Below are 111,007 nucleotides of genomic sequence, written 5' to 3'. Positions count from 1 at the left end.
CATGATGGTCAGCGACGCCGCCTTTGCGCCGACCTCGCCGCCCGACACCGGCGCGTCAAGATAGTCGCAGCCGAGATCGTTGATTTTCTTGGCGAAAACCTTGGTCTCGATCGGCGAGATCGAGCTCATGTCGATGACCAGCTTGCCCTTGCTCAGGCCGGAAGCGACACCATTGTCGCCGAACAGCACCTCGGCTACCTGCGGGGTGTCGGGAACCATGGTGATGATGATATCCGCGGCCTTCGCCACTGCCGCGTGGCCGGTGATGCTTCTCAAGCCCTTGGCGACGAGATCGGCCGGCGGCTTCGAGCGGTGGTCGCTGGCGACGACGGTGTAGCCGGCATCGAGCAGATGCCCCGCCATCGGCGCGCCCATGATGCCGAGGCCGATGAAGCCGATGGTTTCCATTGTTGTCTCCTTTGTTGAGGCTGAGTTCCTTCGCGCCCCCCTCTGGCCTGCCGGCCAATCTCCCCCACTTGTGGGGAGATTGGCAGTTTCGGCGCCTCGCTCACCCTGCAATGTTGGGGATTGGCGAAAGCCGGGATGACGTCCGATCTCCCCACCTGTGGGGGAGATGGCCGGCAGGCCAGAGGGGGGCGCGAAGGAACGCGACTTCAATCGTAACAGCTAAGCCGCAGCACTCCCCTGCCCGTTAAGCTCTCTGAACCACCCCAACCCGGCCTCCGTCCCCGCCTTCGGCTTGTATTCCGCCCCGACCCAGCCGGAATAACCAATCCTGTCGATATGCTCGTAGAGGAAGGGATAATTGATCTCGCCCGTCCCCGGCTCGTGACGGCCGGGATTGTCCGCAAGCTGGATATGCGCGATGCGGCCGAGGTTGGCCTCGATGGTACGGGCGAGATCCCCCTCCATGATCTGCATGTGATAGATGTCGTATTGCAGGAACAGGTTCTTCGAGCCGACGCGCTCGATCAGCGCCAGCGCCTGCTCCGAATAGTTCAGGAAAAAACCCGGTATGTCGCGCGTGTTGATCGGCTCGATCAAAAGCCGGATGCCGGCCTGCTCCAGTTTCTCGGCTGCAAACGCCAGGTTTTCGGCAAAGGTATTTTCCAGCACCGAACGATCCACGCCCTGCGGCGCGATGCCGGCGAGGCAATTGACCTGCTCGCAGCCGAGCGCATGGGCATAGCTGATCGCCTTGGCGATGCCTTGCCGGAATTCCGGCGCGCGGTCGGGCAAAACCGCGATGCCGCGCTCGCCCTTGCCCCAGTCGCCGGCCGGGAGGTTGAACAGCACCTGTGTCAGGCCGTTCTTCTTCAGCCGGGCCGCGACCACGTCAGGCGTATGATCATAGGGGCCGATATATTCGACGCCCTTGAAGCCGGCGCGGGCTGCGGCATCGAAGCGATCGAGGAACTCATGCTCGCCAAAGAGCATCGACAGATTGGCTGAAAAACGCGGCATTCTTTTTCTCCTTCTTCTGCTTGGCCCTAGGCGTGTTGAGATTCAGGTCGGGCAGAGTCGAAAACGGTGACTTTCGAAAACCGGAGCGGAACGTACTTTCTGTACGTGAGCACCGGAAGCGCAGGAAGGCGCCGTTTGCAGGCCTGTCTCACCTGAATATCGGCGCGCCTAATCGAGCAACACAATCGCCGTTGGCGCATCCTCATGGCTTTCGGCAAGGTCCTCGAATTCGGTGATCTTGTCGATTTCCGTGCCCATGGAAATGTTGGTGACGCGCTCGAGGATGAATTCGAGCACCACCGGCACCTGGTATTCCTTCATCAGCCGCTGCGCTTCCTTGAACGCGCCGGCGAACTCTTCCGGTTTGCGCACCCGGACCGCCTTGCAGCCCATCGCTTCTGCGACTGCGACATGATCGACGCCGTAGCCGGCCTCCGGATCGTTGGCGCGGTTGACGTTCTCGAAGGCCAGGCTCACCTCGAAATCCATCGCAAAACCGCGCTGCGCCTGGCGGATCAGGCCGAGATAGGCATTGTTCACGACGACATGGATATACGGCAGTTTGTGCTGTGCGCCGGCCGCCAGTTCCTCGATCATGAACTGGAAGTCGTAGTCGCCCGACAGCGCCACGATGGTGCGATCCGGATCGGCGGCGCGCACGCCAAGCGCTGCCGGCAGCGTCCAGCCGAGCGGGCCGGCCTGGCCGCAATTGATCCAGTTGCGCGGCTTGTAGACATGCAGGAACTGCGCCCCGGCGATCTGCGAGAGGCCGATCGTGGTGACGTAGGTGGTGTCACGGCCGAACGACTTGTTCATCTCCTCATAGACGCGCTGCGGCTTCAGCGGCACCTGCTCGAAATGCGTCTTGCGCTTCATCGTCTTCTTGCGGGTCTGGCATTCCTTCGCCCAGCCCGACCAGTCGCGCAGCTTTCCTGCCGTCTTCCATTCGGTGGCGACGTCGAGCAGCATCTTTAGTGCCGCACCGGCGTCCGAGACGACGCCGAGATCCGGCGCGAACACCCGGCCGATCTGGGTCGGTTCGATGTCGACATGGATGAATTTCTTGCCCTTGGTGTAGACATCGACCGAACCGGTGTGGCGGTTGGCCCAGCGATTGCCGATGCCAAAGACGAAGTCGGCTTCCAGCATGGTCGCATTGCCGTAGCGGTGCGAGGTCTGCAGCCCGCACATGCCGGCCATCAGCCGGTGATCGTCGGGGATCGTACCCCAGCCCATCAATGTCGGTATGACCGGAACGCCGGTGATCTCGGCGAATTCGATCAGGAGATCGGACGCATCGGCATTGATGATGCCACCGCCGGCAACGATCAGCGGCTTTTCCGCGGCATTGAGCATCGCCAAGGCCTTTTCGGCCTGGGCGCGCGACATTGCCGGCTTGAACGGGACAAGCGGCTCGTAGGCATCGATATCGAATTCGATCTCGGCCAGTTGCACATCGACCGGCAGGTCGATGAGCACCGGGCCCGGTCGCGACGAGCGCATGAGATGAAACGCCTTCTGCAGCGCCATCGGCACGAGATAGGGCTCCATGACCGTGACCGCCCATTTGGCGACGGGTGCGGCTATGGCGGCGATATCGACCGCCTGGAAATCCTCCTTGTTGAGCCGTGCCCGCGGCGCCTGACCGGTGATGCACAGGATCGGGATCGAGTCCGCCGCCGCCGAATAAAGCCCGGTGATCATATCGGTGCCGGCCGGGCCCGAGGTGCCGATGCACAGCCCGATATTGCCGGATTTGGCTCTCGTGTAGCCTTCGGCCATATGCGAGGCCGCCTCGACATGGCGCGCCAGGATGTGGCGGATCGAGCCCCTCGCCTTCAGCGCCGAATAGAACGGATTGATCGCCGCGCCCGGCACGCCGAAGCCGCAGGAAACGCCTTCCTTTTCGAGAACGAGAACCGCTGCATCTACAGCGCGCATCCTGGCCACGTCCAGCCTCCGCAAATTGTTGGTCGACCGACAATGCCAGTATGGTTTTCATTTTTCAATTTTTTCAGAATAATTTTTCATTTCTAGAAAACGGCTCCTGTCCACTGATTTCGCTGGCTTTTCCGTTTTTCATGAATCCGGGCACCAGAATCTGTGAAAAAGTTTTTCATTGCGATTTCGGCGAAACCGGCGACAATGCCGCCATGGAAACCAGCGAAAAACGCCAGCGCGGCCGGCCGCGCGCTTTCAACGGTCCGTCCGAGGCCGGTTCTGTACAGTCGCTGGACCGGGCCTTGCGCATCCTGGCCATCGTCGCTGAAGGCAGTGGCCTGTCGCTGAGCGAGATTTCGGCGCGTAGCGAGCTCGCGGCGTCCACCGCCTACCGCATGCTGACGACGCTACAGAACCACGGCATGGTCGAGTTCGATACATCGGACCAGCTGTGGTCGATCGGCGTCGAGACCTACCGCATGGGTGCCGCCTTCCTGCGCCGCCGCAAGCTTGTCGACCGGGCCCGCGTGGTCATGCAGGAATTGATGGAGAAGACCGGTGAAACCGCCAATCTCGGCGTCGCCGAGGACGATTGCGTCGTTTTCGTCAGCCAGGTCGAGACCCATCAGGCGATCCGCGCCTTCTTCCGCCCGGGCACGCGCAGCTCCTTCCATGCCTCGGGCATCGGCAAGGCGGTGCTGGCGCAGCTCGAGCCGGAACGCGTCGCCGCCATCCTGCGCAAGTCGGGCCTGCAGCGCTTCACCGACAAGACGCTGTCCGACATTTCGGCGCTGGCCCATGACCTGGCTGTCATCAAGCACCGCGGCTGGTCGGTCGACGACGAGGAGCGGCATCCCGGCATGCGCTGCGTAGCCGCCGCCATTTTCAACGAGTTCGGCGAGCCGATCGGCGGTGTCTCGGTCTCCGGACCGACGGTGCGGGTGACGATGGAGCGGCTGGACGAGATCGGGCCGCTGGTGCGCGACGCCGCCGCTGAGGTGACGAGGATGATCGGCGGGTTCCGATTATAATGCGGAGAACGCTTCAGCTTTTGCTCGCCGCTTCACTGTGCGGATGCGTGGCGACGGCGCCCGAACCCGCCCCTGTCTCCCAGCAAGTCAGCGAGATTCCGATCTCGCTCGCTTTGGAGGAGACAATCACGATCGGCATTCGCCAGCATTTGCAGGATCCTGTATCCGCCAGATTCGGGCAGATGCGTGCCGGCGAGCGAACGCTCGACGGCCGCCGCGAAATCCTGGTCTGCGGCCATGTCGCTGCAAAGACGTCGTCCGGTGGTCATACAACAGACCAACCGTTCGCCGCCAAGATCTATCCGGATGAAGGAAGCAGCTTCGAACTCATCGCCATGGGCGATCAATCGCAGAATGCGAGTGTTGCCCGCATCTGCCGTGCAGCGGGATTGCCGATCTCCGAACCGTAGCCCGCACCGCGGCGCGCTCAAATCAGGAAGGAGGGGCTGCGTACAGCCCCTCCTTTCCGTGTGGGGGTGCCTCCTCCTAAAGGCGGCAATAGTGGCGGTAGCCGTCATAGCCGACATAGGTGTCGGAGTACGGATCGTAACTGGCGTAGCGGTTGGCGCAGCGGCGGACGTGCCAGGAGCCACCCTCGTCGTCGACATAGACGGTGCGGGGCTGCTGGTTGAGCAGGCTGCCGAGCACGAACCCGCCGACGCCGGCGGCGATGCCGATGCCGATTTCGCGGTTGTGGTGATGGCTGTGGGCGGCCGACGGCTGGACGGTGCCGACCAGCGAGGTGGCGGCGACAGTGCTGGCGATAAGAGCGGAAGCGATTTTGCGCGTGAACATGACGATCTCCTTGTTTCGTTGCGAGAGGCGATCCATCCGCCTCTTGATGATGGGTCGTCGCGACGAGAAAAAAGGTTCGAAGGTTTTTGAGATTTCTTCTCGGGTCCGGCAAAAATCTGCTGCGTGCCGGTTTCATCGCTATCGAGGCCAAGCAAAAAAGGGCGGCCGAAGCCGCCCTTTCCGCGAGGCGGTCGTCTCGCTCAAAGGAAGATGATCACCTTGCCATGATGATGCTTGTGGTGGTGGTGCTTGTGGTGGTGGTTCCACCACCACCAAGGCTTGTCGTGGTGCTTGTGATGATGGTGGTGGCTGTGAGCGGAGGACGACTGCACGGTGCCGGCGAGCGCGCCGGTGGCGACGAGAATGGCGACGAGGCCTGACGTAAGAGTGCGCTTCAACATGATGATCTCCCTGGTCGAGGCGACCATTCGCCTCTGGAGATCAGTCGTCGCGGTGCGGCGAAAGGTTCGAAGGTTTCAGCGAGTAGCGAGTAGCGAGTAGCGAGTAGCGAAATGGCTTTCGGGAGTTAAGACTTCCCTATTCGCTACTCCCTATTCGCTATTCGCTCCCGTCACCCCATGCCCGTAACGTGCCGCAGCCAGAAGGCCAGCACGATGAAGCCGATGATGGTGGCGACGCCGGTCCAGTCGATCTTGGCGCTCTTCACATCCTTGATGAGCTTCACCACGAGAAACCAGGCGATGACGACAAGCGGCAGGATGATGACAAGTCTGATCATGCGACACCCCGTTCGATGCGTTTGCACCTGAGAGATATGTAGGGATCGCATTGGCGGTTTTCAGCATGGCGGCCCGCCCACCTCGGCGGGGTCCATTAGCGATCGAAAACGGAGTTTTGTCTTTACTGGCGCACGAAATATGCTAACCGGAGCGCCGTGCCCTTGTAGCTCAGCTGGTAGAGCAGCGGTTTTGTAAACCGAAGGTCGGCGGTTCGATTCCGTCCGGGGGCACCACCCTTCACTCTTCGAGCTTCGGGTGGCAGGCCACTCGAAGCTCGTTAGACGAAGGAGGACTGCCGACGGTTCTATTCTGCGGAGCTGGCAGCACGACATCAGGCCAACTCGCAGCCGTCGGACCTTCTAGGAAAATGTGGCAGCCTGTATGGCTGCCGTATCGCCGAACGTGTTCCTCACCCTAACCGACCTGTAGACGTAGGCGGCCCAGATCCCTGTGACTATGAAGGATGCCAAAGGTGTAACCAGAGCTCCTCCGGCAAGCAAACGGTTTACCGGGACACCAAGCACAGTCGATATCCAAACTGTGTCCAGTACGAACAAGAGAGGGATCGCGAACCACAGACATATGAACAGCTGCGGAAAGCGGTGGCTTCGCCGCAGCATCGAAACAAGCACGACCAGCTGAAGCACCAGAAATGCCAGATTGAGGGCTGCCTCGCCATAGATGGCCAAGGCCCCGTTGGGCACTGTAACAAGCTGTTGGTAGGTTTTGACCAGACTGGCCATATCGACAAGTGTGCGCAACGGCGAAAGGGACAGGCTGATCGCCAGCAGGATCAGCCAGCCGCCGAACCCCACGAGGTCATCTGGGCTCTGTGAGGATTTGCGCGACGACCGGACGGCGAAGAAAACCGGCACGCCAATCAGCAACAGAAGTATCGCCCAATGCCACATTTACCCACCCTCGAATGCATCCCTGGGTTGTTTAGCTCGCACCTCTGGATTGTGCAAGCGTTTTTACAGAGATCAAGGCATCGTAGAGATTTTCGGGTTTAGGTTTGCAGAGGACGCTTTCGTCGCTCGCAATGGCCGCATCTCACCCCAAGTCAAAATGCCGCGGAAAGGCCTGGTGCAGCAGGAGCAGCATGGTCTTGCGCAGCACGTCGGTGTCGCGGCTGGACGGGTTGAGATGGTCCCAATACCAGGCGCCATGCACCAGATAGTTCAGGCTCTCCGACAGCGTGTCTATGTCGACGCCGGTGTAACCGCCGCTGCGTGAAATCTCGATCAGCAGCTCGCGCGCTTCGGCCGTGTAGGCGAGATCGCTCGGCAGGCCGATTTCATTGTAGATCTGCATGCTCTTGCGGTCGCTGGAAAACACGACGAAGACCGAGACCCATTTCGGATGCTGCCGGGCAAAGCGCTGCGCGCAATCGACCGCGCCCAACACCCGCTCCACCGGCGACAGGCCGGGCGCCCGCACCAGCGTCAGCCACAGCGCGTCATATTGGTCGCTGAGATATTGCAGGACGGCCCGGAACAGGTTCTCCTTGCTGCGAAAATGAAAGACCACCAGTGCGTTGGACGAGCCGACATGCTCGGCAATGCGCTGCATGGTGACGCTGGCCAGCCCCTCCTCCGCGATGAGCTCGATGGTGGCGTCGATGATGCGCTGGACGCTCGCTTCGCCGCGCTCGCGCCGGCGGTCCTTGGGCGCGGCGTCGTTCGCCGCACCCTTGGCCGCCTTGCTTTTTCCCGCATCCGGAGTGGCTATGCGTTGCGCCATTGTCGTCAGGCCTTTCCCCGGCGGCCGAAACATCCCGCCGCTGCCTTGGCATGCCGGCGCCCTGCGGACTCACAGCGCCGGGCGTGTCCCGGCATTCGTGTACCACTGACCACGAGCCGTCTCATAGGCCATACCCGCCCGGAACACGTCAGCGTCGCTATAGGTGCGGCCGACAATCTGGATGCCTGTCGGCACGCCGTTGGCGGCGCGGCCCGACGGGATCGACAGAACCGGGCAGCGGCTCAGCATGTTGAACGGCGTCGTCATCACCCAGCCCAGCGACGGGTTCACCTCTCGTCCATTGATCTCGACCTTGCCTTTGGTCTGATCGAATTCCGCCGGCACTGCGGGAAGCGCATTGGTCGGGCAGATCAGCACGTCGTATTTTTCCAGCAAAGGCCCCAGCGTCAGGTACATCCTGGCCGCCACATCGAGCGTCGCGACAAAATCCGTCGCCTTCGACTTCTGCCCGTCCTGCGCGAACTGCCTGGCATAGCTGGTCATGTCCTTGCCGTTCTTGGCGAGCAGCGGCGACAGCGAGGCGCCGAAGAGATGTTCGAGATAGGCCATGCCGGCCTTGAGCACCTCGTCGCCCCAGCCGAGGTCCACCTCCTCGACGGTGGCGCCGAGCGAGCGGAACACATCGCAGGCAGCGAGCGTGTTCTTGCGCACGTCCGCATCCACCTCGAAGGACCCGAGATCCATGGAGAATGCGATCTTCCAACCCTTGATCGGCTTGTAGTCGAGCGGCAGGCGCAGTTTCGGGCGCAGCGTGGCGATGTCGAGCGGGCTCGGCCCGGCCATGACGTTCTGCAGCAGGATCGCATCCCCGACGTTTCGGGCCAAGGGCCCGGTGTGGCAGAAAAAATCGAGATTGAACGGCGGCTCATCGGGATTGCGGCCGTAAGGCGGCTTGAAGCCGACCAGGCCGCAGGCCGAGGCAGGGATGCGGATTGAGCCCGCTATGTCCGAGCCGGTTGCGATCGACGACGTGCCGGAGGCCAGCGTTGCCGCCGAACCGCCCGACGAACCGCCCGGCGTGAAATCCGGGTTCCAGGGGTTGCGCGTGACGCCCCAGCGCTTCGACCAGGTATAACCGGCGCAGCTGAATTCGGGCGTCGCGGTGCGGGCGTGGACGATGCCGCCGGCCTTCATGACACGCTCGTTCATGGTCGAGGTATGGCCGCCAATGGCGTCCCCGGACAGCAGCGAGCCATGCGAGGTCGGCTTGCCCTTGATGTAGCTCTCATCCTTGATGCCGATCGGCAGGCCCTCGAGCGCGCCGGTCCTGGCGCCTCTGGCGTATTTCGCCTCGGCTTTTCTGGCGAGATCCATCGCCTCGTCGAAATGCGTGAAGGTGAGGCAGTTGATCGTCGCCTTGGTTGCCTCGGCGCGGCGGATGGTGGCCTGCATCAGTTCCAGAGGCGACAGTTTCTTCGCCTTGAACAGCCGCAACGCCTCGCTGGCCGGCATGTAGCAAAGGTCGAGATCGGACATAAAAAATCTCCCGCGGCGGCTTTACGGCATCTGGCATTGGGGATGGCCGAGCCGCGATGCGCGGCCCGATGTTGGTCAGCTTCGGCCGGCGGCGCTGCTATTTCTGCAGATCGGTCCAGATCCTGGTGTAGAGCGCCTGGACGTCGGCGGGACAGGCCGACATGAATTGGCCCTTGTCGGCAAATTCGGCCGGAACATCCACTTCGGGCGCGCCCTTCATATCGGCCGGCAGGAAGGGCTCGGAGCCCTTGATGCCATTGGCGTAGTGCGCGAAGGCCGAGATCATCGCTGCATTCCTGGGGTCCATGATGAAATTCTGGAAGAGCTTGGCGTTCTCGACGTTCTTGGCATCCTTGAGCACCGCGACATTGTCCATCCAGATTGGAAAGCCCTCCTTGGGATAGCCGTAGACGATCTTGTCGTTCTCCAGCCGCTCGCGCAGCGATATGCCGTTCCAGTTGACGCCGGCGGCAATGTCGCCCCTGCCGAGACCGTCGACGGCCGCATAGTCGAGCGACAGCCATTTCGCTTTCGCCTCGATGAGCTTGTCATGCACCTTTTTCAAAAGCACCTTGTCGTCGGTGCAGTACTTACCGCCCTCATAGGCAATGGCGAGGAACATGATGTCTCCCATTTCGGGCACGACATTGATCTTGCCCACGAGTTCCGGCGGCGGATCGAGGAAAATCGCCGAGGTGTTCGGATCGCCCGCATAGACCGATTTGTTGACCGAGATGCCGGTCGTGCCCCATTGCCACGGCACCGAATATTTGCGGCCGGGGTCGAACGGCACGTCGACCCATCTCGGATCGACGTTTCTAAAGTTCTCCATCGTGTTGGGATCGGTTTCCAAGAGCAGGCCTTCGCTGATCCAGATCGGCATCACGCTGGCCGATGGAACGACGATGTCATAGCCGGAAGCGCCCTGGCGGACCTTGGCCAGAGCCGTATCGTTGGAGTCGTAGTCGGTGACGGTAACCTTGACCTTGTAGGTTTCCTCGAACTTCTTGATCAGGTCCGGGCTGGTGTAGTTGCCCCAATTGTAGATTTGGAGTTCGCCCTCGGCGCGGGCAATGCCGGTCATCGCCAGCAGCGACAGGCCGAGCGCCGTGGCGGTCGATTTCAACTGCATGCTTGTGTCTCCCATTGTTGGGACCGGCGGGATTGCGCCTCGAGTCCCTAAGTTCCCTTCGTCCTGGTGATCATTCACCGGCGAATGCCGGCTGACCAACTCGGTATCTCGGGCAACCGTATTAATTACTAAACATACAGTCAATATCTTTTAGCGACACAACTGCATCATCGGCACCGGCAGTGCGCCGGCGAAGCCGACATGATATGGTCAAGGTTGGGCCATTGATGAATTGGGGCAAGCCGTGGCGTGAGCGCCGCAGCCTGCAGGGCTTGGATCACGGTCATGCGCCTTTTTCTGGCGGTCGTGCTGCTGATGACCATGGCGCTCTTCTCCGCTGCGCGCGGCGAAGAGCGGATAGCGCTGGTTGTCGCCAATCCGGCCTCTGAGGGCTCACCGGCAATCGCCAACGCCGACCTCAGTGCCGAACTCGTTGCAGCGACACTACGATCGCTTGGCTTCACCGTCCGGCAGGTGTCGGATGGCGACCGCGCCGATGTCGCGCGCGCCATGCATGATTTCGCCCAATCCCTGGCCAAACCGGACTCCGTCGGCATCTTCTACTATGTCGGCCACACCGCGCAGGCCAACGGCAGGAACTATTTACTGACGCGCGGCACCCGGATCGATTCAAAGGAAACGGTCGACCAGACGGCATTGCCCCTCGATCTGTTCATGCAGGCGCTCGAGGCAACCCCGACATTGAAGGTGGTTCTGCTCGACAATCCCGGCGATGGCCACAACCCTACTTCCGGCGTGATGCAGGGTCTGGCGGCGGTCGATCCCCTCACCCACGCCATCGTCGCTCTGTCGGCCAAACCCGGAACCGTTGCACTGGGCGAAGCCCGCCCCGTCACCGTATTTGCCGATGCGCTCACCGCTGCGCTGGTCAAGCGCGGCGCGGACATAGCCATCATCCTCGCCTCGGTCAGGCAAACCACTATCGACAAAACGTCAGGCGCCCAGTGGCCATGGATGGCATATGGCCGCTCGGCAGACGCTGCCTTTGTGCTGACGCCGGACCAGGTGGCCGGCGCGGCACCGGCGCTGCCGCTTGTGCCGGAACCGGCACCGCCGGCGATGGCGAGCGGCGGCTACATCTCCGGGAGTGGCGGTTGGGAGCCTGATGGCAGCGACTACGCCGATGGCAGCGGTCAGGAGCCCTACCCCATGGACGTTGCACCGGGCTCCGGCAGTCCCGATGCCGCGATGGGCGACAGCGCCAAGGAGGCGGCGCTCTACGAGGAATACAAACGCCAGGAACAGCAGCGCCAATTGCAGGAAGAGCAGGCTCGGCAACGATACGAAGAGGAAAAGCAACGTCTTGAAGACGCAGCTGTGGCCGCTGCCCAGAACAATCTCGGCGGGACCTATCCGCAGGATGGCGGAGCCACCGGCGCCGAACCGCCCCCCGATAAGGCAGGGATCCCCCCTGAGGACGGCATGACATCGGCCCCGCCACCCGCGACCGGCGCCGAAAGTCCGCCGGAGGCGCAGGCGCCACCGAAACCAGCGCCGCCGCCCATCGACCAGGCGCAAAGCCCTCCTTCCGGCGGCGCCCTTCCACAACCCGAGACGGGCGCTGTCGAGGTGGTGCGCCATCCAACCATCGATGCGCCGGATGAGATTTTCGCCGGCGAGACGGTGACCGTTTCGATCGCCCTTACCGAAGAGCAATTCACGCCCGAAGTGAAGGTGAAGGCAGCGCCGGGCTCGTCGGTGACGGAAGATGGCGCCCTGGCCATGGCGATGCCGGCGGGAACCGAGCAATGGCCGATCGATATCGATCTGTTCGCCTCCGGCTTCGATCTCGCTGACGGCGGCAAATGGAGCCGACGGACGACGCTCTACCGCCAGGGCGACAGCGACTTCGTCCGCTTCGACGTCAAGGCGCGGCCGATCGCCAAGGACAGCAAGCCGGCCCAGTTCATCGCGCGCATCTACAGCGCCGGGAGGTTCCTGGGATCGGCATCGCGGTCGGTTATCATTCGCCGCACCGCGCCTGTCGAGGCAGCCGCTCTGAGCGCCACAGCCGAACGCTCCGCAGCACCTGCCATGCTGATGCTGGCCGCAGCGGCGCCGCAGCCGGCGGTAACTGGCAATGTGACGCTCGGCGGCGCAGCCGGCGATGACGTCCCCGATCTCGACGTGACCATCCTCTATGACGATCCGAGCGGGCTGGGTTCGGGGCAGATCATCATCCATTCGCCGCATCTGGCCGGTCCGGTGACCGATACGTTCTCGACGCCACCTGAGATGGCGGCATGGCTGGACTCCGAATACCGCCGCCTGCTGCAGCTCGGATTGAGCCTGCGCGGCGCCGTTTCGCTGCAGCAGCCTGCCGCAAGCAGCGATACGGGGGCGCAAAAGCGCTTTGTCACGCTCGCCGCCGAAGGTTTTGGCGATGCGCTCTACCGCGACTATGTGCCGAAACCGTTCAAGGACGTGTTCTGGTCGCTGCGCGGCAAAGGCGAACTCCATTCGATCCAGATCACCTCGAACAGCCCGACGCTGCCCTGGGAATTGATCCGCCCGCGCAGCGCCGACGGCGCCGTCGCCGACGGTTTTCTCGGCATGGGCTACCGGCTGGCGCGCTGGGCTCCGCGCAGCAGTGCCTCACAGGTCGACAACCCGCTCGACCGCATGACCTTCACCGGCGTCGCGGCCGTCGCGCCCTCCTATCTCGACAAGCGCTCGCTGCGCTTTCAGCAGGACGAGATCGCGGCGCTGAGCAAGCTTTACGGCTACCGCCGCTTCGATGGCGATTTCACCTCTTTCGAGAAACTGGTCGGTGAAGTCTCGACCGGTTTCATTCATTTCTCCGGTCATGGCGAGGTCAACCAGCCGAGCAGTGGCCGGCCGGTCTTTGCCATCGATCTCGTCGACCAGTCGCTCGACCCCGATACATGGGCCGCGCTGGTCGCGGCCGCGCATGGCAAGGGCAATCCGTTCTACTTTTTCAACGCCTGCGACACCGGCCGTTCGCAGATGCTCGGCGGCTTCGTGCAGGGCTGGGGTCCGGCGGTGCTGGCGGGCGGCGCTTCCGGCTTCATCGGCGGCATGTGGCCACTGACCGACCGCGCGGCAGCGGCCTTCTCGACCGATTTCTATGGCGGCATCAGCACGCGGATCAAGGACGGGCCGGTCTATCTGGCCGAGATCCTGCAGGATGTCCGCAGAGAATTCTACCGGACCGGCGATCCGACCTATCTCGCCTACACATTCTACGGCAACGCCAATCTGAGGATTGTCGGGCAGTAGGCGACGGATCGTCGTTGGCGGATTGGCTTCGCCTACAATGCGTTTTGCGGGCATGGCACGCCGGCGCCGCCGCAGCGTGAGGCCATCGGCCTGGAGCTCATGTCTTCGGACTGCCGCACAAGCTCCGCAAAGAGAAGGGCGAAACTTCCCATCACAAGGAAGACGATAATCAGGCGTGTCACCGGCAATAGACAGGTCTCGACTGGCTAGCCCCCCAGCCACCCATCCTCTGTCGGCTAACATGATCGATCAGGCTTTACGAGTGCTTAAGCTCGCACTTAACCATCACATTCGCCGTTCCGGCGACATGAAGCGCGAGCCGCCGATTTCGTTTCGCCGCGGCCGCAACTGGCCCGGACGATGCCTCCCTTTGCAGATGCGCTTGCCCATGCTACCCCACGCAACCGCCGCCGACCGCCATCGGCCGACCGCCATCGGAATGTCATGAGCAAAGCCAATCTCGCCTTCGTCTCCTCCGACACTGCCGATGCCAAGGCGGCGATGGAGAGCCTGTCGGCCCGCTATGGCCAGGCATCCTTCGACGACGCCCAGGTGGTGGTGGCACTGGGTGGCGACGGCTTCCTGCTGCAGACCTTGCGCGACACGATGAGCACGGGAAAGAAGGTCTACGGCATGAACCGTGGCACCATCGGCTTCCTGATGAACGAGTACCGCGTCGGGGGCCTCACCGAGCGCATCGCGGCCGCCGTCGCCGAAACGATCCGCCCGCTGGAAATGCTGGCGTTGACGCATGAGGGCGAGACGGTTTCGGCACTCGCCATCAACGAGGTGGCGCTGTGGCGTCAGTCCTACCAGACGGCAAAGATCCGCATCACCGTCGACGAGCAGGTTCGCATCGAGGAACTGAACTGCGACGGCGTGATGATCGCGACGCCGGCCGGCTCCACCGCGTACAATCTTTCGGCGCACGGGCCGATCCTGCCGCTGGATGCGCCGTTGCTCGCGCTGACCCCGGTCAGCCCGTTCCGGCCGCGCCGTTGGCGGGGTGCCTTGTTGTCAAACAAGGCGACCGTACGCTTCGATATTCTGGAGTCGGAAAAGCGCCCGGTGAACACCGCCGCCGACCACACCGAGGTCAAGGCGGTGGCTTCCGTAACGGTCCGCGAATCGCCGACTGCGACGGCAACGCTGCTGTTTGATCCCAACCATTCGTGGAACGAACGCATTCTCGCCGAGCAGTTTCGCTATTGAGCCGGCGCAAAGAGTGACTACCTAATTAAGCATCGCGATTAAGCTTACGTTTTCACAATCGTGCCAATCCCGCCCGTTTCTGTTGACAAATCGCGGGCTTGCGCCTAATCGCAATACCAATCTTGCAGGCACGCTGTGCTTGCCGCGACGGATGCCGTTGCGCTTCCCCGAACCAGCCAAAGACAGCAACTCTTGTCCTCAGACACCACGACCGCTCTAGAAGCGTTGACCTTTTCAGACCTCGGCCTGTCGCCCAAGGTCCTTTCCGCAGTCACCGATGCGGGCTACACCGTGCCGACGCCGATCCAGGCTGGCGCCATCCCGCATGCCTTGCTCGGCAAGGATATTCTGGGCATAGCACAGACCGGCACCGGCAAGACGGCTTCCTTCGTGCTGCCGATGCTGACCCGCCTCGAAAAAGGCAGGGCCCGTGCCCGCATGCCGCGCACGCTGATCCTCGAGCCGACGCGCGAGCTCGCCGCGCAGGTCGAAGAGAATTTCATCAGATACGGCAAGAACCACAAGCTCAACATCGCGCTGCTGATCGGCGGCGTCTCCTTCGACGAGCAGGACAAGAAGCTGGAGCGCGGCGCCGACGTGCTGATCGCCACGCCCGGCCGTCTGCTCGATCACCGCGAGCGCGGCAAGCTGTTGCTCAACGGCGTCGAGATCCTCGTCATCGACGAGGCCGACCGCATGCTGGACATGGGCTTCATCCCCGACATCGAGCGCATCTGCGAGATGATCCCGTTCACCAGGCAGACGCTGTTCTTCTCAGCGACCATGCCGCCGGAGATCACCAAGCTCACCGAGAAGTTCCTGCATGCGCCGGTGCGCGTCGAGGTTTCCAAGGCGGCATCCGCTGCCACCAACATCATCCAGCGCCTGGTCAAGTCCGGCTCCAAGCCGTGGGACAAGCGCGAGACGCTTCGCAATCTGATAAAGGCCGAAGACGCCGAGCTGAAGAACGCTATCATTTTCTGCAACCGCAAGGTCGAGGTCGCGGAGCTGTTCCGCTCGCTGCTGAAGTATGATTTCGACGCCGGCGCCCTGCATGGCGACATGGACCAGCGCGCCCGCATGCAGATGCTGGCCAATTTCCGCGATGGCAAATTGCGCTATCTCGTGGCGTCCGACGTCGCCGCGCGCGGCCTCGACATTCCCGACGTCAGCCACGTCTTCAACTACGACGTGCCGATCCACGCCGAAGACTATGTCCACCGCATCGGCCGCACCGGCCGCGCCGGACGCTCGGGCAAATCCTTCACCATCGCCACCAAGTCCGACACCAAATACATCGACGCCATCGAGCGGCTGATCGGCAACAAGATCGAGTGGCATGACGGCGACCTGTCGACCGTGGTCGCCAGCGAAGGCGGCGAGGACGAAGCGCCCCGCCGTGGCCGTGGCGCTCCGCGCCGCGCCGGCCGCAAGGACGAGGACCGCAAGGCCCATGATCGCAAGGAGGGTGGCGAGCGCAAGCCGCGCGAACGCCATGCCAAGCGCAGCGACGACGCGCCAGCGGCAGATGCCGCGCGCGAGGAACAGCCGGTGGTAGCCGAGGCCGCGGTCGCCGACATCGGCGAACGGCATCAGCGCAAGGAAGCGATCCGCTCCGAAAACAGCGACCGCAAGGTCTCCGATCGCAACAACGAGAACCGCGCCCCGGAACGCGGCGACACAAGGCCGCAGCGCGCCAGCAACAGCCGCCCTGCCCGCGGCAACAACCGCGGTGAAGACAATGACGGCACCGTCGGCTTCGGCGACGACATGCCGGCCTTCATGAAGATCGTCGCCAAGGTCTGATTCCATGAGCCGCGGCGTCCCGAGGACGCGCGGCTTTCCTGGACGCGATTGGGATGCGAGATCTGGAGCCCGCTCAGGATCAATCAGCGCCATGCGCGGTAATCGCAAGACAGGCTCGATCTGCCCGATCTCTTCCGGCCTGGAGCGCTTCAAATACCCGTCGATGCTACAGGCTTTTGAGTTCCAGGCGGGATGCCAATAAATCCAGAAATGCCCGAACCTTGGCCGAAGATGACCGGCCTTCCTGCCACAAGGCATGGATCGGCACCGGTGCCGGCTCGAATTCCGTCAAAACCAGTTCGACGAGACCGTCGTCGACCAAATGTCTTATCTGCCACAGAGGCGAGAAGCCCAAACCCAGTCCGTGGATTGCGGCGGCATAGACCGAGGTCATCAGATTGGAGCGAAAAGCGCCTGCGACCTTCACGGTCCGGGGTTTCCCGTCGATCTGAAACGTCCATTCACCTGGACGCTCGTTAGCGGTTCTGATGATGCAACTGTGCTCACTCAGCTGGAAGGGATGGGCCGGCCGGTCGCACCGCGCGAAATAGGAAGGCGCGCCGAACACAACGCGCCGCAACGCTCCCAGGCGTTTGGCTTTCAAGTTGGAATCCGGCAAATCGCCGATGCGTATTGCCAGGTCGAGACCTTCGGCGCCAAGATCGGCAAATCCATCGGAAAGTTGAAGATCGACCTCGACCCGGGGAAATGTCCGCATGTATTCCGCGATGACAGGCATCAGGACGTTCGGGCCAAACAGAACCGGCGCCCCGATGCGCAGGACGCCTGCCGGCTCCGATCGTTGATTGATCGCCTGAAGTCTTGCGTCGTTTATTTCGTCGACCGCGGGTTTGATCCGGTTGAAAAAGGCTGCTCCGACTTCACTTGGTGTCGAGCGACGCGTTGTCCTGTGGATCAGCTCGACGCCGACTGATTGCTCCAGTGCCGCCAGGGACCGGCTGACCGACTGCAGCGAGCGGTTCAGCCGATGTGCGGCAGTCGTCAGACTTCCATGCTCGACGATCGCGATGAAAGCCTCGAAATCGTCCATCCGGCTCATGCATTCTCCCGACATTCGACATAATATATCGCAAAAACGGGTAATTGTAACGACAATTGCGACGTCGTACCTCTCTGCAAGTTGTCCCGCGAGGACAGGCTTGATGGAAGGAAATCGTCATGCAAGTAGCCAATCCAACTGTTCTGGTTGTTGGTGCCACAGGCCGAGTTGCGGGACTTGTCGTGCCTGAACTTGTCCGCCGCAATGCCAATGTTCGAGCGCTCGTTCGCGACCCTGCGAATGCCGAAAAGGCCCGGAAGGTGGGGGCATCCGAGGTTGCGACAGGAGATTTGCGAAATCGTCAGAGCCTCGAAAGGGCGGTCGCGGGCGTCGACGGCGTCTTTCACATTGGGCCGGCTTTTGCTCCCGATGAAGCAGCCATGGGCGTTGCCATGGTTGAGGCCGCCACGCGAGCAGGAGTTCGAAAGTTCGTCTTCTCGTCGGTGATCCAGCCTACCAATACGCGACTGAAGAACCATGCCAGCAAGGTGCCTGTCGAGGCTGCTCTCTACTCGACGACGATGGAATATACGATTCTGCACCCTGCCAATTTCATGCAGAACCTCGCAGCGGCCTGGCCGTCCGTCGTTGAACATGGTGTTTTCTCGGAACCGTTTCCAAAGACGGCGAAGCTGGCCCGCGTCGACTACCGCGATGTCGCTGAGGTGGCGGCGATCGCCCTAACCGAAGCGCGATTGTCCTACGCGACCCTCGATCTGTGCGCTGACGGCATGCACAGCCGGGAAGACATCGTTGCGATGATGAGTGAGGAACTTGGCAGACCCATCTCTTCTGGTGAGCCGACATTTGGCGAGTGGGCGGCCGAGGCACGCCTTCCCTACAATGACCGCCAAATGCAGGTGCTGGCCAAAATATACGCCCACTATGCCCACTATGGCCTTGGCGGAAACAGTCTGACATTGCGCGCCGCCCTGGGCCGCGAACCGCGTTCGTTGCGCGGCTTTATTCGAAACCTTGCCCAGCAAATGGCGCAGGCCGCCTGACTGCGCCCAGCCGCGCATACTTCCACTTTTCGAGAAGGAGATAGGTGATGCGACCGTCATCCCACAAGGTTTTGAAATCGAGGAAGCTACCGGCCTCCTACAATGCGCTGGTAATGCCATTCGTACTTTCCATCCTGATGTCGTGCATTGTTTCCGCGGTAGCGACGCTGATCAATGCGGGCTGGACAACCGGTTTCGTGGCGACCTGGCCGTATGCATGGGGAGCATCATGGCTAGTGGGCTTTCCAAGTCTGCTGCTGGTCTTGCCGATCGTGCGCCGTATCGTTGCGGCAATTGTCGATCAGCCGACCTCGTAGGCCTTGATTACGGAGTCCGACATGCCAAACAAGAACGGCCCTTGCGGGCCGCTTTTACCTTCGACTGACGGCTCGCAGCGCCATTGTCGACTTCCGCGACCAGATACCTGTCTTCATGCGGGCAGCCTTCATGCGCGCCGGCCCTCATGCCGATCGTCGTCCGAGCCTGACTCCCGAGCGCTCTCAAATGCAGCCGGCCAGCTTGCACTCTTGGCACGCTCCTATCCTGGCCCGTCCGTCACATCGGGCCGGGCATCATCTTGGTCGGGTTTTCCAGCATCGGAAACTCTGCCTTGCTGCATTTCACGTTCGGGTTGGTCGGACTGAACATGCCGTTCGGATTGTCTCTGAACAGCCAGGCATGAAGGTCGTAGTGGACGAACTCCCTCGGAATGAGCGGATAGTGCCCTTCCATCGGTCCCATGAAGGTCTGGCCAAATAGTTTTGGAGGTTCCTTGGTGTCTGGCGTCAGGGGCACCAGCCATTCCACGCCAACCAATTTCAAGCCTTTCTTGGTCGGCTCGTAGATCAGCACATTGGGGCGCATCGGATCGAGTTTCTGACCGACACTCGGGACGTTGACGAAATGGATGCCCATAGCGCCCTTCGGATAGTCCATTGCGCCCTCGATCCTGTCCCCGCTGTAATAGACGCACCCGACAGTCGACAGATAAAGGTCGCGGACGGCGACCGTGTAGTCTTCATATTTGGCGAGCGATTTCTTCAACGCTTCAATGTCGGCTTTGTTGGCGTCCTCGGCTCGAGCCGTGGCCGCTGCGCACCAAGCGGAGACCAGACCTGTCAAAATGAGGACGCCGCAACGCCCAAGACGAGCTGTTCTTGTCATGCATTCCTCCCAGATTTCCTATCTGGCCGTGCAGGACCGGGGCCGACTAAGTGACTGCGCGGCCGTTTGTATCGCCCCATCCCCTCTGGAACCGCACCAATGCTAATCCCTTCCAAGGCCTCCGGAAAGGAATTATTAGAAATCTCTAATGCGTTAGACCTTTTGACGGACCACAGGAGCCCAAAAAGAAAGCGGCCCCTTGCGGGGGCCGCCTTCGCATTTCGATGCCGAACAATTCAGGTCAGCGGCGAAAGCTGGATCTCGACGCGCCGGTTCTGCGCACGGCCGGCCGCCGTTCCATTGGACGCGATCGGACGGGTCTTGCCGAATCCGGTGACGGCGAAGCGGCGCGAATCGACACCTTGGCCTGAGAGATAGTTGGCGACCGCCAATGCACGGCGCTGCGACAGATCGAAATTGTGTTCGTCGCCACCGGTCGAATCGGTGTGGCCGAACACGTCGACCGTGGTCTGCTTGAACTTCTTCAGCACCAGCGCAACCGAGTTCAGCACCTGGTAGAAGCCGGGCTTCACCGCATCCTGGTCGACGTTGAAAGTAATGTCGGACGGCATGTTGAGGATGATCTGGTCGCCGGTGCGGGTGACGCTGACGCCGGTGCCTTCGAGTTGGCGGCGCAGTTCAGCCTCGTTCTGGTCCATGGTCGCACCGATGGCGCCGCCGGCCAGCGCGCCGATACCGGCGCCGATCAGCGCGTTGCGGCGGTCATTGCCGCCGGCAAGCAGGCCGAGGCCCGCACCCGCCAGGGCGCCAAGGCCGGCGCCGGCTGCGGTGTTCGAAACCTTCTGTTCGCCGGTGTACGGATCGGTCGTGGTGCAGGCGCTCACCAGCACAGCCGTCGCAACGGCGACGAGCACAGTCTTTTTCATAGAATCGTCCCTCTCCAAAGCGCGGCCTTTGCGGCTCGCGCATATAAGCCCTTCTCCGGTCTTGTAACATGAAATGCGGCGAAAAACCGAGCGGCGAAAGCGGCTTTTCCCCGCTCGCGCCACTCTTCCGCTTCGGTGGCTGGTGCTGGCCTACCAGAGGTTCTTGCCGTCAATGACGACCACCTCGACCTTATCGAGGTCGAAATCGTCGAACAGCCGCGAATTGACTGATATCTTGGGATTGTCGAAGTCCGGTTTGCCGGTTGACCAGTCCGGCGTTTCGGTGAAGGTGCCGCAGCCGCAAATGGCGCAAAACCCGTGTTTGACGGTCTTCGATCCCCATTGATAGAAGGAAACGTTTTCCGGCGAGCTGGTGAGCTTGAATTGCGACGGAACGTAGTAAGCCCACAGCGAACCGCGCTTGGAGCAGAACGAGCAGGTGCATTGTGTTACCGTCTCGGGCGCCTGCGAAACCTCGAACGTCGTCGCCTTGCAATGACAGCTGGCCTTGATGGTCATGAAAAGCTTTCCTCTCCGTTGCCGCCACCCATGCGGCAAGGCACCATAAAGGAAGGCTCCTGACAACTGTCTGTCAGCAGGCTCCGATCGATCGAGCCGAGCGGCGCTCTGGCCGAAGCGGACCCGTCGTCACCTCCCAATCGTCGTCACCTGCCGATATAGGCGGCCAGTTCGTCCGGCGTCCCGTTTGGGAAAGCCTGTTTCAGAAAATCCAGGAACGCCGACACGCGCGCGCTGAGCAGCCGCCGCGACGGGTAGAGCGTCCATAGAGAAATTTCGGGGCCGTCAATATCCCCCCAATTCACCAGTGTGCCGTCAGCCAGGTCGTGGGCCACCAACGAAATGGGAAGCCGTCCTGCGCCGACGCCGGCTCGCACCGCATCGCGGACCATGATCAGCGTCGACAAGGCGAGGACCGGCTCGATTCTAAGTGTTGCCCGGCCACCTGGTGTCTTCACCTGCCATGTTTGCCGCTCGCCTGTCCCGCGCGCAACGCCAGGAGCGGCGAGCCCATCGGTCGGGCGAGGAAGGTCCGGGCTCGCCACAACGACCAGGCGGTCGCGGAGAAACGCCCGTCCGACCAGGCTTTCATCGGGATCCGGATGGACCCGGATTACCAGATCGTAGCCTTCCTCGATCATGTCGACATGCCGGTCTTCGGTGGTCACTTCAAGCCTCACCTCAGGATACCTCAGGGCAAATCCCGCAGCGATCCTCCCCATTGCAGTCTGCGAAAAATGCAAAGGCGCGCTGATCCGCAATCTGCCCTTGGGTCTCTGACCGCCCGAGGCAATCGCCGATGCCGTCTCGTCCAGCTCGGCAAGCAACGCCCCCGTCTGCTCGAAGAGCGCCCGTCCTTCTTCGGTCAGCTTCAGGTTACGCGCACCCCGTTCGAACAGACGCAGATCGAGACTGCTTTCCAATTCGCCAACGCGCCGGGACAATGTTGCTTTGGGCCGGCCGGTGGACCTTGCCGCTTTGCCGAAGCCGCCATGGCGAGCCACGAGGTTAAAATCGGCAAGGGCTAAAAGGTCCATGACTGTCCCACCAGTGAGACGACGTGTCTAAAATTGCCGTCTACTGGGCTCTTTGTGAGCCACACATATTGGGACTGTCAAGCAACCCAACAGGAGAAATTCCATGACCATTCTCGTTACCGGCGCCACCGGCAATATCGGCCGCCAAGTCGTCGAACAGCTCGCCAAGCGCGGCGCCGATGTGCGTGCTCTCGTGCGCGATCCGTCGAAAGCCAGTTTTCCGGCAGGCGTATCGGTCGTGCAAGGCGACTTTCTCGATGTCGATTCGCTGCGCAAAGCCATGTCTGGCGTTTCCACGCTGTTTCTCTTGAACGCCGTGGTGCCGGACGAATTCACCCAGGCTTTGATCGCCTTGAACGTCGCCCGATCGGCCGGCATCGAGCGGATCGTCTATCTCTCGGTGATCCACGCTGACGTCTATGTGAACGTGCCGCATTTCGCGGGCAAGTTCGGCGTCGAGCGAATGATCGAACACATGGACTTCAAAGCTACGATCTTGCGCCCGGCCTACTTCATCCAGAACGATCTGACGGTCGAAGACGTCATCACCGGCTACGGCACCTACCCAATGCCGATCGGCCCCAAGGGTCTCGCCATGATCGACGCCCGCGATATCGCCGAGATCGCCGCCCTTGAGCTGCTGCGTCGCGAACAGTCCAAGGAGCCGCTTGCGTTCGAGTGGATCAACCTCGTCGGTCCGCAGACACTGACCGGGACGGATATTGCCGCAATCTGGTCAGACGTACTCGCCCGCCCGATCAGCTACAGCGGCGACAATACGGAGGGTTTTGAGCAAAATCTCAAGCAGTTCCTGCCCGCCTGGATGGCCTACGACATGCGCCTGATGGGCGAGCGTTTCTTCACCGACGGGATGCTGCCCGAGGCCGGCGACGTCGAGCGCCTGACGGCACTTCTGGGTCGCCCACTGCGCCCGTATCGCGACTTCGCCTCGGCACTCGCTGCTTCCGTCTGACGCAAGCGCCTTCAGCACCACCAAGGCCGGCCTTCCGATGAGAACTGCCAACAAAACTCAGTAGGAACGCGGTGGCACGAACAGGCAGATTGTCTTGCCTGCGTCGAGGCCGGCCTGATGCGCGCACCAGTGGAAATCGCCGTCGGGTGAGTCCTTGACCCGCTTGTCGCTCATCGGAACGACCTCCCCCGTTCCGGCGATGACATAGCCCTCCGGCTTTTCCAGCACCTCGCCGGTATGGGTGGTGCGGCAGTCGTAGTTTGCGCAGCAGGCGAAGGGATAACTCCAGCCTTGCGGCTTCGCCGCCGTAGGCTTGGCGTCATGGGCGAAGGCGGGTGCGGTCAGCACCGCCGCAAGCATCGCAATTGCAAAGATCGGGGTCACGAACAAGGAAAACAGGAGTCGGCCAGCCGGTTGAACGGCTCTGGCCGATCGGAGAGTGGCAGCAGACATGGAAGCGTTCCTTTCAAACGAGCATCAAGCGTTTCGCTTGCCCGTTCCCGGAACGTGTCTTCCCAGTGGCCGGATCGTCAGGTCGCAGATATGCCGCGTCCGGCCATAAATGCTTTTTCTCTTCCAGCCCTCGGATGCTGGGCTGATTCCTAGGCTGGCGCAAGAAGTTGCTGCGCGAGGCCGCACATCTACGCCGCTATCTGCAACCGCTGACGAGATCCAAGCCAGGCTCAACTCCCGGCAGACGGGCAACGAAACAACGGGATTGGCCGTATGTGGTTCCAGCCTATACGTCGCCTGGACCGGCGATCACATGCCCTTCATATTGCGGCAAGTCGTCGGCGATGGTGAACCATGGCGCTTTGGAGCCGACGAAGATGTGCGCGGTCGGCCGGATCGTCGGATCGTCGACCAGCGTGCCCATGGCGACATGGACATAGGCGCCGTCGCGGACCAGCGAATACAGCAACGAGCCGCAGCGGCTGCAATGCGCATCGTGGCCGCTGTCATCGCCGAAATGGATGAGCCCGTGATGCCCTTCGGCAAGGGCAAGTTTCTCGCGCTCGATGCCGGCGAAGGGCTTGAAGGCGGAACCTGTGGTGCGCCGGCAGTTCGAACAATGGCAGTTGGCGGCATAGACGAACTCGTCCGCCACTTCATACTGGACCGCGCCGCAAAAGCATTTGCCGGTGAGCCTGCGAGTCATTGTTCCTCCTTCGCTCCCCCGCCCAGGGATGTTCTTATTCAAGTCAGCCGAGCCGAAAGTGGCGGAAGCGCAGGAATCAGCCATTCGCAGGCCGGCCTCACCTGAATATGGACATATCCTAGTCGAGGTCGGCCACGGCTTCACCGGCACCGCCCTCGATGCGCTGCGACAACGAAGCTTCCATGAAGTCGTCGAGGTCGCCGTCGAGCACGCTCGACGGGCTGGTGCTCTCGACGCCGGTGCGCAGGTCCTTCACCAACTGGTAGGGCTGCAGCACATAGGAACGGATCTGGTGACCCCAGCCGATGTCGCTCTTCGACGCTTCTGTGGCATTGGCCACCGCTTCGCGCTTCTTCAGCTCTTCCTCGTAAAGGCGCGAGCGCAGCATTTCCCAGGCCTTCGCCTTGTTCTTGTGCTGCGAGCGTTCGGCCTGGCAGGCAACCGCGATGCCGGTGGCGATATGGGTGATGCGAACCGCCGAGTCCGTGGTGTTGACGTGCTGGCCGCCCGAACCGGATGAGCGGTAGGTGTCGATGCGTACATCCGATTCCGAGACGTCGATCTCGATCCTGTCATCGACGACCGGGTAGACCCAGACGCTGGAGAAGGACGTGTGGCGGCGCGCATTGCTGTCATAGGGTGAAATGCGGACCAGGCGATGAACGCCCGACTCGGTCTTCAGCCAGCCATAGGCATTGTGGCCCTTGATCAGGAGCGTGGCGGACTTGATGCCGGCTTCTTCGCCATCATGGACTTCCAGCACCTCGACCTTGAAACGGCGACGCTCGGCCCAGCGCGTGTACATGCGCAGAAGCATCGAGGCCCAGTCCTGGCTCTCGGTGCCGCCGGCGCCGGCATGGACTTCGAGATAGGTGTCGTTGGCGTCTGCCTCGCCCGACAGCAGCGTCTCGACCTGGCGGGCCTTGGCCTCGCCCTGCATCGAGCGGAGGGCCGCTTCCGCCTCGGCGATCACGCTCTGGTCGCCCTCTTCCTCACCCAGTTCGATCAGGCCGATATTGTCTTCCAGCGCCTGGGTCAGGCTTTTGACGCCGGCGATCCCGTCTTCGAGGCCCTGGCGCTCGCGCATCAGCTTCTGCGCTTCCAGCGGATCATTCCAGAGGCTTGAATCCTCGGCGCGCACGTTCAGGTATTCAAGCCGTTTTATGGCCTGATCCCAGTCAAAGATGCCTCCTCAGCAGGGTGATCGCCTGCCTGATCTCGTCGACAATGTTCTGCGTTTCCGCGCGCATGGCTGGTTGTTCTGTCCTGTTTTTGAAGTGGCGCTTGGGTCGGCGCGATACATAGGCACGGCATTGCTGCCTGTAAAGCGAAATGGGCCGGCTCAACAAGCCAGCCCATTCAGCTTAAGAAATCAGGTCGTCAGTAAAGCCCGCCGCCGGGTGCCTGGATGGCTTCCGTAGCCTGCGGCGATAGCGGTCCGCCGGCGCCGTTGGACCCGTCGGCGCCCATGCCGATCACCCAATAGCTGTCGGCCGGGCCGGTGCCGGGCTTGAAGGCTTCGATGATGGTGCCGGGATCGCCCGACGCGGCACGCATGCCGGTCTTGCGGTTGATCGCGACCAGGTTCATGCCTTCCGGCACCTTGAAGTCGACATTGGGCGTGCCGTCCAGCGCAACGCGCATGAAGTCCTTGAAGATAGGCGCCGCCAGACCACCGCCGGTGGCGCCATGGCCGAGACCGCGCGGCGTGTCGTAACCCATGTAGAGGCCGACGACGAGGTTCGGCGTATAGCCGATGAACCAGGCGTCCTTCTCGTCATTGGTCGTTCCGGTCTTGCCGGCGATGTGGCGGCCAAGCTCGGCGATGGTGGCGCCGGTGCCGCGCTGGACCACGCCTTCCATCATCGAGGTGATCTGGTAGGCCGTCATCGGATCGAGCACCTGCTCGGAATTGTCGACCAGTTCCGGTTCGGGCTGGTTGTTCCATTCGGGCGCGTTGCAGCCTTGGCAGCCGCGCTCGTCCTGCTTGAACACGGTCTTGCCGTAGCGGTCCTGGATGCGGTCGATGAGCGAGGGTTTGATCGACTTGCCGCCATTGGCCATGATCGAATAGGCCGACACCATGCGCATCACCGTCGTCTCGCCGGAGCCCAGCGCCATCGGCAGATACGGCGCCAGATGGTCGTAGACGCCGAACCTCTCGGCATATTCCACCACCAGCTTCATTCCCATGTCGTTGGCCAGCCGCACCGTCATCAAATTGCGCGACTTTTCGATGCCGGAGCGCAAGGTCGCGGGGCCTGCCACCGTGCCGTCATAGTTCTTCGGCGTCCAGGTCGTGGTGCCGCTCTGGATGGTGATCGGTCCGTCCATGATCACCGAGGCCGGCGTATAGCCATTGTCGAGCGCGGCCGAATAGACGATCGGCTTGAAGGACGATCCCGGCTGGCGCATCGCCTGCGTGGCACGGTTGAACTCCGACTGCGCATAGGAGAAGCCGCCGACCATGGCCAGCACGCGGCCGGTATGTGGATCCATGGCGATCAGGCCGCCCTCCACTTCCGGCACCTGGCGCAGCGTGTAGGCGCCTTCCGACCCTTCGTTCTTCTGCACGAAGATGACGTCGCCGGGCTGCAATACATCGGCCGGAGACTTGGCCTTGACCGTCTTGCCATCGACCACATGGCGCATGGCAAAGCTCATGTCTTCCTTGCTGACGGCGCCTTCGATGCGTTCCTTGACGATATCGCCCGAAATCTGCCGCGTCGGCTGCAGGCCGATGGAAAGGCCGGTCGCCGAGCTGTCGAGCACGACGGCAAGCGACCATTCCGGCACGTCTTCCAGCCCCTTGACGTTGCCCAGCGCCACGCCCCAGTCGCCGGAGGCATCGATATGCGTCACCGGTCCGCGATAGCCGCGCAGCGTGTCGTATTTGAGCAAGCCGTTCTGCATCGACTTGCGGGCGATGAGCTGGATCTTCGGATCGAGCGTCGTGCGCACCGAAAGGCCGCCCTCATAGAGCGCGTTCTCGCCATAGCGCGAGATGATCTGGCGGCGCACTTCCTCGGTGAAATATTCACCCGCAAACAGATAGGAGCCATTGCGGCGCGGCGTCACGCCAAGCGGCTCGGCCTTGGCCTTGTCGCCTTCCTCGCGCGTCACGTAGCCGTTCTCGACCATCTGGTCGATGACCCAGTTGCGGCGCTCGATGGCGCGGTCGGCATGCTTGAAGGGATGGTAGTTGTTGGGCCCCTTCGGCAGCGACGCCAGATAGGCGGCTTCCGCGACCGTGAGTTCGTTGACCGACTTGTCGAAATAGGTCAGTGCCGCGCCCGCAACGCCATAGGCGCCGAAGCCGAAGAAGATTTCGTTGAGATAGAGCTCAAGGATGCGGTCCTTCGAATAAGCCTGCTCGATGCGGAAGGCCAGGATCATCTCCTTGATCTTGCGCTCGTAGGTCTGGTCCGAGGACAAGAGGAAGTTCTTCGCCACCTGCTGGGTGATGGTCGAGGCGCCGACCTGGCGCCTGCCCGAACCCAGATTCTGCAGGTTGACGTAGATGGCGCGGCCAAGCCCGGTGATGTCGATGCCGGGATGGTTGTAGAAATTCTTGTCCTCGGCCGACAGGAACGCCGCCTTGACCCGGTCCGGAACCGCCTGGATCGGCAGATAGAGCCGCCGTTCGCGCGCATATTCGGCCATCAGCGAGCCGTCGGAAGCATGGATGCGGGTCGTCACCGGCGGCTCGTACTTGGCCAGAACCTCGTAGTCGGGCAGGTCTTTCGATAGATGGCTGATGTATATCGCCACGCCCGCGGCGACGATAAGCGCCAGCGTCGTGCCGATACCAAAGAAATAGCCGATAAGACGAATCATGCCCGCTCCAGTCCGAGGTCCGGGAATTTCCTAGACGAAGCCGCCTTCCGCGCAAGCCTTCGCAACTGTCCCGATCCGTGATGGAAAACCCATGTCGCCACCATGTGGGCAAAATACGGCAGTGCCCGGTTTAGGCATCCCCCACCTGAAATAAAAGCGCCTGGTGTTGTCGTCGTGCAACGCTGCCTCCGGTCGTGGGCGGCGGCGACCATCTCAGCCTCCGGTTCCCGTTCCCATCTTGGCGGAGGCAAACAGGGCGACGGCGTTGGTGATGCTCTGCGCCGCCTTGCCGCGCCAGTCGGCGTCGAGCAGTTGCGCTTCATCCTTGGCGTTGGAGAGATAGCCAAGTTCCACCAGCACCGACGGCACATCGGGCGCTTTCAGCACTTTGAAGCCGGCCGAACGCTGCGGATTATTGATCAGGCCGACGCTGGTGGACAACTGGCCGACCAGAGTGTGGGCAAAGCTCATCGAGAAATTATGCGTCTCGCGGCGGATCAGGTCGATCAGTATGTCGGTGACTTCCTTGTTGTCGTCCTTGATCACCATGCCGGCGAACTGGTCGGAGAGGTTTTCACGGTCGGCAAGCGCCTGCGCTTGCGGATCGGACGCCTTGTCGGAGACGGTATAGACGGTGGCGCCTCTGATACCCTTGACGCTGATCGTGTCGGCATGGATCGAGATCAAAAGGTCGGCCTCGTGCTGCCGGGCGATGCGCACGCGGTCATCGAGCCGCAGGAACTCGTCGGTATCGCGCGTCATGAACACGTCGTAGTTGGCGACGGCGGCGAGCTTGTCGCGCAATTCGGTGGCGAAGGCCAGCGTCACGTTCTTCTCGATGGTGCCGTTGAGGCCTTCGGCGCCACCGTCGATGCCGCCATGGCCGGGATCGATGACGATGGTGAAGCGATGCCCGGGATTGGAGATCGGCCCTGTGCCGACCCTGGAGCCCTTGTCGGTGGAGACGGTCGAGCCAGTGGTCAGCGCCTGGTTGGCAAGGGCTTCGTCGAACTCGCGGTCGGAGGCTGCCGACATGTCGATGGCGATGCGATAGCCTGCGCCGTCCTCGTTCTTGAGCACCTCGAGCTTGTCGACCGAGAACGGCCCCTTGCCGGTCAGGATCAGCCGCGATCCCTCGCCCTGATCGCCATAACGCACCGCTTTGACCAGGCCGCGGGCCTTGGCGTCCTTCGCGCCAATGGCGAATCGGGTGCGCGGCAGGTCCACGACCAGCCGGTTGGGGCCGCGCAGCAGGAACCATTTGATGTCGGGCTCGCGGTCGAAATCGATGACGATGCGCATCTTGGTTGCGTCGCCGGCCATCTTGTAGGCGGTGGCGCCGAGTGGCGCATCGGCGGCGCGTGAAACCGGCGCAAAAGCAAGGCAAAGCGCCAGCAGCAACAGCACACCGGCAGCGCGCAGGAAACGGCCTGCACCGCCATGGCCCTTGTCTGTGATGCCCGCCAGTCCCATTTCTTTGCAGTCGCTCCCGATTTGGCGCTTGCGCCCGCGTGGTTGGTCGAAATGCCGGTCAGGCCGCAGACTCGATTAACGATTGGTATCCAGAGAAGGTTAACCAAGCCTTTTCATTGAGGATTAAGGCCTGTGCTTCCGTTACGGCACTGCTTTTTGCCGGCATCCGAAATCGGGGTTGCCTTCCACCCCGTCAAATCATAAAAGCGATGGTGGATCACTGCAATCCTGGAACCGCTTCTCCCGCAGCTTCCTGCTACAGGTCAGATGAAAGGCGGCTCCTTTCGCTCCAGCGAAAAGGCTTCAGGTGATCGCGACGAATTTCGCAGGTGTGCGCCCGTGGCGGGGGAATCGCCTGCGTGAGGAAAACGGCCGGGTTTGTTCCCGTGCCGGCTCTGTATGAGCAAACAAGCTGGTCCGGTTCGTCCGGGCTTTGGTTCAAAAGGTTCTGCTGGTGACGATGGCTTCAAGCGCAATCATGGAAAGGTCCGCATCAAACCGCGCCATTGTGGCTGCGGGCGGCACCGCCATGGCGCTCAAGCGGCGTCCGGCGGACATTCAGACATCCGGCACCCACATCCCAGACACGCAGCAGCGGGCTTTGCCTCGCAAGCTGCGGCTGACGGCTGCCGGGAGGAAACGAAATAATGCCCAACAAAATGCTGATAGACGCCTCCCACCCGGAGGAAACACGCGTTGTCGTTATCCGCGGTAACCGTATTGAAGAATTCGACTTTGAATCTCAGGACAAGAAGCAGCTCAAAGGAAACATCTATCTCGCCCGCGTAACGCGTGTCGAACCTTCCCTCCAGGCAGCCTTTGTCGAATATGGCGGCAACCGTCACGGTTTCCTCGCCTTCAGTGAAATTCACCCCGACTATTACCAGATCCCGGTCGCCGATCGTCAGGCTTTGCTGCGCGCTGAAGCGCAGGAAGCGGAGGAAGAGGAGAACGAGGACAATGACGGCGACGACCGCCAGAGTCGCGATCGCGGGCGGCGCGGGCGCCGGCGCGGCGGCAAGGGTCGTGAGCGCGGCGAACACAAGCGCGACGCCGGCGCCGATGATGAGAACGGCGAACATGGCGATGCCGGCAGCGATGCCGTCTCCGAAGCGCCTGCTTCCGAGCATGCCGCGGCCAATACCGCCGGGCATGACGATCATGCCGGGCATGGCGACAGCGAAGCCTCCGACGCCGAGACATCCGGGACCGAACCGTCGGAAGGCGGCCCGACATCGATCGCGGCAAGCGTCGAAGCGGATGTGATCTCCGAAGCTGTCCCTGCGGCGGAGCCGGGTGACGAAAGGTCGTCCAGCGAGGCAAGTGGCGAAGCCACCTCCGAGGACAATGATCGCGGCATGCTGGAAGAGGTGCAGTCCTCGCATCCGGACGACCACGAGATCGAATCCGTAGGCGCCGAGGATGCGCTGGAAGAGGTGCGTAGCCGCCGCAAGCCGGTGCGCCGCCAGTACAAGATTCAGGAAGTCATCAAGCGCCGGCAGATCCTGCTGGTGCAGGTGGTCAAGGAAGAGCGCGGCAACAAGGGCGCTGCACTCACCACCTATCTGTCGCTTGCCGGCCGCTATTCCGTGCTGATGCCCAACACCGCACGCGGCGGCGGCATTTCGCGCAAGATCACCAGTGCGGTCGACCGCAAGCGCCTCAAGGAGGTCGTTGCCGATCTCGAAGTGCCGCAGGGCATGGGCGTCATCCTGCGCACCGCCGGCGAAAGCCGCACCAAGGCGGAAATCAAGCGCGACTACGAATATCTGATGCGGCTTTGGGAAAACGTCCGCAATCTGACGCTGCAATCCACCGCCCCTGCCCTCGTCTATGAGGAAGGCAGCCTGATCAAGCGCTCGGTGCGCGACCTCTACAACAAGGATATCGACGAGATTCTTGTCTCCGGCGAGGAAGGCTACCGCGAGGCCAAGGATTTCATGCGCATGCTGATGCCGAGCCACGCCAAGGTGGTTCAGCCGTTCCGCGACACGACGCCGATCTTCGTGCGCAACGGGATCGAGGCGCAGCTCGACCGCATGCTGCAGCCGCAGGTGACGCTGAAGAGCGGCGGCTACATCATCATCAACCAAACCGAGGCGCTGGTCGCCATCGACGTCAATTCGGGCCGCTCCACCAAGGAGCACTCGATCGAGGACACCGCTCTCCACACCAACCTTGAAGCGGCGGAAGAGGTCGCCAGGCAATTGAGGCTGCGCGATCTCGCCGGCCTGATCGTCATCGACTTCATCGACATGGAGGAGAACCGCAACAACCGCTCCGTCGAGAAGCGGCTGAAGGATCACCTCAAGAACGACCGAGCCCGCATCCAGGTCGGCCGCATCTCACATTTCGGTCTGATGGAGATGTCGCGCCAGCGCATCCGCGCCAGCGTGCTGGAATCGACCATGAAGCCGTGCCCGCATTGCGGCGGCACCGGCCATGTGCGCTCCGATTCGTCGGTGGCGCTGATGGTGGTACGGGCGATCGAGGAATTCCTGCTCAAGGATTCGCGCAGCCACATCACGGTGCGCACCCCGGCGGCGACCGCTCTCTATGTGCTCAACCACAAGCGCGGCACGCTGGTGGAACTCGAAAGCCGCTTTGGCCTGACCATCACCGTCGAGGCCGATGACACGGTCGGTGTCCAGCACTACGCGATTTTCCGCGGCGCCATTGCCGAAAAGCCGGAAGGCTTTGTCGAAGCGCGAACCTTCCCGGCCTATGTCGAGCCGGAAGAGCCCGAGGACGAGATCGTCATCGAGGAGGAAGACGACGAGGTTGTGGTACAGGCCGAGCAGCCGCGCCAGGCGCAGCCGCAGTCGCAGCAGCAGCCGAGATCGGCTGAGGACGGCGAAGGCCGCGACCGCAAGCGTCGCAAGCGCCGCAGGCGGCGCGGCGGCAAGGATCGCGAACGCGAACATGGCGATCGCGAGCATGGCGCCGAAGGTGCTTCGGTTTCGGCGGCAAGCGACGACTTTGCCGCTGAACCAGGCGCTGACGATGCAACACAGCAAGACGAAGCCCAGGTTGGCGCCGTCGAAACGGTGGAAGCATCAGATGACGCCCAGGGCAAGAAGCGCCGTCGCGGCAAGCGCGGCGGCAAGCGCAATCGTCGCGAAGACGGCACGGAGACCGAAGCCGGCGAAACCGCCTCGGTGGCCGAGGCCGCTGAACTCGGAACGGCCGCAAGCGAGCCCGTAGCAGCCGTAGCGGTTGAAGAAGCAGCGGCTCCCGCCGCGGCGAACGACGACGCTCCAGCCGAAAAGCCGAAGAAGAAGCGCGCTTCAAGGGCAAAGAAGGCTGTGGTGGAAGTCGCCGATGAGACGGCGGCCGAGGCTGCACCGGAAGCTGCCGTCGAAGCAGCCGCCCCCGCTGCGGCCGATGCCGCCACGGAAACGACCGTCGACGACGAGCCCGCCAAGGCTCGCCCGTCACGGCGCAAAGCCGTGGCCGCGGATACCTCCGCGGTGCCGGTGGTTTCCTCCAGCGTTGCCGACGAGGCAAAGGCCGAGGAAAAGCCGAAGCGCGCCGGCTGGTGGCAGCGGAAGGGCTTTTTCTAAGCTATTCAGCCGATTAAGATAGGTTCCTGACAAAAATCCCGCGCCGTTCAAACCACGGCGCGGGATTTTTGCATGCGCGAATGACGGAAGGCGTCAGGGGGCGAAAATCGACCAGTTCATCATCCTGGCCAGTTTTTCCAAGGCGATCGACCCCAGCTTGGAATTGCCGTTGGCGTTCAAGCCCGGCGACCATACGGCGAGCGAAGCAACACCCGGCACGATCCCCAATATGCCACCGCCGACGCCGCTTTTGCCGGGAATGCCGACACGGAAGGCGAAATCGCCGGAACCGTCATAGTGGCCGCAGGTCAGCATCATGGCGCCGATGCGCCGCGCCCGCTCGGCAGACACCACGGAGTGCCCGGTTGCCGGGTTTCTGCCGCCATTGGCGAGGAAGCGGCCGGCCAGCGCCAATTGCCGGCAGCTCATGGCGATCGCGCAATGGTGGAAGTACACGCCCAGCGCCAGCTCGGGTGCATGGTTGAGATTGCCGAAGGATTTCATGTAGTTGGCAAGCGCGAAGTTGCGATAGCCGGTGGCGCGTTCGGAAGCCGCGACCTCGCGGTCGATGATGATGGTTTCGTCATCGGCAAGGAACTGGATGAAGCGCAGGATTTCGCCGATCGCCTCGCGCGGCTGGTGGCCGGCAAGCAGTATGTCGGAGATCACGATGGCGCCGGCATTGATGAACGGATTGCGCGGAATGCCGTTCTCATGCTCGAGCTGCACGATCGAGTTGAACGGATTGCCCGACGGCTCGCGTCCGACACGCTGCCACAGCGCGTCGCCGACATTGCCAAGCGCCAGCGTGAGCGTAAACACCTTGGAGATGCTCTGGATCGAAAACGCCTGATGGGCGTCGCCGGCGACCAGCACGCGGCCGTCATTGGTCACGGCGGCAATGCCGAATTTCTTCGGATCGACCTTGCCGAGCTGCGGAATGTAGGTGGCGACGTCACCCCGATCGGTGCGCTCGGCCATCTCGGCGGCGACATCGGCCAGCGCTTGTTCAAGATCCGGCATGCCCGTCCCCGCTATTTCAGCCAGCGCTCGATGCGCGCCATCGCCTCGACCATGTCGTCATGGCTGCCGGCATAGGAAAAGCGCATCGTGCGGTGTCCTGCCAGCGGATCGAAATCGCGACCGGGCGTCGCCGCCACATGCGCTTCGGCCAGCATTTTGCGCGCAAAGGCCATGCTGTCATTGGTATGCCGGGTGACATCGCAGAAAGCGTAGAAGGCACCGTCCATCGGCGCCGCCAAGGGAAATCCGAGTTCCGGAAGGCGCCGCATCAACAGCTCGCGGTTCCAGGCATAGCGCGCCTTCACCTCTTCCAGCTCTTCCGCCGCCTTGAAGGCTTCGATCGCCGCGATCTGCGACAGTTCCGGCGGCGAGATGTAGAGGCTCTGGGCGATGCGCTCGATCGGCCTCACCAGAGCTTCCGGCAGCACCATCCAGCCAATGCGCCAGCCGGTCATGCAATAATATTTCGAGAAGGAATTGATCACCGTCACGCCTGAGCCATGGGCCAGCGCAGTGGTGTCGGGCGCGGCATAGGCCAGCCGATGATAGATTTCGTCCGATATCACCGCGATGCCGAGTTCTTCGGCTGTCCTCACCAGTGCGGACAACTCGTCGACGGGAATGACCGCACCTGTCGGATTGGCCGGGCTGGCGAACAACACGCCCTTCAGCGGTTTTTCCTGGTGCGCCGATTTCAAATGCTCGGCGTGCAGGTAGGCGTCGCTGCCGAGCTCGATCTCGACGATCTGGATACCGAGCGCGGCCATGATGTTGCGGTAGGCCGGATAGCCGGGTGCTGCGATGGCGACGCGGTCGCCGGGATCGAACATCGCCAGGAATGCCAGATTGAAGGCGGCCGACGATCCCGTGGTCACGGCGATCCGGTTCGGCGCGACATCGATCCCGTAATGGTCGCCATAATGCGTGGCGATCGCCTTGCGCAGATCCGCCAGACCGAGCGTGTCGGTATAGCCGATGCGTCCGATCCTCAGCGCATTTGCGGCTGCTTCCCTCACGCCCACGGGCGCCGGATCGGATGGCTGGCCGACGGCCATGGAGACGACAGGCACGCCCGTCGCCTTCAGCCGGTTGGCTTCGGCCAGAATGTCCATGGCGTGAAACGGCTCGACTTCACCGCGGCGCGACAGCGAAACTACCATTTGACCTCAATCTTTCCGTCCGGCCCGCCGCTCGAAGCCATCAACCGGCGGCAGCGCCGCACAAATGCCCGATTGATGTGAGGATCACAAGTTCGCCTAGTTTCGGTGCCGTGACTTTTCATCGTTCGCGCGCTCGTTTACCAGTGGACCTCATGCAGAGCCGACCCAAATCAACGATGTCCAAATCTTCCATCAGGAAGACAGCGCGCGGCTTTGCGACGCTTTTGCTTGCCGCCGCCGTCGCTGTAACCGGCTCGGTGACGGCCTTCGCGCAGGCGGTGCCGGTCGTGCGCGATGCCGAGATCGAGGCGCTGGTGCGCGACTATGCGCGGCCGATCTTCAAGGCGGCCGGTCTTGCCAATGACGGTGTCGATATCGTTCTGGTCAACGATCAGAGCTTCAACGCCTTCGTCACCGGGCGCCGGCTGTTCATCAACACCGGCGCGCTGATGCAGGCAGAAACGCCCAACGAGATCATCGGCGTCATCGCCCATGAGGCCGGCCACATCGCAGGCGGCCATCAGCAGAAATTACGCGACCAGCTCGAGCGCGCCAAGACCATGGCCATCATCGCCACGCTGCTTGGCGCCGGCGCCATCGTTGCCGGCGCCACCACCAACAGCCGCGGCCTTGCCGGCGCCGGCATGGGCGTGGCCGCGGGCGGCGGCGAGATGGCGCAGCGCAGCATTCTTGCCTACCAGCGCACCGAAGAGTCGACCGCCGACCGCTCTGCCATCACCTATCTCAATGCCACCGGCCAGTCCGGCATGGGCATGCTGAAGACCTTCGCCCGCTTCCAGAGCGCGCTGTCGCTTTCCGGCACGCAGGTCGATCCCTACCGCATCAGCCACCCGATGCCGCAGGAGCGCATCGCCAATCTCGAAGTGCTGGTCAAGCAGAGCCCTAACGTCGACAAGGTCGATCCGCCGGCACTGCAGCAGCGGCACGACATGATGCGCATCAAGATCGCCGCCTATATGGGCGGCCAGGCCGCCGCCACGCGGCTGATCCGCAAGGCCCCGGGCAGCCTCGCCTCGCGCTATGGCGAAGCGCAGATGGCCTATCTCTACGGCAATCTGGGTGCAGCACTGACCAAGGCCAATGCATTGATCAAGGAACAGCCGAAGAACCCCTACTTCCAGGAAATGCGCGGCGACATACTGATGAAGGCCAACAAGCCCAAGGACGCCGCGGACGCCTATGCCAAGGCGGTCAGCCTCGATCCGGTGAGGTCGGGCCTGTTGCCCGTTTCCCTCGGCCAGGCGCTGATGGCCATCGGCACGCCCGACTCGCTGAAGAAGGCGGTGGTGCAGATCAACAACGGTCTCGGGCGCGACAAGGAAAACACGGTCGGATACCGCTATCTCGCCCAGGCCTATGGCGAGCTTGGCAACATTCCGGCGGCGGAACTCGCCACCGCCGAGGGCCACTTTTATTCCGGCGATTACACGAATGCGAAAATTTTCGCCATGCGCGCGCAAAAAGACTTGAAGCGCGGCGAGCCCGGCTGGATTCGGGCGCAGGACATCATAAACTACAACCCTTCAGGCAAACTCAAGAAATGAACCTTCCGGTCGCCCGCGGCGACTAGGATAGACCGGAACCGGTAAAGAGGATGAGACGATGAACAAGGCAATATTGCTCGGCACGACGGGAGTGGCGGCTGCTCTTGCCATGCTCGCTTTCGGGTTCGTCGCCGGCAGTCCGCAGGTGGCCAAGGCCGGCACGGCGCAGACCGTGCAGACCGCCTCTGCCGACACCAAGATCGATCGCACTGAGGTCGAGGGCATTATCCGCGACTATCTCCTGAAGAACCCCGAAGTGCTGCTCGAAGTGCAGGAGGCGCTCGAGGCCAAGCAGAAGGAAGAGCAGCGCATAGCCAGCCTCGGCGTCATCGAGAAGGCCAAGTCCGAGATTTTCAACTCGACCTTCGACGGCGTCGTCGGCAATCCGAAGGGCAAGGTCACCATCGTCGAATTCTACGACTACAATTGCGGCTTCTGCAAACGCGCCATCGACGACATGCAGGCTCTGACAAAGGCCGATCCGGAGCTGCGCTTCGTGCTCAAGGAATTCCCGATCCTCGGGCCGGATTCGCAAAAGGCCAGCGTCGTCTCGATGGCTTTCCACCTGATGCATCCGGAGAAATACGGCGAGTTCCACAACGCCCTGCTCGGCGGCCAGGGCCGCGCCACCGAGGCGGCGGCCATCAAGGTTGCGCTGTCGCTAGGCGCCGATGAGGCGAAATTGCGCGACAAGATGAAGGACCCGACCATCACCGAGGCCTTCTCCAAGACCTTCGACCTCGCCAACAAGCTGGCCATCACCGGAACGCCGTCCTATGTCGTCGGCAATGAAGTGGTGTTCGGCGCGCTCGGCCAGGAAGTGCTGGCCGAAAAGATCGAGGCGGCGAAAGCCGCGCTCTGATCTTGCACGCGAGCCTTCTCACGGGCACATTTCCGCCTGTTGTGGACAGTGAAAGATCGCACTTGTGCTCTTTCCGCGGGCGGCTATGCCCATTATAGAAGGCCCTGCGCGCCGGCTTGAGGCCGGCGTCGGAAAAGGTCGGCATTTTTGAAAACGATTTTCGTCCTGAACGGCCCCAACCTGAACGCGCTCGGCAAGCGCGAGCCGGGCATCTATGGCGGCAAGACGCTTGCCGCGATCGCCGACGACTGTAAGCAGGCGGGCGCCGCCCTTGGCCTCGAGATTGATTTTCGCCAGTCGAACCATGAGGGCGACCTCGTCGACTGGATCCAGGAAGCCGGCGACAAGGCAGCCGGCATCGTCATCAATCCGGGTGCCTACAGCCACACCTCGATTGCCATTCACGACGCCATCCGCGCTGTCGCGCCGCTGCCCGTCGCCGAAGTTCACCTCTCCAACATCCACGCGCGGGAACCATTCCGCCACGTCTCCATGGTCGCGCCGGTCGCTGTCGGCATGATCTGCGGGTTCGGGCCGCTTGGCTACTCGCTGGCGCTGCAGGCGCTGGCGGCACGCCTATGACCGGCCCACAAACAGAAGGCTCGAAAATGTCGATAAAGAAGACCGGTGTTGACCAGCAACTGATCCGCGATCTCGCGGGCATACTGAACGACACCAATCTCACCGAGATCGAAGTCGAGCTCGGCGACCTGAAGGTGCGCGTGTCGCGCCAGGCGCCGGCCGTCCACGCCATCGCCGCACCGCAGGCCGGTTATGCTCCGGCAGCGCAGCAGCCCGCGGCGGGCGCGGCTGCCGCACCAGCAGTGGCCGATCCGTCCAAGAACGCGGTCCCCTCGCCGATGGTCGGCACCGCTTATCTCGCGCCCTCGCCCGACGCCAAGGCCTTCATCGAAGTCGGCCAGAAGGTCAAGGAAGGCCAGACGCTGCTGATCATCGAAGCGATGAAGACGATGAACCAGATCCCTTCGCCGCGCGCCGGCACGGTGACGGCGATCCTGTTCGAGGACGGCCAGCCGGTCGAGTACGGCATGCCGCTCGTCGTGATCGAGTAGAGCGGGCCGGATGTTCCAGAAGATCCTCATCGCCAACCGCGGCGAAATCGCGCTTCGGGTGCTGCGCGCCTGCAAGGAACTCGGCATCCAGACCGTGGTCGTGCATTCGACCGCCGACGCTGACGCCATGCATGTCAGGCTCGCCGACGAAAGCGTGTGCATCGGTCCGCCGCCGTCGCGCGACAGCTATCTCAACATCCACCAGATCGTCGCAGCCTGCGAGATCACAGGCGCCGATGCCGTGCATCCGGGCTATGGCTTCCTGTCGGAAAACGCCAAGTTCGCCGACATTCTCGCCGCCCACAACATCACCTTCATCGGCCCGTCGGGCGACCACATCCGCATCATGGGCGACAAGATCGAGGCCAAGCGCACCGCAAAGCGGCTCGGCATTCCGGTTGTGCCGGGCTCCGACGGCGCCGTCACCGATCAAAAGGAAGCCAGGCGCATTGCCGCCGAGATCGGCTATCCCGTGATCATCAAGGCATCGGCAGGCGGTGGCGGGCGCGGTATGAAGGTCGCCCTTACCGAGGCTGACCTCGAGATCGCCTTGCAGACAGCGAGCACGGAAGCGGGAGCCGCCTTCGGCGACGATGCCGTCTACATCGAGAAATACTTGGAAAAGCCGCGCCACATCGAGGTGCAGGTATTCGGCGACGGCGCCGGCCGCGGCGTGCATTTCGGCGAGCGCGACTGTTCGCTGCAACGCCGCCACCAGAAAGTCTGGGAAGAGGCGCCCTCGCCGGCCCTCAACGCCGAGGAGCGCGCCCGCATCGGCAATATCTGTGCCAAGGCCATCGCCGACCTCGGCTACTCCGGCGCAGGCACCATCGAATTCCTGTACGAGAATGGCGAGTTCTACTTCATCGAGATGAACACGCGGCTGCAGGTCGAGCATCCGGTGACGGAGGCGATCACCGGCATCGATCTCGTCCACGAACAGATCCGCGTTGCCTCCGGCGGCGGGCTTTCGGTGCGCCAGGAGGACATCAAGTTCAACGGCCACGCCATAGAATGCCGCATCAATGCCGAGGACCCGCGCACCTTCACGCCTTCGCCCGGCACGATTACACATTTCCACACGCCTGGCGGTCTCGGCATCCGCGTCGATTCCGGTGTCTATTCCGGCTACAAGATCCCGCCCTATTATGACAGCCTGATCGGCAAGCTGATCGTGCACGGCCGCAACCGCGTCGAATGCATGATGCGGCTACGGCGGGCGCTCGACGAGTTCGTCGTCGACGGCATCAAGACGACGCTGCCGCTGTTCCGCGACCTGGTCGGCAATGCCGATATCGCCAATGGCGACTACGACATCCACTGGCTGGAAAAGTATCTGGCCAAAGAGGAATAGCGCCCGACTTGCCGCTATGATGCCGCGATGACCCGTCCTTACGCTCCCGGCTATCGCATTCCGACCGACCTGTTGCTCAAGGCCTATGCCTCGGGCGTCTTCCCGATGGCCGAGAGCGCTTCCGACCCGGAAGTGTTCTGGGTGCGGCCGGAGACGCGCGGCATCATACCGCTCGATGGCTTCCACACGCCGAAGAGCTTGCGGAAGACAATTCGCAAGCACCCGTTCGACATCCGCTTCGATTTCGATTTCGAGGCGACGATCGACGGCTGCGCCGAAAAGCGCGAGGAGCGCCGCTCGACCTGGATCAACGCGCCGATCCGCGAAGCCTATATCGAGCTGCACCGTCTGGGGCACTGCCATTCGGTCGAGGCATGGCGCGAGGAACGGCTGGTCGGCGGCCTCTATGGCGTCTCGCTCGGTCGCGTGTTCTTCGGCGAAAGCATGTTCGCCCGGGAAACCGACGCGTCCAAGACCTGCCTGTATCATCTGGTCGAGCGGCTGAAGGCGCGCGGCTTTGCCCTGCTCGACACGCAATTCACCACTGAGCATCTCAAACGCTTCGGCGCGGTCGACGTGCCGCGCGTCAAATACGAGAAGATGTTGGCCGACGCGCTGAAGGGCGAAGCCGTTTTTTATCCCTGACCGGAGACCGAGCGGCCGAGCCGGCTCGACAGGTGAAAGGGGTCAGCCCTTCGCGGTTTCCATCGGCGTCTGCGAATGGAACATCATCTTCCAGCCGTTGACACGATGAACATAGCCAGTGCTGACCAACGCGGCGTAGGGCTCGCCGTTTTCTCGTGTCGCATGAGCCTCATAGGTCAGCATGATAATGTCGCTGCCGGGCTCGATGATACCCTTGAGGTCGATCTGAAGGTCGCGCCAGCGGTTGGGCTTGGTCGCGGTCTTGGCCAGATCGGCATTGTCCATTGCCTGTGCCATCTCAGGAAATGCTACCAGGCATTCTGTGTCGACATTGGCGGCGTAGTAAGCTTCGTCGCCCGTCCAGAACCCCTTTTCGAGTTCGAGCAGGTCGTCTTTGCTGGCCGTGATCCGTTTGCTGTCCGACATCAGAATATCCTCCAAGCGCATAAATGCGTCATCGTCCATGGCCCAACGCATAGTTGCCACCACGGTTCCGGAGGATCAGTTGGTGTTGGTCGCGTCAGGTTCCGTAGGGTCCGGCTGTTCGGCGGCCGGAGCAGCGGCGGGCTTTGGCTTGGACGTGTCGACCTTGGGCGTCTCGGCATTGGCCGCGTCGGGCGGCGGCACATCCGACTTCTGCTTGCAGCCCTTTAGCCAGACGTCATAGACGGCGTGCTCGACGGCGTTTAGGCCGGGGCTCTCGGCGAACATCCAGCCGGTGAAGATGCGGCGGATCTTGCGGTCGAGCGTGATTTCGTCGACTTCGACGAAGGAATCGGTCTTCGGCTCTTCATTCTCCGGCCGCGAATAGCAGATGCGCGGCGTCACCTGCAAAGCGCCGAACTGCACGGTTTCGTCGATGTAGACATCGAAGGTGATGATACGGCCGGTGATCTTGTCGATGCCGGCAAATTCGGCGACCGGATTGGTGATGCGATCGGAGATTGCGGGTGCTGCCGCAGGCGCCTGCGCCGCGGCAAACGCTGTCGGGAACATGGCGACAGCGCCAATTGCCGCCAGTCCGGCCATCGATGTCAGGCTGAAAATGTTCATGCGGAGATACCGGTGGTTTGGGCCCGGGTGATTCTGTCACGCCCAAGGCTATTCGCCGTTGTCATATCAGCAAGCAGCTAAACGCCAATTGTGGCGACAAAGGACCGGCCGGCGGTCAAGAACCAGGCGTCCACGCATCGTAGTCGCCCGTCACCTGCGGACGGTGCTGATTGGTGAGCACGGAACCCTTCGGGCGATAAGCCGCCGGTGTTCCCGTGAGGTTCGGCTCATGCGCCTTTTCCCATTCGCGCGGCCGATAGTCGTCGCTTGGCGGCGCCACATCGACGCGGTGATGCATCCAGCCGTGCCAGCCCGGAGGGATCGCCGACGCCTCCGAATAATTGGCGTAGATGATCCAGCGGCGGGTGCGGCCTTCCGAATCGACGCCGCCTTCGTAGTAGACATTGCCGGCCCCATCCTGGCCGACCTTGTTGCCGTGGCGCCAGGTGTGAAAACGGGTTCCCAGCGTCTGGCGGTTCCACCAGGTGAAAAACTGCAGAAGGAAAGTTTTCATTCAGATCCTCGCGGGCGCGCGGCGGTGGCTGTTCCCTGCTTATGGCGTCAGGCCTTGGCGAAGGCAAGGGTTTTGCGGCGCCTGCGGCACTGACGGCATGCCGAAACGCTCGGTCATTGGCCGATCCATTTCGCACCTGCGAACCGACGCTTGCCAAGCCGGCTGCGTCTTCCTAAAGCTCTCATCGCCCGGCGCTGCCGCATGACCCCGAAAATCGAAATCGATTTTCGGAAAGGATCATGCGCAAACCAAAGTGCTACAGCGTCCTTTGCGCGTCCACGGGACGCGCGGCGCTGTAGTCAACGCCGGCTGCGGGAGGTGAGGAATGGCCTTAGCTGTCGCCAGGATCAGTGCGGAGACAATACGCGCCCGCAAGGGCGGCGTGCCGGTCGTATGCCTTACCGCTTACACCTATCCCGTCGCCCGCCTGCTCGACGATCATGTCGACCTTCTCCTGGTCGGCGACAGCGTTGCCATGGTGCTGCATGGCCACAAGACCACGCTCGGCGCCTCGCTGGAGATGATGATCGCCCATGGCCAGGCCGTGATGCGCGGTTCGTCAAAGGCCTGCGTGGTGGTCGACATGCCGGCCGGCAGCTACGAGACTTCGGCCGCGCAAGCCCTTGCCTCGGCGCGCCGCATCTCTGAGGAAACCGGCTGCGAGGCGGTGAAGCTGGAAGGCGGCGTCGAAGTAGCCCTCCAGATCGCCGCAATCGTCACGGCCGGCATTCCAGTGATGGGCCATATCGGCTTGCAGCCGCAATCGGTGGAAAAGGACGGTGGCTACAAGATCAAGGGCCGCACGCCGGAGAATGTGGCCGCGCTCATGCGCGACGCCGACGCGGTCGCAAAGGCCGGCGCGTTTTCGCTGGTCATCGAAGGCACGGTCGAGACCGTTGCCGCCGACCTCACCCGGCACATTACCATTCCTACCATCGGCATCGGCGCCAGCCGCGATTGCGACGGCCAGATCCTGGTCATCGACGACATGGTCGGCCTGACGGTCGACCGGGTGCCGAAATTCGTCAAGGAATACGCCGATTTGCGCAGCGCTGTCGCCGATGCCGCGGCGCGTTATGCGGCGGAGGTGCGCAGCCGCACCTTCCCCGGGCCGGGCCACGTCTTTTCAGCCGCGAGCGACAAGGACAAGGCATGAACCGGCCCCCCATCCGCCAGCCGCTCGTCGTCGACACCGTGCCCGGCCTTCGCGCGCAGATCCGCGAATGGCGGCGCGAAGGCCTGAGCGTCGCCATGGTGCCGACCATGGGCGCTTTGCATGACGGCCATATCTCGCTGGTCGGGGCTGCGCTCGCAACGGCCGATCGCTGCGTCGTCTCCATCTTCGTCAACCCGGCCCAGTTCGCCCCCACTGAAGATCTCGACAAGTATCCGCGGCAGCTGGCCCGCGATCTCGACCGGCTGACCGAGGCCGGCGCACAGCTTGCCTTCACGCCTACGGTTTCCGAAATGTATCCGGCAGGCTTTGCGACGAAGATTTCGGTCGGCGGCCCGTCTTCTGGCCTGGAATCGGATTTCAGGCCGACCTTCTTCGAGGGCGTCGCCACGGTCGTGGCCAAGCTCTTTCTGCAAGCCCTGCCCGACTACGCCATCTTCGGCGAAAAAGACTACCAGCAGCTTTGCGTCGTCCGAAAGCTCTGCCGCGATCTTGACCTTCCGGTGGAAATCGTCGGCGCGCCAACCGTGCGCGATGCGCATGGCCTGGCAATGTCGTCGCGCAACGCCTATCTCGACGCCGCCGAGCTCGACGTCGCGCGACAGCTCAATGTCATCTTGCGCCAGACGGCGGCAGCGCTCGCGGCCGGTGCCGATGAAAACGGCGTGACCGGTAAAGCCACTGCCGCGCTTCTCGAGGCAGGCTTCGACAGCGTCGACTATGTCGCCGCGCGCGAGAGCCTGACGCTCACCTCGTGGCGGCGTGACGGCGATGGCCGCCTGCTTGCCGCGGCGTGGCTTGGCAGAACCAGGTTGATCGACAATGTGGAAGTTTACTCATTTATTCCCTGAAAAATTCCAATTCCGTTCACTTTGATTTGTATCGCAGAGCGGCCCGAGCGCTCTTAGACAACGGCTCATCAGGTACGTTCTGGCCAGCCCGTAAGCGCTCACGATACACCGAACGCCGCTGTGAGACGTTTCACAGACGTAACCAAGCCGGCTATGTTGTGTGCGACCCCAGGCAGAGACAGTGTGTGACCTGCCACTACGCTGCAATCCTTACGAGGCTCTACGTGTCTGTCCAGGCCAACATAGTCGGTCGCGCCCTGCCGCAGATCGTCGAGGCAATCTACGATTCGATTGTCGATGTCGGCCGTTGGCCATCGACGCTTGAATCAATCTGCAAATTGGCGCTCGGCCGGCTTGCCATGCTGGCGGTCGTCGATACGGCGAGAAACTCGGCCCGGTTTTCGACTTCCTGCGGCGATCCGGTCCTGCTTGAGCCGCTGCAGCGCGACTACGCCTGCGAGGTGCCCTTTTTCAAGGCGGTGCCGAAGATGGAAGTCGACATACCGTTGACCGTCGACAGCGTCTACGCCCTGCAAGGCCCTGACGCCCGCCAGAACTGGCTCGAAAGCCGCATCGTGCGCGAGTGGGTGGAACCCAACCGTCTCGACGATTTCTTCTGGGTAGCGCTGATGAAGCAGCCGGCGCGCACCGGCACGCTGATGGTGGTTACCGACAAGGACAGGCCCCAGATTTCAGCCAGGGATATCGACCTGATGTCCAGGCTCGCCCCCCATGTCCGGCGTGCGGTGACCATCGGCGACCTGTTCGAGGCCGAGCGGCGCAAGGCCGACATCTTTCGCTCGATCCTTGAGAGCCTCGACCATCCAGTGCTGATCGTCGCCGACGATATGCAGATCATTTTCGCCAATCCGGCAGCCGAAGCCCTGCTCACCGAAACCGCCTCAGTGTCCTCGGTGCGCGGCCAGCTGTCCTTCGCTTATGCCAACGCCAACACCGCCATCGGCCGCGCCGTCCAGCTCGGCACGCGCGACGAATTCGCGCTCGGACCGTCCGGCATCAACATTCCGCTGGTGAAGGCCATGTCTCCGGCGGTGGCGCATGTCATGCCTCTGGCGCGACGCGACATTTCGGCCCGCATATCGCCGCGCGCCGCCGCGGCCATTTTCATTGCCGCCGCCGGCGCCGCATCAGTGCCGGCGCTGGAAGCGATCGCTGCGCTGTTCGGACTGACCGCAGCGGAAAAGCGTGTCGCCGGCCATGTCGCCGCCGGGCTGACACGGCGTGAAATCGCGGCTGCCAGCGGCGTCTCGGACGGCACCGTCAAATCACAGCTGGCAACCATCTTCGACAAGACCGCCACCGGCGACCAGCGAGAGCTGGAACTCCTGATGCGCGAATTGACGCCGCCGCTGCGCTCGGCCTGAAGCCATACTCGGAGCCAATCGTCAAATCTTTCAACTATTTGCCGGTACGCACGCGTAATCCACAATACCAAGCCGGCATCGTTGCAATTCGGCCAAAATCATGGTGCGGTTCTGCTCCGGTCCGGAGACGGTGCATCGTGCACGACCGGACGTGGAAACGATTTCCTGGGCGGTCCCCGAACTTGATACCGACACGAATTGAACGGCTGCTGCCTTACCTCTTCCTGCTGGCCCTGCTTTGCATCGCGCTCGCTTTCCGTCCGCTACTGCCGGTCGATGAGACGCGCTATCTCAGCGTCACCTGGGAGATGTATCTCGGTGGACATGTCTTCGTACCGACGATGAACTTTGCGCCCTATCTGCAGAAGCCGCCGCTGTTGTTCTGGCTCATCGATCTCTCTTGGAACATCTTCGGCGTGAGCCGCGCGGCGGCGATGCTCGTCATCTTCGCCGCCTCGTCGCTGGTCATCTGGCTGACGACGCTTCTGGCCAAAACCCTGTTTCCCGAGCGCCAGGACATCGCCAGCCGCATCCCCTGGCTGGTGGCCGGCAGCACCGTCTTTGTCATCTATTCGACCCTGATCCTGTTCGACATGCTTTTGACGGCCTGCGTGGTCGCCGCACTGCTGTCGTTGCTGGGCTTCGCCAGGACCGGCAACCGCTGGCAGGCGGTGCTGGCGGGTCTCTTCATCGGGCTCGGCGTGCTGGCCAAAGGCCCGGTGGTGCTCATTCACATCGGCGCGCCCGTCCTGCTCTATCCCCTCTGGCGTGACCGGCGAGCCGGCCTTGCCCCTTTGCAGTTCTTTGCCGGAGCCGGCCTGGCAATTCTCGCCGCCCTTGTCCCGGTCGCCATATGGCTGGCGCCCGCGACCATCCTGACCAAGGGCAGTTTCGTCTACGATCTCGTGTGGAACCAGTCGGCAGGTCGGGTTACCGGAAGCCTGCACAATTCGCATGGCCGGCCGTTTTACTTTTACCTGATGCTGTTGCCGCTCATGTTCGTGCCCTGGGCCTTTATCCCCCCGGTGTGGCGGCTAAAGCCGGCTGCCCGGATACGCAGCCTGATCGACACGAAATCCCCGGATCTGCGTGCCCTGCGCCTGCTGTCGTTCTCGTTCATTGCGGTGCTGCTGGTCTTCAGTGCCATATCCGGCAAGCAGCCGCACTATGTCGTGCCGGCACTACCGTTCGCGACCATTCTGCTGGGCTACTTCATGGCCGAGATTTCAGTCGCCAGGCTGAGGGCGACGGCCTTTGTCATGCTTGCCCTTTTCGCCATCGGCCACGCCGCCGCCTCGGCGACCGTGTTCAAACGCTACGATCTCACGCCGCTGGCGAGCTTCATCGACGAACGAAAGGACGCCGACTGGGCCGTCGCTTACGACTATCAGGGCGAGGTCGGTTTCCTTGGGCGAATAGAGAAGCCATTCGAGAACGCCGACAAGCCTGAGGAATGGCTCAAGTCTCATCCCGGCGGCTACGTCATCGAAAAGCAATCGAAAGATCCGGGCACATCCGAACAGATCGCCTTCCGGCAGCCGGTGGAGCGCGGCTATCTGGTCGTGCTGAAGGGACAGCACTGAACGTTTCGTCGGACGCCTATCCCAGCGGCTTCTCGAAGATCAGCGCCGGCAACCCCGAACCGCCGCCGCAATCGGCTGTGCTGCCGACCGGCAAAAATCCCTTCGAACGGTAGAAGGCGATGGCCGGCACGTTGGCCTCTTCCACCTCGACCCGCAACCTGTTCGCCTCGGGAAAGCTGGCTTCGACCTCGTCCAGCAAGGCCTGGCCGATGCCTTGCCGCTGGCAGGCCGGCAGTACATAGAGCTGGTTCAGCAGCACGATCTTCGCATCCGTCGTTGCGGCGGCAAAAGCCATGCCGCCGATACGCTTGCCGTCATCGGCGACCAGGAATTCCGAGTTCGGCCTTGTCAGCCGCGCCTTGAGCGAGGCGATCGAATGCCAGTCATCGGTAATTTCGGTCACCCGCTGGGCGCCATAGATCGCGTCGTAGGTTGCGTGCCAGGTTTCGACCAGCAGCGCGCGGACGGCGGCAAGGTCACGTTCGCTGGCGGTGCGGACGAACATTGTTCTATTCGATACCGAGCTTGGCCTTGACCAGATCGTTGACCGCCTGCGGGTTGGCCTTGCCGCCGGTGGCTTTCATCACCTGGCCGACGAACCAGCCGGCCATGGTCGGCTTGGCGCGAGCCTGTTCGACCTTGTCGGGGTTGGCAGCGATCACCTCGTCGACCGCTTTCTCAATGGCGCCGGTGTCGGTGACCTGCTTCATGCCGCGGCTTTCGACCAGCTGGCGCGGATCGCCGCCCTCGTTCCAGACGATCTCGAACAGATCCTTGGCGATCTTGCCGGAGATGGTGCCTTCCTTGATCAGGTCGATCACGGCACCGAGCTGCTCCGGTGTTACAGGAGCATTTTCAATGTCCTTGCCGGCCTTGTTAAGCTGGCCGAGCAGGTCATTGATGACCCAGTTGGCGGCAAGCTTGCCGTCGCGGCCCGAGGCCACCTGCTCGAAATAGTCGGCGATCGGCTTTTCCGACACCAGGATCGAGGCGTCGTAGGTCGACAGGCCAAGTGAAGAGATCAGCCGCGCCTTCTTGTCGTCGGGCAGCTCCGGCAACTCCTTGGCCAGCGCGTCGACATAGGCCTGATCGAACTCCAGCGGCAAAAGGTCGGGATCGGGGAAGTAGCGGTAGTCATGCGCCTCTTCCTTGCTGCGCATCGAGCGCGTCTCGCCTTTGACGGCGTCGAACAGCCTGGTTTCCTGATCGATCTTGCCGCCATCCTCGAGGATGGCGATCTGGCGGCGCGCCTCGAACTCGATGGCCTGGCCGATGAAGCGGATCGAGTTGACGTTCTTGATCTCACAGCGCGTACCGAATTCGCCGCCGGGCTTGCGAACGGAGACGTTGACGTCGGCGCGCATCGAGCCTTCGTCCATGTTGCCGTCGCAAGTGCCGAGATAGCGCACGATGGTGCGCAGCTTGGTGACATACGCCTTGGCCTCGTCGGCGGAGCGCATGTCCGGCTTGGAGACAATCTCCATCAGCGCCACGCCGGAGCGGTTGAGATCGACATAGGACATGGTCGGATGCTGGTCGTGCATCGACTTGCCGGCGTCCTGCTCCAGGTGCAGGCGCTCGATGCCGATCTCGATGTCCTCGAACTCGCCCTGCCGGTCGGGACCGACCGAAATGACGATCGTGCCTTCGCCAACGATCGGCTGCTTGAACTGCGATATCTGGTAGCCCTGCGGCAGGTCGGGATAGAAATAGTTTTTCCGGTCGAACACCGACTTGTGGTTGATCTGCGCCTTCAATCCGAGGCCGGTGCGGATCGCCTGCTTGACGCATTCCTCATTGATGACCGGCAGCATGCCGGGCATGGCCGCGTCGACGAGGCTGACATTGGCGTTGGGCGCCGCGCCGAAAGTCGTCGACGCCCCGGAAAACAGCTTTGCTTCCGAGGTCACCTGCGCATGAACCTCGAGGCCGATGATGATCTCCCAATCGCCGGTAGCGCCGGGAATAAAACGTTTGGCATCGGGCGTGCGGGTATCGATAAGGGTCATGGTGGCCTGCGCTTTTGGCTCGCGAAAACTGCGATTTTCGCGAATTTGGGTATCGGTCTTCGCTAGTGCAAACCGCTTCGCGAGACAAGCGCCCAAAGCAGCGCAGAGCAGCGGGCTGGCCTTTTCAGCCCTTTTCGGCCGCTCGGCAACCGATGAATGAACGCCGCCGGCCGGAATTCGGTCGGCGGTCTCTTCGTCAGGTCAGGCCGTTGCGATATAGGCCCTGATCTCGTCGGCCTCGCGCTCGACATCCTCGATGCGGCGCTTGACCACGTCGCCGATCGACACGATACCGTCGAGCAGCCCGTCCTTTTCCACCGGCAGATGGCGGAAACGGCCTTTGGTCATGATCTCCATCACCTCGTTGACCGTGTGGTTCTCGTTGCAGATCTTCACTTTCGGCGTCATCGCCGAGCGTACCGTTATATCAAGTGCGGCAGCGCCTTCCCTGGCGACGACCCGCACGATGTCACGCTCGGAAAGGATGCCGACGATCTTGCGATCGCCATTGGTGATGACCAGTGCACCGATCTTGTGGTCGGCCAGGATTCGAATGGCTTCGCTGAGCTTTACATTCGGCCCGAGCGTGAACACGTCATGGCCTTTTCTCTCGAGAATTGCCTTAACAGTCATGGCGTCCTCCTCCTCCTGATTGGCTAGCCAGCTCCCGCCCTGACCGGCTTCACATAAGAGTGAACATCGTGCGCCGTGATCGGTTGCTTTTCAAGTGTGCCAGTGGGTTGCGCCAATAGAGTGCGCTAGTCGGGGGTGCGCTGGTCGTCGGGGATCTCCCATTCAGGCGCCCGCCAGCGCCGGTCGAACCAGCGCAACCCGAAGAAGCCTGCGACGAGGCCGCCAATGTGCGCTTCCCAGGCGATCTGGCCGGGTTCTCCGAGCCCGAGACCGTAAAGGCCGGTGGCGAGATTGATGACCATCCAGGCGCCGAGAAAATTGACGACGCCGCGCATGCGCAAAACGATTGCGATCGGCAGCACGGGACCGGCAAAGGCCGCCCTGCCGGAGGAGCGGTCGGTACGGAACCCGAAGCGAGCCGCCGCACCCATCATGCCCGATATCGCCCCGGAAGCGCCGACCAGCGGTGCTTCGCCGTATGGATGGACCGCCCAGAACAGCACCACCGCAGCCAGCCCGGTAGCGGCGAAAAACAAGGCGAACCAGAACCAGCCGAGACGGTTGGCCAGCGGCGACCCGAAGGCGGCCAGCGCAACCATGTTGATGGCAATGTGGGCAACGCCACCATGCATGAAGGCATAGGTGAAAGGACGGGTGAAGAGGAACCAGTCGAAACCGTATTGGCCGGTGTAGAGGACCGGAATGAAGGCGCCGTCGGTGAGCAATGTTATCTGCTGCTCTTCGGTCAGCACATATTGCTGCAGCAGGAAGACGGCAACGCAGATGCCGATCACCGCCAGCACCGCCAGTGGCAGGTTGAACACCGGCTCGCGGCGCGGCGGCGGCGCCTCTGCGGTCTGTTCGGTCTCCAGGGGGCCGGCCGGTTCGCTCATATGCTCTGATCCAGGGATTTGCGTGTCGCGAGCATCTAGGCCATGCCCGGACAAATCACAAACTACGAATCACAAAGCGCGAATCACAAACCGCGAATCAAAAAGAAGCCGTCCAAGGTTTCCCTTGAACGGCTGGTCGAGCCCCCTGCTCCCCTAAACTATTGACCGAAGTGCTGTTGGTCGTCGCGAAACGACCGCTTCTGGCGTGGTTTTGGTGTGCCATGGCGAGCCCGTGCGCGCAACGTAAACCATTTGTTAACCTTAACGTCCCCGACCCGTGAACAAGTCTTAACGACGCTGGCACGCATCCTGCTCCGGAACGCATGTAGGTCATCGGAGGGCGCCCTTTCTGTTCACCGATGGGACCATCAGACGGCAGAATGCGCGGAGTTTCATAGCATGAACCAGAACGGATCAATCGCGCTGTTCCATTATTGGAATCGCCTGCGTGATGGACGTCCTGCCCCAAAGCGTTCGGAAGTCGAACCGGCCGATATCAAGGCGCTTTTGGCCGACACCTTCATCCTGGAAAGGGATACGCGCGGCGAAGCGGTGTTCCGGCTTGCCGGCACCAGGCTTTGCGCCGGCTACGGCCGCGAGCTCAAGGGTTTTTCGTTCCCCTCGCTATGGCGCGAGAAGGACCAGCGGCTGGTGTCGCGCCTCATTCACGGGGTTTTCGAGCAGAAATCCGTGGTGCTGATCACTTATGAGGGGTTCAGCCGCAGCGGCCGGTCCAACCACTTCGAGTTGCTTGCGCTGCCGCTCGACGGCGGCGTCGAGAACCCGCGCTGCCTCGGCGTCATCAGCGCCGTGGAAAAGCCGTTCTGGCTGGGCGCCGACCCGATCACCGACGCGCTGATCGACGCCATCCGCGTCATCGCTCCCGACAAGGAACCGATGTTCCTGAAAAACCGTCCGGAAATATCCGTTCCTTCGCTGGCTCCCACCGAACTCGAAGCGGCGGAGACCATCTCGGCGCTCGGTCGGTCGCGCCGTATCCGCCACCTCGTCGTGTTCGACGGCGGGCGCGAGCAATAGTCTCCAAGCCGGCGCTAATCTTAACTATCGGGGGCCCACTTTTCCCCTTTGTTAACCTGCTTGGCTGTAGTTTTTGCCGAGATTCCACGCACGACGCGGGAATGCCAACGGGGTGTAGGCAGTCATGAGGTCAGCGGCGGTCGAATACGCACCGTCCCGCGCCGAAAGGCGTAACTTTCAGCGCGTCCGGGTCAAGATCTACGGGCGCTTCATGCTGGAGGACCGCACCGAACACCCTTGCCAGGTCGTCGATATGTCACCGGGCAATGTCGCGTTGCGCACCGAGCGCGTCGGCATGCCGGGCGAAAAAATCATTGCCTATATCGATCATATCGGCCGCATCGAGGGCGTGGTGACGCGCACTTCGCAGGACGGCTTTGCCATGACCGTCATTGCCTCGGATCGCAAGAAGGACAAACTGGCCGCGCAGTTGACCTGGCTCGCCAACAAGCATGAACTCGACCTGCCGGAAGACCGCCGCCACGAACGCGTGGCGCCGCGCAACCCGACAAGCGTGCTGCAGCTCACCGATGGGCGCCAGTATCAGTGCCGCATAATCGACCTGTCGCTGTCGGGCGCGGCGGTCGAGATCGACGTCAAGCCGGCGCTCGGCATCCAGGTCATGCTGGGCACCATGCGTGGCCAGGTGGTGCGTCATTTCGAGGATGGCGTTGCCATCGAATTCGCCGTCATCCAACGCCCGGAAACGCTCGATTCCGAGTTCAACGCCCCGCGCGCCTGAACGATCGGCAACAGGCAGCAAAAACGAACCGGCCCTGCGCGGCCGGTTTTTTGTTGCCGGCGTTCCGCCTGCCTCTCCAGCTTGTAGCGGCACGCAGCAAATCCACGGCTCCACCCGGAAATCCGCGCCCCGACACCGCGGGTTTACGCCGAGACCTGAACGATTTTATATTAAAATAGGTCAAATTTTACGCGTATTCTATTGAGCTTTTACTCAATGTCTACTTCGGGTTTTTGCGTCAAATAAATCCAACGCTGTCATTGTCTCCTCAAACGGGGAGACTGACGAATGGCAAAGACGTGGGGCAAGCTGTTGCTCTTGGCAATGGCGATGCAGCTTTCCGCTTGGGGAACGGCGCAAGCAGCAGGACCGGCCTACATGCACACCGGCGGCCGCACGACACAGCCGGTCGGTCACTACGAATTCTGCCAGAAGCTGCCGCAGGAGTGCGCTCAGCGCACGCCGAAGCAGGCACCGGTCGAACTGACCCGCAAGCTGTGGGCGGCGATCGTCGACGTCAACAATTCGGTCAACACCCGGATCGTGCCGCGCACCGATATGGAAATGTGGGGTAAGGAAGAGGTCTGGTCCTATCCCGACAGCGGCTTCGGCGACTGCGAGGACTATGCGCTGGAGAAGCGCCGCGAATTGATGGCGCTCGGCGTTCCCGCCGGCAATCTCTTGATGACCGTGGCGCGCCAACAAAATGGCGACGGCCACGCGGTGCTGACCGTGCGCACCAGCCTCGGCGAGTTCATCCTCGACAATCTGGAGTCCAAGGTGCTGTCCTGGACCGACACCGACTACACCTACCTGAAGCGCCAGTCCGACCAGAATTCCGGCGTGTGGGTGACGATCAATGACGGTCGCGCCGACGCGGTTGCCAGCGTCCGCTAGGACGCCATCACAGAGGTCAAGCACATCGAATAATGCGACGTGCCTAACGAGAAAGCCCGGTCGAGTCCCCACCCTCCCCGTCCCCAACGACCGGGTTTTAAGGAGCCGGCCCCGTCCCCGGGCCGGCTCCACCATTTCTGGACCATGATCGCGAACCGAAGGACCTCGGCAGCGAAAAGTGAGAACCGGTTTTTGCTGCGCTGACCTGCCGTTCGGAAAAGATCATCGTCAAACAGGATAGAGTTCAGGCCTTCTTCAGCCCCGCCTTGAAGCGCTTGCCGTTCGCGACGTAGTGCGCGGCCGAGGCGCGCAGCCTGGCGACCGCGGCGTCGTCCAGCGTCCTGATCACCCGCGCGGGCGAGCCGACGATCAGGCAATTGTCGGGGAACTCCTTGCCTTCGGTGACCAGCGCGCCGGCGCCGACCAGGCAATTCTTGCCGATCCTGGCGCCGTTGAGGACTATGACGCCCATGCCGATCAGGCTGTTGTCGCCGATCGTGCAGCCATGCAGCAAGGCGCGGTGGCCGATCGTGCAGCCCTGCCCGATCGTCAGGGAAAAACCGGGATCGGTGTGCATCACCGTGTGTTCCTGGACATTGCTGTCGGCGCCGATGACGATCGCCTCGTTGTCGCCGCGGATGACCACGCCAAACCAGAAGCCGGCATTGCGACCGACGCTGATGTCGCCGATCAACGTCGCATCGGGCGCGATCCAGTTGCTGTCGGCATCCTCGAAACGGGGCGATTTTCCGTCGATTACATAGGTCGGCATTTCCAGTCTCCGATTCGTCGCAGGCCGGGACAAACCCTAGAACAATCCTGGGAAAACCGCGTAGCGGTTTCCCCAGCAATTGCCTCAAGGCAAATACCGCGCCAGCGATTCCACCAACAGCTGAAGCGCACCAGGAGAGCCAATGCCCCAGGAGGCAATGGCGATCAGCACGATGCCCAGCGCCAGCGCCCAGGCGATCACCGTGCAGCCGCAGGACACCAGCATCAGCATCGAAATGCGGCCGTCGCGCCGCGCATCGAGCGCATCGTTGGCGAGCATGAACGGACCGGCGCAAGCGGTCGCGGCCAGCGAGCGCAGGATGTACGCCGGCGACACATAAGGTTCGGCAAAGGCAAGCCGGCGGCCCGCCGCCAGTTCCATCACGGACCCGGTAAGCCCGCAGGCTGTGAGCCCGACGGCAAAAGCGAAGAGAACGGGCAGCAGCAGGCTCATCTTTACCTTCCGTTTACCATGAGATCGCACAGTCGCGTCCAGCGCAGCAAGAGCCGTGCCGCGGCATGTGTGCAGCCCAGGGACAGACGGCGGCGACTATGGGGTTTGCGATGAAGCAGGCAGCGACCGCCGAAGAATTCAACGTCGTCGATTCCGTGCTGATGAAGCGGGTGTTCTATGCCTTTGCCGCACTGGCGCTGCTGTCGCTGGCGATCAGCCTTGGCGGAAAATGGTTCGGCCGCTCGATCTCCATGGCCGGCTACACCGACGACACCACAGTCCACAAGGTGGTGATCGGCAACAATGTCATTGCCGTGCCGGCCAACGCCATCCGCTTCCTGCAGGCGCGGCGCGACGGCATCGCTTCGCGCCTCGACCTTTATCTGCGCTATCCCCAGATGGACGGCTACAGCGAAGCCGCACGCGACGATTTCAACCACACGGGCACGGCCAAGAACATCATCTTCCTGTCGTTCGAACCGCAGATGATGTCGCGCGACATGAGCGGCCGTTTCGCGCCGATCTATAGCGCGCTGATCAGCCAGCCCGGCGCGCCCGGCCCCGGCGGCACGACGATTTACGGCTTTAGCGAAAAATCAGGCTATCTCAACGAGGTGCTTGCGGTCGCCGACCGGGCCGGCAAGGACCCGTTCGTCGCCCGCTGCCTGAGCGGACCGAGCGCCGAGGAATCGCTGGCGCCCTGCGAGCGCGACATCCAGGTCGGCGACAGCCTCAGCCTGACCTACCGCTTTCCCCGGGAGTTGCTGGGCAACTGGCCAGCGCTTGACGCCGCTATCGTCGCCGAGGCCACGCGCGTCTTAAAGACCGCACGGTAGCGGCCCTCTGCTTTTGTCATACATGGGCGCGAAGCCGCGCGGACCCGAGGATCCGTTCCATGCCCTTAAGGCAGCGAAGCGGTGCAGAATTACTGTTGGGAAGCAGCAGAGGCAGTTCTGGACCGCCACATTCCTGAGCCGAGGCCTGGAATATATCCCAGGGTCTCAGCGACGCCGCTGTGCGGCTGCTTCTCCCCGGGATGACGATGGCGCAGCTGGCTGCCGCCAATCGCCGAAGTCCGTAGCCGTCTGGGCTCAGGCCAGATCGATGTCGAGGATCGCCATCGAGAAATTATAGTCGCCGTCGTCCTCGTCCTTGAAGACGATGCCGAGGAACTCGTCGCCGACATAGACCTCGGCCGAATCTTCCTTGCGCGGCCGCGCCTTCACCTCGAGTTTGGGATTCTGGAAGACGCGCTTGAAATAGGCGTCCAGCTTTCTGATTTCGTCCGGCTTCAAAAGTCTTCTCCGATCGTCGGGCTTGCTCGTTGGAACGCGCTTCTGGCACGTCGACAATGGCGATGTAAAGGCAAGCCGGCTGGATAGAACGCGAACCCTGGGGCCGGATGATTTCAGGTCGAATCCAAATCCGCCTCTAAATCAAGGAGGTAGAGCATGATGTCGTCCGAAAACCGCCTCACACTTTTCGGCATCATGCTTCAGAGGCAACGGCGCCGGCAACCGGACTTCAGTCCGGCGCGCCGGGTGTTGCAAATCAGATGTCGAAGCTGACGACCTGGTCCATCGATTGCGACGGCAAAAGCTGGTCCATCTGGCGCGAAGGCTGGTCGCAGCCGGTCTCGCCGACGACGCGGGCCGGTACGCCGGCAACCGTCTTGTTGTGCGGCACCGGCGACAGCACGACCGAGCCTGCCGCGATCTTCGAGCAATGGCCGATCTCGATATTGCCGAGAATCTTGGCGCCGGCGCCGATCAGTACGCCGTAACGGATCTTGGGGTGGCGGTCGCCGCCGGCCTTGCCCGTGCCGCCCAGCGTCACGCCGTGCAGGATCGACACATCGTCCTCGATCACCGCCGTCTCGCCGACGACGAGGCCGGTGGCGTGGTCGATGAAGATGCCCTTGCCGATGCGGGCGGCCGGGTTGATGTCGGTCTGGAACACCGAAGACGAGCGGCTCTGCAGATAGAGGGCGAAATCCTTGCGGCCCTGATTCCACAGCCAATGGGCCAGCCTATGCGTCTGGATGGCGTGGAAACCCTTGAAATAGAGCACCGGCATGATGAAGCGGTCGCAAGCCGGGTCGCGGTCGTAATAGGCCTGGATGTCGACACGCACGATCGACGACCATTCCTTGTCGTCGGCCAGCATCGACTTGAACGTCTGGCGGATGAGGTCGGAGCCGATGTCCTGATGCGCGAGCCGCTCGGCGAGCCGATGGATGACAGCTTCCTCCAGGCTCTCCTGGTTGAGGATGGTCGAATAGAGGAACGCCGCCAGAAGCGGGTCGCGGTTGACCGCTTCCATCGCCTCGTCGCGGACCGAACGCCAGATCGGATCGACCGGCTGGACCATTGTGGGGCGGGAAATGCTGATGCTGTTCATCGACGTCTTGTCCTGCGTCCTGGCCGCTTGCCTATTCTCCGGCGGCACATATAAGCCAGATCATAGCACGATTGAACTCAATTTTCCTTAGTGCTCGGTGAAATGGATTTGGTTCACGGAAATTCAAGCCGCCATGGAAAACGAACCCTTGATCGACGCTCCGCTGAAACGCGCGCTCTCCGCGCTCTATCAAGCTCCGGATCGCCACTATCACAACCTCGCCCATATCGAGGCGTTGCTGGCGCTGGCGGACGAATATCGAGCATCGCTGCATGATTCCGGCGCCGTCGAAGCCGCAATCTGGTTCCATGACGCCATATATGACAGCCGCGCCAAGGACAACGAGGCCAGGAGTGCAGCACTTGCGCAGGACAAACTTGCCGCCCGCACCGATCCGGAGCGCCTCGGCCGCATCGCGGCGATGATCGTCGCCACTGCCACGCATGAACTGCCCAGCCTTCAACCACGGGGCCTTGCCGATGAGAACGCCCTCCGCGACGCAGCGCTTTTCCTCGACATGGACCTGGCGATACTGGGTGCGTCAGCCGACGCTTTCGACGCCTATGAACAAGCGGTCCGACGCGAATATGGCTGGGTCGAGGAGCCTATGTGGCGCACCGGCCGCGGCGCGATTCTCAAGACTTTCCTCGCGCGCCAGCATATTTTTAACACGCAGGAATTCCGCCACAGGTTCGAGCCCCAGGCCAGGCAAAACCTGGCGCGGTCTCTAGAAACGCTCAAATCCTAATCCGGAAATGTCTCCATGCGCTGCGCATAGGCTTTGAAACCGGCGCGCCTGTAGACCGATTGCGCGGCCGGATGGTCGTATGTGTCGGTATGAAGCCAGACCCTTTGCGGCGCCCGCGACCAGACGGCGCGAAGCGCCTGGTCGAGCAGGAACGGGCCGAGCCTGCGACCCTGGAAGGCGGGAACCAGCCCGAAATGAACCAGCTCGACCTCAGGCTGGCCGACGCCGTTGAATTCGCACAGACCAGCGGCCTCGCCCTCGACGCGCAGCACATGGATATGTGTCGAGGGCAGCGCCAGCAGGCGCTCGAGGTCTTCCGCCGGCATGCGCAGCCGCTGGTCCCACTGCACCGGCTCGCCGACAGCGCGGTAGAGGTCGATGTAAGCGGCGCTGTCCAGCCTTTCCAGCGCCACCGTGGTCGCTGCTGCAGGGCTGACGCGTGCAGGCGCCAATCGCGCGGGCGCATGTCCATATAGGTGACGAGAAGGTCAACCAAAGCGGCACCGCCTCCGGCTGCAAGCCAGACGAAGATCGATCACCTGAAGGCGCCAACGGATTTGGTCGCCGCCCAAACAAAGAACAGGCCGATCACCAACGACAGCCCGTTGAGGAGGATACCCATGATGCCGAGGACATGATTGTCGTTTGAACGTCCCAGTGCCATCAAGCCAAAAACCACGCCGGTGATGTGCGCCAGCGGCGCCGCAACGAGAAACACCACCAGAAAAACCCCGCCGAGGACGTTTTGAGCGGCCAGCGACGCCTCGCCTGGCATCAACGCCAGCGTGACCACCGCCGCAAAATCCATTGCGAACGCCAGCAGGGCCAGGATCACCGAGCGTTTGCCCAAGCTGCTCCGCCCCACCACGCCGGGCATTGCTATCGTGCTTCTTCCCCATCCGGCCATTACTCGTCCCCGATCAGGTGAAAGCGCCTATCGTCGATGCCATTGCCACAAGCAGCAGGAAGCCAACCGCCAGGGAGCCGCCGTTGAGCAGGATGCCGACGACCCCAAGCACGCGGCTATCGTTCGAACGCACCAGCGCCATCAGTCCGAAAATCAATCCGGCAATATGCGCCAACGGCCCTGCCAGCAGGAAAACCGCCATGAAGAAACCCGTGGCGATGTTCTGGGCACGCTCGGATGCGTGGGTCGGAAGCGCCACCATTGTGGTCAGCGCCATCACACCGGCACCGAAGGCGAGCAGCGCCAGGATGACGGAACGCTTGCCGAACTTGCTTGTCACGACGGCGCCCGGCAGAGCGTCGGCGCTTCTTCCCCATTGTGCCATTGTTTGCCACCCCTCGCCGGCCGCCCAATCCATATCGCCCGAAAATCGCTTACCGGTTAAAGCGGATTTTCGGCATAAAACTCCAAAACCCGCTGCTTGAAGGTCTTGTCGCCCACAGCCAGCATATGGTCGCGGCCGTCTATGTGAAATGACTTGGCGTTCGGCATCAGCGCGGCGAGCTCGTCGGGCGAGCCGCCGATATCGTCTGTCGTCCCGACCGCAATCAGCGTCGGTTGGGCGATGCGCGTCATGTCGTGTTCGCTGAGCAGTTCGCGCGACGTGGCGATGCAGGCAGCCAATGCCCGGCGGTCGCTGCGCGTCTGATCGGCAAAGGCGCGAAAGGAGCGACCGCGCGGATGGCTGGTGGCGGCCGGATCGTCGGCCAGCAGCGCCTCGGCGATCGGATCCCAGTCGCCGACGCCGTCGACCATGCCGATGCCGAGGCCGCCGAAGACCAGCGTCGCCACCTTGTCGGGATCGGACAGCGCCAGGAACGCCGCGATGCGCGCGCCCATCGAATAGCCCATGACATGCGCGCGGCCGATGCCGAGATGGTCGAGCAGGGCCGCCGCGTCCGAAGCCATTTTGGCCGGGGTGTAGTCGGCCTCGTCATAGCTTTTCGACGACGAGCCGTGGCCGCGATTGTCGAAGGCGATGGCGCGATAGCCGGCATCGTTCAGCGTCTTGAACCAGCCGGGCGATACCCAGTTGACATAGTGGCTGGAGGCAAAGCCGTGGATCATCAGCACCGGATCGCCCGCCCCCGACGCCGGCCGGCGGTCGAGGAAGGCGAAGTCGAACCCGTCATGGGAGAAGAATTGCATCGGGAGCGGCTCAGCCGGCGCCGGGCGTGGGCGCGTTGCCCTTGTCCGATGGCGGCATGCCGGGGCCGGACACCGTGCCGACGGCCGGATGGCGCAGCAGATCGCCATGGTCGATGCCGTTTTTGGCGGCGGTGCCGGCCTTGAGCTCCAGCACGAAGCGCACTGGCACACCCGGCGAGATGACTGCATCGGACAATGGAGTGCCGTGCTTGACCGCCCGGACCTTGCCGTCCTGTCCAACAAAGATCAGGTCGAGCGGCATCGGCGTGTTGTGCATCCAGAAGCCGACCTGCTTCTGCATCTCGAAGACGAACAGCATGCCATGATTGTCGGCCATATCCTGGCGATACATCAGGCCGGCCTCGCGTTCCGAGTCGGTGTCGGCGACTTCGATCGAAAAGGATTTATCGCCCCCTTTCGTCGCCACGACCAAGGGTGTCGGATCGACGGGAAGGATCATCGCCTGACCGCCGGCGATCGTCTGCTGGGATGCGGTCGGCTGCCCGGAATAGAAGTAAGCGCCTGCGGCTCCCGCAACGATGACGCAGAGCGCGCCCGCTGTCAGCCAGTTCCTGTACGCCATTGGAAATCCTCGACCAAAGACCATGATCCCTAAAAGTGGTCTCAGGTATTCGGATAAGATCGTGGTGAAACCAAGAAAAACGCCGTCCTGACTTCCTCAGGAAGGCTCGCGTCCTAATGCGCGACCGGCAAGGTGCCCATATCAGGGTGAATCTCGGCAGCCATGAGGCCCTTGTCACCGCGTCCGAAACGCACCAGCACGACCTGTCCGGGCCTGAGCTCGGTGATGCCATAGCGGCGTAGCGTCTCCATATGGACGAAGATATCCTCGGTGCCCTCGCCGCGCGTCAGAAAGCCGAAGCCCTTGGTGCGGTTGAACCACTTGACCAGCGCCCGCTCGAGCCCGCTTTCCGGCGTCACCGCCACATGGGTGCGCTGTTCCTGCATCTCGGCCGGATGGATCGCCGTAGTGGTGTCCATGGACAGCACCCGGAACGCCTGCAAACCACGGTCGCCGTGCTTGACAAGGCACACGACACGCGCGCCCTCCAATGCAGTCTGAAAACCGTCCTTTCGAAGGCAGGTGACATGGAGGAGGATGTCGCCCGAAGAACCGTCATCGGGAAGTATGAAACCGTAGCCCTTGGCCACGTCGAACCATTTGATGGCGCCGGCGATTTCGACAAGGTCGGCGCTATCGCCGCCACTGTCACTCTTCAGGGCGTCGTCAAGGTTCTCATCCCGCCTCGTGAAAGAGGCCTTATCCCCCATAAGAACGCCCCCTTTTTTTCAAGAAAACCGCAAGTGATTCTTGACATTAGATTAACACCGCCGCTTCCGGGGTGTGCAAGACCTGCCGTGCCTTTTTTCACGGTTGAATACAGGAATAGCTGACTTGTTGTTTGCCGGCGTCGCTGCCGACAGCAATGACGATCCATCAAGGCGGTCAACCGGTCGGCAATTTGCAAGGGATTTCGCCGAAATCGGCAACCACTTGTGTCCGTCGCTTTTGTCAGAGCAATCTGATTTTTCCAAAACCGGTGACCACTTTCAGTCGATGCTCGTTGCCCTTCGGCGGGGTGGACCTTATGTTGCCTCGCAACCCAAACATCCCCGAGGAAATCCCATGCGCTACCTCCACACAATGGTCCGTGTCGCCGACGTCGATGTCTCGCTCGATTTCTACTGCAACAAGCTCGGCCTTAAGGAAGTGCGCCGCTACGAAAACGAGCAGGGCCGCTTCACGCTGATCTTCCTCGCCGCCTCCGAGGATGTAGAAAGCGGCATCACTGAGAAGGCGCCGCTGATCGAACTGACCTACAATTGGGACCCGGAGGAGTATAAGGGCGGACGCAATTTTGGCCACCTCGCCTATGAGGTCGACGACATCTACGCCACCTGTCAGCATCTGATGGACAATGGCGTCATCATCAACCGGCCGCCGCGCGACGGCAACATGGCCTTCGTCAAGTCGCCGGACGGCATCTCCTTCGAACTGCTGCAGAAGGGCCCGGCCAAGCCCAAGGCTGAGCCGTGGGCATCGATGCCGAACACCGGCACCTGGTAGCGATCACGCCATCTTGAGCGAGGCGGCCGCGCCGACAAGCCGGCCGCCTTTGCCATTTCGAGCAACGGCACCTATTTACCTGCCTGTCGCGCCAGCCAAGCAAAGCCAGTGCCTCACCCAGGAGAATTCATTTATGCCGACCAGCCGTGCCGATGTCTCCACCGCGTATGCCAGCCGCTATTTGCAGCAGTTGTGCAAGCACTGGGCGCACAAATTTCCCGTCGAGTTCGATCTGAACCACGGCACCATCGATCTGTCGCTCGGCCGCACGGTTCTCGATGCCGATGCGGCAGCGCTGCATATCACGGTGTCGACGGATGAAAGCGGATCGCTGGAGCGCATGGAGAGCGTCGTTGCCGATCACATCAAGCGCTTTGCCTTCCGCGAGGAGCTGACTTTCGAGTGGAAGCAGGCACCGGCGGCATAGCGTTATTTTGCACCGGCTTTGCCGGCCATCTCCAGCAGCGCCAGCACCGACCGCCAGTTGCGCGCGGTGCCCGGCACTTTCAGCATGCGCGGGATCAGCCCGGCGAACACCGATTTGCCGAGCCCGTCCGGCGCCTTGAGGTAAAGCACGTCGCCCTTGACCTCAAAGCTTTCCGGGCCGGTGCATTTTTCGGCAAGCTTGGCGATCTCGTCCGCCGTCGGCTGGCGCTCCAGCGTGTAGGCGTGCAGCTTGGTCGGATCGCCGGCGACTTCCGGATACGGATTCTCCTTCACCAACCGTTCGAACCAGGAGAGATCGCGCACCATGATGCGCGAATGAAAGCCCCATTTCTTCTCGAAAGCGGCTTCGATCTGTTTCGTCAGCGTGGCGGCGTCGCCCTTCCTGGCCCGGAACACGACATTGCCGCTCTGTACATAGCTGGCGACGTCCGAGAAACCGAACTCTTCGAAAAACGCTCGCAACTCCGCCATCTTGACGATGCGGTTGCCGCCGACGTTGATGCCGGAAAACAGCGCGACGAAGACCACCCTTCGCTCTTCGAGCTTCGGGTGGCAGGCTGTACCGCTCATATGATGAACCCGGCCAGGGTCTCGTTGTCGGTGATGTCCTGATAGTGCACGCCCTCGGCCTCGAAATTTGCCCTCAGCAGATCGAAGTTACGCCGGTCCCTGGTTTCGATGCCGATTAGCACAGAGCCGAAATTGCGTGCCGATTTCTTCAGATATTCGAAGCGGGCGATATCATCGTCGGGACCGAGCAGTTCGAGGAAGTCGCGCAGCGCGCCCGGCCGCTGCGGAAAGCGGATGATGAAGTATTTCTTCAGCCCCTCGAAGCGCAGCGCCCGCTCCTTCACGTCGGGCAGCCGCTCGAAATCGAAATTGCCGCCCGACACCACCGCGACGATGGTCTTGCCGCGGATTTCCTTGCGCGAAAAATCCTTCAACGCGTCGATCGCCAAGGCACCGGCCGGCTCCAGCACCACACCTTCGATGTTGAGCATCTCGATCATGGTGGCGCAGAGCCGGTTCTCAGGGATCAGCCGCACCGCCTGAGCGGCGAACTCCTTGAGGTGGCGCAACGGCTCGCGGCCGATCTCGGCCACCGCCGCGCCGTCGACGAAATTGTCGACATTGGCGAGCCGGACGCGCTTGCCGCTGGCGAGGCTCTGATGCAGGCTCGGCGCACCGGCCGGTTCGCAAAAGACGTAGCGCGCGTCACGTTGCTGATCGGCGAAATAGTGCGTCACCCCCGCGGCCAGGCCACCGCCGCCGACCGGCAGCATGATGATGTCGGGCATGCGCGCGCCTGGCATCTGGTCGGCGATCTCATAGGCGACCGTCGCCTGCCCCTCGATAATATCCTTGTGGTCGAAGGGCGGCACCATATGCGCGCCGGAACTTTCGGTGAATTCGAAGGCGGCGCGGTAGCAGTCGTCGAAGAAGTCGCCGACCAGCCTGATCTCGACGAAATCGCCGCCGAACAGCCGCGTCTTGTCGATCTTTTGCTGCGGCGTCGTCACCGGCATGAAGACCACGCCCTTCTTGCCGAAATGGCGGCAGACGAAGGCAAAGCCCTGCGCATGGTTGCCGGCCGAGGCGCAGACGAACAGCTCGGCCTCGTTGCCGGCGGCAAGCGCCTTGCGGAAAAAGTTGAAGGCGCCGCGGATCTTGTAGGAGCGCACCGGCGAAAGATCCTCGCGCTTCAACAGCACCCGAGCCCCCGTCTTCTTCGACAGATAGTCGTTTTCCTGCAGCGGCGTTTCGGGAAAGATCTCGCGGATCGCGGCTGCGGCGGTGGCGACACGGGAGGAGAAACTGTTCATGGCGCCGTCACCTCTGGATCGAATGGTTCGAAGGCGAAGCCTATTGCACAATTCGCCGTTTGCAGCCACCGATGCGGCGCGGCCGCTTTGACGCGCCAGCAGGAAATCCATTGGAGCCATCTTCATGCCTGTTTCGGCTGTCGCCCTGAAGACCGTAGACCTTCCTGAATTCGGCGAGCCAACAGTGATGCCGCTAGTTCAGCGGCGGACCTACGAAGCACGCATCGAGGCTCTGCTGGCGCGCGGCGCCAAGGCCGGGCTCGACGCCTTTGCCGTCTATGGCGACCGCGAGCACGCGGCCAATGTCGCCTATCTCAGTGGTTACGATCCGCGTTTCGAGGAGACGTTGCTGGTCATCGTCCCCGGCAGCCAGTCAAAGCTTCTCGTCGGCAATGAGGGCTGGGGCTATGCCGAAATCTGCGACGGGCCTTACGAGCGCGTCCTCTACCAGACCTTCTCGCTGCCGGCGCAGCCACGCGACCGCTCGGCCTCTCTATCCGACACGCTTGCCGCCTGCGGCCTGAAGGCCGGCCAGAAGATCGGCGCCATCGGCTGGAAGCCGTTCGGCCCCGGCGATGGCGGCTTTGGCGAGACGACGCTCGACCTGCCTTCCTTCATCGCCGATACGCTGCGCACACTGGCCGGCGACAGAGGCGCGGTGGTCAACGCCGCCAACCTGTTGATGAACCCATCCGACGGCCTACGCGCCATCAACGAGGCAGACCAATTGGCGTCCTTCGAATTCGCCGCGACTTTTTCCTCGCAGGGCCTGCGCAATGTGCTTGGGGGTATCGAGCCCGGCATGAGCGAATTGCGGGCCGCGCGGCTGATGGGGATCAACGGCCTGCCCCTGTGCTGCCACCCGATGCTGTCCGCCGGCAGGCGTGCGCCCTACGGCTTGCCTAGCCCGCGCCTCGACATCATCAAGCGCGGCGATCCTGTCACCATGGCCTATGGCATCCAGGGCTCGCTCAACGCCCGCGCCGGCTTCCTGGTCGAGAGCGCGGCCGAACTGCCGCGCGAGATAAGCGACTATGTCGAACAGCTGGTAGCGCCCTATTTCGCCGCCGTCGTCGACTGGTACGAGACCATCGGCATCGGCGTTGCCGGCGGAGCGCTGTGGAAAGCCGTGCATGACCGCATAGGCGACCCGTTCTTCGGCGTCTCGCTCAATCCCGGCCATCTCGTCCATATCGATGAATGGATGCATTCGCCGGTGTTTTCGGGCTCGGACATCAAGCTGCAATCGGGCATGGCGCTGCAGGTCGACATCATTCCGGCGACCGGAACCAGCTATTTCACCACCAACATCGAAGACGGTATCGCGCTTGCCGATGAGGCGTTGCGCGAGGAGATCGCGGCCCGTTATCCCGAGGCATGGCGCCGCATCGAGGCGCGCCGCGCCTTCATGGGCGATGTGCTCGGCATCAGGCTCAAGCCCGAGGTATTGCCCTTCTCCAACATCCCTGCGTTCCTGCCGCCATTCTGGCTTTCGCGCAACAGTGCGATGACCGTGGCTCGACGCTGACCACATTTCGGCTGGACACGACTTACTTCTGCCGCACTCTCACTGTCCGGGAGGTGCCGCGGGGGTATATGGGCCTTTTGGCCGGAGTGGAATTTTTGACGTGCGTTTGAAGACGATTTGCATTCTTGCACTTGCCCTGTTGATCGCCGGCTGCGGCGGCCGCAAAACCGAGGAACTGCTCGGCAGCGCCGTCATGTCCACGCCGGTGACCGAAATCTCGGGCAATCACTCGATCTTCATTGCCACCACACGCAAGAAATCCGACGATCCCAACAAAGTTTTCGACGGCGAACGCTCGGCGACGCTGAACTACGCCCGCGTCACCGTCACCGTTCCCGGCGTCCACCAGACCGGCCAGATCGAGCGCCGCTCGCGCGGCAAGTCGAACGACCCGGCGAAATACTTCATGGCTTCCGAGGTCGTCGGCTACGATGCGCAGCCTCAATTCTCAAGCGCGCTCAACGCCGACATCGCCGCGCGCGGCGGCCGCGTCATGGTCTTCGTGCATGGCTACAACACCGGCTTCGACGACGCGGTCTACCGCCTGACCCAGATCGTCCACGATTCCGGCTATCCCGGCACGCCGGTGCTGTTTTCCTGGGCATCGGGCGCCAGAACCACCGACTATGTCTATGACAAGGAAAGCGCCAGCGCCGCCCGCGATCAGCTGGAGGTGACATTGCGCATGCTGCAGCAGTCCGGCGCGCGGCGCATCGACATCGTCGCCCATTCGCTCGGAACCTGGGTGACCATGGAAACGCTGCGCCAGATGGCCATCACCGGCGACCGCGATCTCGGCGGCAAGCTCGGCGATGTCGTGCTGGCTTCTCCCGACATCGACGTCGACGTCTTCAAGAGCCAGATGCGCCGCTACGGCAAGCCGGACAAGCCGTTCATCCTGCTGCTCTCCGACGACGACCGGGCGCTGCGGCTCTCAGGCCTGATCGCCGGCTCGCGGCCACGCGTCGGCGACTACAAGGATGCCGCCGACCTCGCCGCTTATGGCGTCACCGTGGTCGACCTTTCCAAGGTCAAGGGAGGCGACAGCTTCAACCACACCAAGTTCGCCGACAATCCCGAACTGGTGAAGATGATCGGCCAGCGGCTGCGCGAGGATGATGGCTTTGCCAGCGACCAGACGGTGACCGACCGTATCAGCGCGCTCGGACAATAAGGCTGTCGCCTTGCGGCGACCGTCGCCGCGTGAGGTCGCGAATGCCGCTCGGCCCGATCACTTTCAACTGGACCGGGCCGGTCTCTGCCTCTACGACATTGAAATCGGCGCCAATGCGCCAGCGGGAGCCCGCGTGAACGAGCGTTGGAAGACTGTCCTGGTCCTTGCGTTCGCGCTCGCTGCCGCCGGCTGCGCCGGCCCCAACACCCATGACCTGTTGAACAAGACGACGGTTTCGGTGCCTGCCTCCGACATCGCGGCCACCCACGAAATCTTCGTCGCCACCACCCGCAAGCAGGCGACCAAGGACCCACGCCAGGTGTTCGATGGCGATCGCTCGCTGACCACCAGCTACGCCCGCGTCGACGTCACCGTGCCGAAGGTCCACCAGGTCGGCGCCATCGAGCGCGCCAAGGGCTCGGCAAATTCGAACCCGGCCAAGCAATTCACCGCCACCGACGTCGTCCACTATGGCGACGCCTCGCAATTCGCCAAGGCCGTCGGTGCCAACATCACCATGAATGGCGACCGCGCGCTGGTCTTCGTCCACGGCTTCAACAACGGCTTCGACGACGGGGTCTACCGGCTGACGCAGATCGCCCACGACACCGAATATCCCGGCACGCCGATCCTGTTTTCGTGGGCTTCGAGCGGCAAGACCACGGGCTATATCTACGACAAGGACAGCGCCAACGCCGCGCGCGACGACCTCGAGGCGACGCTCAGGATGCTCGCCAAGACAAAGGTCAAGAGCATCGACATCATCGCGCATTCGATGGGAACCTGGGTGACGATGGAAGCGCTGCGCCAGCTCGCCATCACCGGCGACCGCGATCTCGACGGCAAGCTCGGCCGTGTCGTCCTGGCATCGCCCGATATCGATGTCGACGTCTTCAAGAAGCAGATGATCCGCTACGGCAAGCCCGACAGGCCGTTCGTCATCCTGCTTTCCGCCGACGACCGTGCTCTGAGACTGTCCAGCCTGCTATCCGGCGACAAGCCGCGCGTCGGCGACTACGGCAACGCCGCCGACATTGCCAGTTACGGCGTCGTTGTGGCCGACCTCAGCCAGATCAAGGGCGGCGACCGCCTGAACCACGCCAAATTCGCCGACAACCCGTTCCTTGTGCAATTGCTCGGCGACCGTCTGCGCGCTCCAGCCGGCCTGGCATCGGACGAACCCACGCAGGGCCAGATCGACAATCTCGGCCGAGGCCTCGGCAAGGCAGTCGGATCCGTCGCCGAGATCATCATCACCACGCCATTCAAGGTGCTGACCATCGCCACCGGCGGATGAGAGCCAAGCAGCGGGCTGATCTCAGATAAAAAGATCGACCTTCTGGAACGTCGTCACGTCGATCAGGCCGACATCGGAAATCCTGAGCTCCGGAATGACGACCAGCGCCAGCAGCGAGTGCTGCATGTAGGCGTTGTTGAGCGAGCAGCCCATCTTGCGCATTGCTTCGGTGAGTTTCTCGGCCTTGGCCGCCACGATTTCGGCGCGCTCGTCCGACATCAGCCCGGCGATCGGCATTTCGACAAGCGCCAGTTCCTTGCCCTTTGAAAACAGCACCACGCCGCCACCGACCTCGCCCAGGCGGTTGACGGCCAGCGCCATGTCTTCCTTGTTGGTGCCGACGCAGATGATGTGGTGGGCATCATGTGCGACGCTCGACGCAATGGCGCAGTCGCCCATATAGCCGAAGCCTGAGACGAAGGCATTGGTGACGCCGCCGGTGCCGCGGTGGCGCTCGACCAGCGCGATCTGGCAGATGTCGTTGCGGCGGTCCATGGCGACCAGCCCGTCCTCGACCGGCAGGTCGGCCTCCAGCGCCCGCGTCGGCGCCTGGTTTTCGATCACGCCGATGACCCGCACCCGCACCTCGTTGGCGCCCTTGGGCGCCGCAATGTCGAAGTCGCCTGGCTTCAGCTTCTTGCCGAGCTTGACGGTGTTCTTCGCCGATTTGGGGTAATCATAGGCCGGGATGTCGATCTCGAGCTTGCCGCCCTTGGCCAGCCTGATACCGCGGCCATAGACCTCGTCGATGGTCATGGCGGCGAGATCGGCGACGATCAGCAGATCGGCCAGCCGTCCCGGCGCGATCGAGCCGATCTCGCGCTCCAGCTTGAAATGCTGGGCGGTATTCAGCGTCGCCATCTGGATCGCCGTCACCGGCTTCAATCCCTGTTGGATGGCGTGGCGCACCACCCGGTCCATATGGCCTTCATGCACCAGCGTGCCGGAATGGCTGTCGTCGGTGCACAGGATGAAGTTGCGCGGGTCGAGCCCGCTCTCGGTCACCGCCTTGATCTGCGAGGCAACATCGTACCAGGCCGAGCCCAGCCGCAGCATTGCCTTCATGCCCTGGCGCACGCGGGCGATCGCGTCCTCGGCGCGCGTGCCTTCATGGTCGTCCTCCGGCCCGCCGGCGACATAGCCATGGAACGGCAGGCCGAGATCGCGCGACGCATAGTGGCCGCCGACCGTCTTGCCCGCTCGCACCGTGGCGGCTATCTCGCCCGACATCACCGGATCGTTGGCCACGACACCGGGAAAATTCATCACTTCGCCGAGCCCGATGATGTTTTCCCAGGTCATCGCTTCCGCGACATCGGCGACCGTCAGTTCGGCCCCGGCATGCTCCAGCCCCGGCGCGGACGGCACGCAGGACGGCATCTGGACATGGACGTTGATCGGCATGGCGACGGCCTCGTCATGCATCAGCCGCACGCCGGGCAGACCCAGCACATTGGCGATCTCGTGCGGATCGATGAACATCGAGGTGGTGCCGTGCGGGATGACGGCGCGGCAGAACTCGGTCACCGTCACCATGCCGCTCTCGACATGCATGTGCGCGTCGCACAGGCCGGGCACGAGATAGCGACCGCCGGCGTCGACCACCTTGGTGCCCTGGCCGATGGCATGGCTGGCATTCGGCCCGCAATAGGCGAAGCGGCCGCCTGATATGGCGATGTCGGTGCCGGCTATGATTTCGCCGGAGTGCACGTTCACCCAGCGGCCGTTGCGAATGACGAGATCGGCAGGCTTGCGCCCCGTCGCGACGTCGACCAGATGCGTCGCCATCTCGGTCCAGGGCTTGGGTTTCGTCGCCGACGGCTGCTTGGCCATGAAAGACTCCTGTTTGCCAGACTGTGCCAAGCCGGCAAGGTTTTGGCCAGCGATCACGGACGAAATCCGCTCGATGATCGGCGGATGCGCTGCACCCGTTCACACCGGCGAGCGTCACGGCGGTCATTCAGTTTGGCTTGTGCCGGCACTTATGCTACTATTCTGCCGACGGTGCTGATTTGCGCCGACGACCCGCCGCGAGGCGGGTTTTTGTTGTGATGAGGCCGAAACCTCCTGAGGTGAAGTCATGACCCGGTTCCTGAAAGCACTCGCCTTCGTCACCCTGTTCCTGATCTCGGCCGGCTTTGCATCCGCCGAGGAACGTTGGCAGACCTTGCCCGAACCGGCGGCCATGCCCAAGCCTGAACAGAGCGGATATGCGCCGGTCAACGGCATTCAGATGTACTACGCCGTTTTCGGCGCCGGTGATCCGATTCTCCTGATCCATGGCGGCCTTGGCCATGGCGACATCTGGGCAAGCCAGGTGGCGACCATGTCCAAGACGCATAAGGTTATTATCGCCGACAGCCGCGGCCATGGCCGCTCTACCCGCACCGAGCAGCCTTACGGCTATGACCTCATGGCGTCGGACTATCTTGCGCTGCTCGACTATCTCAAGATCGACAAGACCGCTCTTGTCGGCTGGAGCGACGGCGGCATTATCGGCATCGACATCGCGCTGCATCATCCGGAGCGGCTGACAAGGCTCTTTGCGCAGGCCGCCAACGTCACCACCGATGGCGTCGATCCGGGTGTGCTGACCAACAAGACCTTTGCCGCCTATATCGACCGCTCGGGACGCGACTACAAGAAACTGTCGAAGACTCCCGACCAGTACGATGCCTTCGTGGCGCAGATCAGCCACATGTGGGAGTCGGAGCCGGCCTGGACCAAGGAACAGCTCGGCAAGATAACCACGCCGACTGCGATCGTTGCCGGCGACCATGACGAGGCGATCAAGCGCGAACACACCGAATACATGGCCTCCGTCATTCCGGGCGCCAAGCTCATCATCCTGCCCAACGCCAGCCATTTCGCCATGCTGCAGGCGCCGGACGAATATAGCAAGGCGGCGCTGGACTTCATCGACGCCAAATAGCGCCCCCCAAGATAGAGCACCCAGCGCAGCAACGGGTGCTTCCGATTGTTGAACAATGGGTTCCGTTTTGCGGCGAATAGGATTACCTTCCGGCAAGGCGCCTTCTGAACAGCCTTTTCGGAGAACTCGATGCGGTGTCTGACGATTGCCAGTGCCGGATTTCTGATCGCTCTGGCCGCGCCGGCATTCGCCGCCGACCCGATGGCGGTGCCGATGACCGAACCAGGCTTCGACTGGACCGGCTACTATGCCGGCCTGCAGGCCGGCTACGGCTGGGGCCAGTCCGACATATCAGTGACGGAAGGCGCGCCGTTTTCCATCTCGCCCGATATTGACGGCGGTTTCGTCGGGGGCCATGTCGCCGGCCTGTGGCAGTTCGATCAGGCGGTGCTCGGCGCCGAGGCGGAGCTCAATTATTCCGCCGTCGACGGTACGGCGGTATCAGGCCTTGGAAGCACATTCCGCACGGACATCAAGTGGTTCGGATCTGTAAACGCCAAAGCGGGCTTCGCCATGGACCGCGTGCTGGTCTACGGCGTCGGCGGCGTCGCCTTTGCCGGCATCGAAACGTCGCAAGTCGCGGGCGCGTCGTTCGCCGGCACACGCACGAATATCGGCTGGACCTTGGGCGCCGGCGTTGACTATGCGCTGACCGACAAATTCATCGTCGGCGCGCAATATCGCTATTACGATTTCGGCTCCGAGCACTATGACGTGGCGGAACCCTTCAACGATCGCGATCAGGATGTGAAGCTGAACGCGGTCGGTATCAATCTCAGCTACAAATTCTGAGCCTTCTCGGCGACTGAGATTTTGGCAACAACCAACTGTTTTGCCATCACGAACCACCTTTCATGAGTCCGACACTCGGCAAAAGATGGCTTGACGGGTTTTCGCTGGCGTCTGAAAAGGGCTGGCCTGCGGACGTGGCGGAATTGGTAGACGCAAGGGACTTAAAATCCCTCGATCTCTGATCGTACGGGTTCGATTCCCGTCGTCCGCACCATTTGAAATGCTTAGGATTTGTTCTGTAAGAACTCACTGGCTACCATAGAAAAGGCTGACGCGGGTAGCAACTGAAGAGGTTTAACACTCTTGCTGGAATACCTGCTGCAACACTCCTGTCGGTAGCGACCGACCGCGCGGGCCAGGTCAAGGCACTCCCTTAGGAGCCGGCTGGGGCCGCAGCGGCCTTAACCCGGTGGGCATGCTCCGTCGCGATTTTAAGAAGAGTTGCGGCCGTTTCCTGTGGCGTCCAACCTTGCGCTTCTGACGCAGTCACCAAGGCCGCAAACGCGGCTTCTAATGCGACTTCACAGTTCACCCCACGGTCTGGGCTATCCTCTGGCAATATCGGGGGTTCGACGGATTGGGACATGGTGACTTCTTTCAAAGGGGAAAACCCGCCGCCCCAGCCTTTTGCCACTTGAAAATTTCAGCAAAGGATCATTCCAGCTATCAGCAGCGTGATTAGAACTGACAACGGCACGGCCAGAAGACCGACCAACTCAACATTTCTTGTGTTTTGTCGCTTGTCCATCTTCGTCGCCCGCATGTCGTTGGCTTTGGCATCTTGCCGTCAACGTGCAGCTGTTGGAACCAACCACAAGTGCCGCTGATCGGAGATTCAGTCGGTGCTGCATATTAGCAACACATTGTGGAACGATCGGGCGGCATCAGCCAATTGCTTTTGAATGCGCTTGCACTTGCTTCGTACGATTCCGTACAGTTTCCCCCATAGGGGAGGCGGCCGATGGACCATGACGAGGAAGGCTACAGCATTGACGCCTTCGATTTCGATGTGGTGTGCGAGACCTTCAGGAGATCCGTTCGGGAGTTGAACCTGGCTGAAGAGCATTGGGTAGACCACGCGAAGGCGCTGCTACGGGAATTCACCGACAGCGCACCTGATGACGACATGATTAGCCGGATCGTCGGGCGCTAGTGGCCTATACAGCGGTAGTTGGTTAGAATCGTACCCCGGTCCTGCCACGGAAACCTTTTCCAAGGTTTGCCGCGTCATAGAGGCATCACAGAAGCTCCTGGAACAGATTGCCCAGCGCGGAGGGCCCTATAACGAAAAAGCTCGCCACCGTGAGGCAGCGGGCAGTTTTGGGAGAAACAGAAATGGGAACAATGGACCCCCGAATTGCCAACGGGCCATCGCCAATGCCGTCAGAGAGCCCTGCCTGGACGTGTGGCGTCCTGTCCGGCCCTCGCCATTGATTTCGTCGGCAAGCTTGTCTTTGGCCTCGTGATAGGTCTTGAAGTTGGCATCGGGATGGCAATCGCCGGCTGCCAAGGAGGCCGGCCGCTGGCCGACCCATCAGTTAGGCGTCCGTAGCCAGAGCGTTATAAAGCAGCAAACACGCCAGGATAGGAACGGCGCTGCCTAGCAGCTGGTCTGCCGTGAGGCCGGAAAAATAGACAAGATGAAACGTCACCATCGCTCTACCAATCACGGTTCGGAACACTGCCGAATTAACCGTTGGCCGACGCTAATGTTCCGCTCTGGACTCACTACCGCTTTGGAAGAATCCTGCATCAGCGCCCCGCCGACCTTGATCTCAACGTCCGTGCCACAAGGCTTTCCTTCGTTCGCATGGTTCGCAGAGATTAGCACGATCGCATACTCTCATCTCATCCGGCGTCGTCTCCCTCACAAAGCAGCGCCGGTAAGGCTCGGCGACCTTCTTGTTTGTCCGTGTGCCAAAGGAGGTCGCCGGGCCTGCCGTTGCTCATCTTTGCTGGTGGTTGCTCCTGATGCTGCGCTTGGCGCCGTCGCCCTACTGCTACCTGCGGGGTAAGGCCGGCGAGCCCTCTTGTCAGGCAGTCCGGCATGTAGGATTATAGTCCTCGTTGCGGCGACCCCTCAATGGAGAGCGCCAATGGCCAGAACCAAACCTTCGGAACAACTTTCCCGGGCTGAAATCGAGCGCTTCCTGGCGGCAGCCGAAGCGCTGCACAAGAGCATCGTCGGGCCGCTCCTGGCGTACCACGGCGAGCACTACCAAGCTCTACGTAAGGTCCATGGACCCCTGTTGAAGTCGATCGAGACCATCACCGGCCAGAGGGCGAAGTTCATCCAGTGGAACGGGACAGGACCGGCACAGCCCCGGGACAAGCCTCCGGGCTAAGTCTCCTCCCGGAAATCCAGCAGCTTGGCATGGCGAAGCTTCTCCTCGCCCTTTAGGAACCGCACGCGGCCGACCAGGCCCGGCTTTAGCCATTCGGCCTTGTCACTCTTGAGCCCTTTCGGCGCCGGCCCGCCAATCTTGCCTTGCACGCGGTCCCATAGGCGCTGGCGCTTGTCCGCCTTGAAGGTGACGAAGGCGCCGCCGGCATAGTGGCCTTTGTCGGCCATCAGCACCATGGCAGGCTTGCCGGCCTCGCGCTGCACGCCGACGATGTCCATCTCCTTTTCGGCATAGCACTTGATCTTGCGCCAGTTCGTCGTCGGACCCGACCGATACTTGCTGCCCTTCCGCTTTGAAACGATACCTTCAAGCCCAGCCTGGTCGACCAGATGAAAGACGGCGTCGCCAGTGCCCGGCATCGCTTCGCTGAACTGGATTCGGCCGCCGTCCGGGATCAACGCCCGGAGGATCTCGCGACGGTCTTCCACCGGCGTGTCCCGCAAGTCATGCCCGTTCAGATGCAAGAGGTCGAATGCTGGCAGATACAGATCGCGCGACGGCTTGCGGCTGGTCGCGGCTGATTGATGCGCATGGAAGTCGGATAGGCCAGCCTCATTGATCGTAATGGTCTCGCCGTCGATGATGAAGTCTTTCGCCTCGATCGCTTCCGCCTCACCGGCAAGTTGGATGTAGCGGCCCGTCCAATCATAACCGTTCTTGGTGATCAGCCGAATCCCGTCATCATCCTTGATGACCTGGGTGCGGTAGCCATCGAATTTGATCTCATGAATCCAATCATCGCCCATCGGCGGCGTGTCGACCAGTTCGGGTTCCATGGGCTTGATGAATTTCAGACGCATGCACTGACTCGCAGACTGCGACTTCAATTAGCTATCGCTAAATTAGTTCCGGAACATTTTAGACGAATTGGATGTTTGAAGGGCTATGAAGATCGAAGCCGACCAATGCCGGGCAGCGCTGACGCTCATCCGGCGCACAATGGAAGAGCACTGTCCTCCTGGCGTGCTGCCGAGCGAAGAGATGGTCAATGGGCTCTATGGTCCGGAACTGATGCATGAGGCGGAAGCCATTGCCGCCGGCATCGTCGCAACCATTGACCAGCTGCAATTGCCCGTGATGAAACCGCCGTCCCCTAGTATCAAATAGAGACCGACACAGGGAAGGTCGCTTGGCCGCGCGATCGTGGGCTCGCAACGACCGGCGAGGCGATGCCGGCCCCACCAAGGGTTACAGCCCCTCGACCAGCAGCGAAGGCGGCTCGCGGCAGTGCAACGTCCGAAGTTTCGAGGCGACAATGTCCACCGAGCGTAGCCAGCGCGCGTTGTGCTGCACAAGGACTGAGGCAGCGGCACGGCCGCCCGGGCTACTCCAAAGGCGGCTCTTCGCTCTGTGGAGCCAAAACGGTGATATCCATCCTGGCGATTGTCGATGCGGCGCGCCCCTGGGCGCCAGAATCCGTGTCGCCACTTTCTGCCGCCATTGCCTTGGCGCGATGTCCTACGCTGTCTGCGCTTTTGCCTGGCGCAAATCCTTCGCCCGGTTCTGTCTTTGCGGGTTTCGGTCGAGTTTCAGCTGCCTGCCGATGTTGGTTTCCAATCGCCGAGACCATTGATACCTCCCCTTGATGAGGCCGCGACTGTACCTGTCAAGGCTGTAGCGAGGCTGATCACTTAAGTGGTCGGGTTGCACCCGCTCGTCGTGGCTCTCCGATCACTGGGCTCTCGATGCCTTGGCGCTCGCGGACGTCTGGTCGGGTGGGAAGTTCAAACTCAGCCGCCCTTTGCGGCACCGGCTTCGCCCGACAACTAGGAACGATTTCGGCCGCCATGTGTTACGCAATCATGAATCTCGCGGATCCCGGATCAACAATGGCAACCGATCTTTTCACGATGCAACTCGCTGATGCTCAGCAGCGCATCAAACAGACCGAGTTCGCGCTGGTACTCAGCGAGAAAATGGTGGCTGAGAACCTCGCTTTATCCAGCAGGATACGATCGGCGAGGCGGCGTGTCCTGAAGGCCGGAAGGCCTCTGGCGACAGTCGACTCAACAAGCTGAAAGAGTTCTTCAAATGATCTCGACCCAGTCCGGACGTGGGAGAGCTTGCCGGTAACCTTAGCGGTAATCGGCCGAGTCGCAGCAGGAAGCGCGCTGAAAACTTGCTCGATGAAGACTGCGGCGTCGCTATGAATCTCGCCTTGTGTTGCCGAATCCGATCTGCGCAAAGGCGCGTGGTCGAGACCAGGCAGCGGCTCACGAAGATTGATCCCAGCAGGGCAAATTGACCGCTACGGCTCAGTTGAGGCAGCACTTCGAAATCACGGCTATTGACCTGCTGAGCTATCAGTTTCCCTCGATCTCTAATCGTATGGGTTCTCCGCACCACCCTTCGCTCTTCGAGCTTCGGGTGGCACGCCACCCAAGGCAGCCATCTCAAACGTCGAGATAGCCGGCGGCGACGAGCATCGCCTTGTATCGTTGGGCAAATCGGCTGGGCAAACGACTGAGGTAACCTGACGCGCCAATATCCCAATGCGCGCCCAGTTCGCGGTCGAAGGCAGCCGGGTCGAATTGCAGCAAGCCGCTGCGTGGGTAGACCGTGAATTCTCCGAAGATCGGCTCCCCCTCCTCCTCGTAGAAATCGACACGCACCATGTCGAACTCGCTGCCGAGCGCCTCGGCTGCCTCGATCATCCGCGCCAGGCTCTTGGGAGGGGGAATTTCCAGGCTCGAGTCGATCGCGCCCTGGACGATGTTCAGCGGGCGCCAATCGCGATCCAGGTGGGCGGTATTCTTGACCGTGGAACGGAAGGCGACGACGACAATGTAGGCGACGTGGCCAGCCAGCACACAGAATTTGTAGTCGACCGGGTCATAATCCTGGTCCTTGCCGACAAGCGCTTCGACGAAAACCCGCCGCTCTATGTGCGCATAGCTGCGCTCCAGCTTGCGGGCGCCATAGGTTTGGCCAAGGTATTCCGTCATCTCGGCAATGATCGCCTCCCGGTCGGCGTTGGCCGGATCACGAACGATGACATTCATGGCGCAACCGTGGTTGCATTTGACGGCGTAGGGGATTTTCAGGTCATCGAAAGGGATCTGGCGCGGATCGTCGCCCTGCCACAGCACCTCCGGGATGGCGAGCCCGGGAAGCCGCTCCCTGACGATTTCCTTGGACTTGAGCTTGTCGAGAAGGCCGGTAAAGCGAGGATCGTCATCGAAAATCTTGCGCCAGTGGATCTTTTCCGTGAACGTCACCGGGGCTGCAAAATTCGGCAGATGCCGCATCCGCTCAAGGAAACGCTGGGTCAACCGGCGGTAGCGGACAAGCAGCGCGGCGTTCAGCAACAGGAGAGATGCCCGCGCGCTGTTTCGCTTCAGCCATGCCTTTGCGCCACGCGCCATTCCGGTGTCCTTGCAACCTGCGCAACTTCATCCGCGAAGTGGACGTGCCACCCTGCCCGCAGCAGTGAGGCACGTCGAGCTTCGCCGAGCTAGCCCTTCATCGGGTACAGTTTCAAATGCTGGATCAGGATGATCGTCTTGGCGTCGATGATGCGGCCGTCTGAAATGCCGGCCAGCGCTTCATCAAGCGGCATTTCCAGAACCTCGATGTCCTCGCCCTCGTCGGCCGCGCCGCCGCCGGCCGAGATGCGGTCGGCGGGTGAATAGCGCGCCACGAAGAACCACAGCCGTTCGGTGACGCTGCCCGGGCTCATATAGGGGGAAAACAGCCGCTCGATGTTCTGTAGGCGATAGCCGAGCTCTTCCTCGGCCTCCTTGAGGATGGCGGTTTCGGGATCGTTTTCGTCGAGCAGGCCGGCGCAGGCCTCGATCAGCGGTTCGCGGTGGCCGGTGGCGTAGGCGGGGTAGCGGAACTGCCGCACCAGAAGCACCGTCTGGCGCTCGGGATCGAAAGGCAGGATCACCGCGCCGTCGCCACGATCGTAGGTCTGGCGAATCTGCGTCTCCCACTGCCCGTCGCGCCGGCGATAATCGAGGACGGTCTTCTTCAGGACCGCCCAGTCGTCGGACAGGACTTCCTCCGAGCGGATGCGGATACGATCTTCCATGATGAGCTCCAAGCTGTCGGCGCCATGGCGTAACCGCGAACGGTTTTGCGCGCAACCGAAACGGCGAAGCTTTCACCGCCTCGTGTCTGGTGCCGGCAACTGCCATCGCCTAAATAGCTGCAGTCCCTCTCCGGAGTTTTTTGATGACCGCAGCGCTTTTCCAGCCGATCGCCCTCGACGGCCTGACCTTTCCGAACCGTATCGCGGTGGCGCCGATGTGCCAGTATTCCGCCGAAGATGGCTCGGCCAGCGACTGGCATCTCTATCACTGGATGAACTTGGCGATGTCGGGCGCCGGCATGGTCACCGTCGAGATGACCGACGTCGAACGGCGCGGCCGCATCACCCATGGCTGCCTCGGCCTCTATTCCGACGACAACGAGGCGGCCGCCCGGCGCACGCTGGATGCAGCGAGGCGCGTCGCCGCGCCGGAAACGAAATTCGGCATTCAGCTTGCCCATGCCGGCCGCAAGGCCTCCAACCGAAAGCCCTGGGAAGGCGGCGGCCCATTGCAGCCGGGCGAGGATCCCTGGCAGACCGTCTCGGCCTCGGCCATCGCCTATGACACCGGCTGGAATGTGCCGCATGCGCTGGAGGAGGATGAAATCCTGCAGCTTATCGAGCGCTTCACTCAAGCCGCGAGGCGGGCCGAGCGCGCCGGCTTCGACTTCCTCGAGTTGCACGCCGCGCACGGCTATCTGATCTTTCAGTTCCTGTCGCCGCTTTCCAACCAGCGCACCGACCGCTGGGGCGGCTCGCTGGAAAACCGCATGCGTTTCCTCATCGAGATCGCCAAATTGGTGAGGAAGGCAGTTCCAAACCTGATGCTTGGCGCCCGCCTGTCGGTGAAGGACTGGGTCGATGGCGGCTTCGAGGTCGACGAGGCGATCGAGGTGGCCAAAGCCTTGAAGGCGCTTAATGTTGCCTATATCTGCTGTTCGAGCGGCGGCAATTCGCCGTTGCAGAAGCTGCCGACCGGCGCCGGCTATCAGGTGCATCTGGCCGAAGCGGTGCGCAAGGGCGCCGGCATCCCGACACGGGCTGTCGGCCTGATCGACGATCCCTCGCAAGCAGAGGCGATCGTCGCCGACGGCCGCGCCGACATGGTCGCGCTGGCCCGCGCCTTCCTTGCCGATCCGCGCTGGGGCTGGCGCGCCGCCGCCACCTTCAGCGAAAAAATCCATCCCGCGCCACAGCTTGCCCGCTCGGTGACGACGATGCAGCATTGGATGAGGGGCTGAACAGGCTGCGCCGACGGTGGTCGCGCTGTCGTTCGCCGCGTCGTCTCCGGTCGGCGCGCAATATTACGAAGGAACGGTGCACGGCCTGTCCAGGCACTACGATCTCGATACCGGCAGCGGGTTTCTCGCTGTGCGCGCACGGCCGAACTTGTCGTCGCGCATGATCGGGCAATTGTTCAATGGCGACCACACCGAGATTTTCGACCGCCGCGGCAACTGGTACCAGGTCGAAATCGGCGGACGGACCGGCTGGGCCAACGCCCGCTGGCTGCGCAACGACTGCGGTTACTGAGACCAACGATTGCTGTTGGTGAGACGTTTGGGCGCAGGCTGACGGCCATTTTTGCAACCATATTGGCTGCTTTGCGTTGCGGCCATCATGGATAACAAACCTTTTGAAACCCCGGTCGTGGTCGAACTCGGCCATGTCGGCAAATATCGCCAGATCCGCAGCACCCAGGAAGCGGCGGAGTGTCTGATGACGGTGTGGCCGCTCAACCGCGGCCCGCGCCATCGTGATGCTCTCGACACTTGCCTCAAAGTGCTGGAAGGTTATCGTTCGACGGCCGATGCACGCAGGGCTTTGATCGAAGCGGCCAAGGAATCGGAAGTGCTGGTTCCCGAAGACCGGCTGCCAGACGCCAAGTTGCATTGAAGCCCAAATGGCATTGAAAAACGGGCCGCATTGAGCGGACGGACGAACCGGAGGATTTCATGGCGAAGCTGACTTACAAGATCGTCGAGCATGACGGGGGCTGGGCCTACAAGGTCGGTTCGACATTCTCGGAGACATTCCCGACCCACCAGGATGCGCTGCGCGCCGCCGAGATCGCCTCGGCCGAACAGCAGATCGCCGGCGCCACGGACGGCATCCAGTATGAGGATGCCGAAGGCAAGTGGCACGACGAACTGGCCGACGGCCGCGACCGGCCGCAGACTGAAGTTTCCGACTGATCTTTGCCCCTCAGCTTTCGCTGCCGGCCGTGGATGCTCGCCTAAGCAATTCCTAGGGAATTGCGTCAAAACAAACAGGCGGGACATCCTGCCGGTCAGTCGCCCGCGGCTTGATCACTTGCCGCAATATTGATCGTTCACGTTGGGCCTCACATTTCCATAGGGTCCTGACGGGTCGGAGGCGCACGGCCCCGTAGCGCCGCCATAGCCTTGGCTGCCGTCGGCATTGATGCTGCCGGTGGTGCTCTGGTCGACGGTCGATGACTGCTCGTTCCCGAACGGCCACCAACTGTGATGGTTGGAATACGTGCCGTCCGATGACTGGGCCATCGCCGATGTGGCAAGACCGATCGTCAGCACGGATGCTGCAAAGACTTTCCTGTACATTGAATTACTCCGTATCCGCCGCCTTGGGTGCGACACGGGGTAAACCGGATATCAGCCGAATGGTTCAGTGAAATTGTTGTGAGGCTGTGGTGAGGTCTTGGCCGGCGAATGCCCGCTCGGCAATGCGCTTGATGAAGGCGATGACGCGGTCCGGCTCGACGAATTGCGGCATGTGGCCGAGGCCTTCGACCGCCTCGAAATCAAGGCCTTCGATCCTGTCCTTCATCGGCTCCCCATGTATGCGCATGGCGATGACGCGATCGGCTGTCCCGAAGAAAATCCCGGCCGGCATGGCGATCTCTCCATAGCGCTCTTCGATGCGGCCAAGATCCTCTTCGACCGCCACGAAATCGGTGGAGGTCGCATGGAAATGGACAGGCCGCAGCCCGAGCCATCCGCCGCAATTGACCATATAGTCGGCGGGAACGGCCTGCGGCGAGAAGATGAACTCCAGTGTCTGCCGCGCATATCTGAGGCTTGTCGGTATCGCGACGGTGTAGGCCATGATCCAGCGCCAAAGCCGCGAACGGATATAGAGCAGGCCCGCTTTCTCGCGGACGCCGGCTTCCAGATGCGTCAGCGGCGCCAGCAAAGCGATGCCGGAAATCGCGCCGGGATGTTCCACGGCCAGGGTCAGCGCGACGGCGCCGCCCAGGGAATGCCCGACCACAAGCGGCCTTTCCAGCGCGAGCGTTTCGATGAAGCGCCTTATGATCTCGGCCTGCTCAGGCAAGCGGCCGGTGGCTCCTTTGGCCCGCACCGAATAGCCCGATCCCGGCCGGTCGAGCGCGATCAGCCGGCAACCGGGGCCGAAGCGGTTGAACAGCGTGTGCTGGAACTGATGAAGCTGGGCGCCAAGTCCGTGCACGAACAGGATCGGCCGTCCCTCGCCCGTTTCGACATAATGGATGCGGCTGCCGTCGATCTCGACGAAGTTTCCGCTGGCCGGCACCAGCCTTTCGGCCTTGGCGGCAATCCAGAGCGTTGCCGCGACCAGGCAGGCTACGATGACGAGAGCCAGCACGGACAGGCCGGCAACAAGCCATAGCAGAATCGATACCAGCATGTTTCACCCGGGAGCGGACCGGCGCGCACCATCACCCACTGACGAACGCTCGGCAAGGCAGATGGCGGCTTGTGTCGGCATTGCCGCCAGTTCGATGTCGCGCTATCTCAGGCGACCTTCTTTCTGCCTCAGGCGACCTTGTCTGCCAACGGGCCTGTTTGCCGGAGCCTTCCATGCCTGAAATCGTCACTGCCGCCATGCTTGTCATCGGCGACGAGATTCTGTCCGGCCGCACCAAGGATAAAAATATCGGCCACCTCGCCGACATCATGACGGCCATCGGCATCGACCTGAAGGAAGTGCGGATCGTTCCCGACGAGGAGGACGAGATTGTCGCTGCGGTGAATGCCGTGCGCGCCCGCTACACCTATGTCTTCACCACCGGCGGCATTGGCCCAACGCATGACGACATCACCGCCGATTCGATTTCCAAGGCTTTTGGGGTGCCGTGCGAATACGACGCCAAGGCCTATGCCATGCTGGGCGAGAGCTATGCCGCGCGCGGCATCGAATACACCGAGGCCCGCAAGCGCATGGCGCGCATGCCGCGCGGCGCCGACCATATCGACAATCCGGTCTCCGTCGCGCCCGGCTTTCGCATCGGCAACGTCCATGTCATGGCCGGCGTGCCGGCGATTTTCCAGGCCATGCTCGACAATGTCGTGCCGACGCTGAAGGCCGGCACCAAGATGCTGTCGGCCACCGTCCATTGCCCGTTCGGCGAAGGCCTGATCGGTGGTCCCTTGGGCGATATCCAGAAGGCGCATCCCGACGCCATCATCGGCTCGTATCCGAAATATGGCGACGGCAAGTTCTGGACGGAGCTGGTCGTCCGCGCCCGCAGCCAGAAGGCGCTGGATTCGGCACGCAGGGACGTCGAGGCGATGGTGGCCGGCTTCACCGCCGCCAATTGACCCTGGGTTCGCGGCCCATCGCCGGGCCGGAACCAAGCACCGCACTCCCACGTTTTCCCTCGCGCGGAGCACGCGCGGCAGATTTGAGGGATTTCGCATGCGCTTCAAGACCATCGTCGCCATATTGCAGAACGAACAGGACGCCGAACGCGTGCTCGACTGCGCCATCCCGCTTGCCGATCGGTTCGAGAGCCATCTGATCGGCATCCATGCCGAAGCGCTGCCCGTTCCCTACACCTCGGCAACCGGCTTCCCCGACACTGAGTTCCTGCAGGTCTCCGCCGACATGAACCGCGAGCGCGCCGAGAAATTGCAGACGCTTTTCGTTCGGCGGATCGAGAATTCCGGCCTTTCCTTCGAATGGCGCAGCCTCGAGAGCTTTTCCGGCGACAGCGCGCTGACGGGTATTTCCAGCGTGCGCGCCGCCGATCTGATTATTGCCGCGCAGCGCGAGACCGGGGGCGACACGAGCGCCGATGTCGACACGCTGGTTTACGATGCCGGCCGGCCAGTGCTGGTGGTGCCGCATGAGGGGCCGTTGGTCACCACATTCAAACATGTGCTGCTGGCCTGGAACGGCAGCAAGGAGGCGGCGCGTGCCGCCTTCGACGCGCTGCCCTTCATCATCGAGGCCGAAAAGACCGACATTCTGGTCATCGATCCGCCGGATACGCTGGATGACAACCCGGAAGCCGCCGGCGCCGAGATCGCCGCGGCACTCTCCAGGCATGGCGCAACGGTCAGCGTGTCGGTGCAGAAATCGGGTAATGCTTCGGTCGATGACGTCATCCAGACCCGGATCGCCGAGACCGGAGCCGACCTTCTGGTGCTCGGCGCCTACAGCCATTCCTGGCTGCGTCAGCTTTTGTTCGGCGGCGTCACGCGCACCGTGTTGCGCAGCGTGCCGGTTGCGGCCTTTTTGTCGCGGTAACTCCACAGACTGGCCCCGCCCTTGCCAATGCCCTGACTTTCCAGTTAATTCCGCGCGCATTCCACAATGGTGCGCGCGGAGTGCAGAATGTCCCTTCCCGAAAAAGCCTTTCCGGTCTCCTGGGACCAGTTCCACCGCGATGCCCGGGCGCTCGCCTGGCGGCTTGCCGGCGCCAACAAGGGACAGTGGAAGGCCATCGTCTGCATCACCCGTGGCGGCCTGGTTCCCGCCGCCATCATCTCGCGCGAACTCGGAATACGCGTCATCGAGACGGTCTGCGTCGCCTCTTATCACGACTACACCAGCCAAGGGCAGTTGCAGGTGCTGAAGGAGATCACCCCGGCGCTGCTCGCCGATGATGGCGCGGGCGTGCTGATCATCGACGACCTCACCGACACCGGCAAGACGGCAGGCATCGTGCGCGCCATGATGCCCAAGGCGCATTTCGCCACCGTCTACGCCAAGCCGAAAGGCAGGCCGCTGGTCGACACCTTTATCACCGAAGTCAGTCAGGACACCTGGATCTACTTTCCCTGGGACATGGGTTTTACCTACCAGAAGCCGATCGCCGACGATCACGCAGGCTGATTCGCGCCAGCCCCCATTTCTGCCCAGACGGCCAAACCCGCCCCGTTTGCTATGAAAACAGGCACTGGAAGGGACAATATTCTGTCGAATCGACAGCTGTTGGCGGAGTTTGACGGGTCGGTGTGATGTTTTTTACTTTTAAGACTTACACTTGTCGGTAAGATTCATACGGCGGCTAACGATTCTGAGGGCTGGGGTAGCTTTCACTGATGCTGACGACACCGGCGACACACGACCATCTGGCTGAAAGGGTCCGCAAGCTCTTCGGCACTTCGCCTTGTCGCCTGCAGGTTGCCGCTTTGCCATGGCGCAATAACGAAGACGGCGTCGAGATCATGCTGATCACCAGCCGAGACACCGGGCGTTGGGTGCTGCCGAAGGGCTGGCCCGAGGCCAGGGAGCCGCTCTGCGAGGCAGCGGCGCGCGAGGCGGGCGAGGAAGCCGGATTGCGTGGCAAGATTTCGCTTTTCGAGGCCGGTCGTTACTTCTACGCCAAGGCCCTCGCGTCCGGCGAGGAAGTCCCTTGCGAAGTGCTGGTGTTTCCGCTGCAGGTCGAGCACGTTGCCGACCGCTGGAAGGAAAAGCGCGCGCGCACCCGCAAATGGGTCAATGGGGCCGAGGCCGTACGCATGGTCAACGAGCCGGACCTCTGCCAGATCATCGCCCATTTCTGCGCCGATCCCGACAAGTTCGTCGTTAGAGCCTAGCTCACAGCCACCGCTGCATAGTCCTGCGCGCCCGCACCGGTTCTTGCCCCGATTCCGGGCTCGGTGCTTCGCTCCGCGCGCCAGCAATCCGACACTATAAATCCCTCCCCTTCAGGCCAAGCTTAGCCACAGCTTGACATGCAGGTATTTACCTGCATATTGTGTCTTCAAGATGAGTGAGACCGATGGACGCCGACAAGGTTTTCAAAGCGCTGGGCGACCCGACCCGCAGAAGGCTGCTCGATCTTCTGTGTGAGAAGAACGGCCAGACGCTCGGCGAGCTTTGCCAAAACCTCGACATGGCAAGGCAATCCGCGACCCAGCACATCGATCTTCTGGAGGCGGCCAATCTGATCAGCACGGTCAAGCGTGGCCGAGAGAAGCTGCATTTCATCAACCCCGTGCCGCTGCACGAAGTCTACGAGCGGTGGGTGCGAAAATTCGAACGGCAGCGGCTGAGCCTGCTGCACGACCTGAAACAAGAACTCGAAGGAGACGACCAATGACCCGGGAAACCACCAGTTTTGTCTACGTGACCTACATCAGATCGACGCCACAAAAGGTGTTCGAAGCCATCACCAGGCCCGATATCGCCAAGCGCTACTGGGGCCACGAAAACGTCTCCGACTGGAAGCCCGGCTCGAAATGGGAACACATCCGCGCCAATGACGAACGGACCGTCGAACTCGTTGGCAAGGTCGTCGAAATCTCGCCGCCAACCCGGCTGGTCATGAGCTGGGCCAACGCCTCGCAGGCCGACGATCCGACCAAGCACAGCCAGGTGACGTTCGCCATCGAGGAATACGACACCATGGTCAAGCTGACCGTCAGCCATGACGAGCTCGAAGCCGGCAGCGGCATGGCCAAGGGCATCAGCCAAGGTTGGCCGGCCGTGCTGTCCAGCATGAAATCCTTCCTCGAAACCGGCACAGGCATCGACCTGTTCGCCAAGCCGAAATCGGCCTGAAGCAACCGCGGAGAACGATGATGACCAGGCACTTTACCGGCGGCTGCGCCTGCGGCGCGATCCGCTATGAGGCCAGCGGCGAGCCGATCTTTCAGAACCACTGCCAATGCCTCGATTGCCAAAAGCGCAGCGGTACTGGCCATTGTTCCTATGTGACCTTCGGCCGGCGCGCTGACGTAAAGATCACCGGCGAGCCGAGCACGTGGCGGATGATCGCCGACAGCGGCAATGAAAAAGCCCAGGCCTTTTGCCCGACCTGCGGCACGCCGGTCTACGTAACGTTCGTCGCCATGCCGGAGGTGACGGCTATCCAGGCCACGAGCCTCGATGATCCCGGCCAGTTCGACCCGCAGGCGGTCACCTACACCGTGCGCGGCCACGCCTGGGACACGATCGACCCAGCGCTTCAGCCATTCGAGCGAATGCCTGGATGAACCAGGCAGAGCCCTATCCCTCGGATAGGGCTCTGCGTTCAGCTCAGATCACCAGGCCCTTGGTCAGTTCCAGCGCCTGCCGCTCGAACAGGCGGCGGTAGATGCCGCCCTTCAGCCGGATCAGCTCGTCATGCGAGCCTTCCTCGACGATCTTGCCACGGTCGAACACGAGCAGCCTGTCCAGCGCCCGCACCGTCGACAGACGGTGCGCGATGACCAGCGTCGTGCGGCCAACCATCAGCCGCTCCATCGCCTGCTGGATCAGCACTTCCGATTCCGAATCGAGGCTCGATGTCGCCTCGTCCAGGATCAGGATGCGCGCATCCGCCAGGAAGGCGCGCGCGATCGCCACCCGCTGGCGCTCGCCGCCCGACAGTTTCACGCCGCGTTCACCGACCAGCGTGCCGTAGCCCTTCGGCAGGCCGGTGATGAAGTCGTGCGCGCTGGCGACCTTGGCGGCATGCTCGATCTCGGCCTGCGTGGCGTCCGGACGGGCATAGGCGATGTTTTCCGCCAGCGAGCGGTGGAACAGGATGGGCTCCTGCTGGACGATGGCAATCTGCGCGCGCAGCGACGCCTGTGCAACCTGGGAGATGTCTTGGCCATCGATCAGGATCCTGCCGCCGCTGACATCATAGAGACGCTGGATCAGCTTCACGAAGGTCGTCTTGCCCGAGCCGGAATGGCCGACCAGTCCGACCCGCTCGCCCGCCGCTATCTCCACCGAAAAGTCGCGGTAGAGCGGCAAGCGATGGCTACCATAGTGGAAGGTGACGTTATCGAAGGCGATGTGGCCATGCGTGATCCGGATCGGCTTGGCGCCGGGCCGGTCCTCGACGCCGAGCGGTTGCGACTGGAAATCGACCAGTTCCTCCATGTCGTTGACCGAACGCTGCAAATTGCGGATATGCGTGCCGATGTCCCTGAGGTAGCCCTGCAGCACGAAGAACGAGGTCAGCACGAAGGCGACATCGCCCGCACTTGCCTGGCCCCAGGCCCACAGCATCAGCGACAGGCCGATTACTGCCGTCCGCAGCACCAGCAGCATGGCGCCTTGCGTCGTGCCGTTGATGGTGCCGCGCGCCCAGGTGCGGCTGGTCCGCGCGCGCCATTTGGCGACGACCTTGGCAAGCCGCGTTTCCTCGCGCGTCTCGGCGCCGAAACCCTTGACCACGGCATTGCAGCTCACGGCATCGGCAAGCGAGCCGCCAAGCCGCGTATCCCAGCTGTTGGCGAGCCGTGCCGCGGGCGCGACATAGCCGAGCGACGGCAGCGCCGTCACGGTGATGAACAGCAGCGAGCCGACTGCCACGACCAGCCCCATCAGCGGCCAGAACCAGCCGAGCAGCAACGTCGAGCCGACCAGCATGGCGACCGACGGCAGCAACGCAATCAGGATGGTGTCGTTGAGCAGGTCGAGAGCCCACATGCCGCGCGTGACCTTGCGCACCGTCGATCCGGCAAAGCTGTTGGCGTGCCAGTCGGTTGAGAAGCGCTGCACGCGATGGAACGCGTCGGCGGCGACGTCGGCCATCATCTTCAGCGTCAGCTCGACAATACCCATGAAAGCCAGGTTGCGCAGCACCACGCCGGTCAGCGCCAAAGCGATGAGCGCGGAGAACGCCGCCATTGCCGCATTCCACGCGACATCGTCAGCCAACGCACTGCTGGCGACGGCGTCGACCAGCCGGCCGGAATAGAGCGGCGTCAAGACGTCGGCCAGGGTCGACAGCAGGAAGCTGCCCATGATCAGCGAAAGCCGCCACGGCTGGCGCCGCCAGTGGCTGAGCGTGAAGCTAAGAACGCTGCGAAAGGCGCTTGCACGCAGATCGATTCGGAAACGAGCCATGTTGTCATCCGGGCGCAAATCTGCCCGGTCCCGGTAAGGTCTGAAATTGAAAACCGCGCTGGGCAATTCGCCCGGGGCTGCGGAGGTTCGGCATAGGTGGCGGCGCGCCCGATTTGCCGGGTGGCGACCGGCATCGGCAGAAGCCTGTGCTCGACCCGGCATCGGTGCGAAGGACAAACCTTCGCCGGACGCCAGGTGAGACCTAGGCTTCGCGGCCTCGCATTACCATGTGAAATACTGCCATTCGGACCTCCCGCAAGGCACTTGCGGAGCGGTCCTTATAGAGACGCCATGAAGGATCGCCAAGGCCGGGCACGTGGCAAAGCGTAACTGGTCCAACCAGTGAGGTTATCTTGCAACAACAGCCGGTCAACCCCCTCGCTATGCCTCATTCCGGGTTGCGATCGAGGCGCATGTAGCGGCCGTCGATCGATGCCTTGAAGCCCAGCTTCTCATAAAGGCCATGCGCGTCACTGGTCGACAGGCTCCAGTGCGAGACCGTGCTGAGTTCAGGGTGGTTGATGAGCGCCCGCACCAGTTGCGTGCCAATGCCTTGGCCGCGATGCTGCGGCCAGATGATGATGTCGGCGAGATAGGCAAACACCGTACGGTCGGTGATGGCCCGGCCAAAACCGACTTGGTTCCCATCGATATAGGCCGCGGTGCAGAACGAGTTGGCAAAAGCGCGGCGATGAAACTCATCGCTGCGGCCGGCGCCCCAATAACTCGCCATCAACAGGTCGGAGGTCGCCCGGAAGTCGATCCGTGACATGTCGAAGCTGATCTCAGAGTCGGGCATGGTGCCTCGCAAAGAATGAGGGCGGCCGAATTTCGGTCCGGCCCGTGGTTTGGTTACCGACCTGGCGCGCTTACGGCACCACGAGATAGGCCTTCTGGTCGGCGATCGCGATGGTCACGTCGGTGCCGGAATTGAACTCGACGAAATCGAGCTCCATCCCGTCGCTGAAGATTACGCCGCCCCTGCTCTGCCGCGAAGAAACCACCAGCGGCCGGTCGCGGGTGATGACGCCATGCACAAGCGACACGCCGGTCGTGTTGCTCGGAAACGGTTCGCGCACCGAAAAGAACAGCTGTTCGCCTTCGCGGTCATAGCCTTGCGGCGGCACGGACGGCACGGAGTTGTCACCATAGGCCGCAGCCAGTCCCGCGGCGCCCGCCATCACCGAGCGTAGCCAGCCGGTAGAGCCGGCGCCCGTGGAGATGATAATGCCGCTCGACGACTGGCGCTCGGTCCTGCCGCCATAGGTCAATTCGTAGCGCGCCGAGACATGCGTCGAGGCGCCAACGAACAGATCGTTGAAGGCGATCAGCCGGCGTCCGTCATTGGAGCGCGCTTCGGCCATCACCACCGCCTGGCGCTTCGCCTTGCCGGCGATCGTCAGGCCGAGGACCTTTTCGGTATCGTCGGCATTCCACGGCAGCAGCACGCCGTCGAAAAGCGCCGGGTTCGGGTTGATGCCGATCAGCGGCTGGTACGGGAGGTACTTCGCGGTGTTGGACACCAGCCCGTCCTGACCGAGCGCGATCACCGCGTCGGAGCCGAATTCGAACTGCGGTACCAGTTCGCGGTCGAGCCGCAACTGTTTGAGGCCTTGGGGAAGCGAACCCATCACCCGGTCGAGCGCCTGGTGATAGACGTCATGCGCCGCCTTGACCGGGTCGAAATTCATGCCGGCCTGCCGGAGATAAAAGCGCGCCTGTCCCTGCGTGTTGAAGCGCGTCGTCAGCTCCTCCAGCTCGGTCTTGCGGGTGACGACGATCACCCGGTCGATCGGCCTGCCGCTCTGGTCGCTTGCCACCCGTGCTTGCCTTTCAGGACCCGGCTTTCGGCGTGGAAAGCTGGCTGAGCGCGCTGGTGAGCATGTCAGGCGTGATCGACAGATTGCCGACCGAACCGCCCTTTTCCGCCCAGGCCTTGAAGGCCATCGCCGTCAGCACGTGGGCGGGCGCCGACGAATAGACGGTCAGTTCCAGCTGCTGCGCCTTGGCTTGCGCCTCGGCAAGCGTCAGCTTGTTGCGCGCTTCGGTGTCGACCAGCAGCTTGTTGCGTTCGGCAAGCTCGATTTCGGTCGCCAGTTCGCTCTGCTTGATCTCGCGCTCCTTCTCCACGCCCCAGGCACGGCGCCCATAGATCGCGGCATCGGCCTGGCGCTGCAGCGCCTCGCGATATTCGGTCTGGAGCGCCTTGCGGATCTCCGGCGTCGGCTGGACCGAGGTGATGTGGACCTCCTCGATCGACAGGCCGGCGGTCGCGGCAATCGGATCGTTGCGCAGCAGTTCGGCCAGATTGCCACCGAGCTTGGTCACCTCGGCCAGCGCCTGTTCCAGCGTCATGCTCGAAACCACCGCGCGGGCGCGGCTCTGTATCGCCAGCACCAGGCGTTCGGCGATCTTCTCACGGCCGTCGCCAACAACGTCGGAACGGCTGAGCTTGGCGCTGAAATCAAAACCTTCGGCTGCCTTGAGCGGATCGATGATGCGGTAGCTGACCGACCCCTGGATTGCCAGATCCTGGAAATTCGCCGTCGTCTCGGTGAAGATGAAGGGGTTATCGAGCGACGTCACCGGCACCATCGCTATCGTGGTGCCTAACGTGCCGTACCAGAAGGAGATGCCGCGCCCCTGCTCCCTGATCTTGCCGTTCTTGAAGCGCAGGATGTGATACTCAGGCGTTCCCTTGAAATAGCTGATAAACATGCGCCCCCCAAGGTTCATCAATTTAATCAGATGTTAGCCGCGATCCCTGAAACGGTTGGTGATGGGATAGCGGCGGTCGCGTCCAAAATTCTTACGGGTGATCTTCACACCCGGCGCCGCTTGCCGGCGTTTGTACTCGGCAATGTAGAGCAAATGTTCGACGCGCGTCACCGTCGCCCGGTCGTGGCCGCGCGCGACGATGTCGTCGACGCCCATTTCGTTCTCGACCAGGCATTCCAGAATGTCGTCCAGCACCGGATAGGGCGGCAGCGAATCCTGGTCGGTCTGGTTCTCGCGCAATTCCGCCGACGGCGCCTTGTCGATGATATTCCTGGGGATCACCTCGCCTGAGGGACCGAGCGCGCCCGGCGGCACATGGCTGTTGCGCCAGCGCGACAGCGCATAGACCTGCATCTTGTAGAGGTCTTTTATCGGGTTGAAGCCGCCATTCATGTCGCCATAAAGCGTGGCGTAGCCCACCGACATCTCGCTCTTGTTGCCCGTGGTGACGACCATCGAGCCGAACTTGTTGGAGATCGCCATCAGGATCGTGCCGCGCGCGCGGCTCTGTAGATTCTCTTCGGTGATGCCTTCCTTGGTGCCTTCAAAAAGCTGCGCCAGCGTGTGTAGGAAACCCTCGACCGGTTCGAAGATCGGCACGATGTCATAGCGGCAGCCAAGCGCACGGGCGCAATCCTCGGCGTCCTTCAGCGAATCCTCCGAGGTATAGCGGTAGGGCATCATCACCGCCCGCAGCCGCTCCTCGCCGAGCGCATCGACGGCCAATGCGGCGCAGATCGCCGAATCGATGCCGCCGGAGAGACCCAGCACGACGTTCTTGAAGCCGTTCTTGTTGACGTAGTCGCGCAGGCCGAGCATGCAGGCGCGGTAGTCCGCCTCCTCGCGCTCGGGGATTTTCGACATCGGCCCTTCCGAGCAGACCCAGCCGTCAGAGTTATCTGCATTTTGCGCGCCTGCGGCGACACGGCTGCGCTTCCAGGTGGTGACGTCGACAGTTTCCTCGAACTGGCTCATCTGGAAGGCGAGCGTCTTGTCGGCGCCGATGGCAAAAGAGGCGCCGTCGAAGATCAGCTCGTCCTGGCCGCCGATCTGATTGGCATAGATCATCGGCAAACCGGTCTCGATGACCTGGCGGATAACGACCTGATGGCGCACGTCCATCTTGGCGCGGTAGTAGGGCGAGCCGTTCGGCACCAGCAGGATTTCCGCGCCGCTCTCGGCCAGGGTTTCACAGATGCCGACGTCGCCCCAGATGTCCTCGCAGATCGGAATTCCGATGCGCACACCGCGGAAGTTGACGGGTCCCTGAGCCTCGGGGCCGGCCTGAAAGACGCGCTTCTCGTCGAACTCGCCATAGTTTGGCAAATCGAGCTTGTAGCGCTCGGCGAGGATCTTGCCGCCATCGGCGATGATGATCGAATTGTGGGTGCCGCTCTTGCGCATCAGCGGCGTGCCGATGATGACGCCCGGCCCGCCATCGGCGGTATCTCCGGCGAAGTCTTGCGCGGCCTTCTCGCAAACTTTGAGGAAGGCCGGCTTCAGCACCAGGTCCTCCGGCGGGTAACCGGCAAGGAAAAGCTCGGTGTAGAGCACGATGTCGGCGCCCTGGCGGGCGGCATCGGCCCTCGCCTCGCGCGCCTTGGCAAGGTTGCCGGCGACATCGCCGACCGTCGGGTTGAGCTGGGCAACGGCGATGCGCAGAATATCGGGTGCGGTCTTCTGGGTCATGCCTGCGGTTTAGCGCGGCAAATTTGCCCGGGCAATGGCGTTCGTTTGGACCAATTCGGTGATCAGTCATCGCCCATATATTCGCGCAGCGATTGCGGCGAATGGTTCTCTCCGATCGACATCGCCAGAATGCGAGAGATGTGCCGGCGCGGCAGGCCGGTTTCCTGCGCCCATTTGTTGATCTGCGCCTGAATCCTGTCGAGATCCCTCTTCGACGTCGGACTTTCGGCGATGTCGAGGCCGGCGTCACGCAAAGCCGCGACCATATCGGCCGAGATGACGAAGGCGTCCCATTGCAGCCAACGCAGGAAATACTGGCCGGTGTTGCCGCCAAGCCGGCTGCCATGCTTGCCGAGATACGCCATCAGCCCGACCTGGTCGTCGTCAGGCCACTCCGCGAGGAATTTGCCGAAACCGCCATGTTCCTTCGACACACGCTCAACGAAGGCGGCGTTGTCGCGGACGGATTTGATCTTCTGCGGGTTGCGCACAATGCGTTGATCAGCCGTCAGGTCGTGCCAGAAGTCATCAGGTTGAAACAACAGCCGTTTCGGCTCGAAATGGAGAAAGGCTTCCTCGAACCCGGGCCATTTCTGTTCGATGACGCGCCAGACGAAGCCGGCGGCAAACACCCGCTCGGCCATCGTCGACAGGATGCGATCGTCCGTAATGTCGGAAACAGCAGCATTGTCAGACGCCGGCCCGAGCAGCGAGGTCAGCACCGCGTCGCCGCCTTTGCGTTTTGCAGCACGGGCGCGAATCTTCGCGAAATCGGGCATCCTGCATCCTCGCGCCGCGCTTTTGACGAAACGCCATCTTCCTATATGCAAACAAGGCTGCCAAGCCGACGCTTTTCCTATGGAGACATCCATGCACGAGACCGTGCCAGAACTTGCCAACCGCTGGTTGAGGCGAACGCCTGAAACCCTCAGCGAGCTCGAGCGGCGGGTGTTGCAGAGCACTGTCGACCGCAAGCCCATCTCGCAGGATATCAACGACAGCCTCACCGGCCTTCAGGGCGCCGGCGACCGGATCGCCGATGCCATTGCCCGCATCGGCGGCTCGTGGACGTTCATCCTGTCCTTCATTGCTTTCCTGGTGCTGTGGATCGGCGCCAATTGGTGGCTGCTGGGACGAGACTCATTCGATCCCTACCCCTTCATCTTCCTCAATCTCGTGCTGTCGATGATCGCCGCCCTGCAGGCGCCGGTGATCATGATGTCGCAGAACCGCCAGGCCGCGCGCGACCGCATCGACGCCGCGCATGACTATGAGGTCAACCTCAAGGCCGAGATCGAGATCATGGCTCTGCATGAAAAGCTGGACGAACTGCGCCACAGCCAGATCATCGGCGTGCGCGAGGACATTGCGCGCCTGGCCGAACAGGTGAACCGCATAGACGAAAAACTGTCGGGCCGGCAAACCTCTCAATGACCGGGATCGTCCATCACCTCATCGAGCAATACGGGTTGATCGCGGTTTTCCTGGGCTGTGTCGCCGAAGGCGAAAGTGCGGCCATCCTCGGCGGCTTCTTCGCCCATCAGCATGTCTTCATCCTCTGGAAAGCTTTCCTCGCGGCCGCCATTGGCGCCTTCGTCGGCGACACGTTTTTCTTCGTCCTCGGCCGCAGCTTTGCCGACCATCCCAGGGTGCTGAAACTGAAGGCGAGGCCCGGCTTCAACCACGCCTACCGTCTCGTCTCGTCCCATCCCAACATATTCGTCCTGTCCAACCGCTACATCTATGGCCTGCGCCTGGTCGGCGGCATCGCGGCCGGTTTCGCCAGCATTTCGGTAGCGCGCTTCGTTATCCTCAACGCGGTGTCGTCGCTGGTCTGGGCGGCTTTGTTCTGCGGCATCGGCTACGTCTTCGGTCTCGGCGCCGAGCAGATGATAGGCAAGGCACTGCTCCATCACGAACGGCTGCTGATCGCGCTTGCCATAGGTCTGGGTGTCGCCATCCTTGCCTGGCTCATCGCCCGCACCGTCGCCGGCAGGGAGCGCGCCAAGGACGCCCGCGACAGCGAAACCACATCGTAAGGTTCAGTCGTCGTCCTCGACCAGAGCCCGGTCGCCGCGATCGAGGATCAGCGGGATGATGAGATCTTCCTCGTCGGCCAGATGCCGCTTCAGCATGGCGATCAGCCGGCTGTTCTCGTCCGCATAGGCGTCGGCGGCGAAGCGCTGCCTGTCCTCGCTCTCCTCGAGCGTGCGGATGAAGGCGTTCGCCGTCTCGGCGTTGCGCTCCAGCCCCTCATGAATGGTGTGATGGTCGGCATCGAGGATTTCGAAGCCGCGCTTCAGGCGCGGCTCCGCCTTGGCGAAAGCCGGGAAATATTGGTAGTCCTCGACATTGTGGTGACCGTCGAGATTGCCGAGGAAATGGTTGAGGCGTGGCGCGAACCAGCGCGCGAAATGCGGCGCCGCCAGCCTGCCTTCGCGATAGTCGCCAATGCCGTTGGTGAGCATGCCGCCCAGCTCTCGGAACATGTCGTGCCGCTGCAGCCACATGTTTGCCATGCCGTGGATGTTGGCGTGGCCCTGCCATGTCTCGCGCGGATATTTTTCCGCCAGCCAGCGCAGGTCTTCCGGCAGGCCGGCTCTTTCAAGCAGCAGAAAATTGGCTTCCACGACGTCAGTCTCCTTTGGTGACTAACATATGGGAGCGTTCAGATCAGATCGGTAGTCCCGTGATGCGCTCGATGAGGGCGATTCCCCAGACGCCGGCGACGATAACAACCGAAATCAGCACCGCCAGCGAGCCGCAGTCCTTGGCGAGCTGGATGTCGACGTTGAACTCGCGACTGAAGGCATCGCAGGCTGCCTCGATGCCGGTGTTCAGCACTTCGACCATGATGAGCAGCAGCACCGCGCCGATCAACAGCGCGTAGCCGCGCCACGAGACCGAGACGAACCAGCCGAGCGGCAGCGCCAGCACCAGCAGCATCAGTTCCTGCTGAAATGCCCTTTCGCTGGCGGCGAGCTTGCGAAAGGCTCGCACAGAATTGAAGTAAGCACCGATCAGCCGCTGCATGCCGCATCCCCTTCGAATCACCGGCAGGGGATATCGCAATGGCTGGATGAAGGGAATAAGGCAGGCGCCGCAAAATCACTCCTCCGCAACCTTGGTCGTCGGCGTCGACTTCTCGAACTGCGGCAGTCCATCGTCGATCGTATAGTAGTCGCCCTTGTCGCCGACAAAGATGTGGCATTGGCCTTGGAGCCCGGTCGGGTTGTCGAACGATCCGGCCAGAACTGAGACATAGGCATCCTGACCCGGCTTCCAGAACAGCACCGAGCCGCAGATCTTGCAAAAGCCGCGCTTGGCAAAGGAAGACGATTCGTACCAGCTGATGTTGTCGGCGCCGGTTATCGTGATGTCGCCGTCGGCGACGTTGGTCGCGGCGTAAAAATGCCCGCTCTGCTTGCGGCACTGCGAACAGTGGCAATAAATGACGCCGCGCAACGGCCCTCGCGTCTGGAAACGCACTGCTCCACACAGGCAAGATCCGCTGTGGTTGTTGCTCATCCCTGCCTCCACCGTCCATCGTTCACGGCTTCGCCGCTGGCCGAGAGGATTTCAGTTTTGCCGCAGCCGGGCACCGGCAAATGCGACATGGGGTGGGCGTGTTCGGACCTGACCTCAGGATCTTTGCAAACCATTTCTGCAGCCTGCGGTAGAACGGACGCGTTACCTGGCGGCACATTAAGGAAACTTTAGCGCCGGCGCATCTATGGTCGTGGCCAAGCGAATGTCGCGATTGGGGACGTGTCTTTCGCAGGATGATCCGAAATACGGCTGGCACTCTCCGGTCGGCGGCATCTCGCACGGTCTGCGATGGTTCCCAGAGGCAGAGTGAACAGAACATGCAGCCGGCAGCCGTCCAGACCGACCGAAACAGCGACATTGCAACAGCCGTTGTGGCGACCATGCGTCAGCTCGGCGTGCTTGGCCTGCCGCGCAATTACGAAATCTTCTACGAAGCACTGAAAGGCACCAATCGCGAACTCGGCCTGGCCGTCGTCGCGCTGGGCAACCAGCCGACGCAGGACGATCTCGACCGCATCGGCCGCGCTTTCTTTGCCCAGCATCACGGTCCCGGCATTGTCGAGCAGGCGCGCGACGTGCTGGCCAGGGAACTCGAGGACATCGCCTTGCTGCTGCGCAGCGAACGTAGCCATATCGAGAAATACGGCAAGATCCTCGATGAGACATCGAGTGGCCTCGCCAACCGCAGCCTGCTTTCGCAGGATCTGCTGCAGAAGGTCGCCAGCGCCATGGCGGCGGCCACCAACTCGACCCTCGACCACGGCAAGCAGGTTGCAACCACGCTGAGCGACAAGACGGCGGAATTGGAGAGCGTCAAGTCGAAGCTTGAGGAGTACAAGCGGCTCGCCGACACCGACCCCTTGACCCATATCTGGAACCGCCGCGCCTTCGACAAGCAAATCACGGCGATTTACACCTCCAACAAGGGGATCCTGTTCAACGCCCTGATCCTTGCCGACATCGACCATTTCAAGGGTGTCAACGATCGCTACGGCCACCCGGTCGGCGACAAGATCATCCAGATCGTCGCTGAAATCTTCCAGACCAGCATCCGTGAAGACATGTTCGTAGCCCGCACCGGCGGCGAGGAATTCGCGCTGATCGTCGAGGGCGCCAGCGAGGATACCACTTACGAGATCGCCGAACGCATCCGCGTGCTGATCGAACAGACGCCGTTCACCAGCAGCCAGACCGGCGCCAATTACGGCACGGTGACCGTTTCCATGGGCATCTGCATGGCTTCCGAAGCGGAAAGCCCGGAGGATCTCTACACCAAGGCGGACCGGGCGCTCTACCGCTCCAAGGTTGGCGGGCGCAACCGCGTCACCCGGCACTCGACAATGGCCGGCCGCACCGGCAAGAACTGGCTGCTATACAAGAAAGACTGACGCTTCGGCGTGCAGCCAATTCCCGGGCACGGGCAAATTTATCGGATCCCGCCTCTTTCCATATGAATTTTCGTGGACTATATTTTCCATGGAAAGAGAGAGGCCATGTCTGTTACACAACCCAATGCTGCCGCCCCTGATCTGACCGCGAAGGCGGCCGAAAATGCGGTTCTGACCAAGGCCACGCTGCGCGCCGCCGAACTCTTGGATATAACCGCCAGGGTGCTTGCGTCGATCATCGGCGTCTCGGAAGCCACGGTTTCACGCATGCGCAGGCAGGAATTCCTGCTGGAGCGCGGCACCAAGCCGTTCGAACTCGCGGTGCTGTTCGTGCGGCTGTTCCGTTCGCTCGACGCCATTGTCGGCGGTGACGAGACGATAGCCCGGGCATGGCTGAAGAACGCCAATACCGCGTTCGATGGCAGCCCGCTTGAAAAGATCCTCACCATTACCGGGCTTGTCGATGTCATTGCCTATCTGGACTCCCGACGCGCTCTCGTCTGAAGCCGTCCGGCTCGACGGCAAATACTGGCGCATGGTCGAGGCGCAGCACCGCGTCTCGACCCTGAAGATCGTTGACACGCTGGACGAACAGGCGCTGCTCGAGGATCTGATCGAGGAGACCAAGCCGCAGATCCCCATGGAATGCAGGCATCTCCACTATCTCTTGGCGACGCCCTTCCGCTACGGCTCGATCTATCCCTACGGCTCGCGCTTCCGCCGCGCCGGCCGCACTCTTGGCGTCTACTATGCGGCGGAGACGATCATGACGGCGGTCGCCGAAATGGCCTTCTACCGCCTGCTGTTCTTCGCCGATTCGCCCGACACGCCATGGCCGCACGACGCCGCCGAATACACCGCCTTCGCCGCCGCGATCCGTACCGACAAGGCCATCGACCTGACGCGGCCGCCGCTCGACCGCGACCGGGCCCATTGGAGGCATCCGACCGACTATGCCGCCAGCCAGGCGATTGCCGATGTCGCTCGCGAGGTCGGGCTGGCGGCGATCCGCTACCGCTCGGCGCGCGATCCGAAGGGCACCAATGTAGCGCTGCTGACATGCCGCGGTTTTGCCAAGGCCAAGCCGCTGGAGCCGCATACCTGGCGCATCCGGCTCGGCTCGTTCGGCGTCCAGGCCATCTCAGAATTTCCGGAGAAGCGGATCGAGTTTTCCAGAACTGCCTTTGCCAACGATCCCCGGCTCAACGGATTGCGCTGGGAACGCGGGCGTTGATCAAAACGAAAAAGCGCCGGATCTCTCCGGCGCTTTCCACTTCAATCTGAAAACGGGTTCAGCCGTTGGCCGCCTGCTTGTGCTGCACGGGATGGCTCTTCTTCAACAGGTCGGAGACGAGGAAAGCCAATTCGATCGCCTGGTCGGCGTTGAGGCGCGGGTCGCAATGGGTGTGGTAGCGGTCCTGCAATTCCTCGGCGGTGATGGCGCGGGCGCCGCCGGTGCATTCGGTAACATTCTTGCCGGTCATTTCGACATGGATGCCGCCGGGATGCGTGCCTTCGGCGCGATGCACCTCGAAGAAGGTCTGCACTTCCTTGAGGATGCGGTCGAACGGGCGCGTCTTGTAGCCGGCAGCCTCGATCGTATTGCCGTGCATCGGGTCGGACGACCACACGACGCTGCGACCTTCCTTCTGCACCGCGCGCACCAGCTTCGGCAGATGGTCGGCGACCTTGTCGGAGCCGAAGCGGGCGATCAGCGTCAGCCGGCCCGGCTCGTTCTCCGGATTGAGCAGGTCGATGAGCTCCAGCAAGCCGTCCGCTGTCAGCGACGGACCGCATTTGAGGCCGAGCGGGTTCTTGATGCCGCGGCAATATTCGACATGCGCATGGTCGGGCTGGCGGGTACGGTCGCCGATCCAGATCATGTGGCCCGACGTTGCGTACCAGTCGCCCGAGGTCGAATCGACGCGGGTCAGTGCTTCTTCATAGCCAAGCAGCAGCGCTTCGTGGCTGGTGTAGAAGTCGGTCTCGCGCAGCGCGTAATTGGTCTCGGAGGTGATGCCGACGGCCTTCATGAAGTCCATCGTCTCGGTGATGCGGTTGGCGAGCATGCCATACTTCTCGCCTTGCGGGCTGTCGGAGACGAAGCCCAGCATCCAGCGATGCACATTCTCCAGGCTGGCGTAGCCGCCTTGGGCGAAGGCACGCAGCAGGTTAAGCGTCGCCGCCGACTGGCGGTAGGCCATTTCCTGGCGGGCCGGGTCGGGAATGCGCGACTTCGGGTCGAACTCGATGCCGTTGATGATGTCGCCACGGTAGCTTGGCAGCGTCACCTCGCCCTTGGTCTCATTGTCAGACGAGCGCGGCTTCGCGAACTGGCCTGCGACACGGCCGACCTTCACCACCGGCTGCGCGCCGGCAAAGGTCAGCACCACCGACATCTGCAGGAAGACGCGGAAGAAGTCGCGGATGTTGTCGGCGCCATGTTCGGCGAAACTCTCGGCGCAATCACCGCCCTGCAGAAGGAATGCGTCGCCGGCAGCGACAGCCGCAAGCTGCTTCTTCAGCTTGCGCGCCTCACCGGCAAAAACCAGCGGCGGAAAGGTGGCGAGCTGGGCTTCCGTGTTCTTCAGCGCGGCGAGGTCCGGATAGGCAGGAACCTGCTTGATCGGCTTTGCTCTCCAAGAATTCGGCGACCATTTCGTCATCGCTGCACCCAAACGCTCTTTCCAGCAGGCTTTTGCCCGCCATTCCCGCCCCATATGGGGATGGCGGCTCCATACACGAAGCCGATTTCCTATTCTAGACCGGAATTCAAGCGCTGGCGAATGGTAGCCGGCGGGCTATGCGGCCTTCTCCACCAGCCGCGCCAACTGCGTCATGACGACAGCCGAGCCCGCCAGGCGCTTTTCCGCCGTCGGCCAGTCGCGGATGAAGACCACGCTGTGGTCGGCCCTGATCTTGGCCAGCGAGCCCTGTTCGCCGATGTACTTGACCAGCCCGACCGGGTTCGAAAACTCGCGCTTGCGGAAGTGGATGACGACGCCCTTGGGGCCGGCATCGAGCTTTTCGACATTGGCCCTCCGGCAGAGTGCCTTGATGAAGACGATCTTGAGCAGATGCTTCACTTCCTCCGGCAGCGGGCCGAAGCGGTCGATCAGCTCGGCGCCGAAAGCATCGATCTCCTCGGTGCTTTCGAGATCGCCAAGGCGGCGGTAGAGCGCCAGCCTGAGCTGCAGGTCCGGCACATAGCTTTCCGGGATCATGACCGCCGTGCCCACCGCGATCTGCGGCGACCAGCCGCCATCCTGCACCTCACCGGAATCCTTCACCTCGGCCACCGCCTCCTCCAGCATCTGCTGGTAGAGCTCAAAGCCGACCTCCTTGATGTGTCCGGATTGTTCTTCGCCGAGTAGATTGCCGGCGCCCCTGATGTCGAGGTCGTGGCTGGCGAGCTGGAAGCCGGCGCCAAGCGTGTCCAGCGATTGCAGCACCTTCAGCCGGCGCTCGGCGGTGTCGGTGAGCTTGCGATTGGCCGGCAGCGTGAACAACGCATATGCCCGCACCTTGGAACGGCCGACGCGGCCGCGCAGCTGGTAGAGCTGCGACAGGCCGAACATATCGGCGCGATGGATGATCAGCGTGTTGGCGGTCGGAATGTCGAGCCCGGATTCGACGATGGTGGTCGACAACAGCACGTCGTACTGGCCGTCATAGAAGGCGTTCATGATGTCGTCGAGTTCGCCCGGCGGCATCTGGCCATGGGCCACCGCCACCTTCAGCTCGGGGACGGATTCGCGCAGGAAATCATGGATTTCGGCGAGATCGCTGATGCGCGGAACGACATAGAAGGAATGGCCGCCGCGGTAGCGTTCGCGCAGCAGCGTCTCGCGGATGACCAGCGGGTCGAAAGGCGAGATGAAGGTGCGCACCGCCATGCGGTCGACCGGCGGCGTGGCGATCAGCGACAGTTCGCGCACGCCGGTCAAGGCAAGCTGCAGCGTGCGCGGGATCGGCGTCGCCGACAGCGTCAGCACGTGGACGTCGGTCTTGAGGTCCTTCAGCCGTTCCTTGTGCTTGACGCCAAAATGCTGCTCCTCGTCGATGATCAGCAGGCCGAGATTCTTGAACGAGATCGCCGACCCGAGCAGTGCATGGGTGCCGATGACGATGTCGACCTGCCCCTCGGCGATGGCTTTCTTGGTTTCCGCCAGTTCCTTGGCGCCGACCAGCCGCGAGGCCTGGCCGACGCGGATCGGCAGGCCGGAGAAGCGCTGCGAAAAAGTCTTGAAATGCTGGCGCGACAACAGCGTCGTCGGCACCACGACCGCGACCTGGAACCCTTCCATCGCCGCGATGAAGGCGGCGCGCAACGCCACTTCGGTCTTGCCGAAGCCGACATCGCCGCAGATCAGCCGGTCCATCGGCTTGCCGGCGCCGAGATCGTCCACGACGGCATCGATCGCGCCCTGCTGGTCGTCGGTCTCCTCATAGGGAAAGCGCGCCGAGAATTCGCCGTAAAGCCCTTCCGCCGGCACCATGGGCGGCGCGGTACGCATCTGGCGCTCGGCGGCAATGCGGATCAACTGTCCGGCCATGTCGAGCAGGCGCTTCTTCAGCCGCGCCTTGCGCGACTGCCAGGCGCCGCCGCCGAGCTTGTCCAGCGTCGCCTCGGCTGTGTCAGAGCCGTAGCGCGACAGAAGCTCGATGTTTTCCACCGGCAGGAACAGCCGGTCGTCGCCGGCATAGTGGATTTCCAGGCAGTCATGCGGCGCGCCGACCGCCTCGATGGTGCGCAGGCCGATGAAGCGGCCAATGCCGTGATCGGCGTGGACGACGATGTCGCCGGCCGACAGCGACGAGGCCTCGGCGATGAAATCCGACGCGCGCTTCTTGCGCTTCGAGCGGCGGATCAGCCGGTCGCCCAGAATGTCCTGCTCGGCGACGACGACCAGCTGTTCGGTCTCGAAGCCGGATTCCAGCGGCAGCACGGCGAGTACCGCCTGCCCCGGCTCGAGCTTTTCCGCCTCGGCCAGCGTCGCCACCGGCACGAGATTGCCGAGATGGTGCTCGGCCAGGATCTGGCCCAACCGGTCGAGCGAGCCTTCGGTCCAGCCGGCGACGATGACCCGGCGGCGCGCCGCGCGCTCGTCAGCGATGTGTTTTACGACGACATCGAAGACGTTGATGTTTGGGTCAGCCCGTTCCTCGGCAAAGCTGCGGCCATGGCGCGAGCCGCCATGGAAGACCTTCTTGGCCCCGACATCGGGCGCGTCGAAGGCGGTGAAGTCGATGGCTTCGCGCGGTCCGAGCGACGCCACGAGGTTTTCCGGTGAGAGATAGAGCAGGTCCGGCGCCACCGGCTTGTAGGGCACGGCGTCCTTCAACGCGGCGTCGGCCTGTTTGCGGCGCGCTTCGTAGTGGTCGAGGATTAGCGTGTGACGCTCAGCCAGCGCTTCGTGCGCCAGATGGTCGAAGATGACAGGCGCATCCGGCAGATAATCAAACACTGTCTCCAGCCGCTCGTAGAACAGCGGCAGCCAGTGCTCCATGCCGGCAAAGCGCCGCCCTTCGCTCACCGCCGCATAAAGGCCGTCGTCGCGCTGCGGCGCGCCAAAGGCTTCGATATAGGAGCGGCGGAAGCGGCTGATGGTTTCGGGGGTCAGCGCCACTTCACTCATCGCCTGCAGCGCCATCGACTTGCGCTGGCCGGTGGTGCGCTGCGTGGCGGCGTCGAAGACGCGGATCGATTCCAGCGTGTCGCCGAAGAAATCGAGCCGCAGTGCTTCCGTCCAGCCGGGTGCGTAGAGGTCGAGGATGCCGCCGCGCACGGCGAATTCGCCGATACCGCGCACCGTCGGCACTCGCTCGAAGCCGGAAATCTCCAGCCGGGACACCAGCGCGTTCATGTCGATTTGGTTGCCGGGCTTTGCGTGGAAAGTCTGCGCTTCGACCAGATCGGCCGGCGGAATGCGCTGCAGCAGCGCATTGGCAGTGGTCAGGATGACCGCGCGATGCGGCTTTTTTGCCAGCGCGATCATTGCCGTCAGGGCGTCGAGCCGCTTGGCGGCGGCATCGGAGCCTGGCGAAACGCGGTCATAGGGCAGGCAATCCCAGGCCGGCAACTCCAGCACCGGCAGGCCGGGGGCGGCAAAGGTCAGCGCCTCGATGATCGACGGCAGGCGCTGGCCGTCGCGCGCCACGAACAGCACCGGTTTGTCAGGCGCAATCTCATGGATCGCCTGCACCAGCGCAAAGGCTTCGTAGCCATCGGCAACGCCGTCGACGATGAACTGGCCGGCACGGCCTTTCGGCAGACCGATTTTGGGAATGAGGCTCATGGTTGCACGTTTAAAATGTCATGGTCCGGCGCGATGCCAGGATCTTTTGCAGGACGGCACAGTCGATATTCCTGGGAACCGGGCGTTCGCCGGTGACCATGGGCAGGAATTCGGTGTCGGGGATGTCGAGGAGCCTTTCATATTGGTCGATTTCATCGCCGGTCAAGGCGCCGATCTCGTTGTCGGCAAACGTACCGAGGATAAGGTCCATCTCGCGCATCCCGCGATGCCAGGAGCGGAACAACAGCTTGCGGCGCCTGATATCCAGCCCCTCGCTTGATCGTTTCGTCCCGGTCATCGTGCCGCATCCTTGCTTGGTGCGGCGCATATAGCGTGGATAGAGGGCGGTGTCAGCCTTGCAACGCACGGGTGGGCGGCTAAACATCCCTGGTGTGAAGAACACTCCTGACAACGCTGGTGCCGGACACCGCCCGCACTTCACCCTCCCCCTTGTGGGGAGGGTCGGCGAGCACGCTTCGCAAAGCGAAGCGAGTGAGACGGGGTGGGGGTGCGGCGCTGACCTACCGACTTCCTCGAAAGTTAGCCGCGCACCTACCCCCATCCCGCTCCGCTTCGAGGATCGACCCTCCCCACAGGGGGGAGAGTGAAGCCATGCGCCCCTCCCTCCTCGACCCTCTCTTCGTCCCGATCACTTCGCTTGCCGGCGTCGGCCCCAAGGTTGGCGCTCTGATCGAGAAGGTGGTGGCGGCCGATCTCGGCGAACGGCCGGCGCGCGCCGGCGACCTGTTGTTCGTTCTGCCGCACACCGTCATAGACCGCCGCAATCGTCCCGGCATCGCGCTTGCGCCGGCCGGCGCCATCGTCACGCTTGACGTGCGCATCGACCGCCACCAGCCGCCGCCGCGCGGCAACCGGTCGGTGCCTTACCGCGTCTATGCCCATGACGACACCGGCGAGATCGGCCTGATCTTCTTCCACGCCCATGCCGCCTATCTCGAAAAGGCGATGCCGGTGGGCGAGCATGTCGTCGTCTCCGGCCGCATGGAGTGGTTCAACGGCCGCCCGACCATGGTCCATCCCGACCATATCGCCCTGGTGAGCGAGGCGGAAACACTGCCGCTGGTCGAACCGGTCTATCCGCTGACCGCCGGCCTGTCGGGCAAGGTGCTGCGCCGCGCCATCGGCCAGGCGCTCGGCCGGCTGCCGGAATTGTCGGAATGGCAGGACGGCGCCTTCATGCGCAAGCAGACTTTCCCCGCCTTCGCCGACGCGCTCGCCCGCATCCACTATCCCGCGGACCCGATCGATGTCGCCATCGAGGGGGTGGCATGGCGCCGCCTTGCCTATGACGAGCTTCTCGCCGGCCAGGTCTCGCTGGCATTGGTGCGGGCAAAAGTGCGCCGCCTGTCGGGCCGGCCGCTCATCGGCGACGGTCGCATCGTTGAGAAACTGCGCGCAGCCCTGCCCTATTCATTGACCGGCAGCCAGGAATTCGCGCTTGCCGAAATCAATGCCGATCTGGCCGACCCCGAGCGCATGCTGCGCCTGCTGCAAGGCGATGTCGGCTCCGGCAAGACGGTGGTGGCGCTGCTGGCCATGGGGCGCGCAGTCGAGGCCGGTGGCCAGGCGGCATTGATGGCGCCGACCGAGATCCTGGCGCGCCAGCATCTGGCGACGATCACGCCTTTGGCCGAACAGGCCGGCCTGCGCGTCGCTATCCTGACCGGCCGCGAAAAGGGCCGCGAACGCACTGAAACGCTATCAGGTCTCGCCAGCGGCGAGATCGACATCGTCGTCGGCACCCATGCGCTGTTCCAGGAAACGGTGACCTATCACGACCTCGTCTTTGCCGTGGTCGACGAGCAACACCGCTTCGGCGTCCACCAGCGGCTTGCCATCACCGCCAAGGGCGACGCCCCCGACATGCTGGTGATGACGGCGACGCCGATCCCGCGCACTCTGGTGCTGACCGCCTTCGGCGACATGGACGTCTCCAAGCTGACGGAAAAACCGATCGGCCGCCAGCCGATCCGCACCGTCACGCTGCCACTGGAACGGCTGGACGAGTTGGTCGGTCGCATGCTGGACGCGGTTGCCGACGGCCAGAAGATCTACTGGATCTGCCCGCTGGTCGAGGAATCCGAAGAGATCAAGCTGATGTCGGCCGAGGACCGTTTTGCCTCGCTGCAGCCCTTGTTCGGCGATCGCATCGGCCTCGTCCACGGCCGCATGAAGGGTGCCGAAAAGGACGAGGCGATGCGCGCCTTCAAGGCCGGCGAAACCCGCATCCTGATCGCCACCACCGTTATCGAGGTCGGCGTCGACGTGCCGGACGCCACGATCATGGTCATCGAGCATGCCGAGCGTTTTGGCCTGGCGCAACTGCACCAGCTGCGCGGCCGCGTCGGGCGCGGCGACAAGCCTTCTTCCTGCGTGCTGCTTTACAAGGACCCGCTCGGCGAGACGGCAAAGCGCCGGCTGTCGGTGATGCGCGAGACCGAGGACGGTTTCCTGATCGCCGAAGAGGATCTGAAGCTGCGCGGCGAAGGCGAATTGCTCGGCACCCGCCAGTCCGGCACGCCGGGCTTCCAGGTGGCGCGCATCGAGGTGCACGCCGACTTGCTCGAAGCAGCCCGCGACGATGCAAGGCTGATCCTGTCGCGCGACCCGGAACTACAGTCTGAGCGCGGCGAGGCGCTGCGCCTGCTGCTCTATTTGTTCGGCCGCGACGAGGCCGTACGGCTCTTGCGCGCCGGCTGAGCGCCCTCGGCGATCAGCCCGCCAAGCGGCGGGTTGGCGAGATCTCCGTCGATCGGCTGGCCGTTCATCGTCACCATTTTCGGCTTGACTTCGGGCGCCACCAGCCCGGCCGAGACGATCAGCCTGGCGCCGTCCTCGATCGTCATGTCGAGCAGCACGATGTCGGATTTCGGCACGTACATCAGGAAACCGGTGGTAGGGTTCGGCGTGCACGGCATGAACACGGCGATCATCGGGTCGCCTGCATGGTCGAGCTTCTGGTTGATCTCGGTTTCCTTCTCGCTGGCGACGAAGACCAGCGACCAGACGCCTTTTCGCGGATATTCGACCAGCCCGACCTGGCGGAACATATCGCCCTTGTTCGACAGCACCGTCTGGAAAATCTGCTTCAGCGAACCGTAGATGCCGCGCACCAGCGGCATACGGCCAAGCAGCCGTTCGCCGAAATTGACGATGGCGCGACCGACGATGTTGGCGGTCATGAAGCCGATCAGCGTGATCAGCACGAGCGCCACGATCAGGCCGAAGCCGGGCACCGGAAACGGCAAATAGGTGTCGGGGCTGTAGCGCGCCGGAATGTACGGCTTCACCCAGGAATCGACCCAGCCGACGAACGACCAGGCGATATAGGCGGTGATCGCCAGCGGCGCGCAGACGATAAAGCCTGTGAGGAAATAGTTCCTCAGCCGGGTCATGCCGGAAGTTCTGGGAGCATCGGACATGGTTCACCGGGGATGCGGGTTGCAGCGCCACACTAGTGAAGCGGACGGCGCTTTGGAACTGCGAAGTTTTTTAGACCCCCGATGAGCGCCGACTACTCCACGGTCACCGATTTCGCCAGATTGCGCGGCTGGTCGACGTCCGTCCCCATGAACACGGCGGCGTAGTAGGCCAGCATCTGGATCGGCAGCGCATAGATGATCGGCGAGATGATTTCCGGCACGTCAGGCAGGATGATCGTCTCCATCGTCTTCAAGCTCACCTGAGCCGCGCCCTTGGCGTCGGTGATCAGGATGATCTTGCCGCCGCGCGCCGCCACCTCCTGCATGTTCGACACAGTCTTTTCGAAGATGCGGTCATGCGGCGCGATGACGATGACCGGCATGTTTTCGTCGATCAGTGCGATCGGGCCATGCTTCAGTTCGCCCGCGGCATAACCCTCGGCATGGATGTAGGAGATTTCCTTGAGTTTCAGCGCGCCTTCCATGGCGAGCGGGAAATTGGTGTCGCGGCCGAGATAGAGCACGTCCTTGTAGCGCGAGATTTCGCGCGCGATGCGCTCGATCTGCTCCTCGAGCTTGAGCACCTGGTTGGCGTAGCGAGGCGCCTCCGAAAGAGCGCGCACCAGCGTCTTTTCCTCGTCCTTCGAGATCGTGCCGCGGGCCACACCCGCACGCACCGCCAGCGAGGCCAGCACCGAAAGCTGGCAGGTGAAAGCCTTGGTCGAGGCGACGCCGATCTCCGGCCCGGCCAACGTCGGCAGCACGACGTCGGATTCGCGCGCCATGGTCGATTCGCGCACATTGACGATGGCGCCGATCTTCATGCCCGCCTTGCGGCAATAGCGCAGCGAGGCCAGCGTGTCGGCGGTTTCGCCGGACTGCGAGATGAAGAAGGCAGCATCATCAGCCGATAACGGCATTTCGCGATAGCGGAATTCCGAGGCGACATCGATGTCGACCGGCAGCCGCGCATAGCGCTCGAACCAGTATTTGCTGATCAACCCCGCGAGATAGGCGGTGCCGCAGGCCGAGATCGCCAGCCGGCCGATCTTAGCGAAGTCGAACGGCAGTTCCAGCGGCTTCGACACGCCAGAGACGAAATCGACATAGTGCGCCAGCGTATGCGAGATCACTTCGGGCTGTTCATGGATTTCCTTTTCCATGAAATGGCGGCGGTTGCCCTTGTCGACCATGAAGCTGGTCGACAGTGATTGCTGGCGCTTGCGGGCAACCTCTTTGCCGTCGATGTCGAAGATGGTGACGCCATCGCGGCGCACCACCGCCCAGTCGCCGTCTTCGAGATAGGTGATGGAATTGGTGAACGGCGCCAGCGCGATGGCGTCGGAGCCCAGAAACATCTCGCCATCGCCATGGCCGACGGCCAGCGGCGGGCCATTGCGGGCGCCGACGATGAGATCCTCGTCGCCGGTGAACATGATGGCCAGAGCAAAGGCGCCTTCCAGCCGCTTCAGCGCCTGGTGCGCCGCCTCGATCGGCTTCAGCCCTTTGGCAAGCTGCCGCGCCACCAGATGCGCTACGACCTCGGTATCGGTCTGCGACGAGAAGGAATAGCCGTCGCGGATCAGCTCATCGCGCAACTCGGCGAAATTCTCGATGATGCCGTTGTGAACGATGGCGACGCCGTCGGAGAAATGCGGATGGGCGTTGGTCTCGTTGGGCACGCCATGTGTGGCCCAGCGCGTGTGGCCGATGCCGATCGTGCCATCGAGCGGCTCGTCCTTCAGCCGGCGTTCGAGGTTGATCAGCTTGCCTTCGGCGCGGCGGCGGCCAAGCCGGCCATGCTCGATCGTGGCGACACCGGCCGAGTCATAGCCGCGATATTCCAGCCGCTTCAAAGCATCGACGATGAGCGGCGCGACTTGGCTCTGGCCGACAATTCCGACGATACCGCACATGCGCCTGCCCCCGATTCACCTGGAAAACCAGTCCGATGGAAAACCAGCGCTATCTAGGGATTGCCGGCCCGCCGCGAAAGTCACTTTGCGTTTCGTCTGCTGTAACGGAACGCTTCTCAACCCGATGCACCATGACACACCGCTCTTGCAATCCGGTTACCGCAATTCCTCGGTTGTTCAATTGCTTCGGCGGTTAATGGCCGGTGCCGGCCTTTTTCTTCGCCGCTGCGGCAGACGCGAAGCGCTCGCGCAATTCCTTGCCCTTGCCGGGAATGGTCTTCTGGCGGGCGCGGCCGAAGGCCAGCGCATCGTCCGGCACGCTTTCGGTTATGACGCTACCCGAGGCGATGTAGCCGCCCTTGCCGATCGTAACCGGCGCCACCAGCGACGAGTTCGAACCGATGAAGGCGCCCTCGCCGATGTCGGTGAAAAACTTCGAGTAGCCGTCATAGTTGCAGGTAATGGTGCCGGCGCCGATATTGGCCCCCGCGCCCACACGGGCATCGCCGATATAAGTCAGATGATTGACCTTGGCGCCCTCCTCGATGACCGCCTGCTTGACCTCGCAGAAATTGCCGACCTTGGCTTTCTCGCGGAGATCGGCGCCTGGCCTGAGCCGTGCGAACGGACCGACGTCGCAATTGGCAGCGACGGTCGCGCCTTCGATGTGGCTGAAGGCGTGGATCTTGGCGCCGCCGGCGATTTTCACGCCCGGGCCGAACCAGACATTGGGCTCGACGATGGTGTCGGCGCCGATTTCGGTATCGTGCGAGAAATACACGGTGTCCGGCGCAATCAGCGTTACGCCCGACAGCATCGCCTCGTCCCGACGACGCTGTTGCCAGATGCCTTCCGCCTGCGCCAGCTCGGCCCTGTTGTTGATGCCGAGCGCGCTCTCGAAGCTCGTTTCGGTGGCGACGACATCGAGCCCTTTCGCACTGGCGATCTCGACGATGTCGGTGAGATAGTACTCGCCCTTGGCGTTCTTGTTGCCGACCTTGTCGAGCAGTTCGAGCGCATGAGCGCCGGCCACCGCCATCATGCCGGCATTGCAGAAGCCGATCTTCTTTTCCTCGGCGGAGCAGTCCTTCTCCTCGCGGATGGCGGTGAGCTTGCCACCTTTTTCGATCAGCCGGCCATAGCCGGCCGGGCTGGGCGGACGGAAACCGATCACCACGACGGCCG

General features: G+C 62.5%; 114 protein-coding genes and 2 tRNA genes (2 of these 116 only partly in view). 54 read left to right on the top strand and 62 right to left on the bottom strand.

Features of this window, described 5'->3' with window-relative positions:
- From NKI10_RS21175 to gcl, 3 genes are all read right to left on the bottom strand, one after another.
- On the bottom strand, positions 1-519 hold the 5' portion of the coding sequence (locus NKI10_RS21175) for a 2-hydroxy-3-oxopropionate reductase (RefSeq protein ID WP_352861781.1). 480 nt of this gene lie to the left of the window's left edge; 519 of the gene's 999 nt are visible here — the first part of the coding sequence; it begins with the start codon at positions 517-519; its stop codon lies off the left edge, out of view.
- 108 nt (positions 520-627) lie between these two features.
- Complete coding sequence (gene otnI / locus NKI10_RS21170; protein WP_023734386.1) at positions 628-1,425, bottom strand: 2-oxo-tetronate isomerase; 798 nt, start codon at positions 1,423-1,425, stop codon at positions 628-630.
- A 168-nt stretch (positions 1,426-1,593) separates the two neighbouring features.
- Positions 1,594-3,375, bottom strand: a complete 1,782-nt coding sequence (gene gcl / locus NKI10_RS21165; protein ID WP_352444046.1) for a glyoxylate carboligase — start codon at positions 3,373-3,375, stop codon at positions 1,594-1,596.
- 203 nt (positions 3,376-3,578) lie between these two features.
- Here gcl and bhcR point away from each other — a divergent pair, with 203 nt between their 5' ends.
- Together bhcR and NKI10_RS21155 are read left to right on the top strand one after the other, a co-directional pair.
- Positions 3,579-4,397, top strand: coding sequence for an HTH-type transcriptional regulator BhcR (bhcR, locus tag NKI10_RS21160; RefSeq protein WP_023681470.1), 819 nt, complete (start codon positions 3,579-3,581; stop codon positions 4,395-4,397).
- Between the two features lie 47 nt (positions 4,398-4,444).
- Positions 4,445-4,807 (top strand): hypothetical protein, encoded by a 363-nt coding sequence (locus NKI10_RS21155; protein ID WP_245263552.1) that lies wholly within the window; start codon positions 4,445-4,447, stop codon positions 4,805-4,807.
- Positions 4,808-4,883: 76 nt separating this feature from the next.
- Here the strand turns inward: NKI10_RS21155 and NKI10_RS21150 are convergent, their stop codons facing one another.
- From NKI10_RS21150 to NKI10_RS21140, 3 genes are all read right to left on the bottom strand, one after another.
- Entirely contained in the window at positions 4,884-5,192 is a 309-nt protein-coding gene (locus NKI10_RS21150) for a BA14K family protein (RefSeq protein ID WP_023667455.1), read from the bottom strand.
- A 200-nt stretch (positions 5,193-5,392) separates the two neighbouring features.
- Entirely contained in the window at positions 5,393-5,593 is a 201-nt protein-coding gene (locus NKI10_RS21145; protein ID WP_081731275.1) for a hypothetical protein, read from the bottom strand.
- A 170-nt stretch (positions 5,594-5,763) separates the two neighbouring features.
- Entirely contained in the window at positions 5,764-5,931 is a 168-nt protein-coding gene (locus NKI10_RS21140) for a hypothetical protein (protein WP_023710564.1), read from the bottom strand.
- A 158-nt stretch (positions 5,932-6,089) separates the two neighbouring features.
- Here NKI10_RS21140 and NKI10_RS21135 point away from each other — a divergent pair.
- Positions 6,090-6,165: transfer RNA gene (locus tag NKI10_RS21135), tRNA-Thr, on the top strand.
- Positions 6,166-6,291: 126 nt separating this feature from the next.
- Here the strand turns inward: NKI10_RS21135 and NKI10_RS21130 are convergent.
- The 4 genes from NKI10_RS21130 to NKI10_RS21115 form a co-directional block, all read right to left on the bottom strand.
- Positions 6,292-6,819: a DUF2569 family protein gene (locus NKI10_RS21130; protein WP_245260196.1), complete on the bottom strand. Its 528-nt coding sequence runs from the start codon at positions 6,817-6,819 to the stop codon at positions 6,292-6,294.
- Between the two features lie 166 nt (positions 6,820-6,985).
- A complete protein-coding gene (locus NKI10_RS21125; protein ID WP_023688400.1) occupies positions 6,986-7,675 on the bottom strand; it encodes a TetR/AcrR family transcriptional regulator in 690 nt (229 codons plus the stop codon).
- Between the two features lie 69 nt (positions 7,676-7,744).
- A complete protein-coding gene (locus tag NKI10_RS21120) occupies positions 7,745-9,172 on the bottom strand; it encodes an amidase (RefSeq protein WP_023688399.1) in 1,428 nt (475 codons plus the stop codon).
- Positions 9,173-9,269: 97 nt separating this feature from the next.
- Positions 9,270-10,304, bottom strand: coding sequence for an extracellular solute-binding protein (locus NKI10_RS21115; RefSeq protein ID WP_023688398.1), 1,035 nt, complete (start codon positions 10,302-10,304; stop codon positions 9,270-9,272).
- 285 nt (positions 10,305-10,589) lie between these two features.
- On the opposite strand from NKI10_RS21115, the gene NKI10_RS21110 reads away from it, so the two are divergent.
- From NKI10_RS21110 to NKI10_RS21100, 3 genes are all read left to right on the top strand, one after another.
- The gene (locus NKI10_RS21110; RefSeq protein WP_352861777.1) at positions 10,590-13,565 is read left to right on the top strand and encodes a caspase family protein; all 2,976 of its coding nucleotides are present in this window, start codon (positions 10,590-10,592) and stop codon (positions 13,563-13,565) included.
- Between the two features lie 444 nt (positions 13,566-14,009).
- Positions 14,010-14,777 (top strand): NAD kinase, encoded by a 768-nt coding sequence (locus tag NKI10_RS21105; RefSeq protein ID WP_023681482.1) that lies wholly within the window; start codon positions 14,010-14,012, stop codon positions 14,775-14,777.
- Positions 14,778-14,969: 192 nt separating this feature from the next.
- Positions 14,970-16,583 carry a DEAD/DEAH box helicase gene (locus NKI10_RS21100; protein ID WP_031196539.1) on the top strand — a complete coding sequence of 538 codons (1,614 nt, stop codon included), beginning with the start codon at positions 14,970-14,972 and terminating at the stop codon, positions 16,581-16,583.
- A gap of 166 nt (positions 16,584-16,749) precedes the next feature.
- Here the strand turns inward: NKI10_RS21100 and NKI10_RS21095 are convergent, their stop codons facing one another.
- Positions 16,750-17,643 (bottom strand): LysR family transcriptional regulator, encoded by an 894-nt coding sequence (locus NKI10_RS21095; RefSeq protein WP_023691233.1) that lies wholly within the window; start codon positions 17,641-17,643, stop codon positions 16,750-16,752.
- Between the two features lie 119 nt (positions 17,644-17,762).
- Between NKI10_RS21095 and NKI10_RS21090 the strand changes: the two genes are divergently transcribed.
- On the top strand, positions 17,763-18,647 hold the full coding sequence (locus NKI10_RS21090; protein ID WP_023691232.1) for an NmrA/HSCARG family protein: 885 nt from the start codon (positions 17,763-17,765) through the stop codon (positions 18,645-18,647).
- Between the two features lie 47 nt (positions 18,648-18,694).
- The gene (locus NKI10_RS21085; protein WP_023667468.1) at positions 18,695-18,964 is read left to right on the top strand and encodes a DUF2798 domain-containing protein; all 270 of its coding nucleotides are present in this window, start codon (positions 18,695-18,697) and stop codon (positions 18,962-18,964) included.
- Positions 18,965-19,202: 238 nt separating this feature from the next.
- Here NKI10_RS21085 and NKI10_RS21080 read toward each other — a convergent pair whose 3' ends face one another.
- The 4 genes from NKI10_RS21080 to NKI10_RS21065 all read right to left on the bottom strand — a co-directional run bounded on the left by NKI10_RS21080 (position 19,203) and on the right by NKI10_RS21065 (position 22,254).
- Positions 19,203-19,811, bottom strand: coding sequence for a hypothetical protein (locus NKI10_RS21080; RefSeq protein ID WP_023691231.1), 609 nt, complete (start codon positions 19,809-19,811; stop codon positions 19,203-19,205).
- A 236-nt stretch (positions 19,812-20,047) separates the two neighbouring features.
- Complete coding sequence (locus NKI10_RS21075; protein ID WP_023667470.1) at positions 20,048-20,698, bottom strand: YiaD family glycine zipper/OmpA-like lipoprotein; 651 nt, start codon at positions 20,696-20,698, stop codon at positions 20,048-20,050.
- A gap of 150 nt (positions 20,699-20,848) precedes the next feature.
- Positions 20,849-21,217 (bottom strand): GFA family protein, encoded by a 369-nt coding sequence (locus tag NKI10_RS21070; protein WP_023667471.1) that lies wholly within the window; start codon positions 21,215-21,217, stop codon positions 20,849-20,851.
- A gap of 146 nt (positions 21,218-21,363) precedes the next feature.
- Positions 21,364-22,254 (bottom strand): LysR family transcriptional regulator, encoded by an 891-nt coding sequence (locus NKI10_RS21065; protein WP_352861775.1) that lies wholly within the window; start codon positions 22,252-22,254, stop codon positions 21,364-21,366.
- 103 nt (positions 22,255-22,357) lie between these two features.
- Here NKI10_RS21065 and NKI10_RS21060 point away from each other — a divergent pair, with 103 nt between their 5' ends.
- On the top strand, positions 22,358-23,227 hold the full coding sequence (locus NKI10_RS21060) for an SDR family oxidoreductase (RefSeq protein ID WP_352861773.1): 870 nt from the start codon (positions 22,358-22,360) through the stop codon (positions 23,225-23,227).
- Between the two features lie 57 nt (positions 23,228-23,284).
- Here the strand turns inward: NKI10_RS21060 and NKI10_RS21055 are convergent, their stop codons facing one another.
- The 5 genes from NKI10_RS21055 to NKI10_RS21035 form a co-directional block, all read right to left on the bottom strand.
- Entirely contained in the window at positions 23,285-23,680 is a 396-nt protein-coding gene (locus NKI10_RS21055) for a hypothetical protein (RefSeq protein ID WP_023667474.1), read from the bottom strand.
- Positions 23,681-23,966: 286 nt separating this feature from the next.
- Positions 23,967-24,386: a GFA family protein gene (locus NKI10_RS21050; RefSeq protein WP_023691227.1), complete on the bottom strand. Its 420-nt coding sequence runs from the start codon at positions 24,384-24,386 to the stop codon at positions 23,967-23,969.
- Positions 24,387-24,504: 118 nt separating this feature from the next.
- A protein-coding gene (prfB, locus tag NKI10_RS21045; protein WP_155922402.1) for a peptide chain release factor 2 occupies positions 24,505-25,636 on the bottom strand; the annotation gives its coding sequence in 2 pieces (ribosomal slippage) (positions 24,505-25,569 and positions 25,571-25,636; 1,131 coding nt in all).
- Between the two features lie 130 nt (positions 25,637-25,766).
- Positions 25,767-28,223, bottom strand: coding sequence for a penicillin-binding protein 1A (locus NKI10_RS21040; RefSeq protein WP_352861771.1), 2,457 nt, complete (start codon positions 28,221-28,223; stop codon positions 25,767-25,769).
- Positions 28,224-28,436: 213 nt separating this feature from the next.
- Positions 28,437-29,696: an N-acetylmuramoyl-L-alanine amidase gene (locus NKI10_RS21035; RefSeq protein WP_352861769.1), complete on the bottom strand. Its 1,260-nt coding sequence runs from the start codon at positions 29,694-29,696 to the stop codon at positions 28,437-28,439.
- Positions 29,697-30,343: 647 nt separating this feature from the next.
- Between NKI10_RS21035 and NKI10_RS21030 the strand changes: the two genes are divergently transcribed.
- Positions 30,344-33,259 (top strand): Rne/Rng family ribonuclease, encoded by a 2,916-nt coding sequence (locus NKI10_RS21030; protein ID WP_352650221.1) that lies wholly within the window; start codon positions 30,344-30,346, stop codon positions 33,257-33,259.
- A 93-nt stretch (positions 33,260-33,352) separates the two neighbouring features.
- Here NKI10_RS21030 and NKI10_RS21025 read toward each other — a convergent pair whose 3' ends face one another.
- Together NKI10_RS21025 and NKI10_RS21020 are read right to left on the bottom strand one after the other, a co-directional pair.
- Positions 33,353-34,282 (bottom strand): glutaminase, encoded by a 930-nt coding sequence (locus NKI10_RS21025; protein WP_352650223.1) that lies wholly within the window; start codon positions 34,280-34,282, stop codon positions 33,353-33,355.
- Positions 34,283-34,293: 11 nt separating this feature from the next.
- Positions 34,294-35,442, bottom strand: a complete 1,149-nt coding sequence (locus NKI10_RS21020; RefSeq protein ID WP_352861767.1) for a pyridoxal phosphate-dependent aminotransferase — start codon at positions 35,440-35,442, stop codon at positions 34,294-34,296.
- A 152-nt stretch (positions 35,443-35,594) separates the two neighbouring features.
- Between NKI10_RS21020 and NKI10_RS21015 the strand changes: the two genes are divergently transcribed.
- The 6 genes from NKI10_RS21015 to aat all read left to right on the top strand — a co-directional run bounded on the left by NKI10_RS21015 (position 35,595) and on the right by aat (position 40,941).
- Positions 35,595-37,007, top strand: coding sequence for a M48 family metalloprotease (locus tag NKI10_RS21015; RefSeq protein ID WP_352861765.1), 1,413 nt, complete (start codon positions 35,595-35,597; stop codon positions 37,005-37,007).
- A gap of 58 nt (positions 37,008-37,065) precedes the next feature.
- Positions 37,066-37,869: a DsbA family protein gene (locus NKI10_RS21010; RefSeq protein WP_352861763.1), complete on the top strand. Its 804-nt coding sequence runs from the start codon at positions 37,066-37,068 to the stop codon at positions 37,867-37,869.
- 147 nt (positions 37,870-38,016) lie between these two features.
- The gene (aroQ, locus tag NKI10_RS21005; RefSeq protein ID WP_023667485.1) at positions 38,017-38,451 is read left to right on the top strand and encodes a type II 3-dehydroquinate dehydratase; all 435 of its coding nucleotides are present in this window, start codon (positions 38,017-38,019) and stop codon (positions 38,449-38,451) included.
- Positions 38,452-38,477: 26 nt separating this feature from the next.
- Positions 38,478-38,942: an acetyl-CoA carboxylase biotin carboxyl carrier protein gene (gene accB, locus NKI10_RS21000; protein WP_023681496.1), complete on the top strand. Its 465-nt coding sequence runs from the start codon at positions 38,478-38,480 to the stop codon at positions 38,940-38,942.
- Positions 38,943-38,952: 10 nt separating this feature from the next.
- A complete protein-coding gene (accC, locus tag NKI10_RS20995; protein WP_023681497.1) occupies positions 38,953-40,296 on the top strand; it encodes an acetyl-CoA carboxylase biotin carboxylase subunit in 1,344 nt (447 codons plus the stop codon).
- A 27-nt stretch (positions 40,297-40,323) separates the two neighbouring features.
- A complete protein-coding gene (aat, locus tag NKI10_RS20990; RefSeq protein WP_023681498.1) occupies positions 40,324-40,941 on the top strand; it encodes a leucyl/phenylalanyl-tRNA--protein transferase in 618 nt (205 codons plus the stop codon).
- Between the two features lie 42 nt (positions 40,942-40,983).
- Here aat and NKI10_RS20985 read toward each other — a convergent pair whose 3' ends face one another.
- From NKI10_RS20985 to NKI10_RS20975, 3 genes are all read right to left on the bottom strand, one after another.
- Positions 40,984-41,367, bottom strand: a complete 384-nt coding sequence (locus tag NKI10_RS20985; protein WP_023667489.1) for a hypothetical protein — start codon at positions 41,365-41,367, stop codon at positions 40,984-40,986.
- Positions 41,368-41,442: 75 nt separating this feature from the next.
- On the bottom strand, positions 41,443-41,994 hold the full coding sequence (locus tag NKI10_RS20980; RefSeq protein ID WP_023681499.1) for a DUF2155 domain-containing protein: 552 nt from the start codon (positions 41,992-41,994) through the stop codon (positions 41,443-41,445).
- Positions 41,995-42,109: 115 nt separating this feature from the next.
- Positions 42,110-42,508 carry an NADH:ubiquinone oxidoreductase subunit NDUFA12 gene (locus NKI10_RS20975; RefSeq protein WP_023710575.1) on the bottom strand — a complete coding sequence of 133 codons (399 nt, stop codon included), beginning with the start codon at positions 42,506-42,508 and terminating at the stop codon, positions 42,110-42,112.
- A 325-nt stretch (positions 42,509-42,833) separates the two neighbouring features.
- On the opposite strand from NKI10_RS20975, the gene panB reads away from it, so the two are divergent.
- The 4 genes from panB to NKI10_RS20955 all read left to right on the top strand — a co-directional run bounded on the left by panB (position 42,834) and on the right by NKI10_RS20955 (position 47,501).
- Positions 42,834-43,664, top strand: a complete 831-nt coding sequence (gene panB, locus NKI10_RS20970; RefSeq protein WP_023681501.1) for a 3-methyl-2-oxobutanoate hydroxymethyltransferase — start codon at positions 42,834-42,836, stop codon at positions 43,662-43,664.
- On the top strand, positions 43,661-44,533 hold the full coding sequence (gene panC, locus NKI10_RS20965) for a pantoate--beta-alanine ligase (protein WP_444849040.1): 873 nt from the start codon (positions 43,661-43,663) through the stop codon (positions 44,531-44,533). The genes panB and panC overlap by 4 nt, the downstream gene beginning before the upstream one ends.
- 224 nt (positions 44,534-44,757) lie before the next feature.
- A complete protein-coding gene (locus tag NKI10_RS20960; RefSeq protein WP_023681503.1) occupies positions 44,758-45,918 on the top strand; it encodes a helix-turn-helix transcriptional regulator in 1,161 nt (386 codons plus the stop codon).
- Between the two features lie 182 nt (positions 45,919-46,100).
- Positions 46,101-47,501 carry an ArnT family glycosyltransferase gene (locus NKI10_RS20955; protein ID WP_352861759.1) on the top strand — a complete coding sequence of 467 codons (1,401 nt, stop codon included), beginning with the start codon at positions 46,101-46,103 and terminating at the stop codon, positions 47,499-47,501.
- Positions 47,502-47,517: 16 nt separating this feature from the next.
- On the opposite strand, the gene NKI10_RS20950 is transcribed toward NKI10_RS20955, so the two are convergent.
- From NKI10_RS20950 to NKI10_RS20935, 4 genes are all read right to left on the bottom strand, one after another.
- On the bottom strand, positions 47,518-48,006 hold the full coding sequence (locus NKI10_RS20950) for a GNAT family N-acetyltransferase (protein ID WP_023830703.1): 489 nt from the start codon (positions 48,004-48,006) through the stop codon (positions 47,518-47,520).
- A gap of 4 nt (positions 48,007-48,010) precedes the next feature.
- Complete coding sequence (gene gatB, locus NKI10_RS20945) at positions 48,011-49,510, bottom strand: Asp-tRNA(Asn)/Glu-tRNA(Gln) amidotransferase subunit GatB (protein WP_023715796.1); 1,500 nt, start codon at positions 49,508-49,510, stop codon at positions 48,011-48,013.
- 201 nt (positions 49,511-49,711) lie between these two features.
- On the bottom strand, positions 49,712-50,143 hold the full coding sequence (locus tag NKI10_RS20940; protein WP_023667498.1) for a CBS domain-containing protein: 432 nt from the start codon (positions 50,141-50,143) through the stop codon (positions 49,712-49,714).
- Positions 50,144-50,268: 125 nt separating this feature from the next.
- Positions 50,269-51,036: a rhomboid family intramembrane serine protease gene (locus NKI10_RS20935; protein WP_352861756.1), complete on the bottom strand. Its 768-nt coding sequence runs from the start codon at positions 51,034-51,036 to the stop codon at positions 50,269-50,271.
- Positions 51,037-51,435: 399 nt separating this feature from the next.
- Between NKI10_RS20935 and NKI10_RS20930 the strand changes: the two genes are divergently transcribed.
- From NKI10_RS20930 to NKI10_RS20920, 3 genes are all read left to right on the top strand, one after another.
- Positions 51,436-52,074, top strand: coding sequence for a PAS domain-containing protein (locus NKI10_RS20930; RefSeq protein WP_352861754.1), 639 nt, complete (start codon positions 51,436-51,438; stop codon positions 52,072-52,074).
- Positions 52,075-52,198: 124 nt separating this feature from the next.
- Positions 52,199-52,816, top strand: a complete 618-nt coding sequence (locus tag NKI10_RS20925; RefSeq protein WP_023667501.1) for a PilZ domain-containing protein — start codon at positions 52,199-52,201, stop codon at positions 52,814-52,816.
- A 288-nt stretch (positions 52,817-53,104) separates the two neighbouring features.
- Positions 53,105-53,713: a transglutaminase-like cysteine peptidase gene (locus NKI10_RS20920; RefSeq protein ID WP_023695381.1), complete on the top strand. Its 609-nt coding sequence runs from the start codon at positions 53,105-53,107 to the stop codon at positions 53,711-53,713.
- Positions 53,714-53,957: 244 nt separating this feature from the next.
- Here the strand turns inward: NKI10_RS20920 and NKI10_RS20915 are convergent, their stop codons facing one another.
- Complete coding sequence (locus NKI10_RS20915; protein WP_352861752.1) at positions 53,958-54,485, bottom strand: gamma carbonic anhydrase family protein; 528 nt, start codon at positions 54,483-54,485, stop codon at positions 53,958-53,960.
- 84 nt (positions 54,486-54,569) lie between these two features.
- Complete coding sequence (locus NKI10_RS20910; RefSeq protein WP_023734415.1) at positions 54,570-54,938, bottom strand: DUF6949 family protein; 369 nt, start codon at positions 54,936-54,938, stop codon at positions 54,570-54,572.
- Between the two features lie 110 nt (positions 54,939-55,048).
- Here NKI10_RS20910 and NKI10_RS20905 point away from each other — a divergent pair, with 110 nt between their 5' ends.
- Positions 55,049-55,774 carry a hypothetical protein gene (locus NKI10_RS20905; RefSeq protein WP_352861750.1) on the top strand — a complete coding sequence of 242 codons (726 nt, stop codon included), beginning with the start codon at positions 55,049-55,051 and terminating at the stop codon, positions 55,772-55,774.
- 255 nt (positions 55,775-56,029) lie between these two features.
- Here the strand turns inward: NKI10_RS20905 and NKI10_RS20900 are convergent, their stop codons facing one another.
- Together NKI10_RS20900 and cysE are read right to left on the bottom strand one after the other, a co-directional pair.
- On the bottom strand, positions 56,030-56,233 hold the full coding sequence (locus tag NKI10_RS20900; RefSeq protein WP_006200852.1) for a DUF3126 family protein: 204 nt from the start codon (positions 56,231-56,233) through the stop codon (positions 56,030-56,032).
- A gap of 256 nt (positions 56,234-56,489) precedes the next feature.
- Positions 56,490-57,338 carry a serine O-acetyltransferase gene (gene cysE / locus NKI10_RS20895; RefSeq protein ID WP_023667506.1) on the bottom strand — a complete coding sequence of 283 codons (849 nt, stop codon included), beginning with the start codon at positions 57,336-57,338 and terminating at the stop codon, positions 56,490-56,492.
- Positions 57,339-57,471: 133 nt separating this feature from the next.
- Here cysE and NKI10_RS20890 point away from each other — a divergent pair, with 133 nt between their 5' ends.
- Positions 57,472-58,086 carry an HD domain-containing protein gene (locus NKI10_RS20890; protein ID WP_352769924.1) on the top strand — a complete coding sequence of 205 codons (615 nt, stop codon included), beginning with the start codon at positions 57,472-57,474 and terminating at the stop codon, positions 58,084-58,086.
- On the opposite strand, the gene NKI10_RS20885 is transcribed toward NKI10_RS20890, so the two are convergent.
- The 6 genes from NKI10_RS20885 to NKI10_RS20860 form a co-directional block, all read right to left on the bottom strand.
- A complete protein-coding gene (locus tag NKI10_RS20885; protein ID WP_352861747.1) occupies positions 58,083-58,538 on the bottom strand; it encodes a GNAT family N-acetyltransferase in 456 nt (151 codons plus the stop codon). The genes NKI10_RS20890 and NKI10_RS20885 overlap by 4 nt on opposite strands.
- Positions 58,539-58,621: 83 nt before the next feature.
- A complete protein-coding gene (locus tag NKI10_RS20880) occupies positions 58,622-58,936 on the bottom strand; it encodes a hypothetical protein (protein ID WP_023744842.1) in 315 nt (104 codons plus the stop codon).
- A 70-nt stretch (positions 58,937-59,006) separates the two neighbouring features.
- Entirely contained in the window at positions 59,007-59,378 is a 372-nt protein-coding gene (locus NKI10_RS20875; protein ID WP_023741428.1) for a hypothetical protein, read from the bottom strand.
- A gap of 56 nt (positions 59,379-59,434) precedes the next feature.
- Entirely contained in the window at positions 59,435-60,202 is a 768-nt protein-coding gene (locus NKI10_RS20870) for an alpha/beta fold hydrolase (protein ID WP_023735354.1), read from the bottom strand.
- A 10-nt stretch (positions 60,203-60,212) separates the two neighbouring features.
- Positions 60,213-60,785 carry a DUF192 domain-containing protein gene (locus NKI10_RS20865; protein ID WP_023735353.1) on the bottom strand — a complete coding sequence of 191 codons (573 nt, stop codon included), beginning with the start codon at positions 60,783-60,785 and terminating at the stop codon, positions 60,213-60,215.
- Between the two features lie 113 nt (positions 60,786-60,898).
- Positions 60,899-61,495 (bottom strand): cold-shock protein, encoded by a 597-nt coding sequence (locus NKI10_RS20860; protein ID WP_031244492.1) that lies wholly within the window; start codon positions 61,493-61,495, stop codon positions 60,899-60,901.
- 355 nt (positions 61,496-61,850) lie between these two features.
- On the opposite strand from NKI10_RS20860, the gene NKI10_RS20855 reads away from it, so the two are divergent.
- The gene (locus NKI10_RS20855; RefSeq protein WP_023667513.1) at positions 61,851-62,291 is read left to right on the top strand and encodes a VOC family protein; all 441 of its coding nucleotides are present in this window, start codon (positions 61,851-61,853) and stop codon (positions 62,289-62,291) included.
- Positions 62,292-62,424: 133 nt separating this feature from the next.
- Entirely contained in the window at positions 62,425-62,718 is a 294-nt protein-coding gene (locus tag NKI10_RS20850; RefSeq protein ID WP_023735352.1) for a DUF2218 domain-containing protein, read from the top strand.
- Between the two features lie 2 nt (positions 62,719-62,720).
- Here the strand turns inward: NKI10_RS20850 and NKI10_RS20845 are convergent, their stop codons facing one another.
- Complete coding sequence (locus tag NKI10_RS20845) at positions 62,721-63,308, bottom strand: DUF1697 domain-containing protein (RefSeq protein WP_050591491.1); 588 nt, start codon at positions 63,306-63,308, stop codon at positions 62,721-62,723.
- On the bottom strand, positions 63,305-64,561 hold the full coding sequence (gene ilvA / locus NKI10_RS20840) for a threonine ammonia-lyase IlvA (protein WP_023735350.1): 1,257 nt from the start codon (positions 64,559-64,561) through the stop codon (positions 63,305-63,307). Before ilvA ends, NKI10_RS20845 begins: the two co-directional genes overlap by 4 nt.
- 124 nt (positions 64,562-64,685) lie before the next feature.
- Here ilvA and NKI10_RS20835 point away from each other — a divergent pair, with 124 nt between their 5' ends.
- The 3 genes from NKI10_RS20835 to NKI10_RS20825 all read left to right on the top strand — a co-directional run bounded on the left by NKI10_RS20835 (position 64,686) and on the right by NKI10_RS20825 (position 68,560).
- Positions 64,686-66,089 (top strand): aminopeptidase P family N-terminal domain-containing protein, encoded by a 1,404-nt coding sequence (locus NKI10_RS20835; protein WP_352670468.1) that lies wholly within the window; start codon positions 64,686-64,688, stop codon positions 66,087-66,089.
- A 100-nt stretch (positions 66,090-66,189) separates the two neighbouring features.
- Positions 66,190-67,263 carry an alpha/beta hydrolase gene (locus NKI10_RS20830; RefSeq protein ID WP_023691199.1) on the top strand — a complete coding sequence of 358 codons (1,074 nt, stop codon included), beginning with the start codon at positions 66,190-66,192 and terminating at the stop codon, positions 67,261-67,263.
- A 133-nt stretch (positions 67,264-67,396) separates the two neighbouring features.
- Entirely contained in the window at positions 67,397-68,560 is a 1,164-nt protein-coding gene (locus tag NKI10_RS20825; protein WP_023734424.1) for an alpha/beta hydrolase, read from the top strand.
- Positions 68,561-68,581: 21 nt separating this feature from the next.
- Here NKI10_RS20825 and ade read toward each other — a convergent pair whose 3' ends face one another.
- Positions 68,582-70,393, bottom strand: coding sequence for an adenine deaminase (gene ade, locus NKI10_RS20820; RefSeq protein ID WP_023751503.1), 1,812 nt, complete (start codon positions 70,391-70,393; stop codon positions 68,582-68,584).
- A 247-nt stretch (positions 70,394-70,640) separates the two neighbouring features.
- Here ade and NKI10_RS20815 point away from each other — a divergent pair, with 247 nt between their 5' ends.
- The 5 genes from NKI10_RS20815 (at position 70,641) to NKI10_RS20795 (ending at position 74,629) form a co-directional block, all read left to right on the top strand.
- Positions 70,641-71,492 carry an alpha/beta fold hydrolase gene (locus NKI10_RS20815; RefSeq protein ID WP_023702492.1) on the top strand — a complete coding sequence of 284 codons (852 nt, stop codon included), beginning with the start codon at positions 70,641-70,643 and terminating at the stop codon, positions 71,490-71,492.
- 129 nt (positions 71,493-71,621) lie between these two features.
- The gene (locus tag NKI10_RS20810; RefSeq protein WP_023702493.1) at positions 71,622-72,284 is read left to right on the top strand and encodes an outer membrane protein; all 663 of its coding nucleotides are present in this window, start codon (positions 71,622-71,624) and stop codon (positions 72,282-72,284) included.
- 128 nt (positions 72,285-72,412) lie between these two features.
- A tRNA-Leu gene (locus tag NKI10_RS20805) sits at positions 72,413-72,498 on the top strand.
- A 747-nt stretch (positions 72,499-73,245) separates the two neighbouring features.
- Positions 73,246-73,437: a hypothetical protein gene (locus NKI10_RS20800; RefSeq protein ID WP_023667524.1), complete on the top strand. Its 192-nt coding sequence runs from the start codon at positions 73,246-73,248 to the stop codon at positions 73,435-73,437.
- Between the two features lie 943 nt (positions 73,438-74,380).
- On the top strand, positions 74,381-74,629 hold the full coding sequence (locus NKI10_RS20795; protein ID WP_023695401.1) for a hypothetical protein: 249 nt from the start codon (positions 74,381-74,383) through the stop codon (positions 74,627-74,629).
- Here the strand turns inward: NKI10_RS20795 and NKI10_RS20790 are convergent.
- A complete protein-coding gene (locus NKI10_RS20790; protein WP_023748756.1) occupies positions 74,626-75,489 on the bottom strand; it encodes an ATP-dependent DNA ligase in 864 nt (287 codons plus the stop codon). The genes NKI10_RS20795 and NKI10_RS20790 overlap by 4 nt on opposite strands.
- An 85-nt stretch (positions 75,490-75,574) precedes the next feature.
- Between NKI10_RS20790 and NKI10_RS20785 the strand changes: the two genes are divergently transcribed.
- Positions 75,575-75,796, top strand: coding sequence for a hypothetical protein (locus NKI10_RS20785; protein WP_023710600.1), 222 nt, complete (start codon positions 75,575-75,577; stop codon positions 75,794-75,796).
- Between the two features lie 722 nt (positions 75,797-76,518).
- On the top strand, positions 76,519-76,707 hold the full coding sequence (locus NKI10_RS20780; RefSeq protein ID WP_023688348.1) for a hypothetical protein: 189 nt from the start codon (positions 76,519-76,521) through the stop codon (positions 76,705-76,707).
- A gap of 375 nt (positions 76,708-77,082) precedes the next feature.
- Here the strand turns inward: NKI10_RS20780 and NKI10_RS20775 are convergent, their stop codons facing one another.
- Positions 77,083-78,054 carry an ATP-grasp fold amidoligase family protein gene (locus tag NKI10_RS20775; RefSeq protein WP_352757908.1) on the bottom strand — a complete coding sequence of 324 codons (972 nt, stop codon included), beginning with the start codon at positions 78,052-78,054 and terminating at the stop codon, positions 77,083-77,085.
- A gap of 89 nt (positions 78,055-78,143) precedes the next feature.
- The gene (locus tag NKI10_RS20770; RefSeq protein WP_352861739.1) at positions 78,144-78,722 is read right to left on the bottom strand and encodes an NUDIX domain-containing protein; all 579 of its coding nucleotides are present in this window, start codon (positions 78,720-78,722) and stop codon (positions 78,144-78,146) included.
- A 143-nt stretch (positions 78,723-78,865) separates the two neighbouring features.
- Here NKI10_RS20770 and NKI10_RS20765 point away from each other — a divergent pair, with 143 nt between their 5' ends.
- From NKI10_RS20765 to NKI10_RS20750, 4 genes are all read left to right on the top strand, one after another.
- The gene (locus NKI10_RS20765) at positions 78,866-79,963 is read left to right on the top strand and encodes an NADH:flavin oxidoreductase/NADH oxidase (RefSeq protein WP_352861737.1); all 1,098 of its coding nucleotides are present in this window, start codon (positions 78,866-78,868) and stop codon (positions 79,961-79,963) included.
- 16 nt (positions 79,964-79,979) lie between these two features.
- Positions 79,980-80,255, top strand: a complete 276-nt coding sequence (locus NKI10_RS20760; protein WP_352861735.1) for an SH3 domain-containing protein — start codon at positions 79,980-79,982, stop codon at positions 80,253-80,255.
- Between the two features lie 84 nt (positions 80,256-80,339).
- Positions 80,340-80,618 (top strand): DUF982 domain-containing protein, encoded by a 279-nt coding sequence (locus NKI10_RS20755; protein ID WP_032891817.1) that lies wholly within the window; start codon positions 80,340-80,342, stop codon positions 80,616-80,618.
- Between the two features lie 59 nt (positions 80,619-80,677).
- Positions 80,678-80,917 (top strand): DUF2188 domain-containing protein, encoded by a 240-nt coding sequence (locus NKI10_RS20750; protein WP_023667535.1) that lies wholly within the window; start codon positions 80,678-80,680, stop codon positions 80,915-80,917.
- Between the two features lie 114 nt (positions 80,918-81,031).
- Here NKI10_RS20750 and NKI10_RS20745 read toward each other — a convergent pair whose 3' ends face one another.
- The gene (locus tag NKI10_RS20745) at positions 81,032-81,304 is read right to left on the bottom strand and encodes a hypothetical protein (RefSeq protein ID WP_023667536.1); all 273 of its coding nucleotides are present in this window, start codon (positions 81,302-81,304) and stop codon (positions 81,032-81,034) included.
- Positions 81,305-81,368: 64 nt separating this feature from the next.
- Complete coding sequence (locus NKI10_RS20740; RefSeq protein ID WP_352861733.1) at positions 81,369-82,370, bottom strand: alpha/beta fold hydrolase; 1,002 nt, start codon at positions 82,368-82,370, stop codon at positions 81,369-81,371.
- Positions 82,371-82,543: 173 nt separating this feature from the next.
- Here NKI10_RS20740 and NKI10_RS20735 point away from each other — a divergent pair, with 173 nt between their 5' ends.
- The 7 genes from NKI10_RS20735 to NKI10_RS20705 all read left to right on the top strand — a co-directional run bounded on the left by NKI10_RS20735 (position 82,544) and on the right by NKI10_RS20705 (position 86,911).
- A complete protein-coding gene (locus tag NKI10_RS20735; protein ID WP_352861731.1) occupies positions 82,544-83,284 on the top strand; it encodes a competence/damage-inducible protein A in 741 nt (246 codons plus the stop codon).
- A gap of 97 nt (positions 83,285-83,381) precedes the next feature.
- Positions 83,382-84,215, top strand: a complete 834-nt coding sequence (locus NKI10_RS20730) for a universal stress protein (protein ID WP_352518643.1) — start codon at positions 83,382-83,384, stop codon at positions 84,213-84,215.
- 87 nt (positions 84,216-84,302) lie between these two features.
- On the top strand, positions 84,303-84,803 hold the full coding sequence (gene gpt / locus NKI10_RS20725; protein WP_023667540.1) for a xanthine phosphoribosyltransferase: 501 nt from the start codon (positions 84,303-84,305) through the stop codon (positions 84,801-84,803).
- Between the two features lie 209 nt (positions 84,804-85,012).
- On the top strand, positions 85,013-85,510 hold the full coding sequence (locus tag NKI10_RS20720) for an NUDIX hydrolase (protein WP_023667541.1): 498 nt from the start codon (positions 85,013-85,015) through the stop codon (positions 85,508-85,510).
- A 185-nt stretch (positions 85,511-85,695) separates the two neighbouring features.
- Complete coding sequence (locus tag NKI10_RS20715; RefSeq protein ID WP_023688340.1) at positions 85,696-86,016, top strand: ArsR/SmtB family transcription factor; 321 nt, start codon at positions 85,696-85,698, stop codon at positions 86,014-86,016.
- Positions 86,013-86,477 (top strand): SRPBCC family protein, encoded by a 465-nt coding sequence (locus NKI10_RS20710; protein ID WP_023688339.1) that lies wholly within the window; start codon positions 86,013-86,015, stop codon positions 86,475-86,477. The genes NKI10_RS20715 and NKI10_RS20710 overlap by 4 nt, the downstream gene beginning before the upstream one ends.
- A 20-nt stretch (positions 86,478-86,497) precedes the next feature.
- Positions 86,498-86,911, top strand: a complete 414-nt coding sequence (locus tag NKI10_RS20705; RefSeq protein WP_023695410.1) for a GFA family protein — start codon at positions 86,498-86,500, stop codon at positions 86,909-86,911.
- Between the two features lie 43 nt (positions 86,912-86,954).
- Here NKI10_RS20705 and NKI10_RS20700 read toward each other — a convergent pair whose 3' ends face one another.
- The 6 genes from NKI10_RS20700 to NKI10_RS20675 all read right to left on the bottom strand — a co-directional run bounded on the left by NKI10_RS20700 (position 86,955) and on the right by NKI10_RS20675 (position 94,006).
- Positions 86,955-88,760 (bottom strand): ABC transporter ATP-binding protein, encoded by a 1,806-nt coding sequence (locus tag NKI10_RS20700; protein WP_352861727.1) that lies wholly within the window; start codon positions 88,758-88,760, stop codon positions 86,955-86,957.
- Between the two features lie 388 nt (positions 88,761-89,148).
- A complete protein-coding gene (locus tag NKI10_RS20695; RefSeq protein ID WP_023710609.1) occupies positions 89,149-89,559 on the bottom strand; it encodes a GNAT family N-acetyltransferase in 411 nt (136 codons plus the stop codon).
- 70 nt (positions 89,560-89,629) lie between these two features.
- Positions 89,630-90,580 carry a diacylglycerol kinase catalytic domain-containing protein gene (locus NKI10_RS20690; protein ID WP_352861725.1) on the bottom strand — a complete coding sequence of 317 codons (951 nt, stop codon included), beginning with the start codon at positions 90,578-90,580 and terminating at the stop codon, positions 89,630-89,632.
- 13 nt (positions 90,581-90,593) lie between these two features.
- Positions 90,594-91,478, bottom strand: coding sequence for an SPFH domain-containing protein (locus NKI10_RS20685; RefSeq protein WP_023729837.1), 885 nt, complete (start codon positions 91,476-91,478; stop codon positions 90,594-90,596).
- Between the two features lie 33 nt (positions 91,479-91,511).
- Positions 91,512-93,227 carry an NAD+ synthase gene (locus tag NKI10_RS20680; RefSeq protein ID WP_352861723.1) on the bottom strand — a complete coding sequence of 572 codons (1,716 nt, stop codon included), beginning with the start codon at positions 93,225-93,227 and terminating at the stop codon, positions 91,512-91,514.
- Positions 93,228-93,289: 62 nt separating this feature from the next.
- The gene (locus NKI10_RS20675) at positions 93,290-94,006 is read right to left on the bottom strand and encodes a DNA-3-methyladenine glycosylase I (protein ID WP_352861721.1); all 717 of its coding nucleotides are present in this window, start codon (positions 94,004-94,006) and stop codon (positions 93,290-93,292) included.
- 91 nt (positions 94,007-94,097) lie between these two features.
- Here NKI10_RS20675 and NKI10_RS20670 point away from each other — a divergent pair, with 91 nt between their 5' ends.
- Both NKI10_RS20670 and NKI10_RS20665 read left to right on the top strand, forming a co-directional pair.
- Positions 94,098-94,661: a DUF1003 domain-containing protein gene (locus tag NKI10_RS20670; RefSeq protein WP_352861719.1), complete on the top strand. Its 564-nt coding sequence runs from the start codon at positions 94,098-94,100 to the stop codon at positions 94,659-94,661.
- Positions 94,658-95,266, top strand: a complete 609-nt coding sequence (locus NKI10_RS20665; protein ID WP_023738957.1) for a DedA family protein — start codon at positions 94,658-94,660, stop codon at positions 95,264-95,266. The genes NKI10_RS20670 and NKI10_RS20665 overlap by 4 nt, the downstream gene beginning before the upstream one ends.
- A gap of 3 nt (positions 95,267-95,269) precedes the next feature.
- On the opposite strand, the gene NKI10_RS20660 is transcribed toward NKI10_RS20665, so the two are convergent.
- The 3 genes from NKI10_RS20660 to NKI10_RS20650 form a co-directional block, all read right to left on the bottom strand.
- Complete coding sequence (locus tag NKI10_RS20660) at positions 95,270-95,857, bottom strand: hemerythrin domain-containing protein (protein ID WP_352861717.1); 588 nt, start codon at positions 95,855-95,857, stop codon at positions 95,270-95,272.
- 43 nt (positions 95,858-95,900) lie between these two features.
- The gene (locus NKI10_RS20655) at positions 95,901-96,260 is read right to left on the bottom strand and encodes a diacylglycerol kinase (RefSeq protein ID WP_023667554.1); all 360 of its coding nucleotides are present in this window, start codon (positions 96,258-96,260) and stop codon (positions 95,901-95,903) included.
- Between the two features lie 75 nt (positions 96,261-96,335).
- Positions 96,336-96,755 carry a GFA family protein gene (locus NKI10_RS20650; protein ID WP_023738959.1) on the bottom strand — a complete coding sequence of 140 codons (420 nt, stop codon included), beginning with the start codon at positions 96,753-96,755 and terminating at the stop codon, positions 96,336-96,338.
- A 338-nt stretch (positions 96,756-97,093) separates the two neighbouring features.
- Between NKI10_RS20650 and NKI10_RS20645 the strand changes: the two genes are divergently transcribed.
- The 3 genes from NKI10_RS20645 to NKI10_RS20635 all read left to right on the top strand — a co-directional run bounded on the left by NKI10_RS20645 (position 97,094) and on the right by NKI10_RS20635 (position 99,398).
- Complete coding sequence (locus NKI10_RS20645) at positions 97,094-98,164, top strand: GGDEF domain-containing protein (protein ID WP_023681555.1); 1,071 nt, start codon at positions 97,094-97,096, stop codon at positions 98,162-98,164.
- Between the two features lie 105 nt (positions 98,165-98,269).
- Positions 98,270-98,668: an MbcA/ParS/Xre antitoxin family protein gene (locus NKI10_RS20640; protein ID WP_023681556.1), complete on the top strand. Its 399-nt coding sequence runs from the start codon at positions 98,270-98,272 to the stop codon at positions 98,666-98,668.
- Positions 98,628-99,398, top strand: a complete 771-nt coding sequence (locus NKI10_RS20635; protein WP_352861714.1) for an RES family NAD+ phosphorylase — start codon at positions 98,628-98,630, stop codon at positions 99,396-99,398. The genes NKI10_RS20640 and NKI10_RS20635 overlap by 41 nt, the downstream gene beginning before the upstream one ends.
- Before the next feature lie 58 nt (positions 99,399-99,456).
- Here NKI10_RS20635 and NKI10_RS20630 read toward each other — a convergent pair whose 3' ends face one another.
- The 3 genes from NKI10_RS20630 to NKI10_RS20620 form a co-directional block, all read right to left on the bottom strand.
- A complete protein-coding gene (locus NKI10_RS20630) occupies positions 99,457-100,830 on the bottom strand; it encodes a class II 3-deoxy-7-phosphoheptulonate synthase (RefSeq protein WP_352459085.1) in 1,374 nt (457 codons plus the stop codon).
- 135 nt (positions 100,831-100,965) lie between these two features.
- Positions 100,966-104,463, bottom strand: a complete 3,498-nt coding sequence (mfd, locus tag NKI10_RS20625) for a transcription-repair coupling factor (protein WP_027050383.1) — start codon at positions 104,461-104,463, stop codon at positions 100,966-100,968.
- A gap of 10 nt (positions 104,464-104,473) precedes the next feature.
- Positions 104,474-104,761 carry an FAD assembly factor SdhE gene (locus NKI10_RS20620; protein ID WP_023681561.1) on the bottom strand — a complete coding sequence of 96 codons (288 nt, stop codon included), beginning with the start codon at positions 104,759-104,761 and terminating at the stop codon, positions 104,474-104,476.
- Positions 104,762-105,075: 314 nt separating this feature from the next.
- Here NKI10_RS20620 and recG point away from each other — a divergent pair, with 314 nt between their 5' ends.
- Positions 105,076-107,184 carry an ATP-dependent DNA helicase RecG gene (recG, locus tag NKI10_RS20615; RefSeq protein WP_027050382.1) on the top strand — a complete coding sequence of 703 codons (2,109 nt, stop codon included), beginning with the start codon at positions 105,076-105,078 and terminating at the stop codon, positions 107,182-107,184.
- On the opposite strand, the gene NKI10_RS20610 is transcribed toward recG, so the two are convergent.
- The 3 genes from NKI10_RS20610 to glmU form a co-directional block, all read right to left on the bottom strand.
- Entirely contained in the window at positions 107,136-107,906 is a 771-nt protein-coding gene (locus NKI10_RS20610) for a DUF502 domain-containing protein (RefSeq protein ID WP_031193123.1), read from the bottom strand. The two genes, recG and NKI10_RS20610, sit on opposite strands and share 49 nt — an antisense overlap.
- A gap of 92 nt (positions 107,907-107,998) precedes the next feature.
- Positions 107,999-109,822: a glutamine--fructose-6-phosphate transaminase (isomerizing) gene (glmS, locus tag NKI10_RS20605; protein ID WP_352444069.1), complete on the bottom strand. Its 1,824-nt coding sequence runs from the start codon at positions 109,820-109,822 to the stop codon at positions 107,999-108,001.
- Between the two features lie 193 nt (positions 109,823-110,015).
- Positions 110,016-111,007, bottom strand: the 3' portion of a protein-coding gene (gene glmU, locus NKI10_RS20600; protein WP_352444070.1) for a bifunctional UDP-N-acetylglucosamine diphosphorylase/glucosamine-1-phosphate N-acetyltransferase GlmU. It continues 382 nt past the right edge of the window; 992 of the gene's 1,374 nt are visible here — the last part of the coding sequence; the start codon falls outside the window, past its right edge; its stop codon occupies positions 110,016-110,018.

It is taken from the genome of Mesorhizobium sp. M0802 (assembly GCF_040320115.1).
GTDB lineage: Bacteria > Pseudomonadota > Alphaproteobacteria > Rhizobiales > Rhizobiaceae > Mesorhizobium.
This window is presented reverse-complemented; position numbering and strand designations above follow the sequence as displayed.

What these genes read in the sequence shown, in the direction of transcription:
- otnI (WP_023734386.1), bottom strand. Translation starts at nt 1,425, where the DNA reads ATGCCGCGTTTTTCAGCCAATCTGTCGATGCTCTTTGGCGAGCATGAG.
- bhcR (WP_023681470.1), top strand. Translation starts at nt 3,579, where the DNA reads ATGGAAACCAGCGAAAAACGCCAGCGCGGCCGGCCGCGCGCTTTCAAC.
- NKI10_RS21150 (WP_023667455.1), bottom strand. Translation starts at nt 5,192, where the DNA reads ATGTTCACGCGCAAAATCGCTTCCGCTCTTATCGCCAGCACTGTCGCC.
- NKI10_RS21145 (WP_081731275.1), bottom strand. Translation starts at nt 5,593, where the DNA reads ATGTTGAAGCGCACTCTTACGTCAGGCCTCGTCGCCATTCTCGTCGCC.
- NKI10_RS21140 (WP_023710564.1), bottom strand. Translation starts at nt 5,931, where the DNA reads ATGATCAGACTTGTCATCATCCTGCCGCTTGTCGTCATCGCCTGGTTT.
- NKI10_RS21125 (WP_023688400.1), bottom strand. Translation starts at nt 7,675, where the DNA reads ATGGCGCAACGCATAGCCACTCCGGATGCGGGAAAAAGCAAGGCGGCC.
- NKI10_RS21120 (WP_023688399.1), bottom strand. Translation starts at nt 9,172, where the DNA reads ATGTCCGATCTCGACCTTTGCTACATGCCGGCCAGCGAGGCGTTGCGG.
- NKI10_RS21115 (WP_023688398.1), bottom strand. Translation starts at nt 10,304, where the DNA reads ATGCAGTTGAAATCGACCGCCACGGCGCTCGGCCTGTCGCTGCTGGCG.
- NKI10_RS21110 (WP_352861777.1), top strand. Translation starts at nt 10,590, where the DNA reads ATGCGCCTTTTTCTGGCGGTCGTGCTGCTGATGACCATGGCGCTCTTC.
- NKI10_RS21105 (WP_023681482.1), top strand. Translation starts at nt 14,010, where the DNA reads ATGAGCAAAGCCAATCTCGCCTTCGTCTCCTCCGACACTGCCGATGCC.
- NKI10_RS21095 (WP_023691233.1), bottom strand. Translation starts at nt 17,643, where the DNA reads ATGAGCCGGATGGACGATTTCGAGGCTTTCATCGCGATCGTCGAGCAT.
- NKI10_RS21090 (WP_023691232.1), top strand. Translation starts at nt 17,763, where the DNA reads ATGCAAGTAGCCAATCCAACTGTTCTGGTTGTTGGTGCCACAGGCCGA.
- NKI10_RS21085 (WP_023667468.1), top strand. Translation starts at nt 18,695, where the DNA reads ATGCGACCGTCATCCCACAAGGTTTTGAAATCGAGGAAGCTACCGGCC.
- NKI10_RS21080 (WP_023691231.1), bottom strand. Translation starts at nt 19,811, where the DNA reads ATGACAAGAACAGCTCGTCTTGGGCGTTGCGGCGTCCTCATTTTGACA.
- NKI10_RS21075 (WP_023667470.1), bottom strand. Translation starts at nt 20,698, where the DNA reads ATGAAAAAGACTGTGCTCGTCGCCGTTGCGACGGCTGTGCTGGTGAGC.
- NKI10_RS21070 (WP_023667471.1), bottom strand. Translation starts at nt 21,217, where the DNA reads ATGACCATCAAGGCCAGCTGTCATTGCAAGGCGACGACGTTCGAGGTT.
- NKI10_RS21065 (WP_352861775.1), bottom strand. Translation starts at nt 22,254, where the DNA reads ATGGACCTTTTAGCCCTTGCCGATTTTAACCTCGTGGCTCGCCATGGC.
- NKI10_RS21060 (WP_352861773.1), top strand. Translation starts at nt 22,358, where the DNA reads ATGACCATTCTCGTTACCGGCGCCACCGGCAATATCGGCCGCCAAGTC.
- NKI10_RS21055 (WP_023667474.1), bottom strand. Translation starts at nt 23,680, where the DNA reads ATGTCTGCTGCCACTCTCCGATCGGCCAGAGCCGTTCAACCGGCTGGC.
- NKI10_RS21050 (WP_023691227.1), bottom strand. Translation starts at nt 24,386, where the DNA reads ATGACTCGCAGGCTCACCGGCAAATGCTTTTGCGGCGCGGTCCAGTAT.
- NKI10_RS21040 (WP_352861771.1), bottom strand. Translation starts at nt 28,223, where the DNA reads ATGATTCGTCTTATCGGCTATTTCTTTGGTATCGGCACGACGCTGGCG.
- NKI10_RS21035 (WP_352861769.1), bottom strand. Translation starts at nt 29,696, where the DNA reads ATGGGACTGGCGGGCATCACAGACAAGGGCCATGGCGGTGCAGGCCGT.
- NKI10_RS21030 (WP_352650221.1), top strand. Translation starts at nt 30,344, where the DNA reads ATGCCCAACAAAATGCTGATAGACGCCTCCCACCCGGAGGAAACACGC.
- NKI10_RS21025 (WP_352650223.1), bottom strand. Translation starts at nt 34,282, where the DNA reads ATGCCGGATCTTGAACAAGCGCTGGCCGATGTCGCCGCCGAGATGGCC.
- NKI10_RS21020 (WP_352861767.1), bottom strand. Translation starts at nt 35,442, where the DNA reads ATGGTAGTTTCGCTGTCGCGCCGCGGTGAAGTCGAGCCGTTTCACGCC.
- NKI10_RS21015 (WP_352861765.1), top strand. Translation starts at nt 35,595, where the DNA reads ATGCAGAGCCGACCCAAATCAACGATGTCCAAATCTTCCATCAGGAAG.
- NKI10_RS21010 (WP_352861763.1), top strand. Translation starts at nt 37,066, where the DNA reads ATGAACAAGGCAATATTGCTCGGCACGACGGGAGTGGCGGCTGCTCTT.
- accB (WP_023681496.1), top strand. Translation starts at nt 38,478, where the DNA reads ATGTCGATAAAGAAGACCGGTGTTGACCAGCAACTGATCCGCGATCTC.
- accC (WP_023681497.1), top strand. Translation starts at nt 38,953, where the DNA reads ATGTTCCAGAAGATCCTCATCGCCAACCGCGGCGAAATCGCGCTTCGG.
- aat (WP_023681498.1), top strand. Translation starts at nt 40,324, where the DNA reads ATGACCCGTCCTTACGCTCCCGGCTATCGCATTCCGACCGACCTGTTG.
- NKI10_RS20985 (WP_023667489.1), bottom strand. Translation starts at nt 41,367, where the DNA reads ATGTCGGACAGCAAACGGATCACGGCCAGCAAAGACGACCTGCTCGAA.
- NKI10_RS20980 (WP_023681499.1), bottom strand. Translation starts at nt 41,994, where the DNA reads ATGAACATTTTCAGCCTGACATCGATGGCCGGACTGGCGGCAATTGGC.
- NKI10_RS20975 (WP_023710575.1), bottom strand. Translation starts at nt 42,508, where the DNA reads ATGAAAACTTTCCTTCTGCAGTTTTTCACCTGGTGGAACCGCCAGACG.
- panB (WP_023681501.1), top strand. Translation starts at nt 42,834, where the DNA reads ATGGCCTTAGCTGTCGCCAGGATCAGTGCGGAGACAATACGCGCCCGC.
- panC (WP_444849040.1), top strand. Translation starts at nt 43,661, where the DNA reads ATGAACCGGCCCCCCATCCGCCAGCCGCTCGTCGTCGACACCGTGCCC.
- NKI10_RS20950 (WP_023830703.1), bottom strand. Translation starts at nt 48,006, where the DNA reads ATGTTCGTCCGCACCGCCAGCGAACGTGACCTTGCCGCCGTCCGCGCG.
- gatB (WP_023715796.1), bottom strand. Translation starts at nt 49,510, where the DNA reads ATGACCCTTATCGATACCCGCACGCCCGATGCCAAACGTTTTATTCCC.
- NKI10_RS20940 (WP_023667498.1), bottom strand. Translation starts at nt 50,143, where the DNA reads ATGACTGTTAAGGCAATTCTCGAGAGAAAAGGCCATGACGTGTTCACG.
- NKI10_RS20935 (WP_352861756.1), bottom strand. Translation starts at nt 51,036, where the DNA reads ATGAGCGAACCGGCCGGCCCCCTGGAGACCGAACAGACCGCAGAGGCG.
- NKI10_RS20930 (WP_352861754.1), top strand. Translation starts at nt 51,436, where the DNA reads ATGAACCAGAACGGATCAATCGCGCTGTTCCATTATTGGAATCGCCTG.
- NKI10_RS20925 (WP_023667501.1), top strand. Translation starts at nt 52,199, where the DNA reads ATGAGGTCAGCGGCGGTCGAATACGCACCGTCCCGCGCCGAAAGGCGT.
- NKI10_RS20920 (WP_023695381.1), top strand. Translation starts at nt 53,105, where the DNA reads ATGGCAAAGACGTGGGGCAAGCTGTTGCTCTTGGCAATGGCGATGCAG.
- NKI10_RS20915 (WP_352861752.1), bottom strand. Translation starts at nt 54,485, where the DNA reads ATGCCGACCTATGTAATCGACGGAAAATCGCCCCGTTTCGAGGATGCC.
- NKI10_RS20910 (WP_023734415.1), bottom strand. Translation starts at nt 54,938, where the DNA reads ATGAGCCTGCTGCTGCCCGTTCTCTTCGCTTTTGCCGTCGGGCTCACA.
- NKI10_RS20905 (WP_352861750.1), top strand. Translation starts at nt 55,049, where the DNA reads ATGAAGCAGGCAGCGACCGCCGAAGAATTCAACGTCGTCGATTCCGTG.
- cysE (WP_023667506.1), bottom strand. Translation starts at nt 57,338, where the DNA reads ATGAACAGCATCAGCATTTCCCGCCCCACAATGGTCCAGCCGGTCGAT.
- NKI10_RS20890 (WP_352769924.1), top strand. Translation starts at nt 57,472, where the DNA reads ATGGAAAACGAACCCTTGATCGACGCTCCGCTGAAACGCGCGCTCTCC.
- NKI10_RS20875 (WP_023741428.1), bottom strand. Translation starts at nt 59,378, where the DNA reads ATGGCACAATGGGGAAGAAGCGCCGACGCTCTGCCGGGCGCCGTCGTG.
- NKI10_RS20870 (WP_023735354.1), bottom strand. Translation starts at nt 60,202, where the DNA reads ATGCAATTCTTCTCCCATGACGGGTTCGACTTCGCCTTCCTCGACCGC.
- NKI10_RS20865 (WP_023735353.1), bottom strand. Translation starts at nt 60,785, where the DNA reads ATGGCGTACAGGAACTGGCTGACAGCGGGCGCGCTCTGCGTCATCGTT.
- NKI10_RS20860 (WP_031244492.1), bottom strand. Translation starts at nt 61,495, where the DNA reads ATGGGGGATAAGGCCTCTTTCACGAGGCGGGATGAGAACCTTGACGAC.
- NKI10_RS20855 (WP_023667513.1), top strand. Translation starts at nt 61,851, where the DNA reads ATGCGCTACCTCCACACAATGGTCCGTGTCGCCGACGTCGATGTCTCG.
- NKI10_RS20850 (WP_023735352.1), top strand. Translation starts at nt 62,425, where the DNA reads ATGCCGACCAGCCGTGCCGATGTCTCCACCGCGTATGCCAGCCGCTAT.
- NKI10_RS20845 (WP_050591491.1), bottom strand. Translation starts at nt 63,308, where the DNA reads ATGAGCGGTACAGCCTGCCACCCGAAGCTCGAAGAGCGAAGGGTGGTC.
- ilvA (WP_023735350.1), bottom strand. Translation starts at nt 64,561, where the DNA reads ATGAACAGTTTCTCCTCCCGTGTCGCCACCGCCGCAGCCGCGATCCGC.
- NKI10_RS20835 (WP_352670468.1), top strand. Translation starts at nt 64,686, where the DNA reads ATGCCTGTTTCGGCTGTCGCCCTGAAGACCGTAGACCTTCCTGAATTC.
- ade (WP_023751503.1), bottom strand. Translation starts at nt 70,393, where the DNA reads ATGGCCAAGCAGCCGTCGGCGACGAAACCCAAGCCCTGGACCGAGATG.
- NKI10_RS20815 (WP_023702492.1), top strand. Translation starts at nt 70,641, where the DNA reads ATGACCCGGTTCCTGAAAGCACTCGCCTTCGTCACCCTGTTCCTGATC.
- NKI10_RS20810 (WP_023702493.1), top strand. Translation starts at nt 71,622, where the DNA reads ATGCGGTGTCTGACGATTGCCAGTGCCGGATTTCTGATCGCTCTGGCC.
- NKI10_RS20800 (WP_023667524.1), top strand. Translation starts at nt 73,246, where the DNA reads ATGGACCATGACGAGGAAGGCTACAGCATTGACGCCTTCGATTTCGAT.
- NKI10_RS20795 (WP_023695401.1), top strand. Translation starts at nt 74,381, where the DNA reads ATGGCCAGAACCAAACCTTCGGAACAACTTTCCCGGGCTGAAATCGAG.
- NKI10_RS20790 (WP_023748756.1), bottom strand. Translation starts at nt 75,489, where the DNA reads ATGCGTCTGAAATTCATCAAGCCCATGGAACCCGAACTGGTCGACACG.
- NKI10_RS20785 (WP_023710600.1), top strand. Translation starts at nt 75,575, where the DNA reads ATGAAGATCGAAGCCGACCAATGCCGGGCAGCGCTGACGCTCATCCGG.
- NKI10_RS20780 (WP_023688348.1), top strand. Translation starts at nt 76,519, where the DNA reads ATGGCAACCGATCTTTTCACGATGCAACTCGCTGATGCTCAGCAGCGC.
- NKI10_RS20775 (WP_352757908.1), bottom strand. Translation starts at nt 78,054, where the DNA reads ATGGCGCGTGGCGCAAAGGCATGGCTGAAGCGAAACAGCGCGCGGGCA.
- NKI10_RS20770 (WP_352861739.1), bottom strand. Translation starts at nt 78,722, where the DNA reads ATGGAAGATCGTATCCGCATCCGCTCGGAGGAAGTCCTGTCCGACGAC.
- NKI10_RS20765 (WP_352861737.1), top strand. Translation starts at nt 78,866, where the DNA reads ATGACCGCAGCGCTTTTCCAGCCGATCGCCCTCGACGGCCTGACCTTT.
- NKI10_RS20750 (WP_023667535.1), top strand. Translation starts at nt 80,678, where the DNA reads ATGGCGAAGCTGACTTACAAGATCGTCGAGCATGACGGGGGCTGGGCC.
- NKI10_RS20745 (WP_023667536.1), bottom strand. Translation starts at nt 81,304, where the DNA reads ATGTACAGGAAAGTCTTTGCAGCATCCGTGCTGACGATCGGTCTTGCC.
- NKI10_RS20740 (WP_352861733.1), bottom strand. Translation starts at nt 82,370, where the DNA reads ATGCTGGTATCGATTCTGCTATGGCTTGTTGCCGGCCTGTCCGTGCTG.
- NKI10_RS20735 (WP_352861731.1), top strand. Translation starts at nt 82,544, where the DNA reads ATGCCTGAAATCGTCACTGCCGCCATGCTTGTCATCGGCGACGAGATT.
- NKI10_RS20730 (WP_352518643.1), top strand. Translation starts at nt 83,382, where the DNA reads ATGCGCTTCAAGACCATCGTCGCCATATTGCAGAACGAACAGGACGCC.
- gpt (WP_023667540.1), top strand. Translation starts at nt 84,303, where the DNA reads ATGTCCCTTCCCGAAAAAGCCTTTCCGGTCTCCTGGGACCAGTTCCAC.
- NKI10_RS20720 (WP_023667541.1), top strand. Translation starts at nt 85,013, where the DNA reads ATGCTGACGACACCGGCGACACACGACCATCTGGCTGAAAGGGTCCGC.
- NKI10_RS20715 (WP_023688340.1), top strand. Translation starts at nt 85,696, where the DNA reads ATGGACGCCGACAAGGTTTTCAAAGCGCTGGGCGACCCGACCCGCAGA.
- NKI10_RS20710 (WP_023688339.1), top strand. Translation starts at nt 86,013, where the DNA reads ATGACCCGGGAAACCACCAGTTTTGTCTACGTGACCTACATCAGATCG.
- NKI10_RS20705 (WP_023695410.1), top strand. Translation starts at nt 86,498, where the DNA reads ATGACCAGGCACTTTACCGGCGGCTGCGCCTGCGGCGCGATCCGCTAT.
- NKI10_RS20700 (WP_352861727.1), bottom strand. Translation starts at nt 88,760, where the DNA reads ATGGCTCGTTTCCGAATCGATCTGCGTGCAAGCGCCTTTCGCAGCGTT.
- NKI10_RS20695 (WP_023710609.1), bottom strand. Translation starts at nt 89,559, where the DNA reads ATGCCCGACTCTGAGATCAGCTTCGACATGTCACGGATCGACTTCCGG.
- NKI10_RS20685 (WP_023729837.1), bottom strand. Translation starts at nt 91,478, where the DNA reads ATGTTTATCAGCTATTTCAAGGGAACGCCTGAGTATCACATCCTGCGC.
- NKI10_RS20680 (WP_352861723.1), bottom strand. Translation starts at nt 93,227, where the DNA reads ATGACCCAGAAGACCGCACCCGATATTCTGCGCATCGCCGTTGCCCAG.
- NKI10_RS20675 (WP_352861721.1), bottom strand. Translation starts at nt 94,006, where the DNA reads ATGCCCGATTTCGCGAAGATTCGCGCCCGTGCTGCAAAACGCAAAGGC.
- NKI10_RS20670 (WP_352861719.1), top strand. Translation starts at nt 94,098, where the DNA reads ATGCACGAGACCGTGCCAGAACTTGCCAACCGCTGGTTGAGGCGAACG.
- NKI10_RS20665 (WP_023738957.1), top strand. Translation starts at nt 94,658, where the DNA reads ATGACCGGGATCGTCCATCACCTCATCGAGCAATACGGGTTGATCGCG.
- NKI10_RS20655 (WP_023667554.1), bottom strand. Translation starts at nt 96,260, where the DNA reads ATGCAGCGGCTGATCGGTGCTTACTTCAATTCTGTGCGAGCCTTTCGC.
- NKI10_RS20650 (WP_023738959.1), bottom strand. Translation starts at nt 96,755, where the DNA reads ATGAGCAACAACCACAGCGGATCTTGCCTGTGTGGAGCAGTGCGTTTC.
- NKI10_RS20645 (WP_023681555.1), top strand. Translation starts at nt 97,094, where the DNA reads ATGCAGCCGGCAGCCGTCCAGACCGACCGAAACAGCGACATTGCAACA.
- NKI10_RS20640 (WP_023681556.1), top strand. Translation starts at nt 98,270, where the DNA reads ATGTCTGTTACACAACCCAATGCTGCCGCCCCTGATCTGACCGCGAAG.
- NKI10_RS20635 (WP_352861714.1), top strand. Translation starts at nt 98,628, where the DNA reads ATGTCATTGCCTATCTGGACTCCCGACGCGCTCTCGTCTGAAGCCGTC.
- NKI10_RS20630 (WP_352459085.1), bottom strand. Translation starts at nt 100,830, where the DNA reads ATGACGAAATGGTCGCCGAATTCTTGGAGAGCAAAGCCGATCAAGCAG.
- mfd (WP_027050383.1), bottom strand. Translation starts at nt 104,463, where the DNA reads ATGAGCCTCATTCCCAAAATCGGTCTGCCGAAAGGCCGTGCCGGCCAG.
- NKI10_RS20620 (WP_023681561.1), bottom strand. Translation starts at nt 104,761, where the DNA reads ATGACCGGGACGAAACGATCAAGCGAGGGGCTGGATATCAGGCGCCGC.
- recG (WP_027050382.1), top strand. Translation starts at nt 105,076, where the DNA reads ATGCGCCCCTCCCTCCTCGACCCTCTCTTCGTCCCGATCACTTCGCTT.
- NKI10_RS20610 (WP_031193123.1), bottom strand. Translation starts at nt 107,906, where the DNA reads ATGTCCGATGCTCCCAGAACTTCCGGCATGACCCGGCTGAGGAACTAT.
- glmS (WP_352444069.1), bottom strand. Translation starts at nt 109,822, where the DNA reads ATGTGCGGTATCGTCGGAATTGTCGGCCAGAGCCAAGTCGCGCCGCTC.